Origin of the sequence: Paenibacillus sp. GCM10012306 (genome assembly GCF_042649265.1) — a bacterium.
GTDB lineage: Bacteria > Bacillota > Bacilli > Paenibacillales > Paenibacillaceae > Paenibacillus_AQ.
Genome location: NZ_JBHRYW010000006.1, coordinates 172,002 through 287,344, shown reverse-complemented (window position 1 = coordinate 287,344; position 115,343 = coordinate 172,002). Strand labels below are relative to the sequence as shown.

The following is a 115,343-nucleotide window of genomic DNA, read 5'->3' as shown; positions in this document are numbered from 1 at the left end:
AGTGACACCCGACAAGGATACGACCTTGCTGTAGCGTTCCGGATAAGTCAGTGCACATTTCAGTGCACCGTATCCGCCCATCGACAGACCGGCGATGAACGTCTTTTGCGGATCAGTTTCTAGATTGAGCAGACGTGCACAGAAATCGGGCAACTCCTGTGTAATATAGCGGAAGTAATCCAGCCCGTACTCCATATCCGTGTAGTAGCTTCTGCCCACTTGAGGCATAATCACCGTGCAGCCATATTGGCTTGCATATAGCTCTGCGGTGGTCAGTCTGTGCCAGGTGCTAGCATTGTCACCCGCGCCATGCAGTAGATAAAGCGTTCCGCCTGATCCTGTACCGGCATCAACGGGTGAGATGATATTGACTGTGGTCGTCATTCTCAAGGTAGGAGAACCTGTCTCAACAGTTAAAAGTGCCATATGCTATCCCCTTTTGTTCAATACTGACGCCGATTTATTTGATCTTTCTACAAGATCCACGCTTGACCAGCACAGATTCGAACACCGTGTGCTTGTTCGGAGATTGTCCTGAGATTAGGTCAAACAAAATTTCAACGCTGGCTTTCGCCATGTCCACACCCGGCTGGCTGATAGTATCGAGGGATGGGTGATAATACTCGGCCATCTCAATACCGTCAAAACCGATGATCGACACATCATTCGGAATGGAAAGCCCAAGTGACAGCAGCGCCTTGGCTGCTCCGATGGCAATCGTATCCGATGCTGCGAACACAGCGGTGATGTCCTTCTTCTTGTTGAGCAGGCGTTTGGTTGCTGTGAATCCCGAGCTTGGACTGTACTCGCAATCCTCCACCAACGAGGGATCATACTCAATGCCGTGTTCTTCAAGCGCCTTGATGTACCCCAGCAGGCGTCTGTTCCCAGTCGTATGCTGCACCATCGGGAATCGGGCCAGGAAGCAAATCTTCCGATGGCCAAGCGAGATCAGATAGCTTGTCGCTTTATACGACTCCTGAACATCATCAATGACCACACTGGAAAAGACCGAAGGATCGACATCCTTCGTCGTCGTGATGGTCGTAAGCACGAAGGGAATAGATAATTGCTTGAACTTTTCTTCTGAGTGGTCATAAGTACCGCCCATGAAAATAACCCCGTACAGATTCTTCTCCTTCACCAGTTGAAGGGCCGTGTTAATCTCATCCACCCCGTCTTCGACATGCTGGATCAAGAGCGGACAGCCGCGCAGGTTGACCTGGCGTTCAACTTCCTTGATCATGTTGGCGAAGAACGGGTTAGAAATCCCTTTAACCATGAGTGCAATCGTATTGGATTGTGTCTTTTTCAAGTTGCGTGCATTTCCGTTAGGAATGTAGTTGTATTCTTTGACAACCTCCATAACCTTGGCCCTGGTAGCTTCACTGACTACGCCGGTATTATTGATGACCCGCGAGACTGTGGCTATGCCCACACCTGATAGCTTGGCAATATCCTTAATATTCATGTTCTTTCTCTCCACTCCGGTTATCAAATTCTCATAACTTGAAATGCGGCTATGAAAACAACTAAAATCATGGGAAACGTTTCCCATGATAACAATAAGAAACTCTTCTCTAGCTGAATTCGCTTTCTTTGTACATTATGAACATCTTTATTGGGATTGTCAACAAAAACGTCCAAGATCAAAAAAGTACCAGTTTCATTTCCGCATAACATTTTATACACTTTAAATCATAATTTATTTCAATAACTAAAATATGGTACATTTAATGTTAATAACATCACTTAACCACCATATAAAACAGTTAATAAAACCCCGTATATGCTTATTCCTTTACTATTTCAGGAAACGTTTCCACTTGTATTGTTTCTCTATCAAGATGTACACTTATACAAGCATTTGCAGAAAGAAGGGAAATTATGCTTAATTTGAGCTCATTTGAAACCCTGATCCGGGATTCCGGATTGAATGTTTTTGGCATTCGTGTCTTGCAGCAAGGGAAGCTGCTGGGCAAGGTAGCGTTTGCGGAAGATATCCGCCGTATCCAGCATTCGGTCAGCAAATCCTTTACCGCTATGGCGGCTGGACTCGCGATTGAAGAAGGCAAGCTCTCGCTGGACACTAAACTTAAAGATCTTTTTCCCGAATATCCTCCTCTGCCCGGTGTCACGGATACTTCCATGCAGCCAGGTGAACTGACACTTTATAATTTACTCCGTATGTCTTCAGGACATGATGACCCGCCATTTAAGATGGAAGAGCGACCCACTATGCCCGAGAAAGATTGGGTAAAATACTATCTGTCCTTGCCGCTTGACCGTAAGCCAGGTGAAAAATTCATGTACAGCAGTGGGGACACGATTATGATTTCTGCTATGATTCAAGAGGCCGTAGGTGAAACTGTGAAAGACTATCTCGTTCCACGCCTGTTCGCACCACTCGGCATCCACGATGTCTACTGGGAGACTACCCCGCTTGGAAGAACGCTCGGCTGCGCAGGACTTGTAATCAATACGGAAGAATTGAGTCGCTTCGGACAGCTCTTGCTGCAAAGAGGGTCATGGGAAGGCAAGCAGTTGGTCCCGGCCGAATGGATCGATTATGTGACCGGAAAGCGGATTGATAACGATGGATCAGCAGATTGGGGACAAGGCTACGGCGGCCAGTTTTGGATGTGTACGCATCATGCCTACCGGGCAGATGGAGCCTATGGACAGTTCTGTATTGTCCTGCCGGACAAGCAAGCTGTCATCGCCATTAACAGCCAAGAGGAGAATATGCAAGCACTCTTGGATGCCGTATGGTCAGAGATATGGCCGCAGTTGTAAGCTGACGATAGCACTTCCACTCTGAAAAAATGACAACAAGCACAGAAAAAGCCTTCCAAATGGAAGGCTTTCTCATGACGTCCCGGAAGGGATTCGAACCCCCGACCGTGCGCTTAGAAGGCGCATGCTCTATCCAGCTGAGCTACCGGGACATGATTATGTATTAATGCAACGTTATCTATTATACCTGATTCAGCTTTTTTTTCAAGACATAACTATGGAAAGTCTAATTTTTTTTCATTTTCTTATCTAATTATCATCCTCTTCCGTTAGTTCTCGCGAGATCCCCCTAGGCAAAAGACCCGCTTTTGCGGGCCTTCGACAAAGCAAACCCAGACATCTTTATTAGGAATGTCCGCCAAAATGATCCTCAAGCTGCTTTTTTAAATCCCCAAAAATCATCAGCTCTCGCTGAAACTTCGATCGTTCCTCCTCAGGGCTCATGACAATGCTTCCGGTAAAGGCGCTTGAAGTCACATCCACAAAGGCATCATGCAGATTATTGTCGAACCAGTCCGTCGCAGTGTTGGCATCATTCGTCACAATGCGCACAATTTCATACCCGTCTTCGCGCTCATCCTCCACGATATATACAAGCAGCGCGGAATCCCCAGCAGCCCCTGGCAATACCCCTACCTCTGCGCATGGCGCACCGTCATATTCCGTCATTCTGCGGATTTTGGCATCTTTAATATAATACATTTCTTATCCACCCTTCCCGGCAAATTTCCCTCTCCCCTAGTGTTCGGATAAGGACATACATTTTATTCCTTGCTTCGGCATATATCTGTATTACTTGGCAAAAAGAAAGGACAACAATCGCACAAAAAGAGAGGATGAAACATCATGTGCGGAATAACCGGATTTATCCAGTGGCGCGATGATCTTACGCAGCACTCGGGACTACTGGTCAAAATGACCGATACATTGGCTAACCGCGGACCGGATGCAGCAGGCACCTGGATTTCTGGCCCTGTCGCCTTCGGGCATCGCAGACTTAGCGTAATTGATCCAGAGAACGGCGCACAGCCGATGATTACCCGCCATGAAGACCATACCTATGCAATCGTCTATAACGGAGAACTCTATAATGCACCCGAGCTGAAAAAAGAGCTGGTCGTGCGTGGTCATCAATTCCGCACGGAGTGCGACACCGAGGTTCTCCTCCATTCCTATATTGAATGGGGACCAGATTCCGTAGAGAAGCTGAATGGCATCTTTGCCTTTGCCATATGGGATGGCCGGCGGGAGCAGGTATTTTTTGCGCGCGATCGCCTTGGCGTCAAACCGCTTTTCTACAGTCAGGTCGATGATGTCTTCGTCTTCGGCTCCGAGCCTAAAGCTCTGCTCCAGCATCCCAAAGTACAGCCCGTCGTAGGACCAGAAGGACTGGCAGAAATCTTCATCATCGGTCCCGCCCGCACACCCGGGCAAGGCGTCTACAAGGATATGTTCGAGCTTCGTCCCGGCCACGCTATGATCTACAGCCGGGAAGGGCTGCGCAGCTATGCCTATTGGAAGCTGGAAAGCTTCGAGCATACAGATAATGAGCATGAAACTGCCGCCAAGGTACGCGAGCTGCTGCAGGATACGCTGGAGCGCCAACTCGTATCTGACGTACCAGTCTGCTCCCTTCTATCTGGAGGACTGGATTCAAGCGCCTTGTCTGCGCTGGCTGTCAGCTATTACAACCGCACCGGTCAGGGGCAAATCAACACCTTATCGGTCGATTATGTCGACAACGACAAGCATTTCAAGAGCCATACCTTCCAGCCCGGTGCAGACGGTCCCTGGATCAAGCGAATGGTGGATGAATTGAACACGAATCACCACTATATCGCTTTCGATACCCCGGAATTGGTCGAAGCCCTTGATAATGCCTTGTTCTCTCGTGACCTGCCCGGAATGACCGATGTGGACTCTTCCCTCTATTTGTTCTGCCGTGAGATTAAGAAGCAGGCAACTGTGGCCATTTCAGGAGAAGCAGCTGATGAGATCTTCGGCGGTTATCCCTGGTTTCACCGGGAAGAGATGCTCTCTTCCGGCACTTTCCCTTGGTCGGTAGCCCCGAAGATGCGGGCCGGGTTATTGTCTCCGGAAATCGGCGAATGGATTCGGCCACTGGAATATCTGGGGGATCGGTACAGTGATGCCGTCGCCGAAGTACCTGTCCTGGCTGGGGAAACCGGCAAGCAAGCGCAAATGCGTGTCATGTCCTACCTCAACATTACCCGGTTCATGCCGACCCTGCTGGACCGCAAGGACCGGATGAGCATGGGGGTAGGCCTGGAAGTGCGCGTGCCCTATTGCGATCACCGGCTCGTACAATATGTCTGGAACATCCCTTGGGAGATCAAAACTGTAGGCAACCGGGAAAAAGGCATTCTACGTAAAGCACTGGAAGGCGTCCTGCCAGATGATGTACTGTACCGCAAGAAAAGCCCTTATCCGAAAACGCACAACCCGGCCTATCTCCATGCCGTGCGGGAGCGGATGCTGAACATTCTCGATGACGCCTCCTCCCCGCTGCTTCCTCTGATTGATGCTGCCAAAATCCGTGAGATTGCCGCTTCGCCGGAATCCTCCACTAACCTGCCCTGGTTCGGGCAGTTGATGTCTGGTCCGCAGCTGTTTGCCTACCTGTCACAGGTAGATCTCTGGCTCCGCACATATAACGTAGCTATTCGTTAATTGCTACCTGTCGATATCCCCTACCAAAAACAGCAGGCTCCCATCTTGGGAGCCTGCTGTTGTGCCGTATTCGGGCTATTTATGCCTTTACTGAAGCAAAGGCGTTTTAGAAATTAACATTGTCCGGGTCCGGCCCAAATCGGCGGTCCTGATTCAGATCTTCCAGTGCCTTGACATCCTCATCACTGAGCGTGAAATCAAAGATGGCTGCATTTTCCTGAATACGGTTGGCATGAACGGATTTCGGAATAGTGATTACGCCCTGCTGGATATCCCAACGCAGCACAATCTGTGCAGGCGTTTTTCCGTATTTCGTCGCTAGTTCCTGAATCAGCGGAAGATCCAGGTTCCCTCGCATTAGCGGGCTCCAGGCTTCTAGTTGAATACCCTGCTCGCGGCTATATTTCAGCAATTCGCGCTGGGTCAGTAGCGGGTGGAATTCAACCTGGTTGACGGCAGGCACAACCCCTGTATCTTCTATAATATCCTTGAGGTGATGAATTTGGAAATTACTCACACCGATGGATTTGACCAAGCCCTCTTTTTGCAGATGGACCAATGCTTTCCAGGACTCGCGGTACTTCCCTGTAACCGGCCAGTGAACGAGATACAGATCAATAACCTCCAGGCCAAGCTTGCGCCGGCTGTCCTCGAATGCCTGAAGCGCAGACTCGTAGCCTTGATCGCTGTTCCACAATTTGGTGGTGATGAACAGTTCCTCGCGCGCCACTCCGCTCTCCCGTATGCCTCGTCCGACACCCTCTTCATTCTTGTAAACCGCCGCAGTATCAATACTACGGTAGCCTATCTCTAGTGCCGATTTTACCGCATGAACAACCTCGTCGCCATCCTCGGTCTTAAAGACGCCGAGCCCGAGCCACGGCATGGTCACTCCGTCATTTAATGTGGGGCCGCCCGTAAATGGTCCGTTCAATTTACTCATTGCTTCACCCTCCAAACGTGTATTGTTTGCTTCACCATACATAACCTTAAAACAGGTTCCGGAAGCTGGTACTTACCAAAAATAAGTATAGCAGATTGTCCTTCAAAAAAAAAAACAAACAAAAAAAAACGTGGGCAATCGCTGCCCGCGCCTGTCTCCTACTTCTCAATCAACTTGAAATCATCAAAATGGAACTCTGGCGATACAATGCACGACACAAGCGCTGGCTCATCACCAAGCGTCCGGGCCGCCTGCCACGCCCCTGCCGGAACAACCGCCTGCGGCTGTTGGCCGGCTGCGATATCCGTACCTAGAATTATTTCCTGTACGTCTTCCGGCTTATCTCCGGTCCCGCCAATACTCAAGACGATCGGGCTGCCGGAGTGCCAAAGCCAAATCTCATCAGACAGCACAGTATGCCAATCAGAGCTTTCATCTCCATGTAGCAAAAAATAGATGGATGAGGCCGAGCCCCGCGGGCCGGAATAGGCCTCTCCAAGTGTGCTTTGCGGGATTTCAAAAGAAGATACCCAAAGCCTTTTGTACCAGCCGCCTTCGACATGGGGCTGCAAGCCTAGCGCCTCCACTAACGGGGAAATTTCTTTTTGTGTCAACTGAATTCTCTCCTTACTCGTTTGGGAAAATTAACCGGCCCATTTGCCCGGTTTCGCTTCCACTTTAACGGAATAAGGCACCTTTGTCTATCGTCTGCTTACTTTCCGTCCTTGCTGGCCTTGAATACTTCAGCAATCGCCCCAAGACTACCCAGAGTCTCCACGGTGCTAGACGGCAGGAACACTTTGTTCGCCGGTCCCTTGGCGATTTCAGTCAGAGCCTCGAAGGAACGGTACGCCAATACATTTTCGTCCAGACCCGCATTACGAAGGAGCTCAATCCGCACCTTTTCCGCTTCAGCAACGGCTTGAATCGCCTTCGCTTCACCCTGGGCTTCCAGCTCCTGTGCTTGACGCAAACCTTCCGCTTCGCGGATACGGGCTTCCTTATCCCCTTCCGCCTTCAGGATCTTACTCTGCTTGTCGCCTTCCGCGCGCAGGATCATGTCCTGCTTGGCAGCTTCCGCTTCCAGCACGATTGCCCGCTTGCTGCGCTCTGCCTTCATCTGCTTATCCATCGCTTCTTGAATATCCAGCGGCGGCTTAATGTCAATGACCTCGACGCGCTCAATCCGCACGCCCCATTTCTCCGTTGCTTCGTCCAGAGCAATCCGGATCTCGGTAGAGATTTTTTCCCGGCCAGACAACGTCTCATCCAGCTCCAGCTTACCGATAATCTGCCGCATCGTTGCCGTGGAAATGTTGCGCACCCCATATACATAATCGGAGATGCCGTAAGTAGCTTCTTCCGGTCCAACCACCTGATAGAAAATAATTGTATCAATCTGTACCTGCACGTTATCCTTCGTAATCACTGTTTGCGGCGGTACATTGGCTTGTTGAATCCGCAAATCATGGTAAGTGCGCACCTGATCAATAACTGGGATAAGAATATTCAGACCTGGTTTTAACAGACGGTGAAATTTACCGAGACGCTCGACAACCCCCACCCGCTGCTGTGGTACAATTTTGACCGTCAACGCTACAAATACAACCACAACAAACAGTACGACTCCAACAATGATCCATTCCATTCTTACACGCCCCCTATCGTTCTACTTCAATAATGGTACTGCTTCTTCCAATGATTCTGACAACTTCATCTTTGTCCAGCACCTGTGACGAGGTTGCACTCCACGTATCCCCGCCAACCTTGACTTGGCCATAACGTCCCGGTTCAATCGGCTCGACAACAATCCCCTGTCTTCCGACAATATCCGTCCCTGCATCCTTGAACCCCCTGGAACTTCGAAACCTTGCCACCAGCGGCTTGGAGAACAGAGTCAAACCAACGGCTACCAGCGAGCCAAGCACTACTTGAAACAGAATAGCATCAGGCACGATAAGCGAGACCAGACCCGCGACTGCAGCACCAATGCTTAGCCAAAGCAGATAAAACGTAAGCGTCATCATTTCTACAACGAGCAGGAGACCGGCTACAATAAACCAGACAGCCCAAACGACCATGAGGTACCACCACCTTCCCTATATACTACTATAACGAAAAAATTGGCAGTGCGTTGCATCCTTTGAAAAAAAAGTCGCCTAAAGTATCCATATCATATATATTGCTCTGCCTCGTGAGTTATGTGTCAGCCTGTTATTTCATCTAAAAAGATATTTTAGACCCAAAAGCCAACAAATCAAAAGCAAATAGACTAATAGATTCCTTCAATCCCCCTCCGAAGTAAGAATAGGTATACATCAACATGGATTAAATGACTCAAAAGGGCAACTAACATCCCATGAACTACTAAAAACGACGATTACATGAATATACCAAAAGGATTTTTATGAGCATTAGTCCAAATATTTGAAAATTTTATCCCTCTATGATGTAATTTTATCCCTAGCATATTAACAAAACTTAACCGAAAATAGAAATTACCTTCACCGCTTCATATGTATATCATCCTTCTAATTCAACTTTCCCTATCCCTTCCAGACTTTCTTGGCATTATCCCAACCCCTACAAGACGTGTTACATTCCAGAAGTAAGGAAAATTAACATTTCGCACGAATAATTACAGGAAGCGCTTACAATTAAAGAAATTGGGTTACTCTATCATTTTTCTGCCAGCTTTATATTGTATTAGCTTGTCGAAATGCTAGACGGCAACAGGGTGAGGGTAAATCTTAAACCATGGGGGTGAGCGCCAGAACTTCTTGCTGTAAGGATTCCGGTCCAAACATTGAATCAGGGAGGTAGTTCGTCAATGATATTTAAGAAAAAAAGCTCGCGCAAAACTTTTGCCATCGGAATGGTCGCAGCACTTCTGGTTACCCTCTTCTCCGCTCTGGGCGCAAACATCAAGACTGCCAATGCGGCACAGGATTATAAACTGGTTGGTTATTATCCTTCGTGGGCTGCCTATGCACGCAATTATAACGTATCGGATATCGACCCTACCAAGATGAATGTAATTAACTACGCGTTCGCTGATATCTGTTGGAATGGCATCCACGGTAATTCCGACCCTACCGGCCCAAATCCCGTAACCTGGACTTGTCAGAATGAGCAAGCCCAAACTATAAATGTTCCAAACGGTACGATTGTTCTCGGCGATCCTTGGATTGATGCCGGAAAGAGCTTCGGGGATGACAAATGGGATGATCCCATCAAAGGCAACCTGAAGCAGCTCTGGAAACTGAAGGAGCGAAATCCGAACCTGAAGACCGTTATTTCTGTCGGCGGCTGGACCTGGTCGAACCGGTTCTCCGATGTTGCCGCATCGGCAACAACTCGTGAAGTATTTGCCAACTCTGCTGTTGATTTTATCCGCAAATATCATATGGACGGTGTCGATCTGGACTGGGAATACCCGGTGAGCGGTGGTCTGGCTGGCAATAGTGTTCGTCCTGAAGATAGAGGAAACTATATCCTGCTGCTGCAAAAAATCCGTGAGAAGCTGAACACAGCGGGTCAAGCAGACGGCAAAACCTATTTACTGACCATCGCCTCCGGTGCGGGTCCGTCCTATGTAGCCAACAACAATCTGGCTGGCATTGCTTCCGTTGTTGACTGGATCAACATCATGACCTATGACTTCAACGGAAGCTGGAATCCAACTACCGGCCACAATGCTCCACTGTACTACGACTCTGCGGCGGCATCTTCTGGCTTGACCGATCCTCTGAACTACAACATTGACAAGGCAGTAACCACTTATCTGGCAAATGGCGTGCCAGCTAGCAAGCTTGTACTGGGTATGCCATTCTATGGACGCGGCTGGGGCGGAGCGCCAAGCACAGGTAACGGTCAATACCAGGTATCCTCTGGTATCTCGAACACCGGCACCTGGGAGAACGGCAGCTATGACTTCTATGATCTTGAAACTAATTATATTAACAAGAACGGCTATACTCGCTACTGGAATAACACCTCAAAGGTGCCTTATCTCTACAATCCTACGACCCGAACTTATATCAGTTATGACGATGTGGAGTCCTTCGGGTACAAAACCAGCTACCTGAAATCCAAAGGTCTGGCCGGCGCGATGTTCTGGGAAGTCAGCGGCGACCGTAACAAAACGCTGCAGAACAAACTCGTGGCGGACCTGTCTGGAGGTGTCGTGCCGACCCCTTCGCCAACCGCGACACCGTCGACAACGCCGACGCCGACTCCAACAGCAACACCGACAGCTACGGTGACACCGACGGCTACACCAACTGTAACGCCGACGCCGACAACTACGCCGGGTCAATGCGCAACAGCCTGGAGTGCCACAACGATTTATACCCAGGGGCAGCGCGCTTCCTATAACGGATCGCTCTACGAGGCCAAATGGTGGACCCAAGGTGACCGTCCCGATCTTAGCGGCCCTGATGGTGTATGGAAATTCATCAGCGTATGCGGCGCTCCAACACCTAGCCCAACAGCCACTGTAGCGCCAACGCCAACAGCAACGCCGACGCCTACCCCAACGCCAACTGCAACGATAGCTCCGACAGCAACACCGACACCAAGTCCTACGGTAGCTCCAGGCGGTTCCGCCTGGGCGGCAGGTGTAGCGTACAAAGTCGGTGATGTGGTCAGCTATAGCGGCAAATCCTATACTTGCCTGCAGTCCCACACTTCCATTGTAAGCTGGGAGCCGGCCAATACACCGGCCCTGTGGAAACTGAACTAGACTTAGTGCATGACCGAGTTAACATTGGTATATGACTGAATGCCACGCTATTTGATTACGGCGCTTTCCGTAGCACACTTGATCCCGAATGCTTATGACACTCAGGATTGACGTCCGGGGAGCGCCGTCTTCTTCATACGGCCAGAATGCCATCATTCCCTACATTCCAAAGGAGGAGTGACCGATGAAAACAAATGCACGTTTAAGGCATCCGCACTTCGTTCGTTTTTTCGCCGTTATGCTGAGTCTGATTCTTCTGATTCCGCTGTATGCAGGTACAGGTACTGACTCACAGAGCGTTGCCCGGGCCGAAGGAGCAAGCGCTGTCGCAGTTCCGCCTGCTCCAGATCATCCCCGCAAGATTGTCGCCTATTTCCCAGAATGGGGAGATCAGGCGAACAAAGGCTTTTTCACTGTCGATAAAATTCCGTGGAGCAAAATCACCCATATTAACTATGCGTTCGCCCAGGTGAGCGCCCAGAATAAAATAGAACTCATGGACCGCACGGCGGCCATTGAGAAGGATTACCCCGGCCAATTGACCACACTTCCGTTTAAAGGGCATTTCAACCAGCTTATCAAATACAAGCAGCTCTATCCGGATGTCCGAACCTTGATTTCTGTTGGAGGCTGGGCCGGTTCCGGTGGATTCTACAACATGGCCAATTCAGAAGCCGGACGGGAAACTTTTGCGAACAGTGTGATTAGCTTCTTGCGCACCTACCAATTCAACGGCGTGGACATCGACTGGGAGTATCCGTCTGGGACGGCACAGTCCGGAAATCCAAATGATTTTGGGGCAGCGGAGCCGCTGCGCGGTGTCAATTATAACAACTACGTCCTGCTTATGAAGAAGCTGCGGGAGAAGCTGGACCAGGCCGGTGCACAGGATAACCAAAAGTATGATCTGACTGTCGCTGCCACAGCCTCCTCCTGGATTCTCGGCGGCATGAAGCTGGGGGAAGCTAATCAATATCTGGATTGGGCTAACCTCATGACCTATGATTTTCACGGCGCTTGGAACGGTTATGTTGGACCGCATTCCGCCCTGTACCCGGATTCCCGAGATACAGAGACAGCCGCACTGGGGACGCCCGTCCTGAACACCGACTGGGCCGTCCGATACTACCTGGGTACTCTGCCTCCGGAGAAAATTGTTATCGGCGTTCCCTACTATTCGCGGGGCTGGAAGAATGTGAGTGGCGGCATTAACAATACCGGCCTCTACGGTACAGCACCGACCGCGGGAGGCGGCGCAGACGGCGATTATGGGATCTGGAATGATCCAGCACCAGAACAGCCGGCCGGAGCAAATCCCATCTGGCACATACTCAATTTGCTCAAGGATCCAGCGAACAAGCGTTACTTCGATCCTGTAACCAAGACGCCTTATATTTACAATGCGGATAAGAAAATATTTTTGACCTATGAAGACCAGGAATCCCTTGGCTATAAGCTTGACTACATCAAGCAAAAGGGCCTCGGCGGGATGATGTTCTGGGAGCTGACCGGTGACTACTCCCAACAAGCGAACGGCACCTACACGTACGGCACCTCATTGACGGATTACGCCTATAATCAGCTCAAGAATGCTACCCTGCCGGGCGGCCCCGCCAAGCCGCAGCTTCCAGCACCGAAGAACTTCAGCATCAACTTTAGCGGGACTTATGACCACCCCAACTATACCTATTCTCTGAAAATCACAAACAACACCGGCGCCGATATTCCAGGAGGTTGGAAGCTGGAATTCGATTTGCCTACCACTACCACCCTGACTTCCGCCTGGGGAGCAGGCACTGTGGAACAAATTGCTACGGCCTGGGACTTCAACCGCTACCGTATTACTGGTACGGCTAGCCAGACTCTCGCAAATGGAACAACCTTGGACATTCCGGGTATGATGAAGCTGAATTTTTCCGGCGGTCCGCAACGGGTCACACTTAACGGAAGCTCATCTCAGCAGGAGTACGATAAATTGTATGGAGGCGTAACGCCAACACCGACGCCAACACCAACCGCTACACCTTCTGCCACACCGACGGCTAAACCTACAACTGCACCAACATCAACACCGACACCGACGCCAACTGCTACTCCAACCGCAACGCCGACACCTAGCGCCACACCAACGCCGGGGTCATGTACGGCTGCAGCCTGGAACGCTTCAACGATCTACACGCAAGGACAGCGTGCATCCTACAACGGCTCATTGTATGAAGCAAAATGGTGGACTCAAGGTGACCGCCCTGATCTCAGCGGTCCAGATGGCGTCTGGAAATTCATTGGTGCTTGCGGGACGCCGACAGCAACACCTGCTGCCACTGCAACCCCTTCACCAACTGCAACAGCAGCGCCAACCGCAACGGTGACACCTACACCTTTGGCTACGCCGACACCGACGCCTTCGCCTGCTGGCACAGCCTGGGCAGTAGGCGTTGCCTACAAGGTAGGTGACACAGTCACCTACAGTGGCAAGACATATGCCTGCCTACAGCCCCACACCTCCCTGGCAGGCTGGGAACCTGCTACCACTCCTGCACTCTGGAAGCTGCTCTAGCTGACTTCAGCCACCCGGACTGATTTCACCACCCGGACTGACTTCAGGCCATTGTGAGGGTATAGGATTTAGCATAAAGGGATTTTGACGATTGGATAGCAGGAAAATATACCGTTAAATACGTTCGCTCACCTCATTCATCTCAAATAACTGGATTTTCTCCCGTTAAAAACCTCTTTTATCCGTAAAATAGGTGAATTCGGGGAAATCAACGTGAGTCTCTCAGACCGTTGAGAAAGTAGTTGTTTTGAGAAAATCCATAATACCCTTGATTAATGAACCTAACTCGAAATCAGGACTTGTTTCTTGTTCCCTATGGTAACGGACCTCAGATACGTTATTTCCCAACAACTGACCATTCTAGAATGTAACGGACTCCAGAGGCGTTATGTGCAGAAATCAGGTGTAAAATCCACGGTTTGGGAGGAAATAACGGCACCTGAGTCCGTTACATGTTCCAGAAGCTGCTTGATGTGTAAATAACGGCGCTGGGGTCCGTTAGCCCCCATGCATAAGTCTCCAACCTTCTGAAGCAGTGTTTTGACAAGGATTGATGATGAAGCTGAGCCTGATTTATAAGGCTATTTCGCATCAACAATCGTAGAGAATGGTGTTTCTCGACAGTCTGAGTATTCTCCAGTTATTTTGAGAAAAGAGGCGGATTTAGCCAAAATAACAGGCGCCATTCCTGTTATTCCCATGCCCTTTCGAGCGAAATTGATCTTTCAGCGCATTTGTCATCTGCAGAGTTAACCTTTTGTGAATGAAGGATTCAAAAGGGTTCAAAGGAAGTTCTAGGTGTTCTAAAATACGCTTAATACTGAAGATTTTCATAAAGCAAAATAAGCTTGCAGAACCAAGGCTCACGCCTTGTCCTGCAAGCTTATTTATGTACCCGTAGCTCCTGCTAAACGGGGAGGCTCTAGAATTCGCGTTGTCTTCTCACTTACGCTAACACAAAGCGATCAACCCTTAAGGCTGTACGCCGCCTTGCGCCGCAAGCTTCTCGGTCAGCGCTCGAAGTGCTGCGCCCCGGTGGCTGATGCCCTGCTTCTCAGTTAGCGTCAGTTCCGCCATTGTCTTCTCATAACTTGGTAAGTAGAATAGCGGATCATAGCCAAAGCCGCCAGCCCCGGAAGGCTCAGAAGTAATCCAGCCGTCCACCGATCCTTCTGCCGTAAGCTCCTGCCCCGTGGACGGATCATAAAGTGACAAGGTGCACACGAACCGGGCCGTGCTCAAGAGCGGTTGGTCGGTATCCTCCCCCTGCTTCAGCCCTTCCAATTCACCGAGCAGCTTCAAGTTATTGTCCGAATCTGTGGCACCTTCACCGGCATAACGGGCGGAATAGACACCTGGTCTGCCATCCAGCGCATCCACACACAGGCCGGAATCATCAGCAAGTACTGGAAATCCGAGGGCATCTCCTACTGCCTTCGACTTCTTGAACGCATTCGCTGCAAAAGTCTCGCCATCCTCTACCACATCAGGTAGCTCAGGGTAGTCATACATGCTCTTGACCGTCAACCCCAGCGACTCAAAGGCATGCTGGAATTCACGCAGCTTCCCTTTGTTCTTTGTAGCCACAATAAGAATGTTTCCTGCGGAGCTCATACTAGACCTCCTGACCCGGCTGACCCGATTGGATTTTCAAAGCGATTTCGCCCAGAACTTCCTTCTGTGCAGCAATCAGCTCATGAATCCCCTTCTCGCCTAGTCCCAGCAACTGATCCAGCTCCTGGCGCGTGAATGGTCTGTCTTCGCCAGTGCCTTGCAGCTCCACAAATGCACCGCCGCCGGTCATAACAACATTCATATCGACTTTCGCTTTGGAATCCTCTTCATAGTTCAAATCAAGCAGGGCTTTATCCCCCACCACACCGACACTGATAGCTGCGAGGTAGTCCGTAACAGGGAATTGACTCAATTTGCGGTCCTGTGCCAGCTTGTTGATGGCGAACACCATAGCTACAAATGCGCCTGTGATCGAAGCGGTACGAGTTCCCCCGTCCGCCTGAATCACATCACAGTCCAGCGTGATGCTCCGCTCGCCCAAGGCCTGCAGATTCACAACGGAACGCAATGCCCGGCCGATCAGCCGCTGAATTTCCATCGTCCGGCCCGTCAGCTTACCACGAGCGGCTTCACGCTGGTTACGAGTCTGGGTTGCCCGTGGGAGCATGGAATACTCTGCAGTTACCCAACCTTTGCCTTGTCCCTTCAGAAAGGGTGGAACCTTCTCTTCCACTGTCGCTGTACAGATCACCTTGGTGTCGCCCATCTCTATAAGCACAGAGCCCTCGGCATATTTATTTACTTGGGTCGTTATCTTCACGTGACGCAATTCGTCGACGTTTCGCCCGTTTGATCTCATCTTTTCTGCCTCCTACATCGAATAGCTAAAAGTTTGTCCTAGCCGTTTCCCCACGCGCCTGCCGTGGCTTGGACCACGGGCGCAGGCGTACGTTTTTTGCGCAACCTTTATTCTACCAAAGAGCAGGCACAAAAGCATCTTTTTGACCGCCATAATCAGTGATCAGAGCGGCAGCTCGTTCACATATTCCGGGGCCGAAACCGGCTTGCCGTAATCCACATGATCTGTTCCAGTCACCGCAGTCTTTCCGTTCATCACAATCTGTACAAGGGAATCCGCTGAATTCTGGGCTACCGTAAGTACGACAGATTCCAGCATTTCCGCTGGTACATCCTTGGCATCCGCGAACATGTCGTCACGCAGCGATACGGTAACCACACCGTTTTGGCCTGCATCCACAGAATCCAGCTTCGTTCCTTCCGTCATCACCATCTGCAGACCGTTGTCTGATTCCGGGCCTGTAATCAATTCATTCAACGCTGCCTTGAGCGGCTCCTGCGCTGGGTCTACAAAACGGGTTACTGGAACATAATATTGAGTGCCGTCAGGCGATGCTGCGGAAAAATAAACCGTAACCGCACTGGAATTCATGACATTCGTGCTGTGTTTTGGCAGGTTGATGCCCATAGTGCGAGAGAGTGGGCGATCCAGCGGTGTGCCCTTGAGCGGCATTTCGGTCAGTTTTTTGCCGTCGACCCAAAGCTGAACGCCTTTGATATCGTCCTGTCCGGTCAATGTCCAGGTGATCGCCTCTAGCAGCTTGCGCTCATCCCTAGCTTCATAGGAGCCGAATGAATCATTGAACTCGACTACGGCAAGTCCCGTTGCAGGATCGACAGTGACGTTCTTCACAGCTGTTCCGGCGGGCAGTACACCTTGAAATCCTGTCGGAAGGGAAGCAGCCAATGGGCCTTGGCTTACCAGTGCGGTAAGCGAGTTCTTCAGCGTAGCACTCTTATCACCCTTGGGAAGCGCGAGCGAGATCGGGGCCAGCAGACCGTGTTCATCCTCCAGATACACTGTAGTGCGTGGACCGTCGGCCTTTGCAGCCGATGCCTTCTTATCCTTGCTTGCAACGTTGCCTGTATCTTCTTCCGTCACCCGCCCCATCACACCGGAATCCAGTGTAGAGCCCCCGCTGATCTGAAGCATCTGTGCTTCGACCTCACTTGGCGGCGGATCAACCGCGGCAGATTCAGAGCCAAACCAGGTGCAGCCGGAGAGCGTGAGCGGAACAGCCAATAGGCAGGCTGCGGACAAGCCGCGGATATATTGCTTTCGTTTCATAATGAATTGCCCCTTTCAAGGTTGGATAAGCATTTAATACTGCTATGTATACGAGCCCTCCCTCCAAAAAATAACAAGAGCTTATCCTAATTTCGCCTTTCTGGACAAAACTGTGCCGTATAAGTAAAATTCCAAGTACAGCGGAAAGATCATATCGACATGAACCACCGCTGACAAACCAACGACTCATTAACGGGGTGACTGAGCATGGCTGATGCAAAAATGCCTTACAGTCTGAACAGCAAGGCGGTCGCAGACGCAACCTATGCCTGGCTGCACAAACGTGGAGTATCACTGCTGGAAATTGCAGAGCTGGTAATGCTGCTGCAGCAAAAATATTATCCGGGCCTAACGATGGACGAGTGTGTTCACAATGTCGAGATGGTGCTGAGCAAACGGGAAGTACAGAATGCAGTGCTGACCGGCATTCAGCTGGATATTCTGGCCGAAGAAGGCAAGCTCTTCTCGCCGCTTCAGGATATGATTGAAAATGATGAGGGATTATACGGGGTAGATGAGATTCTGGCCTTTTCCATCGTCAATGTGTACGGAAGTATCGGCTTCACCAACTACGGCTATGTAGATAAACTGAAGCCGGGGGTACTGGAGCGTCTGAATGACAAGAGCACAGGACAGGTCCATACCTATCTCGATGATATTGTCGGCGCTGTGGCCGCAGCAGCGAGCAGCCGGATTGCCCATCGCAAGCAGGCCGAGCGGGAACAAGATTCTGGGCTGGCGCATCATTCAGAGGGCAGCGAACCTGCCGACAGTAAGACGACACCTCAGGACGGGGAGCAGCCGGAATAATAGTTAAGCCTGCATTGGTGCAGCAGAGTTCCAGCAGCTTACACCAGGTCACAGCAGGAGCGCGCCACCATCAGCACAAAGTTACTCTTGGATGAATAAAGCAGGTTCGGAACACACTTCATAGGGCAAAAAAGATGCCTCCATCCCCACTCGTAAAGTGGTTATGGAGGCTTTATTTATGCTTTAGAGACTTGCAGACTCGCTTCATCGCCAGTTTACTGGAGGGAACGCTCAATCATCATAAGCTTGTACTCTGCTTGATAATGATAAAAGCAGACTATCAGAAGCAGGCGTCAGTCCGACTTCGCCAATGCAAACAAGATCGCGTCCTCCGTACCGGACTCCACAATTCGGCCTCGCCGCACCAGCTCGGCCAGATGGGCCAGCGCCTCGCTCATGGCGAAGCGCATCTGATGCGCCGTGGTCACCCGACCCCGGAACAAGGCTTCGCAGATTGCGAAGCCGCTGAGCGGGCCGCCTTGCAGCAGCGCCTCGGCGGTGTCCAGCCGTTCCTCATGATGACGGAGCAGACTGACAGTCCGCTCCGTAAAGCCACTGAACGGCTCCCGATGACCCGGATACGCGAAGCTCACCGGGTAACTCCCAAGCTGCTCCAGTCCCTGCAGGAACGTGAGCAGCGGCTGGACATCGCTGCCAGGATGCAGGCCGATGTTGGGCGAGATCTGCGGCAGCACGGCATCGCCGCAGAGTATAACCCCGCTGCCGGCGTGATAGAAGGAGACATGCCCCGGGGCATGTCCTCCCGTTACCACCGGCTGCCAATCCCGGCCACCCATCGTGAAGGGCGCCGCAGGATCTAGGGCGGTAATCTCCGGCTGCGGAGTGACCTGCGGTGTGAAGCTCTCCAGGTGAACCCGGATTTCCGCCGTCAGGGCTTCCGGCATGCCATGTCTGGCGAAGAACAAAGGTAATGCCTCATTCATTATGGACTTCTCGCCCCACATCAGCGCTGCCTCGGCATGGGCACGCTCTGTCATCCATACCTTGCCACCGCTGATTTCCTGCATCCAACCAGCCAAGCCGTAATGATCGGGATGATGATGCGTAACAACGATATCCCGCACCTGTTCCCATCGCAAGTTCAACCCCAACAATACGCCCTGCCAGGCCAACACGCTTTCCTCTTTATGTGGACCGGGGTCTATCACCGTGACCGTTCCGTCCGGTCCTGGCAGCAGGTAACTGTTCACCCGGCGCAGCGGCGGGTCCATCGGCACCGATATCTGCAGAATCGCGCCATTGTCCCAGGATGTAATGTCGGCTTTCCGCGGGAAGCCTTCATTTTCGCGAATTCTTTTTCCCGATACCATCTACGGCCGTATTCCTCGGAAAATCATCCGCTTAGAGGTCACCGCATCATAGTCGGCTTCGTCATAGCTCCCATGCACAGACTGAATCTGAAGCCCCGCCTGCTCCAGCATCTCACGAAATTTCTCCAGCGAATACAGCTTGACCCGTTCATGATAACGGCGGGGTTCCCCGTCCGTTCCTGCAGTCAGAATAATATCCTTCTTCACATAGCCGTCCTCAATCACTCTATACTCTTCAATATGATTCTCGCCATCTTCACGTGTAGAATGGGGCACCAGATGATGGATAACATATGCAGGGTTCAGAAAATCAATGATGAATTTGCCACCAGGATGCAACATACGGAAGATCTCCTGAAGTACCTTTACCTGCTCCCCGTCCTCTTCGAAGTAGCCAAACGAGGTGAACAGATTCACCACCGCATCAAAGCCACCTTCTAGGGGCAGCTCCCGCATATCCGAGCGAATCCAGGTCACTTGCTCCGCCCCTACCTGGGCCCGTGCCTCACGCAGTAATGCTTCTGACAAGTCCACACCAGTAACCTCGAAACCAGCTTCTGCCAAGGCCAGCGAGTGACGGCCCATCCCGCAGCACAGATCCAGCACTTTGGCGCCTGCCGGCAGGTCCAGCCAACTGATCATCTGTTCCACCTCACGCCGCGCGCCTCCAAAATCACGGTGCCTATAGACGATCAGATAATCCTCTCCGAAGCTCTCTTCATACCACTCAGTCATTGTCTCTCTCCTCCCCAAAACTGCATCCCATTCATTCCTTATGTATATTACCGATTATTGTAACGCCTTTTCCATTTAAAGCAAAGTAAAGTCGCAGGCTAGAAAAAATAACAGGCCGGGAAACAACTCCCCGCCTGTCTTTTGTATTCCAACCGCACTGGATATTCATTTGTCTCAAACTCAGTCGGCGGCGCCGCCTTTCAGACTCTGCAAATAGACTCTAGCTTCGAAGGGCCGAAGCTTTAGATGAACCAAGTCCTCCTCTTGTGCCAGAGGATAATTGGATATCAACAGTTGACTCTTCTCCAGCACGATACCGGGTGGCAGCTGACATACTGGCTCCCGGTCAAAAAAGTTCAGGATGACCAACAGTCGCTGATCCCCAAGGGTTCGGGTGTACACATAGATTTCATTATCATCAGGTAGCAGCAATTCATATTTACCATAGACGATTACCTGATGCTGCTTTCGCAGTGCAATCAATTGTCTATAGTAATGATAAATCGAGTCAGGGTCCTTGACTGCGTTCATGGCATTAATCTCCTGTGCATTGGAGTTCACCTTAAGCCAGGGCACACCGGTAGTAAAGCCACCTTCGGGACTGTCATCCCACTGCATCGGTGTGCGGGCGTTATCACGGCTTTTGGCATGAATCGCGGCCATAATCTTCTCTTCCGGTACCCCCGCGCGACGTCTATCTTCATAATAATTCAGTGTCTCCACGTCTCGATAATTATCAATGGATTCAAAGGCGACATTCGTCATACCGATCTCCTCACCCTGATAAATATAAGGCGTGCCCTCCAGCATGTGGATGAAGGTCGCCAGCATTTTAGCCGACGGGACACGATAATAGAGATCATTCCCGAACCGTGACACTGAGCGCGGCTGGTCATGATTGCAGAGGTAATTCGCATTCCAGCCCTGGTCATGCAGAACCGTCTGCCAGTTCGTGATAATCTGCTTGAGGTCCAGCAGTCTCCACGGCATGACATCCCATTTTCCACTGCCCGGGGAAGCTGCATCAATGAACATATGCTCGAACTGGAAAGTCATATTCAGCTCCCGCCGTCCGTCCCCAACATAATCCAGCGCCTGCTCCGGTCCGAGTCCAGAGGTCTCTCCCACCGTCATGATGTCGTAGTAAAACAGTACTTGATCATGCAGGTTCTGCAGCAGAGTATGCACATTCTCCAGGTTGGAGAACATCTCGTATGCCCGTACGGTCGGCGTTCCTGCGGGATTCAGAGCATCCGGGTAGCCATGGGTCTTAGCAATATGGGCAATTGCATCAAAACGGAAGCCATCGACACCTTTATTCAGCCACCACTTCACCATTTCATGCAGCTTGTCGATCACCACGGGATTCTCCCAATTCAGATCCGGCTGGTACTTGGAGTACAGATGCAAATAATATTCATCCGTCTGGGGATCAAGCTCCCATACCGAACCACTGAAATAGGATTCCCAATTGTTCGGCGGACCGCCATTCCTTCCTTTTCTCCATATATAATAGTCCCGCTTGGGATTGTCCTTTGAGGCTCTGGATTCTATAAACCAGGGGTGTTCATGGGAAGTATGGTTCAGCACAAGATCCATCATCAGCTTCATGTCCCGAGCATGGATTTCACGCAGCATCGTGTCAAAATCATCCATCGTACCAAATTCCTTCATGATGTCGCAATAATCACTGATATCATAACCATTGTCATGGTTCGGCGATTTATAAATCGGGCAGATCCAGATCATATCCACGCCCAACTCCTGCAGATAATCCAGCTTCGAGATGACGCCGCGCAAATCCCCGATGCCATCGCCGTTGCTGTCTTTGAAACTGATCGGATAAATCTGGTACACCACGCTTTCCTTCCACCATTTGGGGTTCATGAAGACATCCTCCTTCTGTGCAGCGTCCGCATGAGTACAGCTAGACTAGACAAAGACCCGGCTGTACGGACACGTAAATATATTTTAACCACTGCGACAGAAGGAGATAACATCCTGCAATAATTCTTCCGAAGCCTCCCGTGTAACTGGAAAAACTCCCGCTAATCCCCTCATATTTAGACCATTACGAGTAAAAAGAGGTTTTAACAGGAGAAATTCCAGTTATTAATGGAAAATGAAGCGAAAACGAACGATTAACGGTATATTTTCCCGTTATCCATGCCCCTCTTAACCTCAAATGAGGGAGGGCTATTTTTAAACACCCTATATAGACTCTTTTCTCCTGTTCTGTTCTGCTCTGTAATGTATTGTTCCCTCGGTCCCGCACATCCCCATTACTATTTTCGATAAAACTCCGCTTCGCAGGTTATTTCTCCAGACCTTTCTGGTACTGAGAGGGCGTGAGCCCAGTCCACTTCTTGAATGTCGCACTGAAATGGCGTTCCTCTCCGTAACCGACCAGCTTCGCCACCGCGTACATCTTCAGGTTCTGACGGAGCAGCTTCTTCGCTTCCTCCACCCGGTATTGATGCAGATAATCTAGAAAGTTCACACCCAGCTCTTGCCTGAACAACGAGCTTAAGTAGGTATTGGACACGTATGCTTCCTTAGCCACATACTCCAGCGTTAGATTCGTGTTGTATTTCTGCCTGATAATCTCCAGCGCCGTTACCACAGTGCGGTGCAGCGGCCGGTGGTTGGAGAACGCCTCGACGACACTTTGCATCACCATGTTCAGAATCGCCGACAGCTCTTCCAGCGTCTCAACCTGCGGAGCCTGCTCCATCCAGTTCACCAGATGCTGCTTCCATTCAAATCCGGCTACCTGCTTCTCTTGAGTCAGCCGCTTCAGACGGACCACCAGCGCCGTCGCCCGGATATTGACCTCCTGCTTAAGACTGCCCGGATTGCTGCGGAAGCGGTCTAGCCAACGCTCCAGCAAATCCAGAGCGACTTCATAGCTGCCCGCTGTCACTGCAGACAACATCTCATCCTCCAGCGCGTTCAGCCCTTCGTCATCCAGTATACTGACTAGCTCTGCAGAAGGCCCGGATTGTCCCGCGTTTCCTTCCGTGTAAAAATAAACGCCGCCCTTGCCATTCAAAAAACGTGATTCCATCGCCTGGTTCGCTTCTATGTAGGACAAATGCGCTTCCGAGAGATGTCTGCGACAGGAGCCGACAGCAATACTGATCGACAGCTTGAGATACTTCTCCAGATTGTCCTGCAGCTTCCCAATCGCTTCCTTCAGATTAACAGGGGCCAGATATACATTCCGCTGATCTCCTGCCGCAATACCGCTCCCGATCCACAGCAGGCGGTTGCCGTCATGAAAGGTCTCGATCCTACCTTTATAGATTGGCCCAAGCGTCTCGCTGATAATATTAAGTGCCGCATAACGCAGCAAGACAAAATCCTGCCCTTTGCCTCTCGCAGAAAGCGGCTCAATGTCAAAGCTGACAAGACCGATCTGAGGACCTGCAGGCGCAATCGCCATGGATAGCTCTTCAAGCAATTCCTCGCGGCGTTCCAGCGGAACGGGGGGATGATGAATCCACTGTGACAGTACCTGGCTTTTGACCAATGGCGCATTTTTATGCCAGGAGCGTTCCTTCTCGAACATTACATTCTCCTGACTGCGTTGGGTCTCGATGGCATTCTTGGCCTTCAGCACTGTCTTCAGAATCTCTTCGGGGCGGCAGGGCTTCAGTACATAGTCTACAACGCCCAGAGAAATGGCTTGCTTCGCATAAGAGAATTCATTATAGCCGGATAGAATAATCGAACGGAAGCCATAGCCCTTGCGCTGAGCAGCTTCAATCAATTCCAGCCCGTTCATCTGCGGCATCCGAATATCCGTCAGCAGGAGATCCAGCGGGTAATTCTCCATCAGCGCCAGCGCCTCGGTGCCGTTGCCCGCTTCGCCAACCACTTCAATCTGATGTGATCTCCAGTCAATCATGTTTACAATACCTTCACGAATGGTATCTTCATCTTCCGCAATCAGCAGCCTCAGCTTCATATCATGGCCCCTCCACAGCGATTTGAATAATAATCCGAGTTCCCATCCCTTCAATGCTCTCAATTTCCAGCCGGGAGCCTGTAAAGAACAGCTCCAGTCGTTCCTGTACATTGGCGAGCGCAAATCCTGTGCGGCTGCCATTCTCAGGCTCTACTAACGACTCGCGCAATTTAAGACGCTGGCGCAATTCCTTCAACGCTTCTGGCGTAATGCCTACGCCATTATCCTGCACCTCCAGCACAACCAATCGCTCATCACGGTACGCACGAACAGCTATCAGCCCACTGCCGGACAACGGCTCGATACCATGAATGACAGCATTCTCGGCCAGTGGCTGTAGCAGCAGCTTGGGCACGATGTAACCCTCCAGGCTATCCTCCAGGGAGATCTCGAATTGAAAGCGGTCGCGAAAACGATTCTTCTGCAGGAACAAATAATTGGTGACAAGCTCCATCTCCTGCTCCAGCGTAAACGTATCCCGTCCGTCATTCAGGCTAAGCCGGAATACCTGCGAGAGGGAGTAGACCATGTCCGCAATCTCCTTGTCCCCCTTCTTCTCTGCCTCCCAACAAATTGTATTCAACGTGTTGTAGAGAAAATGTGGGCGAATCTGTGCCTGAAGCGTTTTCAATTCTGCTTCGCGCTGCTTGAGCGTGGAGGCATAGACATCGTTGATCAATGATTTGATGCGCTGTACCATGAGATTATAGCCATGACCTAACAGGCCAATCTCGTCGTTGCCTTCAAAAAAAACGCGCTGCGAGAAATCTCCTGTCTGCAATCGCCGCATCGAACGAGACAGCTTCTTGAGCGGCTTCGTGATGGACGCTGCCGCGAACCAGGTCACCATCAGACTCATGATCAGGCACAGGCAAGCAATCGTGAACGTCACCTGGGAAATCTGCCCCAGTTCCTTCACAAGCTGCCGCTTGGAGTGAACAACGACAACATACCAGCCGGTCATCTCGGACTGCAGATGCGACACAATCCATTGATCATGACCCACGGCCTGATCCAGCCTTTGCTTCACCGTCAACGCAGGATTGCTGTCCATAAAATACGGAAGCTCGATATCCTTCTTACCGATCCAGCTACGGTTCGAAGCCGTTATGACCATGCCCTGCCGGTCTATAACGAACATATCCACATCATCCTTGGAGTTATCGAGATATTGGCTGCCTATCCTTCCGGCATCCACACCAATTACGGCCAGGCCCGCCGGTTGCAGAGTATATACATTCTTGATGATTCGGGAGAGGACAATCTTATGATAATGATCCCCGACGAAAATCCCGTCGGAAGGTCTCGTCAGACCAAAGGTCGGACTGCCTGCTGCGGCAACTGCCTCAGCATAGTATGAGGTATGGACGAAATCAGAGAACTTCATAGCGGTCGTCAAGCCAGCCTGATTCGTCGCAAAGGGCTCCGCCGCCTGGTTCTGGTCCTGAAGCGTATACAAGATCAGCGACTGAATGGAATTGCTCGCAATCATCAGGTTCGTAACCGTCTTGAAGACAGAATTGCGGTCATTCTGCGCCTCCGTTGACGCATTCAGAAGTCGCTGTACGCCTTCATCGAGGAACATCGTGTTGGAAAAGGAAACCATGCCCTTCACCATCTCGTCGATCTGCTCGGCGGTCTTCTTGGTCAAATGGTCCTGGGATTGCCTCATCTTCTCCACAACCTGCTGTGAGGAAATTCTGTAGGAATTCCAGCCCATCGCGAATATCGTTACGAGGAGCAACGGCACAAACCAAAGGAGCAGCTTGAACTGCAGCGGAAGATGGCGGTAACGGCTCACAAGGCGGAATTTATGGACCATAGGAACCACCTTCTTTTATAAATAGGAGTTTCTTGGTAAAACAATTATAACTTAAAACCGAAATGGTCGGTCACGCTTTTTACAAGAACTGAAAAATGAGTACATATTTCTTAATTTTGGACCATGTTTAAGCGAGCTAGAACCTTTTAAGATGAGAATGCAACGAAAATATGACATCTCCAAAAAAAGGTGGGTTTATGATGAACGGAAAAGGAATAAAGCTTGTGCTGGCAAGTCTGATGGTGTCAGTCGGACTGGCAGGCTGCGGCGGCGGCAATAATGCCCCAGCTGCGAATGCGCCTACAGATGCACCGAAGTCCACGGATACTGCCACTAACTCAGGCGGAAATGCTCCCGAAGAGAAAGTTACACTAAAATTCTTCACCGCACTCGCTGATCGCGCCAACGGCTCCGGCAAAGTGGAACAGGATATTATCGATGCATACATGAAAGAGCATCCCAACGTCAAAATAGAAGTGGAAGCGCTTCAAGATGAGCCTTACAAATCCAAAATCAAAGTCTATGCTTCCAGTAACCAGCTGCCAGACATCATTCAGGCCTGGGGCCAGCCATCATTCCTGAGCCCCTTGCTGGACAACAATCTGCTGCTTGAATTGAATAAAGCTGATTTTGAAGGCGATCAATTTGTAGCCGGTTCCATGGACGGCTTCAGCAAAGACGGCAAGCTGTACGGTCTGCCACGCGGAGCCGACTATATGGTCATGTACTATAACAAAAAAATCTTCGCCGACAATGGCATTGAAGTACCTAAGACTACCGCTGAGCTGATGGATGTTGTTAAAAAGCTTCGCGACAAGAAGATTAACCCGATTGCCATGAACGGTATGGATGCCTGGACTCTGCCAATCTGGTATGAATTCGCGGCTCAGCGTGTGAACGGCGATTTCAACAAAATGGATGAAGCGGTTGCCCGTAAAATCTCCTTCACCGACGCTGATCTCGTTACTGCCGCCAAGGACATGAAGGCATTCGCAGATGCCAAAGCCTTCGCTGACGGCTGGCTGACAGCTGACTACGGCGCGGCGCGCAACCTGTTCGGTCAAGGTCAGGCTGCGATGTTCTTCATGGGCGCCTGGGAATCCGGTCTCGCTACTGACGAGAACTTCTCGGAAGAATTCCGCAACAATGTCGGCGCATTCGCATTCCCTGCGTCCGATAAAGGCAAAGCTACTGATGTCGCTGCATGGTACGGCGGCGGTTATGCTGTCAGCAAGAACTCCAAGCACCCTGAGGCTGCTGTAGACTTCCTGAAATATTTCTTCACGCCAGAGAACTGGTCCAAATTGCTCTGGCAAGCTGGCGCGGGCACACCTGCACAGCAGTTTGACCAATTCCTGACTGGCTCGGAAACCAATCTCCAAAAAGAACTCATCGATGTCTTCAGCACCATGACATCTTCCAGCGGCACGCCGCTGCAGGATATCGGTGACGACGAGTTCAAACAAAAGGTTATGGAGGCGCACCAAAGCCTGCTGTCTGACAAAATGTCTGCCGAAGATTTCGCCAAAGCACTGGATGCCGCTTCGGATAAATTGGCCAGCAAGTAAATCTTAAATTGCTTCCCCCATTCTCAAGACCCCCGGCTTATTCCAGAAGCCGGGGGTTTTCTTTTTTAAAAAATACATACAACGATCTTAAATTTACGGCATGTTCCGCCGGGTAGCTTCCCGGTACGATGGAAATAGATAGATTACCCTTTTAAAAGGACGGAGATTCCATGCACAGAGTATTAAGCGACAAAAAAGCAATTGCCCTGCTTATCGCGCCCGGTCTGTTCCTGTTTGCCTTTATGATCTGCATTCCTATCATTATGAGCGCCTACTACGGCTCGACAGACTGGGGCGGAATCGGCAAATACAACTTTATCGGCTTGGACAATTACCGTGAGATCCTGTTTCACGACAAGGTGTTCTGGACTTCGCTGGGCAACGCACTGCTGCTGACAGCGGCGACCGTATTCCTCCAGCATCCCTTTGCCATTCTACTGGCGATCTTCCTGACACATGCCGGCAAATACGAGAAGGTATTCCGGACCATCTTCTTCATTCCCGCAGTGATCTCCATCGTCGTAACTGCCAAGCTTTGGAGCAGTATTTTCCATCCCAACTACGGTTTGCTCAACAAACTGCTAGGCGGCATCGGACTGGAATCACTGCAGCATGACTGGCTCGGTGATCCCAAGACAGCCATCTGGTGTATTATCATCGTCGTGATGTGGCAGGGCTTCGGGTATGCGCTGCTGCTCTATTACTCAGGCCTACAAGGCATTCCAAGTGATCTGAGCGAAGCCGCCAAGATTGACGGCGCGAATAACTTCACACTTTACACGCGTATCATCATTCCGCTGCTCTCGCCTATGATGCGGGTTGCCATCATCATCGCGGTAACGACCTGTCTCAAGCAGATGGAGACCGTATTCCTGATGACAAACGGCGGTCCGGCGAACAGCACGCAGTTCCTTGGCAACTACTTGTACAAAACCGCCTTCTCCTCGTCACTGTACGGTTACGGGAATGCGATTTCAATCTTGTTCATTATTTTCTGCCTCGTGCTGACGGTTGCACTGAACAAAGTACTTAAAAAAGATATTGGTGAATTTTAGGGCCGGAAGTACCGCCGGCATTTCCATAACTCAAAGAAAAGACTGTTACCGGAGGAACCCATATGACCAATTCCTTATCGCCGGCAGCCCCGCTGCCAAGCACTAAGCCGCATAAAGCGGAACGCCGCAAGGTATCCGGCGGCAAAATCCTGATGATGGCCTTCCTGATCCTGATTGCCTTATTTCAGCTCTTCCCGCTGATCTGGCTGGTAGACTACTCCTTGCTGAAGAGCGGTGAATTCTTTGGAAGCTCATTCCTGAAATGGCCTTCTCCGCCGCAATGGCAGAATTACGTCAATGCCTTTACCTATGGACGGGTCCCGCGCTATTTTGCCAACAGCCTTATCATTACAGTCATTACGGTGATCTTGTCCGCACTGGTCTCCCTGATGATGGGCTACGCATTCACCCGTATGAAATGGAAGCTGAGCGGAATCGTGCTCTCCCTGATCATGATGGGGATGATTATTCCAATTCATGCGACCCTGCTGCCAAACTTCATTCTGTTCAACAAGCTGGGCATGCTCAACAATATGTACACTCTGATTCTGCCGTACTCGGCTATCGTCATTCCGATGAGTGTGCTGATCATGACCGGGTTCCTGGAGACCATTCCGCGTGCAATTGAAGAATCTGCAGTCATCGACGGGGCCAGCATTTATGGCGTCATTTTCAAAATCATTTTTCCGATCACCAAGCCTGCACTGGCTACGGTCTGCGTACTCAATTTCATCAGCACCTGGAATGAGTTCATTATGGCGAATACCTTCCTCACTTCGGAGGATCTGAAGACTATCCCCTTCTCCATCATGAAATTCGCGGGTGAATACTCATCTAACTATGGTGCACAGTTCGCGGTCATGACGATTATCGCCATCCCGACAATTCTGATCTACCTGATCTTCACTGAGCAAATGACCAAAGGAATTACAGCCGGAGCGGTCAAAGGCTAAACTTCAGCACACAAGAAAAGCATGGCAACTCTCGCGGAAGGAGAGTCTCCATGCTTTTGTTAATTTACCTATGCTTATTCTTCATTTATCGCTTTCGGAAAAGAAAACTGCTCGCCACCCATGAGGGTGTAATCAAAAGCCTGCGGCTGGCCAACCTGCTTGTTATTGCTGTCGTAAATCGTTAGCTGATCTCCCTTGATCAGCAGCTTACCAGCAGGCGTCTCGCCATTATAGGCGTACACCACCGCTCCACTGGTGTTCTCGTCAAAGTACAGTGTGGGATCATAGAGTAGGAGCAATTTGCCCACATGGCCGACAGGAATGATCTGCGGGTCCATATTCGGATTCGGCTTCCGGTCCGGCAGGAAATCCTGAATGTCCTTGTAAATCGCACTTTGCGTAACAAAGGTCGCTTTCTTCAGATCAAAATATCCGAAGTCCCTGCTTCTCCATACATACAGACGGTCGCCATCCAAGATTGAATTATCAGGACTCACAATCATATCGCCAAAAGGCAGTCCTGTCGCAGAAAATTCCGTTACCGAGAATGAGGACGAAGTCTTGCTGTAATCAACAACAACGATCCAGCCCTCGTTCGGCTTAAAGACTTTAGGCGCTGCCGTAAAGACAAGTCTGAAGCCTCTATTATCCTTTGTAGCAGTTGCGTTAGCCAGATAGAAGCGTCTGTCTGTAAATGCCGGAAGCTCATCCTGAGTAAGCTTATAACTGCCTTCTTGGTCCTGTATTGTGTACTCAGGGTTCTCTTCGTTTCCAGAACCGGCCACCTCAAACCCGTTGAACACATACTCCTGCTCCTCAGGCATCTGCTTCACATCGGTCAGCTGAAGCGTGTAGCCATGATCTGATCCGCTTACAGGCATAGCATTTTGCCGATCCAGAACTAATGTGGTTCCGCTCCAATATAGTGGTGAACCATGGTAACCGCTATACGAATAGAGATCATCTCCGTAAGCTATCTCTGACCGGGAGAGGTCCCAGGTTCCCAGCTTTGCCGTTCCGCTGTCTCCATCCGCCGCCCGGTAGACTAGGAATGGAATTTCCGCCTGAACAGGGGGATGTTCCTCATTGCTGTTGTTATCCTTGACCCCTTCGGGGGCAGGCGCCAAACTGCTGCAAGCCGCCAAGAAGAGCAGCAGCGCAGCGGTTAGGAACGTAAACCTTGGCTTTTTCATGATGGATCACGCTCTCTTTCACGTAAATTCGATGCCCTATTAATTATGTAGACCTCATATGCACATCCTAACCTCACAACATGCAAAAGTAAAATTATCGTCCCCCGGGATCATTCATACAGCCATTGACATAGGGATTCAACTAATATATGATCTACCTAGAATCATTACTGAAACTTCAAAATTTCATATATCCCGTAAAGGGGAGTAGCTGTTAAATAAAGTCGTCAATACGAGAACGTGAGGATGTTCTCCGGCTTTATTGGCAATATTACATTGTTAGCGAGACCTTTACCAATCAGGTTAGACCTTTATACCAAAGGCTGATCTGTTTGGTAAAGGTCTTTTTTATATATTAATATTACCATTTTATGGTATAACAAGTATCTCTTTACGGGATACTTACAGTCAAAGAGGAGGAAACAACAATGGATTGGGGATTATTATTAGAGTATGGATGGGTACTACTTGTCCTCGTAGCACTGGAGGGGCTGCTGGCGGCAGACAATGCGCTAGTACTGGCCATTATGGTCAAGCACCTGCCGGATGCAGAGAGGAAAAAAGCACTGTTCTACGGATTGGCTGGGGCATTTATATTCCGCTTCGGTTCACTATTTGTCATCTCTTATCTGGTAGATATATGGCAGGTACAAGCTATTGGTGCAATTTATCTGTTATTTATTGCGGGGAACCATATTTTCCGAAAACTATTGGTCAAGAAGCCAGCTGCTGAAGAAACCGTTGAGAGCGGTAGTGAGACTGCAGGAGCTAAGAAGAAAGCGAGCTTCTGGCTCACCGTGCTTAAGGTCGAGATCGCTGATATCGCTTTTGCCGTCGATTCCATCCTGGCAGCCGTAGCTTTGGCCGTGGCGCTCCCAGCAAGCGGCTTGCCCAAAATTGGCGGTCTCGACGGTGGACAATTCCTCGTCATCTTTGCGGGCGGATTCATCGGACTAGTCATTATGCGTTTTGCAGCCTCGTTCTTCGTCAAGCTGCTTCATTCCCGCCCTGGGCTTGAGATCGCTGCCTTCTTCATCGTCGGCTGGGTCGGCGTTAAGCTGGCAATCATCACTCTGGCGCATCCTTCGCTCGGTGTGTTATCCGAAGACTTCGCCCACAGCACTTGGTGGAAATTGACCTTCTACGTTGTATTAGTGTTAATCGCTGTAATCGGTTGGTTCTTGAGCAGTCAGAAAGAGGAGGAGGGAGCTCACGACAAACCGGTCAAGGAAGTGAATAGACAGTTGGGCAAATAATGCGAATCCTATAACAAAACAAACAGCCTGCCCCGCCTTCATAGCGGAGAGCAGGCTGTTCTTTTGGTACAAGCTTATACTTGGGATTAATATCTGTTACCGCTGCCGATAGCTTGATCGGTTTTACCCTGCAGCTCTACCAGCTTCATGATAATAGTGGCAACTTGCGCCTTGGTTACATTCTGCCCAGGATTGAACTTGCCGCCTTCATCCTTTAGAAGTCCTAGCTTCACAGTGATAGCAACCGCGCCCTTGTTGACGATAGCGGATGCATCACTGAACTGTTCTACCGTTGCATCCTTGTCAAGGTAAGCCGAGATTTTATTGTATTTGACAAAAGAGGTTAGCAGAACAGCCAACTGCTCGCGAGTCAGCTTCTTCTCCGCCTGGAATGCTGTATCCTTGCTGATCCAGCCGCTTTGCACAGCAAAACTCACAGCATCATAATACGGACTATCCACACTGATACCAGCTACCGCTTTGCGCTCACTACCATTATTATAATATTGGGCATAGTAAGGCTGCGTCGCTTTGGCCAGATAGGTAATCAAATCCCCGGCAGTAATCTCCTGATCAGGATTTAATTTGCCATTCGCATCCGCCTCGAATACTCCGTATTTCAGAAGTTCGGTAAGCTGCTGTTCGGCCGCATGGCCTTTGATGTCGCTGGCTTCAGCGCCCTTCTTCACAAGGTTCGAATAAATGGTTGTCCACTCTCCGGTGACAGCGTTCAACGCTTGAGACGAGTTCTTCTCTTCAGTTGGCACCAATGCGTACACCAAAGTCACCTTCGGTTCTGCATAGGTATTATTAATACCATAGCCTCCGGTCCGTTTGTACTGAAGCTCCACCTTGTATTGCTTTGCGTACTTTTCCAATGCATCTTGCTTCGTAATCTTGGATACCGGCTCCTGGGTAATCTTGTCGGTGTTTAAACGATTACTGTAGTAGGTTACCAATCTTCCGTAGACATCCAGATTCAAGCCGATGGTACTTCCACTAACAGGAATTCCATTGTGCTGGAGAATGTACTGATATCTGTAGCCTGCACCATCTGGAAGTGTACTCCATTCAGTACCATATTCAACCTGCTTCAATACACTGCTGGCTTGCGGGTACAATGCATTGATCAGGGCAGTAGCCTTCTGCGCGGCTTCCGCAGCAGTCAGTTTCTTCGCACCCGCTGGTGCAGCAGGAGTCTTTGGTTTCCCATCTTCACTAAAGTTGTATTGCTCCGTCTGGAAGCTTATAATTTCTCCGCTAACCGCATCGATCTCAGCAGAAGATTGGGACGGAAATCCCGGTCCAAAGCCTCGCTGTCCTTCATCCCAGGTGAGTCTCCATACCTTGCGACCTGGACTCGGGTAACTATCGTTCAGCCATTTGTTGCTCAGTTTACGTCCGGCAGGAATATAACCTACCTTCTCTACCAGCTTGGCCGCCTGCTCTGCAGTAAGTTCAGCACTACCCTGCGACTTGAAGACTTCCTTGGCCTGCGGTACAGCGGTGTAGGTAACCGGACTGGAAGATGCCGTGACGCCTTCATCCGTCAATTTCTTGCCGGTTGCTGCATCAACAGCATAGAGCGACTGTTCCAGCGGAGACCAGCTCAGAATCCAGCTGTCGGGTACCCCATTTTTATAAATCGGATTATAATATAATCCCACATCAAAGCTGTCCCGGATGGTCTTTTCCGCCTGGGCTTGGGTTACTTTTGGCACTGCAGAAGGATAGACGAGATTCTCTGAAGATTTATTAAAAGAGACCACTTCACCATTGCCATCGACCGTAACACTCAGATAATCGCCCGCGGAAGGAAGTCCATTCTTCAAGAGACTGAACGAAAAATTGTAGCGAACCGGTCCAAACAATGCGTTGCCATAATCATAGACAGGGCTGTCCTGCAGCTTCAAATCACTGCTCTTGATGCTGCCTGCAGCTTTAGCAATAAAAGCCCGTGCTTTTTCCAGCGCTTGAGCCTCTGTTACCTTAGGCGGGTAGTAGCTTTCATTTTCATTTCGATCTAAGAAAAAGATCGATGTGTTGAGCAAATCACCGTTCAGAGCGTCCACTTCACTACTGGATCCGAATCCTGAATTACCGATTTGATAATTCCACTGGATAGTCCAGACCATTTGATTCGGAGAAGGCGGATACCTATTGGTTGACCCGAGCTCCGTGGAACTGATGGTTGCATCCTTAAGTATAGGGAATAATTCCTTTAGTTTGGCGATGGCAGCTTCTTTCGAGAATTTCACTTTGGAAGGGTCAGCGGCCACGACCTCTGTGTTTGCAGCAGAATCGCTAGCTGCGCTTGACGAGACAACGACGCTTGACGAAGCGACAGAACCGGAGCTAGCTGCTCCAGCGAGGCCCGCAGGCAATAACAGAGAGAGTGCGACGGTTGCTACTAGCGCTGTTCTAGTTTTCTGCTGAATAAAAGTAGTGTTGTTGCTTTTCAAAAGTTTTCATCCTCCTCTACACATGATCTTCTAATTATACCATCAGCTTCATTATTTTCCCAATATTTAATTACGACAGGAAATTCTTAAACTCTCCAATATATAACACGAACTTAAGATCTGAACATAAGACTCGATCATCACTACGACGGAATGTTTGGACTTCCGGTCGCTGTTGTCGCCAGATTTCCTCTTTATAAACCGCTCCTAGCGGTTGAAATCTGGCGACAAAGGCGAGCGCTTCGCTCCTACAGTTCCAAACTTCCCCCTTCGCTCCTTCTCGCTTATTGTTACTTTCTTTTGTTCGTATTATATACTTCACTACTGACAACAAAAAGGACAACATAGGCCACTAAGATGGCAGATGTTGTCCTGATTTTTTGTTAAACTTACTCAAGCAAACCTTTATACGGACCGATGATAGCCTCATAGTGATTGCCGTATTTCGCTGTCAGTTCCTCGGCCAAGTCCTGCCCGATTCTTTCCATCACTACATCATGGTAAAAACTGTTCTTTAGCAATTCGATCACCGCGGGATGATCACTTTCCAGAGCCTTCAGCCGTAGTGATTTACCGAAGCTGCCAATCAAGGCAGAACGGTTGTCGCAGAGGATCGAGAAGCGCCGGGCCTCCACCCCTTTCCAAGCCTCCTGCCGCTCGTGAACGATAACCTTCTTGACTGGTGTGTGGCTTTCACCAATCGTGATCAGCACGACTTCCACGCCCCGATTCTCCGCCTCCAGCAGCACCTCTTCGACCCAATGGATATCCTCTGACCACAGATCAACCACGATGCTTTTATCTGCATTCGCAACCAATCGCCGGATAGCCACGCACATAAGCTTATGGGGTTTGAACTTGTATGGTTGATCTGGTAGACTTTCCAGAACCGTATTCATCATACACGCGCACTAACAATCTAGGAGATGATTCGCATACACGACTTTAACTTCACAACTCTGGTTCAGAAGCTGGAGGAATTAGAAATCCGTAGTACTCTGATACTTCATAAGGGTTCCCTTGTGCTGGAGCATTACCGAGAACCAGAGGTTGCTGTACAACCTAGTAGAATAAATTCCTGCACCAAAAGCATTCTTTCTGCTTTGGTCAGCATCGCCATAGACCGGGGAATTCTGCCGCACCAGGATACCCCTATCACAAGGTTCTTCCCTGCTCTCCTGTTGGATGGGGATCACCGCAAGCATGAGATCACCCTGGCCCATCTGCTAACGATGACAGCAGGTTTTGCCTGGACAGAATTTGGCGGACGGAATTCCTTTCCGACCATGACGAAGACGGACGACTGGATTCAGTATGTGCTATCCCTGCCACTGGAAAATGATCCCGGGACACGCATGGAGTATAACTCCGGCGGCTCCCAGCTCCTGTCCGCCATCCTGCGGCAGGCCGCAGGACAGACCGTCGCGGAGTTCGCCGAGCAGCATCTGTTCGGACCGCTCGGCATCGAGGAATACCGCTGGGATAACGACCCGCAGGGCAATCATACCGGCGGTTTCGGGCTGTATATGCAGCCGAAGGATATGGCCAAATTCGGCCAATTGTTTTTGCAAGAGGGTCAGTGGGAAGAACAGCACATCATTTCCCCATCCACCGTACATTTATCCACACAGCCATTGTATGCAGCCACATTGCCACGTAAGGGATTTTACGGCTGGCATTGGTGGGTCTCAAGTTTCCCTAATGTACAGGAAGACCTCGAAGAGACGAGCTATTACTATGCACTAGGCTACGGCGGCCAAAATATTGTGGTCATCCCCAGTTTAGAGCTGGTTGTGGTTGTTACTACCGATAAATACGGCCGAAAACGGAAACCTGTGGATGTCTTCCGGCAGCTGCTGGTACCGCTTCTGAACGGTGAACAGCTCTAAAGTGCTGGTAGAACAGAGGCTCAAAGACCAATAACTTATTGCAGCTCTGCTGTCCAATACACGCAAATAGACCGTTCCCAAAGGATACGGTCTATTTGTATTGATCCTAATTTGTGAAGCCACCGCCCTTAAAAGCGGCTATAACATATTTGCATTTATCATATTTGCATTTATCATATTTTCATATATAAGTTAACTTATATATTCTTGTAACCAATAATTTAGTATATAAGACAAACTAAAGATCCAAACGTAAGGCTCGGTCGGCCCTGCGGTGGAATGGTTGGACTTACGGTCGCTGTTTGACTGTTAGAGGGCCATTTTTTAAAAGCACGACAGAATCCCCAAAATGTAAATAAGTGCATTTTTGTACCCTAAATATGCTGCAGCTAAAGGGTAGTGGAGATTAAGGACAATATTGTACCTTAATTTTTCCAATATAGCCCTTTCAGCGTACTTTCTCCGAAATTAAGCTACAATAATGCTCTTATTTCCCTTATTATCCTCAAAAAGTTAAAAACAAGGTACGAAAATGCCGTTAATTGGGGATAAGCTGCCATTTATCATCGATAGCCTATATCCTCTACGGCCTCTATAACCTCTATAGCCTCAATAACCTCTATAACCTCTACAGCATCTAGTTCCGCCACTTCATAAACTTATAGTCTAGCAGATCAACCAAGAGGAACAACACGAAGCCGACGAGGCTGAACAGCATAATGCCTGCGTACATTTCCGGGTAATCCAGCCTTAGCCAGGCATCCATGATGAAGAAGCCCATGCCATGGTCCGTACCATAGATTTCGGTGAAGAACAGGACAGAGATGGCTGTTCCAAGAGAAATACGGATCGTGCTGAGGATTACAGACAATGCGCCGGGTAGCGTGACATTCCAGAATTTCTGCGCAGAGCCTGCGCCGAGACTTGTCAGCACATCATACGTATTATCAGGGATAGATTTCACGCCGTCCCGCACGGAGATAATAATCTGGAAGAGCAGGATTAGCATGATCATCAGAATCTTGGAGGTCTCGCCAAGTCCGAAGAACAGCATCACCACCGGAAGCAAGGCAATTTTCGGCACCGGATAAGTCAGGTACACCACTGAGTCAAGCAGCTTGTTCCAAGTGGCCGAGCGCCCCATTAACAGACCAATCATTAGGCCGATGAGTAACGCCAGCAGTACCCCCGCAAAAATCCGCATCAAACTGTAGCCTACATTCAGCGCAAGATCCCGTCCTCCGAGTTCGCCCATGGCCTTATAGACTGCCAGCGGACTCGGCAGAATCGGGTGATTCATGAGCAAATAAGCGATATACCAGACCACATTCATACAGAAGAATACCAATAGTAACCTTAACACATGATGGAGCCGCCGTTTTTTCACCATTTCTCCTGCATTACCTTTCTGATTCTCTTCATCTGTTCAAAAAACTCGTCACTGTCTCGCTTGTCTCCGTGCTTCATATCGAACACCATCTCATTATCCATGATTACCGGCGAGTCCTGCTTGCTGGATGGCATAACGATGACCTTCTGACCCAGCAGAATCGCTTCCTCCACATCATGTGTCACGAACAGCGCCGTAGCCGGATGCGCCAGCCAATTCTCCAGGAACAATTCCTGCAGCGCTTCACGCGTAATGGCATCCAGAGCCGAGAATGGCTCATCCAGCAAAAGAATCGTCGGCAAAATAGCAAACGCACGCGCAATCGCCACCCGTTGCTGCTGCCCTCCGCTGAGCGACAGCGGGTAACGTTCTGCCAGCTCAGCGATCCCCATGGCGGTCAGCCAGCGGGTGATCTGCGTTACCTGATCTTGCTTACTCTCCGCGGATCGATGGGCGATCTTCATCGCCACTCTAATGTTAGCCTGCACTGTCTTCCAAGGCAGCAGACCATAATTCTGTGGTACAAGTCCAACTAGTGTATCTTTATCGCGCAGTGATTTTCCATTGAACAGCAGCTCGCCCTGGTAGGATGGCAAGAGGCCAGCAATGGCACGCAGCAGCGTGGATTTTCCACTTCCGGAAGGCCCAATGACCGTATAAATACCATGCTCCGGCAAGTTAAAACTCACACGTCCCAGTGCCAGCTGTCCGCTTTTATATTCAACCTCCAGGTCTTTTACGCACAGCCCGCTATTTTTTAAACTGGACATCCGAGATCACTTCTTCAGGCTTAATATCCTTAGTCAGCAGACCTTTTTCGCGTGCCCAAGCAAATGCAGCTTCAACCTCTTTCACATCCACCTGATGAGCCGGAACATAAGCGGGAACCTTAATCTCGTTCTTCAATGTGTCCGGGTAGCCTACTTCTTTGATCACAAGATCAATATAATCACCTTGGTCATGTGTTTTCATATACTCTACTGCATCGTCATAAGCGGCATACATCGACCGGATCGCTTCTGGCTTGGCATCAATTGCACTTTGCGGGAAAGCCAGCACGAATGGATTCACATTCGCCTGAATGGTGGAGCTTAGTACACGCAGACCTGCGGCTTTTCCCATCGTGACAAACGGCTCTGGTAAAATAGCTGCATCAGCCTTGTTATTTTTGAGTAGCTCCAGACGAGTTGGAATTTGCGGTACCTCAGTCACCTTGATATCGTCTTCAGTCAGACCCGCCTGCTTCAGGATCGTCGCCACCGTGTACTGTGTGGAAGTATTTTTGGACAAAATCACCGTTTTGCCCTTCAGATCCTTTACGTCCTTGATCTCGTCGTTCCCGGTTAGCAAGTCAAATTCGCCGAATGTGGTGCTGGTGATCTTCACACCGAGACCTGCTTCATTGTAGATGGAGATCGCGACCAGATCGGCGCTGAGCCCGTCCACTTTACCTGCTTGAAAAGCTACATCGCGATCCTTGGCGCTCTTGAACGTCTGAATATTCAGGTTCACGCCGCGCTTCTGGTCAAAGCCCTGCTCATGAGCAATAATGAACGGAATAGCATCGATCGAAGGCAGAAGTCCCAGCGATAACTCAGGCGTCTCTGCCGGTGTATCCTTAGCTGTATTAGCAGCCGTACCTGCAGCGTTATTCGTAGCGCTATTGTTGGCCTTATTACCGCACGCCACGCCTACTATACTGATTGTTAGCACCAGTGCTAGCAGCATTGTCATTTTTTTCACAGCAGCTCTATTCTTCATCGTTTGTTCCATCTCCCATGTGTTTTCTATGTAACTCAGTTACAGCCGTATCCGGCTCTCTCACTTCCCCCAGCACTTGCCAAATGCTCCATACGCCCCGCATAAAGGAACAAGGCTTCCTCCTTTCCGTTTGAAATCTTATTATCTAGCAGCTTGCACAGCCGCAGTCAAAACTTTGCACTTTTATTCACAAACCAGCTTGTGAATTCCCTTTATGTCAATCCGGCAGTCTCAAACAATGCCCATTTTACACCTATTGTTGTATTTTGTATATTTATAAATTTAAATAGTTCCAGAACCCGTGCCACATCCAACCGCAAGAAAATAACCTCCCCGCCGTTGGGCAAAGGAAGGCTAGAGTGGATGACTAACGTGTTGTCGCTGTCATAAGCTTGACCACAGGTCAGGTTAAAGACCCTCTAGGACAAGGTCGGGAAAATGGGCTTCCACTGTAGGATGATTCACAACATCAACAAGGTCGAGCTCCAATACCGCTGCAATCCGTTCGCTCGCCTGTACACCAAATGGCGCACTGTATTTGCGGTCATAGATCCATTCATTCATCGTCCGCACTACCTGCAGTCCCTTCTCCCGGCCCAATAATACGAAATTCTGCACAAGACAAGCTACGGCGGCAAAATCCTCATTCTGCTTATTAAGATCGCTATCTTCAGGCATCACTATGACAAGATAAGCAGCGGCCTTACCCTGCCTTGGCATAAGTTCTCTATATCCTTCCTCGGCAAAAATAAAACGCCATGGCTCACGGAGCCCATCATTAGGCGCCCAGACCGCATGGTTCAGCAGCTCCAGTACAAGTTCCTGCGGAACAGGCTGTCGCGTAGTTGCTTGTTCCTGGACAAGATCCTTATCCTGCGCTGTCGTCCATTTTTTCTCCGCAGATGTACGTGCCCGCCCTCTTGGCGACTTGTCAAAATATCCGATATGGAAAATCCCCACGAACTTCTCCTGCTCGGTGATACCAATCCCCTTAAAGAACGCATCGGTCTGGATCATCGGCTCAGTATCCCAGACCATGCCAAGTCCACGCTCCCAGGCCAAGAGTTGGAAGTTCTGCAGGACCGCGCAAGCTTCTGCATAAATAGATTCACTTTTACTACGCTGCGGGTCCTTATCGCATATCACGATCAGATGGGCAGGGATGTCGGTGAACTTCTTTTTATACATCTCCACCAGTTTACCGGGAATGAGCCTCCCTAGTCGGCTCTGCGTCACTTGTTCCGTCAAATAACCAGCCAGACGCTGCCTTGCTTCCATTGAGCCTGCATACAGATAGCGCCCAGGTAATGATTCGTTACCTACAGAACCACTCAGCGCTACCGCCGAGTTCAATAATTCAGCCACTAGTTGCTTCGATACGGGGGTATGATTATACTTTCGAACACTTCTTCGTCCTCTGATTAATGCTTCCAGCTCCATAATCCTCCACCTCACCGTTGGATGATGTTATTTGCGTAATCATTCATTCTTCTCTGGAAACAATGCCGAACCTGAATCCATCGCTTTTTCACACTTCATTGCTGAAAACAATTTGCGGAGAACTGCGAATATTGTTTACCAGTGAACAATATATCATTAATGATAATGATTATCAATATCATATTCTAATACAACAACACAACAAGAAACCTTCTCTCACCCGGGTGGGTAAAAGAAGGCTTAAACGCGTCACTTTCGACAGCACGGTAGCTATATTTTCAGCTCCCCAAGCTTAATCAGCTCGACAACCGCTTGCGAACGGCCTTTTACGTTTAATTTTTGCATGACATTAGAGATGTGGTTTCTCACGGTTTTTTCGCTGATAAACAACAGGCCAGCGATGTCGCGCGTAGTTTTGTCCTGAACAAGAAGTTCAAAAACTTCGCGCTCGCGATGCGTTAAAAGAAATTTGCTGTGATGTTCGTTCCCTTTCAATGGTGTCACCCCTCCTTGCTCGGGTTTGTTTGGTATAACAAGGTAAAGGGATACAGTCAAACCATACTATGTATGGGAGATGTTAATGGTGACGTAGCCGCTCTAAAATAGGCGATAGCGGATACAGCAAAAAAACTTGCTGCATGACATGCACGCATGCAATACACAAACGGCGAAATAAAAGACCGCCAAATCGGAATTTGCTTCCGGTTCGTGCGGCCCTGCGTGACCATCTTTATTTATAGTGAATCAATTTCATAATGCGGATTTCAATCCGAATAGATGCAATATCTAGTTATACCAAAACCATGTACAACTAGATATCGATGATTAGACGCTCACGTATGGATTTATGAAATTGATTCAGTGTGTATCTATATCTCTGGGAATAAGAAATTAATGAAACATTATCGTCTTGATCCGCGCTTCTTCTTCATAGGTGAGCGGACTTGGTGATTGTGGGTTGTGCATATGGAGACGGGTTGTAAACTCGATACTCTGGTAATCTTCTTGCCCCGAAGGCATCCCCGGCTGCCAAAATTCAAACACCCATTTTGTAAGCTCCTTCAGTCCTGTCAGCATATCCATCATCCTCCTTAGGCGATGAAATCAACGATACTTCGTATTTTTGTTTACGCTTTCATTATAGCATAGAATGGTGTTTAAAAGTATGATGTCCACTGGATAGACACAAAAAATATTGATAAAATCCTTTGATAATAAGGATTTGTTTATCAACGGAAGATGTATGTCTCCCTGTCAGAGACACACGTTAAACTGCCGGGAATAAAGCCTAGGAATAGCCTCATGAACTCAAATGATTGGATGATCTACTACAATAATCTGGTCGTAAATGGCTCCATACTTTGCAGTAGTTCGCCAAAATAATCTCATCAAAACAACCAGTGCAGAAGCTTGAAGCTCGCACGTGGGAGTTAACGGACCGTATCGTCGTTATTTGCACATCAAACCGTCCCAGGAACATGAAGTGGACTCAGGGGGCGTTATTTCCTCCCAGACAGCGGATTTTGAACAGGATTTCTGCTCATCTCCAATGTCATGCAAAAACTAAACATAAACGGCCAATTGCAAGCGGTTGTCGAGTTGATTAAGCTTGGGGGCTGAAAATATAGCTACCGTGCTGTCAAAAATGACGCGTCTAAGCCTCCTTTCACCCACCCGGGTGAGAGGAGGCTTTTTGTAGTGTTTTACACGAAGTCTAAACATTAACCTTACCGGTTCGTCACGCCCTTGCGGTCACGCCGATTTAGTCCGGTAATCTGTTGCAACCTCAGTGTAAAATATGAAATGCATATCAGAGCAAGCCTTTTATTTCGAGGGAGACAAAATCATGTGGTAGAATAAGATCACAACAATCCACTTCAGGAGGCTTTCTTGCGGATGGCCAATATTAAAGAAATCGCCCGAATTTCCGGAGTGTCCGTAACCACCGTCTCACGTGTGCTTAACAATCATCCCTATGTCAGTGAGGACAAACGGAATGCAGTCTTGAATACCATAGAACAGTTGAATTATCGCCGGAATATGAACGCTGTGCATCTGATTACCGGACGCACCAAATCAGTCGCGGTAATCATGCCGCTGATCCGCATCTATTATTTCTCCATCATTATGGAAGGTTTGGCCCAGGAAGCGCTGCTGGCGCAATATAGGCTCGTGCTGTGCCAGACCAACTACCGTCCTGAAGAAGAGCTTAAGGTGCTGGAGATGCTGCGCAACAAGGAAATCGATGGTGTGGTTATTGTATCCACCTCCCTGAAACCAGAAGTAATCGAGGAATATACTAAATATGGCCCTATCGTCACTTGTCAGAATAGCGGGGAACGCCGCTTCTCCTCGGTCTATATCGAGCATTACGCCGCCTTCCGCCACGGCCTGCAATACTTGGCCGATAAAGGCTACCGTACTATTGGCTACTGTGACGGGAGAAAACATGGCTCCTCCTCCTCCATCCGTCAGTCCGCTTTCCGGGACTTTCATCAGGAGACCGGTCTTCCGCTGCATGAAGAATGGATGATATTTGATTGCCTGAACGAAGAGCATGGCGCAGCATTGCTGCATCGTCTAATCGCGATGGAAGAACGGCCGGAATCCATCATCGTCTCCGGAGATCATGTCGCAACCGCCCTGATGATAGAAGCTGCAAAACAGGGCATTCGAATTCCTGAGGACCTCGCAGTGATCGGCTTTGATAACCAGCCCATCGGCAAGTTAATGGGATTGACTACTATTGATAACAAATTGTTCGAGATGGGCGCGGCTGCTTTTCAGACGATCCATGGGCAGATTCATGGGGATGGCGGAAGCCAGCCCATCCACCGCAAGCTGGATTATGAACTTATAGAGCGCTCCTCCGTGTGAAGTAGTAATAATTAGCACAGTACGGGGTTAAATCCAGAAATTCCTCTGTTCAAAATAATAGGCGGGCACCTACTGGTGTCCGCCTTATTTATGCTGTAATGCAAAACAATGAGAAATATCACATTTTATATTGACAGTCCAAGTACACAGACTTATGATGGTTCCAGTATTATTGATAACGATTATCATTCACGCATATATATAAAAGGGGTGTCTCATTTGAAATTCAGTTATGCTGTGCCCGCAGGCCTGCTTGCGGCCTCTATTCTGTTCACCGGCTGTGCAAGTAATAATAGCAATGGAAACACGGCCAAATCAGCAAATGGAACGGGTGGCAACGCCGCAACCGCTGCTCCTGCAGCGACTACGGGCGCTTCCAATACGTCTGCGACGGCAGACTTTACATCGGCCATCGAGCAATATCGTACGTTTGTCATCGAACAGTGTGATCTGTTCGTTAAAGGCACCGAGGAGTTCACCAACGCCGTGAAAGCTGGCCAGATTGAAGAGGCCAAGAAGCTCTATGCACCGACACGGATGTATTATGAACGGATTGAGCCGATTGCTGAAGCGCTAGGGGATTTGGATCCACATATTGACGCCCGTGAGAATGATGTTGACCCTGCAGAATGGCGCGGCTTCCATAAGCTGGAGAAGGCCCTTTGGGAGGATAAAACAACAGCAGGATTCGAGGAGACCGCAGACCAACTGCTGAAGGATGCCCAACTGCTACGAGCCAAAGTAGAGACTGTAGAGATTGATGCCAATCTGCTTGTTACAGGTGCCGTTGAACTATTGAACGAAGTCTCTTCCTCTAAGGTGACCGGTGAGGAAGAACGTTACTCCCATACTGACCTGTACGATTTTGTCGCCAATGTAGAGGGTGCACAGAAAATATATGAACTGCTCAAACCGGAGCTCGCCAAAAAAGATGCGTCGCTTGAGCAAACGATCGGTGAACGCTTTGCAGCGCTGCATGCAGAGCTGGAACCATTCAAATCCGGTGACGGTTATGTCTCTTATCTGGAACTGAAGGAAGATGAAGTTCGCAAATTAAGCCAAAACCTCGATGCGCTCGCAGAGCCACTATCTAATATGGGGACCATCCTGGGAGTGTGATCATCATGAACAAACATAACAAGGAGCAATCCACCCCAACAACAAATTCAGAGCCTGGCCAGAAACTGCTGGATACAAAAGTAAGCCGCCGCGATATGCTGCGGCTTACTGGCGCCACCGGGCTAGGCCTGCTGCTAGGCGGCGGTGCCATGGGGAGTCTGCTTTCGGCAGGAGAGAAAACTGCCAAAGCCCCCGCCACTCCTGTGCAGAGCGATTCCACTATCCCTTTCTATGCCAACCACCAGGCTGGCATTCTTACACCTGCACAAAACTTCCTGTACTTCGCAGCCTTCGATCTGACGACGACCAAACTCTCCGACGTGAAAAAGCTGCTGCAGGAATGGACCATCGCTGCGGCTGATCTAACCACAGGACGCTTGGTCGGCAATACCAATGACAACCCCAATTTGCCGCCTTCCGATACAGGCGAGGCTGACGGTTTGACCCCTTCCCGCTGCACGCTTACCTTTGGCGTGGGACCGTCCTTCTTCGACGAGCGCTTCGGGCTGGCCGGCCAGCGGCCTTCTACGCTGACCGATCTCCCCCCTTTCGTGGGCGACAATCTTGATCCCGCGTGGTGCGGCGGTGATCTCTGCGTGCAAGCCTGCGCGGATGACTTGCAGGTGGCGTTCCACGCCATCCGCAATCTGGCGCGGGTTGCCCGCGGGACTGCCGTGCTGCGCTGGACCCAAGAAGGGTTCCAGCGGACAAGCGAGGCCGATCCCAAGAATGGAACACCGCGCAATCTGCTCGGCTTCAAGGACGGCACGGGGAATCCCGATGTAACCGATGAAGCCGAGATGAACAAGGTCGTCTGGCTGGGCAGCGGCGATGGCCCAGCCTGGATGAACGGTGGCACCTATATGGCGGTTCGCCGGGTCCGGTTCCGCATCGAAGTATGGGACCGCTCATCCTTGAGCGACCAGGAAGCGACCTTCGGACGGCACCGCCATAGCGGTGCTCCCCTTGGTGCCCGGGACGAATTTGACAAGCTGGATCTGAAGGCAGCGGATGCATCAGGCAAGCCGCTGATTCCAGCCAATTCCCATTCTGCCCTGGCACATGGCGATGGCACAGTCAAAATGCTGCGCCGCTCCTACTCCTATTCCGGCGGACTGAACGCCAAGACCGGCCAGCTTGATGCCGGCCTGTTATTCATCAGCTTCCAGCGGGATCTCGTCAAACAGTTCGTGACGATTCAACAACGCCTGTCACGCAATGATCGCCTGAATGAATACATGGTCCATATCGGCAGCGCGGTCTTCGCCTGCTTCCCTGGCGTCCGCGAAGGCGGCTTTATCGGAGACACGCTGCTCGGCTGAGCGAATGGCTTGAAGTTGTGGCGAAGCTACGAACCCCCGACTACACGAGCCACATTCGGGATAGTTCCATTAAAATAAGCACACTTCATTTGCAGAAATATTTGAGTCTATATCAAATGCCTTATTTGCCTTCTATTTATATGCCTTCTTACTTGAAAGGGGATTATCCCGATGTTCTCTCTTGTTCTTCATCCATGGCGGGCGCTTAAGGCAACCGCCATGTTGGCCTTGATCTGTGTGCTGCTGACCCTCCCGGCAGCAACAGGCTTCGCGGCGGAAGGCAGCGCCCGGCACGATGAGCTGCTGCCGCCCGTCGGCAGCGCGCTCGTCGAAGCCGGGCAGAGCCGCTGGAGCGACGCCGCCGCCGATGTGGAGACGTTCGCGGCGCTGTGGCGCACCGCGAACGCAGGCACGCCGGACGAAGCCCTCGCCGGTCCGGCAGCCGCTGTAGACGCCGCGCTGGCCGAAGCGGCGTCCACGCTTAAGGCGGGCGGCGGTGAGCCCGCCAAGAGCGCACTGTCCACGCTCGCCAGAGCCGTGGACGCGTATGTGACCGCCGCGAGTGATAGCGGCGGTGACTCCGCTGCCGCCGGGCGAAGCGCGGCGGAGAAGCTGCTGCCCGCGGCGAAAGCTGCGCGGGATGCGGCGCAGAGCGCCGACTGGGCCGCCGCGGAGAAGGCCTACAGCGCTATAACAAGCGGCTGGAAGCCGGTAGAACGCTCTATCCGCAAGGACAATCCCGCCGTCTACGGCATGCTGGAGACGAAGATGAGCATGCTGCGAATCGCGCTGCAGGCAGAGCCTCGGCGGGAAGAATCAGCCCGCAGCGAAGCCAAGGCACTGTACCAGTTGCTCGCTGATTACATCCAGGGCAAAGCCATTGCGGCACCGAACAGCACCGGCGAAGATATCTCTATTGAAGGGCTGATTGCCTATCTCAAACAGGCCTCGGCCGCAGCTACCGATGGAGACAGTGCCAAGGCCGCAGAGGTCATGGAGCAGTTCATTACCGTCTGGCCAATGGCCGAGGGTCAGGTGCGGATTGCTTCACCTAAGGTCTACACCAGTATCGAAAATGAAAGTGCAGCTGTAACGGGATATTTGCTCTCCAACCCGCCGAAGCTGGAACGGGCACTGAGCACTCTGGAACAGATGACGGCCGAGTTGACTCCGCTGGCGGGAGAAGCCCACTACACAGCCTGGGACGCCGCGCTTATTCTGCTTCGTGAAGGGCTGGAGGCTATTCTCGTGCTATCCGCTCTGCTCGCTTATGTGAAGCGGGGCAATCAACCTGGTGCCCAAAAGTGGATCTGGTCCGGAGCCGCTGCCGGTCTTGCCGGAAGTGCTGTCATGGCCGTGCTGCTCTCCTATGTCATTTCCAAAGCGGCTGCCGGGAGCACCCGCGAAATGATCGAGGGCGTAACCGGGCTTGTAGCTGTGGTCATGATGCTGACCATTGGACGATGGCTGCACAGTAAATCGAATACGGCCTCCTGGAATAACTATGTAGGTAGACAGGTAGATGGCGCGCTGGCCAAGGGCAATCTATGGTCCCTGTTCTTTGTCTCGTTGCTGGCTATTCTGCGAGAGGGCGCGGAGACCACGATCTTTTATGTCGGGATGGCCCCTGCAATCAAAACCTCTTCACTGCTGATCGGAATCGGAAGCGCACTGCTAATCCTGATCATTTTGGGTTATTCCATCATTGCCCTGAGTGCGAAACTGCCGATCGGAGCCTTTTTCAAAACAGCTACCGTGCTTATCTATTATCTGGTGTTCCGTTTTCTTGGCGAAAGCATTCATTCTCTTCAGGTGGCCGGAAAGATCCCCTCGCATGTGCTGGAAGGCTTTCCTTCCATTCAATGGCTGGGCTTGTACCCGACTTGGGAGACACTGCTGCCCCAGTTGATCGTGCTGCTGTTTATTCTGTGGGAAATGCTGCGTCGCAGACCTGACAAAACCTCGTCTCATACCGCAGCCTAACCGACTGAACACAGCTTAATTTATAGTCATCAACCCGTATCGCCAATGTTGCGAGCGGGTTTTTGTTATTTCCACACTTTATTCATAAAGATACTCTTGCAACGCTAATCGATTTGTTTTATCCTAAACATGAAAATAATTTTCTATATATATTAACTAATTGTAAAAATAATTTTAAAACCATGATTTACGAATGGAGGTGGGCCATGTCCCCAATTCTTCATGCCCTGGAGCATGAGATGACCAAGCTGTCGCAAATGGAACGCAAGCTCGCAGAGCGGATTCTTGCTTCTCCCTCCGAGATTGTCCATATGGGCATTACGGAACTGGCTGAACAATGTGGTGTTAGCCCCGCGACAGTTACCCGTTTCTGCAAGGTATTTCATTTCAAGGGCTTTCCGGACTTTAAAGTAAACCTGGCAGCGGAGATTGCCGGCAGCGACCAAGGCCAGCAGGAAGGCGGCTCTTCCTATCAGGATATTGTCGCTGGCAACCCGCTCTCCACCATTGTTGAAGCGATGCAGAGTAATCATCTAGCTTCAATCCGTGATACCACTTCGTTGCTTAATATAGAGCGACTGGAGGCGGCTGTAGAGCTGCTGTGCCGCGCCCGCCGTGTTGATCTGTACGGGATGGCTACTTCCTCCATCGTGGCGCAAGACTTCTATCAGAAGCTCATTCGCATCGGTGTGAACTGCACAGCCTTCGCAGACTCCCATATGCAGATTACTTCTGCCTCTTCGCTCGGCAAAGGCGATGTGGCCTTTGCGGTCTCCTACTCCGGGGAAACTCCAGAAACGATTGACGCCTTGAGCTGCGCCGGAGCGGGTGGAGCCAGCACTATTGCCTTGACTTCTTATGGCAGCAGCACACTGGCTACACTGGCCGATATCCCGCTCTTCTCCTCCTCGCTGGAGAAGGGAATGCGGCGGGGCGATATGGCTTCACGCATTGCACAACTGCATATCATTGATATTTTGTTTACCGGAATGGTCAGTACGCGATTTACAGATTATATTCCCAAGCTGGAGCAATCTTATGTGAATGTCCAACATTACCGTCATAATCGAGGAGGTCAATCCTAATGAATATTTTAAAGTTTCAAAGTGAAGAGGATTTCGTACAAACCGGTGCCAACCTGATTGCAAGTCTGCTGCAAAGTAACCCTAAAGCCGTGCTCGGCTTGGCTACCGGAAGCTCGCCAGTAGGTGTATACGCCCGCCTTGTAGACATGCACAATAAGGGTCTGGTCAGCTTCGCCAAGGCATCCTCTTATAATCTTGACGAATATGTAGGTTTGCCTACGGACCACCCGCAGAGCTATCGCAGCTTTATGAACGAGCATTTATTCAATCACATTGACATTGATCTCTCCCGGACACATGTACCGGATGGCAATGCTTCGGATCTCAGCGCAGAATGTGCCGCCTATGACCGGATGCTGGAAGAGAATGGCCCGGTGGACCTGCAAATTCTCGGCATTGGGAGTAACGGCCACATCGGCTTCAACGAACCGGATGCCAACCTGAGCAGCGGCACCCATGTGGTGGACCTGCTGGAAGGTACACGGGAAGCTAATGCCCGCTTCTTCGACAAGCTGGAGGATGTGCCCCGTCAGGCGGTAACGATGGGAATCGGCGGTATCCTGAAAGCCAAGCAGATCGTCCTCCTGGTCCGTGGCGAGGAAAAAGCCGAGGCGATCCGCAATGCGATTGAAGGCCCGATCACCACGCAATGCCCGGCCTCCTTGCTGCAAAGTCACCCGAACGTAGTCGTGCTGCTGGATGAAGGTGCAGGAAAATGGCTGAAATAACGATACCACAAGGCGAATTATTGTATGGAAAAGTGCTGACTCCGGACGGTCTGATTCCACAAGGCGTTCTCGCGATCTCTGGTGAACGAATTCTCTACGCTGGTGAAGCTCGTGAGTTGCCGGTATCCTATGCCAACTGGAGTGCAAGTCAGCATGACGATGGTTTGTTCCTTCCCGGCTTTGTCGATGTTCACGTTCATGGCGGAGCAGGATATGATTTTATGTACAGTGATAAAGCCTCCATTGACGCCATTACGAAGTTCCACAGTACCCAGGGAACAACGACTATGCTGGCTACCACAATGACGGCCGCCAAAGCTGATATCGACCGTGTTCTGGAAGAAGTACATGTCTACCGTTCCAAGGAAATGCCTTATGCGCAGTTGGCGGGAGTGCATCTGGAAGGCCCGTTTATTAGCCACAAATGGCCGGGTGCCCAGAATCCGGAGCATATTGTTCCGGCAAATATTGGCTGGCTCGAAGAATGGGAAAATACTTATCCTGGAATGATCCGTCAGGTCACACTGGCACCAGAGCGCGAAGGTGCGCTTGAAGCCATCCGCTGGCTCCGCAAACATGAGATCACAGCCGCTCTCGGTCATACCGACGCAACCTATGAAGAAGTCATCGCTGCCGCGGACGCCGGCTTGAATCAGGCCGTGCATACGTTCAATGCAATGACGCCGCTTCATCATCGTAAGCCGGGAACGGTGGGAGCGGTATTATCCGACAAGCGTATACGCGGAGAGATCATTGCCGACGGGATTCATGTTCATCCCGCTATGGTGGCCCTGCTGTCTCAGCTGAAGAGTGACGGCAATCTCTTGCTGATCACAGATGCCATGTCGGCGACTGGTCTCAGTGATGGAGAATATAAAATCGGGGATTTGCCAGTTACCGTTCAAGATGGCATCGCCACTCTCCGTGATAACCCCGGTGCTCTAGCCGGAAGCACGCTCACAATGATTCGCGGCTTTCAATTTCTGATTCAGCAAGCCGGAATCAGTCTGGAAGAAGCCTCCCGTGCAGCCAGTCTTACCCCGGCGGTATCGCTGGGCCTCGAACAGAAAATCGGTTCGCTTGAAGCCGGTAAGCAGGCGGATATCCTGCTGATCGACGACAAGCTTCAATTGCAAGAAGTATGGATTCGCGGCCGCAAGCAGCAGCGGTAAAGTTAAATAACAAAAAGCAGCAGTCCTACGCTTCGGCGGACAGGGCTGCTGCTTTTTTTATGCCGATCAGGTTAGAAATTACGATTAATCCGGGAATTCTCCAGACATACTAACCAGAGTTAGTAACTGCGGGTCGGGAAAATGCGCTCTACCATTGTACGAAACTCATCCGCAAAACCCTTCAGCGGGTGTCCGGCGCGCGCTTCTTCAGCGTATACGTTAAAGCGCTCCACGAAATCCGGATTGGCAGATACATATACGTTATCAACATTCGGCGAGGTCTTTTTGACCTCGGCAGCAATTTTATCCTTGATCGCCTGAGTCACATTATCTGTTTCAAGCTTTGTGTTTCTGGCAGGTGTTGTTGTATTAGTTGTGCCAAGACTGGTTATTCCACGGTTATTGTAAGACCCTGTACCCGTGCTTCTCGTTCCATAACTATGGTTCGGATATACACCTGCACCTGTCCCACCAACGCCAGCCATGTTGCGTCCTGTGCCAAGTGCACCGTTACCGGTACCTGTTATTCCACGACCCGGGTGATAAGTGCCTTTTGCACCCAGTCCAGGACTGTAGGCACTCCCACCCAGACCTGTGCTGCTGGAACCATACATTCCACCGTCAGTATTGACATGGGTTCTGCCATTCGTTATTCCATTCCCCAATCCATGTGGTGTGGATGAAGAGCGCGTTCCGTAATGGCCTGTGCTGCTGGAACCGTAGATGCCACCATCAGTATAGCCATGGGTTCTACCATTCGTTATTCCATTCCCCAGTCCATGTGTTGTGGAGCGTGTCCCGTAATGCCCTGTTCCCAAAGCATTCGGATGGGTAGTCGAACGGTTGAGGGTTACAGCGACATACGCTGACTTGCCAGCAAGCATAACATTGGCGGAACGGACTTCAGGCAGAGAGGCCACACGGTCAGCCAGCTTCTGACTCATTTCCATTTTGTCAAAATTACGGATTTGGTTCCCTCCACGCACCGAATTCACAGTAAGTCGTCCATCATGTACTCCCCGGACACTTTTCGTATGAACCGTGTTTCCTGCCGTGTTGTTGGCACCACACCCGGTAAGGCTGACCATACCGAGCAGCAATGCGGCGGAAACGGACATGCTGATTTTGGATCGCAACATGAATTCATCCTCCATCTCTAAATGTAATGGGTGTCCAATGTAACAATCGTTAGGATGGCTTGAATTCGGTCAAGCTATGCTGAAAGGATTTGGCACTACAGGCTTTCACCGTCACCTGCCAAGGAACAGCCGCGTATCTTATAAACAGTAGCTTATGTTTTCGAGAAGGGTCCGGCGTTACCGTTGCAAAATAGTCAGGAGGGGTGAGCGTTGAAGGTTTTATTTACGTTTTATGTACCCAGCGGAGGGGTCGAAACGCTGAACAAGCTGAGATGCGAGAGCTTGCAGCGGAGCGGGATTGAATGCCATCTGCTGTATCTCATGCCGGGTTCCGGCGGGGATAACGGAGCAGCCTTTCCGACATTTATCGGTTCCACGGATGAAGAAATCGCCAATGTTATCAGATCCAATTATTATGATGCCATTATCGTCACTTCAGACTTTTCCCTCTTGGAACGGCTCCGCATGCTCGGTTATAGAGGCATCCTCATCTATGAGGCACAGGGATTGGGAAAACGTAAGGAAGCAGAGGAAATGATTCGAGTCGCTGTTCCTTATTTACAGTCCTTCTGCAATGCGATTCTGATTCCACCCACAGATCATTTGATGGAGCTATTCATGCAAATTTGTCCATGGATGAAACGTTTTGTCATATCTAACCTGGTCGATGTGAACACCTTCAGGCATATTCCGAATGATCCACCGATCGATCCGGTTATTGCCTGGGTCGGTCGGCTGGAGAGCAATAAGAATTGGCGCGAATATCTGGAGATCGCCTATCGCCTCCGGAGCCACAAGCCGAATCTGCACCTCTGGATGTTCCATGATCCCACCCTGGCCGGAGCGGGAGAACAAGAAAAATTTGACGTAATGCTTCAGCTGCTGGGATTGCAAGACCGGCTTAACGTATTTACCAACATCCCAAACGGGATCATGCCGGTGTACTATTCCTCCATTGTCAATTCAGGGGGCTTCCTCTTGTCCACATCGGTTACCGAAGGCTTCGGTTATGCCGTTGCTGAAGCCGTCTGCTGTACTTGCCCTGTGCTCAGTACGGATTCGGATGGTGTCCGTTCTTTTATCGTGCATAACCAGACCGGGAAGTTCTACCCACTGGGTGATGTCGACACCGCGGTCACCGAAGCGCTTGAGCTAATGGATAATAAGAAGCTGCGAAGCCGCATCCGCAAGCAGGGCAGAGACCATATGGTCGCCAGCTTCGGTTCAGGACAATACAGCCAGTCCTTTCGCGAGATGCTGAACTCCTTCTCCATTTATTAATCCTTGGAGGTGGCGCGAATCACCTATGTCCACTTAAAGAACCCTCAATCCACTGAGGTGGCATTGAAGGTTCTTTTTGCATCCCTATGGCAAAGGATTGCTCTCCGTTACTGTGAGAGGATCTCCAGAAGCTCACGCTGTAATATTTCGGCACTCTGCTGCCAGGTAAAGCGCTGTGAATCCTGTTCACCTTTAAGCGCAAGTTTTGCAAGCAACTCCGGATCCTGAATCAGCCTCAGAACATCCTCTGCCAACTTATTCTCATAACGATACGACATGAGACAGTTCTCACCAGGGCTGCAATATTCCATGTTCCCACCTGCATAGGTGGTTACGAGCGCCGCCCCACAGCGCATTGCCTCCAGTCCCGGTAGCGAGCCTGCATCATGAGTGCTTGCACTGACAAAAATATCACTCTCATTATAATGGTAGCAGAGCTCTACATCATTCGCGGGTGTACGAATCTGATAGTTGGGATCATGCAAAAATTCTTGCAGCATCGCTGACTCGGCAAACTCACGTGGCGGGATAATTAGGTAGATATCTACCTCGGGATGGCATTCCTTCACCCTGTTCAACTGGCGGATCAGATAAGCCTGCTCGCGGTGGTCAGAGAATCCCCCTTCCGGCTTGCGCAAGATCGTCGAAACAATAAGCCGTCTTCCTTCCTCTCTGTGGAGTTTCATATTATAGAAGTCGGGGTTCACACCAATGGGTACAATCCGGCCCTTGATGCCATGAACCAGTTGCACCAAACTTTGTTGCCAATTGGACAGAACGAAGAGATTGCGCGTCACGTTGTAAGAGGCGAAAGACACATTATTATCCGGCAAAAAAGTCGGCTCATAGCAGAGCGTCAGACGGGTGTGAATGCCTTTGCCTGCTTCGCTGGCCTGCTGGGACACTGCCACGGTGCTGTAATAGTTGGAAATAATAACATCACTGAAGGGAAAATCGGCAGCACTGATGCCCACCGGACCCGCGGAATAAATAATTTTGCAATTCATAGGGTATTCCACAATCCCGTTCCGGGGCATCAGAATCGTCACATCATGACCGAACCCAGCCAGACGGTTGGCAAGTTCAGCCAGCATCCGTTGCGCCCCACCCTTGGACAAAGTCAGAATTGGAAACGTCAGTTTCATTTACTGTCCTCCTTCCGCAGCAAACGCAAAATCTGCATGCGATACTTGGCCTGTAGCCGTTTGATTTCCCGACGTTGTGGCTCACTGTGAACTACAGAACCCATGGCCTCATGAACCCTGTAGTTGAGCAGTGGCGTTTCAATGAAAGACAATTCATAATAGGGCAGCAGACGGAGCCATAACTCATAATCATGGGTATACAAATACGCCTCATTGAACAGCCCCAGCTTACGGAAAATATCCATATCCATCAGCACGCTACTGCCATTCACAGTACAGCCATTCATCATCGTCTCCAGCAATTGCTTTCTGTTGACAAACGGGATATTCACCGCTTCTGACAGCCTCTCCCCCCGTTCATTGATGCAATAATAAGCCGTATGGTTAAAGGACAGGCCGGAGCTTTGCAGCATTTCCAGCTGTCTTCCGATTTTGTCAGGGTGAAAAACATCATCGGCACTGAGCCAGGCAAAAAAACCTCCCGTTGCTGCTTTAATGCCCTGATTCAGAGCCGATGCTGTGCCCCCGTTTTCCTTGCGGATATATAAAATACTACCCATATAAGGCGCAAGCTTCTCGACATGGATGGTAGAGCCATCGTCAACGACAATGATCTCGATATCGGTATAGCTCTGAGCCAGAACGCTGTCCAGCGCCTGATCTACATAAGGACAATTGTAAAAAGGAATGACTACCGACACCCTGGATTTTTTATTCATCTGCTCACCTCCTTTGCCTTAAAAGCCCGGCCTCCGTGGTATCTTTGCCGTACTTTAAAGGACCCGCGCAGGCGGAGGCGCTGCGCGGGACATTTAGTTCTTCAGGATTCCCTACTGCAATATCCTGTCCTTGTCTCTTTATTAGCCTCCCATAGAGGCGATCAGGTCACGAAGCGGAGCTTGATAACGGTCGATAGTTACAGCCACTTCGGCCAAAATAGCATTGTAATGCTTCAATGTGCCCATGCCTTCATGCTGACGGTAAGCGGTCAGAGACTGGTTCAGCAGTACTGGAGGATAACCATTCAATATGGCCCGGAACCACAAGTCATAGTCATGAGTGTAGGGTAGCGATTCATTGAAGTAACCAATGGCTCCAAAAAGTTCTCTCTTAATCATGATCGTACAGCCGTTCACGGGATTGCCCTGAAGGAAGCAGCGGAGATAGGCAAGATGATCAGGAAACACCGCTGCCGCATTCAGCTTGATCAATTGGGACTGTCCGTTAATATAATTGAAATTGGTATAAGAGATCAGCAAGTTGTTCTGTTCCATGTACAGTACCTGATTTCTGATTTTGTCATGATAGAACAGGTCATCTGAGCTAAGCCAGACGATATAATCACCTGTAGCTTGCAAAATACCATGATTCAGTGCAGAGGCGGTTCCCCCGTTGCCTTTCCCTAAATAATGAATATAAGGGAGATACGGAGTAATCCGCTCCTGATGGATCGTTGAACCATCATCTACCAGAATGATCTCATAAGGCTGCCACGATTGTGACAATGCGCTTTGCAGCGCCTGTTCAATGTATGGACAATTGTAAAAAGGGATGATCACTGATACTTTCGGATTATTCATACTAACCCTCCTTCCCCGCCGGTTCGATAATAGGCCAGAATATCAGTGAGCGAGGTCTCCAGATCAATCTCCGGTTGCCAACCTAATGTATCTACATTCATTTCCGGTGTTTCCTTATGGTCCGGGATAGCTGCTCTAGAATCCTCTCTTTGCGCCCGATTCATCACGCTCTGCTCCAATGATTCACCGGCTTCCGGCCCCCAGTCCAGCGGCACTTCTACTGCTGAGCGGCTGAGCAGATACTGTGCAATCTCGCCCAAGGAACGCTGCCGTCCGGAATCTATCTTATATACTGTCCCTGTCTCTCCTTTATTCAAAATTACGCTGTAGGCTCTGACCGCATCACGAACATCCAGAAAGTCACGGAGATCAAACCGGGAAGAAAGCTTGAATAGAGGCGGTTCCCCTCCTGCTTCCAGAGTGACTATATAACGGGCCAATAATGAGCAAAACCCGGTGGAGGGACCGGGGCCAATCAGGTTACAGGGCTCAGCCATAAGCACCGGTTGCCGGAACAGGGTTCCCCAGGCCAGTGATGCCAGTTCCTCCAGTGTTTTGCTGAGACTGTAGGGATGCGGCGGTCCCGCTGCAGTGCCCGCCTTGAACTTGAGACGCGATCCTGCCACCAAAATCCGGCTTTGTGGCAGGCTCCGCAAAGCTTCCAACAGATAGAGGGTTGCCATTACATTGCTCTCTATATATAGCAGTGGGTCACGCCAGGATTCCGGCACGGAATTTTTACCTGCGAGATGCAAAACCTCTTCCGGTGCAACCGTCTGGATCATTTCGTGTACGGCTTTCCTGTCGCTCAAATCGCAATAATACACATGTACGCCTTCCGGAAATATTGGGGCAACTCCCCCTAATCCCCCTCCATTCCCCGAATGGCGCAGCACAGCTGTGACTTGTGACCCGGCTGCCGCGAAGCTGCTAACCGCATGGCGTCCAGTAAATCCCCCTGCTCCGGTGATAAGCAGTCTACGCCCGGTCATAGGGTCGCTTCTGGCGGATACATCCACTTCGCCAGCTCCGCCAGCATCACTGAATACGTTGGGAAATCCCAACTGAAATCGAGTCTTGTGCTTTGCAGTGTACGATCCTGCACGTACATATCTTCAAGAATAATCTCCACATCCCGCTTGTCAAAAGCTGTACGAATCTGCTGCAGCAGTTGATATTTGCTTACCGGCTGGGGATGGGCAAGATGGATGAGACCGGAAACAGTGGACTCCAACAAAGAATCTATAGCTTTAGCCAGCTCCAAGGTGGTCACACCGTTCCACATCACCCGGCTGTAGCCCGAGACCTGGCCGGACTGAGCCAGGAACCACTCCAGCAGGCCGATCCCTCCAGAGCGAATTTCGGGTCCTATAATAGAAGTGCGAATGGTCAAATGCCCCGGTTCCCGTACCTCACCAAGACTTTTAGTAATCGCGTATACGGAGGTTCCATCCGGAGTATCGTCCTCAGCATAACCGCCGCGTGTTCCTTCGAACACGCAGTCGGTACTAATATGAATCAGCCGTGCATGAACCTCATCCGCTATACGCCGCAGGCGGTGCGGCAGAAACCCATTCACATGATAAGCTCCAATCTTGTCACGCTCTGCAAACTGGTTGAGTACCCCCATGGCATTGATAATGCAATGGGGGGAGACGATATCAACCAGATTTTCTACCCCGGCAATATCGTCGGCGTCTACATAAAGCCCGCTGAGATCTTTTTTATCCCGGGTTGTATAGAACACACTATGCTTGCCCTGACGGCGAAAATAATTCACGAGCATATGCCCCGCCATACCGTTTCCACCGAGAATGAGCAGCTTCATTGCAGAAAACCTCCCCGGATCAGAATATCCTTGATCTCATCACGGTACATCAGATTGGTCTCGGAACTGAAGCTGTTGAAGGAGACATGTGGGTAGCGGCTGTAGTGCTCTTTCAGTTCTGGCATATCCAGCGTCGGCAGAATTACCAGATACTGCTCGTCATAAACTACTGTTGTCATACTTTCAAAATCACTCATGAGGATTTCATGGATTTTCTCACCAGGACGAATACCCGTTTCAACGATGCTAACATCCTCTTTCCCGGAAGCCTCGATCAGCACCTCAGCCAGATCGACGATCCGGCAAGTCGGCATGGTCATAACAAAGATTTCACCGCCGACACTGACCTCCGAGGCTTTGAACAGCAATGTAATCGCATCGCGCAGGGTCAGGAAGAAGCGCGTCATGGCCATATCTGTAATGCGCACCTGCCCTTTGTCCTTGATCTGCTTCATGAACAGATGCACGACACTGCCGTTCGTGCCAAGCACGTTGCCACCGCGTACCGTTACGAACCGGGTGTTTGAACCAAGCAGATTGGCGTATACGATCAGCTTCTCCCCGATCGCCTTTGTCATTCCGTAGAAGTTAGACGGGTTGGCTGCTTTATCCGTAGAGATATAGATGACTTTCTCCACATGATTTGTAATCGCCGACTCTATCACATTCTGTGTGCCGACCACATTGGTCTTCAGGGCTTCATAGGGTTGGTCCTCACAGACCGGAACATGCTTCAATGCTGCCAGGTGATATACATAGTCGATCCCCCGGCAAGCCGCAGTAAGGGCCTCCTTGTCGCGGATATCGCCAATGATGAAGCTGAGACGTTCATCCTCGAATTCACGACTCATCGCTACCTGGGCAGATTCGCTGCGAGAGAATACTATGATTTCGCGCGGATGTTGCGGCAGCAACTGCCGGATCAGTTCATGCCCCCAGGAACCAGTACCGCCTGTGACCAGAATCCGTTTATTATTGAACATGCAGGTTCCCTCCAAGCAAAAATTTGACTACTTTGGCCGAGACATCCGGGGTTTTATAGCCTTCCGGTGCCTCCCATTCCCGGTGAAGCGAGGTCATCAGCTTGACGCAGCGCAGAATGCTGTCCCGATTCACCCCGGACACTACATTGCTTCCGCAATCCACCGTCTCCGGGCGTTCAGTGGTTTTGCGAATGGTTACGGTCGGTACCCCCATCAGGCAGCATTCCTCCTGAACCGTGCCGCTGTCGCTGATCGCACACAGCGCATGCCGTTCTAAATGGACAAAGTCAAAAAATCCGAAAGGTTCATGAAATTCAACCAGCGGGTGCATGGATAGCGAGAGCTGCTCTGTAAGCCGGGAGCGTGTGCGGGGATGGATGCTGCAAATCAGGCGAATTCCAAAATGCTCGGCAACCTCATTCAAACCAGACATGATTTGTTCAAGTGAATGGGGATCGTCAACATTCTCAGCCCGGTGAGCCGTGATCAGAAAATACTGACCCGGTGTAAGGCCTAACCGGTCCAGAATATCACTCCCCCCAATCTGAGCTTCATAATGTGTCATCACTTCATGGATCGGATTACCGGTCAGCACGATTCGGTTCGTGGGGAAACCTTCACTGACAAGATGTCTTTTGCTCTGCTGTGTATATGGCATGTTAATGGTGGAAACCGCGTCGATGATACGGCGGTTCTTCTCTTCAGGTACATTCAAATCGTAACAACGGTTTCCCGCCTCCATATGCACCACCGGAATTCCCATGCGCTCAGCCAGAATCGCGCACAGCGCGCTGTTGGTATCCCCCAGCAGCAGAATGCGGTCCGGCTGTTCCTTTCGCAGAATGGGCTCCAGTCCGCCGAACATCGCAGCCATTTGTCCACCAAGTCCTGCTTGCTTATCCTGCAGCACATAATCTGGTGACCGCAGCCCGAGTTCTGCAAAGAAGATGCCACTGAGGCTTGAGGTAAAGTTCTGGCCGGTGTGCACCAGCACATGCCGCTCCGCATGCTCGTCGAGCAGCGGAATGATGACGCTGAGACGAATAATTTCGGGCCGTGTGCCCAAGATCGTCATGATCTTCATGAGTTCACTCCCCTGCCTTCTGTATAATTCCGTTCCGGCCGCCAAGAAGCTGCAGCGGCCGGACGGAGAGGCCGCGATTCCTTGGCGCGGCCTACGCCGCCTTGCGGCGGCCCTTGGTCCGGCGGGCGCTGCTGCGGCGCTTGCCGCCGGAACGCCGCCGCCGGGCGGCCGATTTTGACCGCCGCTTGCGGGACGCGCGGCGAATGGCGGACGGGCGCCCAGTTCGGCGCGCCCGTTCCTTGGCGCGGCGTAGACGGCCGCGCCGGAGCTTGCGGCGCCGCTTGCGGGACGCGCGGCGCGGCTTTTCTCGCCGCGGCTCAGCTGCGGCGAGAGGTTCACTTTCGCCCGGGACCGCAGGTCCGGGCGGAGGCACCGCCGCGATGGGGAGCGCGGCGGGCAGCGAAGTGCAGTAGCGGAGGTTCCACCTCTCCGCAAGCCCAAGCAGGCGCATGCGGTACGCCGCCGGGCCGTAGGCGGCCTCGGCCAGCTCCCGCGCCCTGCTCCCAATGGCAGCGGCAAGGCCTGGCTGCGCCAGCAGCGCTTTTACCGCCTCAGCCAACGCCTCGGTATTCTCTGGCGGGACCAGATAATCACCGCAGCCCGCAGTTTGCAGAATCTCCTGCAGTCCTCCGGAAGCATAGGCCACGACAGGTTTGCCGAAGGCGATCCCCTCCAGGGCTGTCATCCCGAAGCCCTCACGGATGAGGCTGGGCACAACAAGTACATCCATCGCACAATAGGCTGCCGGCAAGCAATCCTCATAGCCAACAAAATGGAAGCGTGAATAGAGGCCTTCCATTTTCACCTTACGAACACAGCGGTCATAGAAGGCTTTATCCCCCGGTGTTCCAATGACCAGAAACTTGGCATGAGGCTCAGCAGCCGATACAATCACAGCCATATTTACGAAATGCTCCAGTCCCTTTTCCTTATTAATAAAGGAAGATATATAGCCGACCAGCTTCTGGTACGGCTGCACTCGCAGCTCCAGTCTCCGTTCGCTCCGTAGCTTGCTCCAGGACGCTTCCATCATCTCTCCATCATTCCAAGACGGGGGAAGCAGCGTGACCTTGCCCACCATTATCTCTTGCGTAAAACAAGCCGCCGCCGTATGGGAGATGGCCAAAATCTCGTCACTGTTGCGGTTTATCAGTTCGACGCTGATCCCTGTATATTCATTGTTCGTTATGGCCTCTGAAATTTTCCATACTACGGGAATCCCCAGGGACTTGCCAGCCATGGCCGGAAGCACATGAACGCAGGTGCTGGTGATGATAAGGGCCGGACGTAGAACGACCAGCCAGTCGATTAATTCCCGATATTCCCTGCTTTCCTGCAGCTGCCTGGCATCGGCCGGGAGACCTGCATACGGAGTATACATTCCATACAAAAGAGGGATCGGCATAAGCTGTACATTCAGCCCGAAGCTCCGGGCTTGCTTGGTTAGCTTCCCTTCATGCGGCGCTACGAGTATACAGTTAAAAAAACGGGACAGCTCACGGCCGAAGAAGAGCAACAGCTTCTCCGCACCGGTAATGCTTCGTGTATTGGAGACATGAGAAAAGAGGACGATTGTAGCTTTATCGGCCATGGCGTCTTGGCGCTCCTTTCCCCAAGGCTTGGAGCGACCATTCACCTCCTAAAAGTTATCCGGAGTCCAGCCAAGCTCTTTCTTTGGCTGGATTATTCCCTGTAGCTGGTACCTATTAGCCAGGCTATTCCTTCAGAGGCAAAAGCACATTCCTGTCTTATGCCTGATATCGCTTAGCCGTAGATAATGGTCAGTAATTGGTTGAGACGTATCGCGTACGTGTGATCCTTCAGCGTCCGCTCATAGGCACGAAGTACAATTTCCCGGCGCTCTTCTTCATGAGTAAGGTAGAAGCGGATTTTATCCATCATTTCCTTCGGGCTGGCAAATGTCTCGATCTCCTCGCCTGCCTTGTAAAAGTTCCCCATGTCATCCCTGGCATCGCAGAGCTGCAGCGTACCACTCGCGGCAATTTCAAACGTACGCGGGTTCGGTGAAACAGCCGAAATACCCAGTGAATTGTTGTTAACATCCTTATCGATATGGGAACGATGCAGGTTGATGACGATTTTGGAGCCGCTGTAAGTAAGTGCTGTTTCCTGTGGAGACATCCACTTACCAATCTCAATTCGTTCGCCATACTGTGGGGCTTCGGGCAAGCGATCCCACCAGATTCCGTTGATAACCGTGTTGTACTGCATTAGTTCAGGCAAGACTTCACGGAAGAAGTTGATCCGGTTCCAATAGGCGGAGCCGATAAAACTGACATCACGCTGGACCGGTGAGCGAGTCGTAGTCGGGTGATAATGCTCCCGGTGAGCAGCAAAGGGAAGGTAATGAACCTGCTGGCAACCCAGTCCTTTATAGAAATCAATGCAGTTGCGTTCCAAGGTGAATACATAGTCATAATGCAGCACGATTTTCAAAGTGAAGTCTGTGTAGTAAGGATCATCTGTGAGCCAGATGGCCGTGCGGATGCCGGAGCTTTTCAGCTGGTTAATCTGCTCCAGCGGCAGATCCATTCCGTCCAAGACGAGCACCAGATCTGGATGATTGGCCGCTGCCAGCTCCACCAGATTCTGACGAACATCCGTCACTGTTACCTGAGAGGTCAGCTTTTGTAGAGCGGCGACAATTGCTTCGTCCAGAGGAGAGTATGGATAGCCTTTGCCTGAGGCTACATACATGACGTGAATATTGCGCACCGGGATCGGTTCTTCCGCTCTGCCGTCAAGAATCGCCAGCCGGCCCCGCAAATACCCTTCGTCATATCCTGTCTTGAAGCCAGTTAACCTCCCCCGCAGCTTTTGTTCTTCTGCAGGCGTCAGAGGCAGCGGGGGTGTAGGGAGTACAAATTTATTGCTCATCTGCTTCTCTCTCCTTTATTCCTATGAATGGATTCAGTTTCGCGAGGCAATGACATTCAACAGCTGTGGCAGGCGGGCAGTAAATGTGTGATTTTGCAGCGTAGTATGCAGCCCCCGTAACGCAATTTGACGGCGTTCTTCTTCATGATGGAGATAATAGTCCATCTTCCGCTGCAGCTCCTCTGGGGAACCGAACGTTTCAATGTCATAACCGGGAGTGTAAAAGTTCCCTAGATCGTCGCGCACATCCGTCAGCTGCAGCGTTCCGCAGGCACTGATCTCATAGGTTCTCGGGTTGATAGACCGCGAAGACAGCTGGTGCGTATTGCGGTTATCCTGTCCGTTCTCCCATGGTCGGTGAATATTAATGACCAGCTTGGCACCACTGTAATAGTTCGCAGTTTCTCCGGGTGGAATAAACCCGTCCTTGATGAATGGGGCCAGTTGGTCATAACGACTCAGCCGTTCCCAGAATCCCCCGGCAATCAATACCTTCTTGGTGCGCAGATAAGGGGCCAGCCGGTCAAACAGCTCGGTCCGGTTACGGAAGGCATTGCCGATGAATACGATATCGTACTTGTACTGAGGCCCAGTACGGCGGGGATGGAACATCCCGGGGTTCACACACAAGGGCACATAATGCACAGACGTCGCTCCAAGGGAGCGATAAAATTCCACAGCACTCAATTCATGCGTAAAGACATGATCGTAATGCCGCCAAATGACCGCGGTGTCCTCTGTAAAATAAGGATCATCCACAAACCAAATCGCCGCTGTAATACCCAACCCCCGTATGGCAGCAATCTGTTCCAGATGGTCATCAGGGAACACATGCAGCCCATTCATGACGAGCACCGCTTCCGGTCGTTCCCGAACGGCGGTGTCATACATGGCTTCAGGCGTGCTAACCACCAATTCACTGACCAGCTGCTGCAAAGCTTCCCTAACACCAGTATCAATGGCTTCAAAACCCTGAGGAACATACATGAGTTTAAATGGCCGGCATGCCTCCGCTTTCGGCGGGTTCAAGCGTTGCACGGCACGGCATAACCCTAAACGGTACCCTTCTTGGTAGCCATCGAGGTATTCGGGGTTATGCGCCTTTCTTATTTTTGCTGTCACGGCCTTCACCCTGCCCTGTCGTATTCTCAAGACAGTGTACTATATGCGGAGTCAGCACCCGCCTCATGGACATCTGTCTGTAGCACATATAAATTGGCAGATGTCCCCTGTCTTTTGCCCGGCTTGGCACACACCAACGCAGAATGTATCCACTCCTGCCGAACTGCTATAATAGAGTGATCATCGGAATTAGAGGAATAATGTGCTGCCGCCTGACTCGAGCAACGAGGAGGAAATCATTATGTATAACGTCAATGCCATGCTATATTTACGACACGCAGAGCTGCTGCGGGATAAAGTCCCTTCTTTTGGCTCATACCCATTTAATCTGCCTGCGGTACGTGAACTGGAACGTCTAGTGTTTGAGAAGCAGGTTACCTTTCTGGTAGGGGAGAACGGAACGGGAAAATCAACACTTCTGGAAGGTATCGCTGCTGCCTGGGGCTTTAATCCCGAAGGCGGGACACTGAACTTTACGTTCAGCACCCGTCCCTCTCATTCAGAGCTTTATGAGTTTCTAAGAATTGCTCGGGGCGTAAAGCGCCCAAAGGATGGTTTTTTCCTGCGGGCGGAAAGTTATTATAACGTCGCTTCATACATAGATCAGTTGGATGAGGAACCAGCTACTACGCCACGTATTAAAGATTCCTACGGGGGGAAGTCATTGCACGAGCAATCTCACGGCGAGTCTTTTTTCGCTACATTTGTTCACCGCTTCGGCGGAGGTGGCCTTTACATACTAGATGAACCGGAGGCTGCGCTTTCCCCGCTGCGCCAGATGTCCCTTCTTGTCCGGATGCATGAGTTGGTACAGCAGCGCTCACAGTTTATTATCGCGACCCATTCCCCCATCCTGATGTCCTATCCCGGTGCGGATATCTTTCAATTAGGAGAGAACGGTCTTCATTCTGTCACTCTAGAAGAAACAGAGCATTATACGGTAACCAAAGCATTCATGAACGACAAAAAGGGGATGCTGCGTGAGTTACTTGGGGATGATGAGTAGGCTTTTTTTCAGGCGGATGGAGAAAACCCGGGTAGTGTGCGGTTAAACGATAGGAGCTGGTTGCAGATGGTTGCAGTTGGTTGCAGTTGGTTGCAGAGGGTTGAAGCTGGTTGCAGAGGGTTGAAGCTGGTTAGAGCCAATAGTGCTGATACTCCTTAATGAATGAGGCTGGAAGGTGATAGGGTAGTTGAGGTAGTTGAGATAGTTGAGCTTGTTGAGCTTGTTGAGCTTGTTGAGCTTGTTGAGGTAGTCGAGCCTGTTGAGGTAATTGAGGCAATTGAGCTTGTTGAGGTAGTTGAGCTTGTTAAGGTAAGTTGCTCTTGTTGCTCTTGCTGAGGCTAATAGCTGCTTGAGGGACTGAGGCGAGACTGATAGTCTGCTAAATACAACAAACTTAAGATCAAACTAAAGCCAAACCTAAGATCCGAACGTAAGACCCGGTCGTTACTATAGTGAAATGTTTGGACTTCCGGTCGCTATTACCCTCAGTTTCCCTCATTATAACCGCTTCTTCTTAATAGAACATATTAAAATAACAAAACCTAGATAAGAGAGAGTTCATAATAATGATCTCCGAAGTGTAATTAACGGCATTTTTGTACCTTAAATAGCCTGCGTCAAAGGATATTTGGAAATTAAGTGCAATATTGCACCTTAAATCTTCCACTATAGGCCTTTCAAGGCTATTTTTCAAAAAATAAGATACAATAATGCCTCTATTTCGCTATTTTACCTTTAATCAAGAAAAATAAGGTGCAAAAATGCCGTTAGTTGGTAAGGTAGAGCCATTTTCTACTGTTAAGAAGACGGGTGCAGAGGATATTCTATGCATTTAGAAGTATGTCGGAGATTTGCTACCTGAAGCCCAAACTTAATCAGCATAACGTTGCTCTCCTGTTTGAATCATTATTTTACTTAATATGGCGGGTGAAAGTTGGCGACAGCTTAAGCTTAGGCATCCGATGCGAGCCTTCCTGCGGAAAGCTTTCAGGCGAACGCTTCGCTCCTACATTTGCGGACTTTCCTGCGGAAAGCTTTCAGGCGAACGCTTCGCTCCTGCATTTGCGGGCTTTCCTGCGGTAAGCTTTCAGGCGAACGCTTCGCTCCTACATTTGCGGGCTTTCCTGCGGTAAGCTTTCAGGCGAATGCTTCGCTCCTACATTTGCTAACTTTCCCCTTCCTTCCTCGCTTTCGCTTCTTACTTTTATACATCTTATATACCCTGGTTTCACCTTATAGTAGAAATGGAACATCCCTAGGACTATCTATACTTCAATATCGAAATATCGAAGCATCAAAGCATCAAAACATCAAAGCATCAAAGCATCAAAACATCCAAACATTACGACAGCTCAAATCAATCCAATATAACCTAAAACATTTAAATACCCCCTAGAATAGTCAGCTCTGAGACTTTCCCTAGGGGGTATTACGTATTTCTGAATTCTACAACAATAATGCCACAGTCACCGGGTCAAGTATGCATCCACCCATCTCTTCATCTCCTGGGATGGCCCTAGTCCCAACTCCCTGCGGTATTGTTCCTCAAAGCTCGCATAGTGCTTGATGACACGATCCCGCTTGCCACTTGCCGCATAAACCTCTAGCAACAACAGGTGCATATCTTCCTCAAGCGGGCAGACCGATAATCCTGCTTCCAGCCGCTGCTGAGCCTGAGTCCAGTCCTTTCTAGTCATTTGATGCCGTACCAGTTTATAGAGGAGCACTTTGTACTGCTTGGCACAGCCCTCCTCAAGCCTTACCTTCCAGAGATAATCCTTCCGATCGAGCAGGCTGCCCCGGTAAAGATCGCATAAGCGTTCCAATGAAGCTATATCCTCCGGCGCATCCGCCAAAGCGGGGCTACTCCGCTGCAATTCCAACAGATCATAGGAGGCCTGCAAAGTTTCCAGAAAGTAGCCGTCTCCAGTTTTAACAATATTCATTCCTATGTCCTGTTCCTTCAGCAGCTTCCTCAAACGATACACTGTATTGTGCAGATTATGTGCCGCGCGCTCCTCATCCATATCCGGCCATAGCACATTCATCAGATGCCATTTGTTAGAATCCTGGTTGGGGTAACACAACAAGTAAGCAAACAGCTCTTCCGTTTTCCGCGCCGGCCAATGGATCAGCTCCCCCTTCGGGTTCCGAACTTCAAAACCTCCGAAACAGCGTATGAAGGCCTGCGGCATGGGCGCCGACATGGCCTTAGACGAAGCTGATCGCCCGGCTTCTTTTATCAGCCGATCTGTAATCCGTGCGATCGCAGCCGGGGTCACCGGCTTCAGAATATAATCAAAAGCGAAGACATTGAAAGCCTCCAGCGCATACTCCTTATAAGCTGTTGTGAATACAATCCGCGTATTCTCGCAGCACTCATCAATTCTGCGAGCCAGTTCCAGACCGGAGAGCCGCGGCATTTCCACATCCAAGAACACAATGTCCGGTTGGAGCTTTGGCAAACTGGTCAAAGCATCCATAGGGTTGCTGAATGCCCCGATAATATGACAGTGGTGATTCCTTCCTACAACTACCTTCATCAACTCCAGAATCGGCTTCTCATCCTCCACAATGACCGCAGTAAATAAGTCCGTCCTTTCTTCTGCCATTTCATCGTTCCCTTCTTTGGTGCTGACAATCAACTGTGGATCCTCCTTATTTCAATTTCAGCTCCTCCGATGCTTCAGCTCCAAATTCTTGGCGATAAGCCTCCAGATATTGTTGTTGAAGTCGGCTGATCTTCTCTTTTTTTCCGCGTTGTTCATAAATACCGATCAGAAGCTCATGCATGTTCTCTTGCAGTGGATACATAGACAAATAGCCTCCCAGCAGCTCCTCCACCTGATCCCATTGTTCAGCAACGCTCTTCCGTTCAACGAGCTCACCAATCAGCATAGTGTACTGCTTAAAGTACGCTTCTTCCAGGGCCGCTTTCCACAAATATGGCTTGTTTTCCAGCAGCGGTCCCTGATACAAGGAACAGAGGTGCTCTGCTTGCCCCGCTATCAGCCCTGCTTTACTCTCACTGCTTTTGGCCTGATCAAACGCCAGTATATCGTAATCTACTTCACCGATATCCAGCATGTACCTGTCATTGAGCTTCTTGATTTCCATTCCAAAGTTATTTTCCTTTAGCATCTTCCTTAAGAGATACAACGTATTGTAAAAATTGGACAAGCTCTGCTTTTCCGCCATCTCTGGCCAAAGCAAGTCAAGTAGCCTCCATTTGCTGATATAGGTGGCCGGATGACATAGGAAGTATGCCAATAGCTCCTCTGCTCTTCGAGTACGAAAATGCAGCGGCTTCCCCATAGCATCCCTAATCTCAAATTCACCAAAGCAACGGATGGCCATCCTCTTTTTCTGAGAATTCACGTTATTAGGTACGCGCTTGTGGTTCAGACGCTCCTGCACCCGCTTAATGGACGCCGGCGTCACAGGCTTGAGAATATAATCCAAGGCTTGTACCTCGAACGCCTCCAGGGCGTAGTCCTTATATGCTGTTGTGAATACGATTTGTGTCTGCGGCATTAACGCATAAATTCGGTTGGCCAACTCGATCCCGTTTAACCTCGGCATTTCAACATCTATAAAAACCACATCCGGCTTCAATTCCGGCAACCGCTCCAGTGCCTCCAGTGGATGGATGAATGCACCGGCAATGATGAAATTGTGATCTCGACTAATCATGACCTTCATCAATTCAAGAATGGGCTGCTCATCCTCAACAATTACCGCACGAAACATGCTCGTCCTCCTTCATTTCCTCTCATCCCTGTTTCATAGGCAAGTAGATCGTCACTACCGTTCCCTGCTCCAGCTTCGAATGGATACTTAAGGCTGCGCCTGCGATCCGCTCTACACGCTGCCTGACATTGGCAATGCCTATGCCTCCATCCTCTCTTTCCCCTCCGGTCAACTTGTACAACAAATCATCTGAAATGCCAATCCCGTCATCTTCGACAGTAATCTTGATATATTCTTCTCTTGCCTGCACAGTTAGCGTGACTCTGCCTTGTCCTTCCTTCTCAAACAACCCGTGCCGGATAGCATTCTCAACAAAGGGCTGAATACTTAAAGCAGGGATTTCAAAATACGACAGTCCCTTGTCCACCTCAAGCACGTAATCAAACCGCTCCCCAAACCTTGCCTTCTCAATCTCAACGTAAGCATGAATGAGCTCCAATTCCCGATGCAAGGGCACAACCAGCGTAGAGCGGTCCATATCCAGAATAAAGCGGATATACTGGCTCAGCATAGTCAACAAATAAGCGGCCTTTTCTCCATCCGTATAGCAGAAGGAAATGACGTTGCTTAGTGCATTGTATAGAAAATGTGGCTTAATCTGCGCTTGATGGAAAGCTTGCTCATTGCGAAGCGCCTCCTCGAAAGAAGTTTTCATTGAAATCAATGTCTGTATTCTCGCGATAAGCGTCTCCACATCAAACGGTTTGGTGATATAGTCATTCGCCCCGACTCTAAACCCGAGCGCAATGTCCGATGCCGAATCTTTGACCGTAGCGAACAAAATCGGCAGCTCCAGAATGGAGTGCTTAGTGCGCAAAGTTCGGCACAAGTCAATGCCCGAAATTTCCGGCATCATGACATCCAGTATGACTAGGTCGATACCCGGATAAGTATTCATTTTGTCCAAGGCTTCTCTGGCAGAGAATGCAGTGACTACATTATAGTGATGCCTTCTCAGAATGTGCAGCAGGCTATGGATATTGGAGGCCTCATCATCGACGATTAATATGGTGTGTGCAAGCTCTGGATCGATGTCATCCAGGGAGATAAGCTCAGTGTGAGCCGTCCTCTGCCTTTCGGCTGCTGCCGCTGATTCACGGTATCCCGGAATCCGCTGCATCTTTTGCATGGTGAAAAGCATTCGTGTGCCCAGTCCCAACTCGGACCACTCCACATGAATCTCTCCGCCCATACGCTCCACCAGCTTACGACTGATATACAATCCAACGCCCATACCTGTGTAACCATCCTTGGGAAGCGGCTTCTCCACCTGTTCAAAATATTCGAAAATCGTCTCCTGCTTGTCCAGCGGAATGCCAGTTCCCGTATCCTCCACTACTATGGAGGCTATATTCTCAGCTAGGCTGCACCTGATGCGGATTTCACCCTGTTCTGTATGTTTTATCGCATTATGAACGAGGTTATATAGCACCTGCTGTAAGCGGCTTTCATCGGCCAGAACCCAGGTATCCGGGTCTACCAGGTTCTCAAGCGTTACTTGTTTCCCGGCCAGCTCGAACTGCAACACATCCATAACGATCTGGGAAGCAACACGAAGATCCACCACCGTCATTTGCAGACGCAGTTCCCCGTGCTTTAGGCGGCTGACATCAATAAGATCTTCAATGAGCATGGATAGCTTGGTCGCTGTATCCTTGATCAGCCATAGATTTTGCTTTTGGCTCGGCTGTAGATTCTCTTCCGTATCCTCCAGCAAATAAGAGGTCATATTCATAATGCCATGCAAAGGGGTCTTAAGCTCATGTGAGGTGTTCATTAAGAATTCGTCCTTTAACTGATTGGAGACCATCAACCGGCGTGATAATACCTCTATATTGGCATAGGCATTCGAGAATCGTAAGGCCAGCATGATATTAATGAGGACGATGAAGATGACGACCCCACATTTGCCAACCAGATCGTTGGTAATAACGTTCTCGGAATAAAGGCTTGAGTCCACCAGAAATACCAGCAGCGCGAAAGCCCCCACAATGATGAGCAGCAGTTCTGACCGATTGGAGGACGGTTGCTGATTGCGAATGTACAGATAGATCATCCGGATGATAAGTCCAGCGACCGCAAACGCCATATAGATCACCAAAAAATATTTCACACTGATGTGGACACTGTATGGCAAAATGACAACAGCAATGAGGTAAAGCGCAAAGGGCAATAAGAGTAGCCTTAGCTTTTTCGCAGACATCAGCCGGGTCTCCACACTGCAGAAAAACATAAAAATGATGATCGCACCTAGAAACTGGCTGATTTCCAGCAGTTTATACACGAAGTTAAACGGCAGGTCCGGGAAGAAACGTTGAAACACTTTTTCACCGTATAAGGAGTCCTGAAGGGCCTGTAGCAGCAAATATAGTCCGCTAAGGAGGTAAGCCTTCTCTCTTCGCCCCAGAAAATAGAAACTGAAATGATAAGCTCCGAACATGGCCAGAATTAAGATAATACCAATATCCGCCCCCAACTGAATGCTGCTTACTTCCGAAATTCGCCCCTGTGTACCGAATGGAATGGAGTTCACGATGCCCCCGGTAACAAAGTTGAAGTTAGAGACTTGAAGAAGAATCTCAAGCTTGGCAGTATCACTATGAAAAAAGACCGTGTAGGGTGTATTACTCGGCTGGAAACCTTCGACACCCATAGCAGGAGTACCGCTCCCACCTTCCATCACATCATTAATGAACAGCCGGTGGGCCATACGGACACTCCGTATTTTCAATCCGAGAACTTCGTCCTTATCCTTTAATAAAATGGTAAGTCGATACGTTCCGGCACCTTTACGACTAATCCCACTATCCTCACTCTCCCCCCGCCATGTGCCCGGGACGGTCAGATAGGAAGCTTTCTCTGCCCGCCCTTGCACGAAATCTTTGGGTTCGAGCAATTCGTCTTTATAGAACTCCCACTCTCCATCCAGATTGATAACGCCATTATTGTGCAAATCCCACTGGGTCAGATCAAGTACCCCCTGCTTCGCCAGAGGCGCCATCCGGTTAGGCAACGTATGGGAATAAATTGCGGTTAATAGCGATATTGCTATTACAAAAAACAAAGCAAAGCCAACAGCCTTGCTGTATTTGATTGTTCTCACCAGTCGGTCCCCTCTCCACAAACAACAGAACAGTATCATTGTATAACTAGTGACTCACAAAAATCTCAAAATAATTAGATTGGGGATCGGACTCGAGTTCAAATTATATAAGACCAACCGCTTCTAGCAGTTGAAATCTGGTAACAACCTATGCTTACGGGTGCGAGCTTTCCTGCGGAAAGCTTTCAGGGGAGCGCTTCGCTTCTACAGTTCCAAACCTTCTCCTTCGTACAAAATGCACATAGCTGAGTATGTACTGGGAGCTTATTGAGAGCTTAAGCTGAGAAGCAGACTGAACTGGGAACTTAACATCTATTCAGCGGTTAAAATAACGGCATTTTTGCACCTTATATTGATCATTTTAGAGTAAAAAAGGAAATTAAGAGCATTATTGTACCTTATTTCCTCGCTTATCCCTCAAAGGGTACTGTACCGCAAGAATTAACATGCAAAAATGCCCTTAATTGAATTAATCCTTCCTTTGTAGATAAATTAAGGTGCAAAAATGCTCTTATTTCTTTATTCACGAGGCTGGAAGCAAACCGGCGCTGAGCCAGCGAACCCCTCCCAATGTCACTCAGAAGTTGGACAGGGGGACGCGACCGCGCGGATTTGTGGGCTTCTTAGTGATGTAGAACTTTTCACTGTCCATTTTTTTATCTTAATTTGTATTAGTTTTCCGTCTAGTCTAAAACGAGCGTATAACAAAAAGACACCTTAAAGAGCAACGCCCCTTAAAGTGTCTCCAATAAATCTATTTGCATGTTAACGACCTCGCACTCCAGTGTAACAAACCATTCTTCACAATCGCAGCTTCGGGTAGCGAGCTTTCTCCCGCTTCCAGAATCGGGTCAGTCGATGCAGCACCCAGCCGAACATCACCACAACCATCATATCAAAGCTCACATTGAACATAAACAGATGCTTGCCGATATCAGCCCGGCCATCTCCAAGGATGGGCACCAGGAAAGAAAATATGCCAATCAACCCCAGCAGCATCAGTAGTTCGCCCGCCATCCGGCCCCGGGTCTCCCGAGTAAGGAAATACTGCACCAGCGCCACTGCAAAGTACACAACGTAAAATACAGACAGAAAACCAAGCGTGTGCGGGATATGTTTGTTTTTGAATTGGCTCCAAGCGCTGTAGGTGTAGGATAAGGCTCCAGCTGGCTTGTTCTCCGTCTTTTCATAGTTCCCGAGGTAGTACGGACGGATGGCCATGCTATTACTTGCTGCATACTCCATGTTCTTAATCAGGCGGTCCGGATGCTTGAAATAGAAGAACAACACGTCTTTATGCGATACCCGATCGTAGAAGTCCGGCCCTAGCGAAGGGTCATTTTGCTTGATAGCCGTATCATTCTGAAAATAATTCGTCCCTGCCAGCACCTCCAGCCGTTCAGGCAATCCCAGGTCGTGCAGATCGCCACGCACATCCGGCGACTCGTTCAGAATTCCAAAGAACACCGTCTGGTACAGGTTGATATGCTTCAGATCCTTCGGCGCAGCCACGTACAGAACGACTGATACCACGAAGATCGCGGCTGAGAATCGCAACGCCAGCTTCCGCCAGTTCCCCTCCCCCTTAAGGAAGGAGAACCGCAGAAAAATAAGGGCGAAGGCGATCCCGATAGGCGCGTTCTGGATTTTGGAACAGGTCAGGAACAGTACAGCGATGAAGAACAGCGTCAGCACTTTCGGTGTGGGCTTTTCCATAGATGTCAGCTTTAAACCCAGCGCGAACGCCAGCAGCATAAACACCAGCGATACTGGCTCGCCATACAGGGAATTGAAGTACGCCAGATAGCCGATATCGTAAAAGACGAACAGAATACCCGCGCCGAGCAGCAGACCCGTTAGATAGGAGCCGCGGGTATTGTGCTTCACTAGCAGCCAGGAGGCCACCAACAGCAGTACAGCGTACACTGCCCCCAGCAAACGGATATCGAAGAAGCTTCCGTGGAACAACCCACCCAGCAGCCGCGGAATCAAGACCAGCACGATTTGCGAGGATGGATAGAAGCCCTTGAACAGATTCTCATACGAGAATCGGGAATGGCTGAAGCTGAAGAACCGATCGGCATACGATTCGTTCGCATCGTAGTAATTCAGACCGGTAGTGCTCATCATGCGCAGGAAATCCCCGTTGTCAGCCACTCCAATGAAATGACCGAAGAACAACAGAGAAAGAATAATCCCTAGTCCAACCAGCGCGACTACCGTCTCTGGACGCCCTAATCTTCTCATAGTCTCTCCTTACCGCTGCGGAAGCAGCTTCACATATTCATCAGACAAACTCATTAGTTGAAGAATATAGTCATAGTCAGTCTCATACTTGCTGAAGTCACTCACCGGCTCCAGTGTATCCAGCGAGATGGCTTCACCATCCTGGAACGTTGTGCCCGGCACGAACATGATGTCATCATTAAAGAATGAACCTGTCGGCAGATAGTAGCGCATACCCAACACATTGCGGTCAATGTTCAGAAGGTCATGTCCAAAAGACGTAAAGCCTTCTCCCTCCAAAGAGACACCCAGCAGGTTGGCGATCGTCGGCATAATGTCGAGCTGTCCACCCGTGCGGTCGATCACTCGTCCCTGCTCCATGCCTGGCACTCGAACAATAAGCGGGATGTTAAAGCGGCTGATTCTAGAGTCATATTTTATCCCCAGTGCCTGCTCTACCTGCTCCGGAGGGACATCCTTCGGCTGCAAACCGAAATGATCCCCGTACATGACAAGCACTGTATTGTCCCAAAGTCCGTTCTGTTTCAGGCCTTCGATCAAGGTGCCAATGGCATAATCTGTGTAATTGACCGCCGTCAAGTAATCGCCCAGCATCGTATCCTTCAGGTCACCTTCGACGTTGATTTTTTTGAAGGCATCAGGAATCTTAAATGGGTGATGACTGGAAGCAGTGACCATTTGTGCGTAAAAAGGCGTCCCCTTGGCCTTCAGCTCGGCAAGCTTCTCAATGCCGGTAATGTACAACTGCTCGTCCGATGCGCCAAAGGCGTTAAAGTGATCATTCTTGAAGCTTTGTTTGTCATAGTAGCCGTTGAAACCCAGTGCCGGATACAGCTCATTCCGGTTCCAGAAACCAACCTTGTTCACATGAAAGGTATACGCTTCGTAGCCCTTGCTGCGCAGAAGACGCGGCAGGCTAGGCAGCTCCCGATCCCCGAACCCGGTCGACATCGCCAGCGTTGCAATGGGATAGATGGACGTATTACTCATGAATTCAGCATCGGACGTGTTCCCTGGGCCAATTTGCTGATAGACATGGGGAAAATAAAAGCCTTCATCCGCAAGCTTGTTCAGTACCGGCGTCAGCTCCTGTCCATTTAGCGATTGATGCAGCGGAAAGTTTTGAAAGGCTTCCATCTGAATCACAATGACATTGCGGCCTTTCTGTGAGCCAAACAGATCAGGGATTGTCCCCATTGGCTGATCACGGTAAGGATAGGAAGCTTCCAGCGTTTCAATTCTGCCAATCGTCTCCTTGATATCCCCAATTCCGATCAAACCGTTATCGGCATTAGCCTTGATCGCCGCCACTACCTCATAGTTGAGGAATCCGGCACTCTCCGCCTGCACTAATTCATTCGTAATCCCCTTCGCGTTCGTGATTGTATGACCCGACCACCAAGCGCCGCCGATCACACATACCAGGAGCACAATCAGATGAACTCTGCGGGCACTAGATGAGACATATTTTTCCTGTGAATAGGCAGGACCCCGCAGCCATCTGCGTACCCCGCGATAGAGGGCATACACCGCGATATCTATGAAGAACAGGTAGTCAATGATCTGTATCGTAGATTCCACGCTCTCCTTGATTTGGAACACTTGTTTCAGCTCGTAAAGAGCCAAATAAGTCGGTACCGATCCAAAATGGTTGAAGTATACACTACTCGCGAAGAACAGCAGCGACAGCACAATGTTGAATGCCCAGAAGACTCCGGACTTCAGACGCCGGGGAATCACTAGAGCCAGCACCCCCATCAGCATTAGCACCGGAGCAGCATCAGCGGCGATCCACTCCCAGGCGATTCTGTCAAAAAACAACACTCTCAGCAGCAGCAGCTTCAACAGTAGCAGCCCTGATACCATATAGAACTGGGCGTATAACGGCCCGTTTTTCTTCTTGTACATAACATCCCCTCTAACTCTTGATCATGATTTCGATTCCTGTATCCCGCTTGAAAAATAGCAGATTTCACTAGTATAGCAATAATTGTTTTTATTTCAAAATGGATTGCTGTAATTCATGCGTTTTTTCAATTGATATTGCATGTTTGTGCACATACACTTTGAATAACTACTATTTTGATCATGCACAGCCTGGAGGAACGGGACGTTCCGGGAAGCAGTAATTTTCTCAACAGAAAAATCGCCGCAGTCCAGAATAAGCTGTAGTGTGTACAGTCACACAACTCATCAGAATTGCAGGATTGTAGAATTACACGATTTGAGTTCCAAAACTTCACGATTGCATACTTCGGTGCTACCCTACGATATAGCTACACCAAAGTTTCGCTCTTTAGCAACAACAAAAAGCAGAGGGTTACATGACCCTCTGCCATAATTCGCTGACACTAGTAAGCTCTCTTGCCGATAATCTGTATTGCCTATATTCTGTGTTGCAGTATGGCTGTCCTGTTAGTACTGAATGACGGTAATTCCCTGTTCCCTATAAGGAAGGAGAATATCCTCTGGCACCTCATTTGACGTAATCAAGCAAGTCAATGCCGAGGCTGGGGCGACGATAAATGGTGCTGAGGTTCCAAGCTTATCAGGCGTCACCAGTGCAACCACCTCCGATGAGCCTGCGATCATCGCTCTTTTGACAAAAGCCTCATTCGTTGTGCGGCAGACTGATGCCGAACTCGGGGTGAATGCAATACACCCCCAATGATTTGTTGCCGTTCTTCTTTAAGCACTGGTATGACCACTTGTTCATCGTCCCTCGTGGACGAAATCTATAACAATCCGCGGCACGTAATTTCCGGCGTTTGTCTACGCAAATTATAGCGGCCGGGATTGATCAAGGTCAATTGGGCGAGACTCAGCCCAGGGGTGTGCGGCTGAGTAATCTTTTAATAGAACGATTGGCTTCCTGTAGCACAGTTTCCTTATCCATCGTCTTCATCAGCCCACGTTCCATCACAATCTCGCCGTCAATAATAGTCGTCTCAACATCCGCACGGGTGGCAGAATACACAATTCGGGAGATCGGGTCTACATCATAGGACGGGAACGTGTGAAAATTACACAAATTCAGCAATGCCAGATCAGCTTTTTTACCTACCTCAATACTGCCGATGCTACTCTCCATCCCTACCGCCTTAGCCCCGCCAATGGTAGCCATACGGAACACACTTCTCGCATCCATAGTCGTCGGCCCATGCTGCGGCTTCTGGATGACGGCGGCCAGGCGCATCTCATTGAACATATCCAGATTGTTGTTGCAAGAAGCACCGTCAGCACCAAGACTCAAGGAGACATGTTCATGCAGCATGCCCGGTGTATCTGCAATGCCCGAGGCCAGCTTCAGATTGGAGCCGGGACAATGGCTGACATGCACACCGCGTTCCCGCAAAATTCGCCGCTCCTCGGCATCAAGCCAGATGCAATGCGCCAGAATGAGGCGCTCATTGGCCAAGCCCAAATGGTCAAGGTAGACGATATTCCGCATTCCTGTCATGGCCTGCACAATCTCGATCTCCCCCAGATTCTCCGATGCATGGGTATGGACTTTAACCCCATAACGTGCAGACAGGTCGCGCACCTCTGTTAGCAGCGGCTCAGTACAGGAAATGACAAACCGCGGGGAGAAGGCATACTGAATCCTTCCGCCTCCGTAACCATTCCATTTCTCCAGCAAATCCACACTCTCTTGTAAAGAAGATGTTGTATCCTCTTGCAGAGCTGCGGGCACATCCCCACCCTTCTGATCCATCATCACCTTGCCGGACAAGGCGCGAATGCCGCTCGCTGCAATGGCCTGAAAAGCAAAATCCGTATGATGCACCGTCTCCATATCCACAATCGTCGTAGTCCCGCTGGAGATCAACTCCCCTATGCCCAGCATCGCAGAGTAATATAACGATTCCTCATCGTGCGCAGCTTCCAGCGGCCAGATTCGTTTGCGCAGCCAGTCCATCAGCTCCAGATCATCACCTTTGCCGCGAAACAGCGTCTGACACAGATGAATATGGGTTTGGATAAAGCCAGGGATAACCGTACGGTTAGTGGCATCTATAACAGTCTCACCTGCTTGCGAAATCAGCCCGCTGCCGATCTCTACGATCAGGCTACCCTTGATTCGAATATCACCGGTGATGATATCCTCTGAGCTGTTCATGGTTACAATCTCTGCATTTCTAATCAGGATGTCTGCCATTATATTCTCCCCCTTTAGCCTGGTTACCTTGACTTGTTAATGTGCTAGTACTAAGCGCCAGTTGTAACACAAAAAGGCCACAAAATATGCCGTAGCATATTTTCGTAGCCGGAAATTTACGGTTTCCAGTAGAGACCCTTAAACCCATTATTAAGGATATACGAAAAAGGCTTATTCAATTCAGTCGCTTGAATAAGCCAATCATAAAAGAAAGACATGATTCATGTCAATAAAAAGTTAATTATACTAACATGAATCATTCTAATTTCTTATTTTCGTATTTAAATCATATATACAATGAATCAATTCGATCTTCCGTGTTATTTTTAATAACACGGAAGATATCATCTGATCGTATCAGTCGATATTTTCAGATATTTCTTTTCTAACATGAACTCACTCCGCAGCAATCAGCACCTTCTCAAATACCGGGAAATTCGCGATACGGCTCGGGAAGGAAATCTCGCCTCTAAGCTGATAGCCGAGCCGCGGGTACAGTTCCAATGCTCTAGTGTTCATGGCGTAGGTATCCAGACGAATGCTTGTATACCCGTTCTGCAATGCCAGTTCCTCTGCAAAAGCAATCAATTGGCGTGCAATGCCCTTACCCTGAACCTCGGGATGTACTGCCAGACGGTGCATGATCAGATGAGGACCCTGATTTTGCTCCCAAGTAATCGTCTCATAGGCCTCTGCCTGATTTTCATCCAGCACCAGTATTCCGGCAATGGCCTGATTGTCTTCGTAAACATATAGTGTACCGCTCTCAATGTCATTTCCGATAACTTCTTTATTGGGATAATACTCGTCCCATTGGTCACTTCCGCCACCCTGCATGACTTTTACACATTTGGCAATAAGCTTCATAATTTCTTCCAGCTCGTCCTTATGTGCAGTTCGAATCCCATTGCTCATCTGTGCACCTGCTTTCTTTCTTCCTAATTGAATCCCTCCAGCGAGACCCTGACAAGAAGTCTATCATATTTGAGCCCGCTTTGAGGAGGGGATTTCCGGAAAAGAGAGCAGGGTAAAACATCCGGACGGACTCCTCCCGACCGGATGTTATTTCCTTCTTACCCAGACCAAGGCATCCACTGGGTTATTTGAATTCCAATTTATGCCCGTCCTCGAAGCCCTTGGCGAAACCGGCGTCGAACCCCACGTTGTATGCTTCGGTGTAGCCCTGCTGATAGGCGTCTCCCGGCGGCGTTTCTGGGGAGACGCCAAGATCCGGGGGGAGCGGAATCACCTGTGGAGCGTGGTTAGGATCCACTGAAGGTGCTGCGTTAGCTTGTGGGGCAATGTTGATTCTTCTGCGCAGGATGCGGCGGCGGCGAAGTCTTCTTTTTTTGCGCAGCACAAGACTTTTGCGGGTCTTCCCTTTACGAATCAGCCCTCGGCGAGTTTTGCGGGCAAGGCCTTTGCGGATCTTAACCTTCCGCGACAGCAGCAATCTGCGCCGTCTGCGAGTGATCGTGCCTAAACGCACTTTTCTGCTGCTCTTTTTCTTCATTTTCTTGATTCCTCCTGTACTCCATGTACTTTGGAGGTTCCTACAGCACATGTCTTGGTCTTGTTCAGCCATGGCGCTGCGGGAGTTCCTCTTTTAGGCCGGTGCAGCGAAATACCTGACATCATCCGGCACATGGCGCTCTGGTACCCGCTTAAGATCCGGATATTCTCGCTCAGCTTGCGGGCCGTCAGCTCGGAATGCCCCGTCAATTCGGCGATGCTCTCCAGTATAGCGGCCAATGCAGCCTGGCTGCGGGAAATGGAGCGGATCATCTCCAGTTTAACGGCATGCTCCGAGAGACGGCCCCCGGTCATTTGCTCAAGTCCCCAAAGTCAAACCCGTCGCCGCCCGAAAACCCTTCTCCGCCGCCTTCTTCTTCACCACTGCCCAGCACAGCCTTCAAATTGCTGTAAAGCCCGTTCTCCAGCTTGGTTAGCCCCTCCACCATCTCAACGATCACTTCGTGAATGGAGAGGGCTTCTTTCAACTGCTCCTCATGACTTTCGAAAACTCTCGCGTGAATATGATGCTGTGTCCACTGTTTTACCTTCTCCGCTTCAACAGCCTTCGCCTCCAGGATCATGGCGACGTTCCACTGGATCACTGCCGTCGACTCCAGCATTTGTAGAAAAGCCTTTTCCCTGCTCATCACCAGCCTCCTACTCCTTGCGCTTACTCTTCTTCCTGCCCATCCATTTCCTTGATGACTCTGCCGACCCCTTCTGCCATCGCCTCTTCCAGATCAGCCAGGGCATTGAGGTACGCAATAATATTCTTGTTGACCTGACCCGTGCTTTCGATCAGACCGCTGGTTCCTCCAAAATCAGGCTCTGCATCCGGCAAATCGTGAACGATTTGCGACATACGGACAACCACGTGACGTTCGGCGTCGAGGATCCGCGCCATCTGTTCGTGCGTATGGGCCATGTGCTGCAGCACTTTTGTTATTTTATTCTGCACCTTCATGTCTCCTTTGCTCAAACGCCCTGCTACAACATATGCGGCAGGAGCCCTGGCTGTGCCGGAAGTGACCTCTATTCGCGGAGTTGCGCTTCCTGGACCCCGCCCATTTTTTCATTAGTGACCTCTCTGGAAATGCTGGGTTGATCTGCAGATAGATACCTTTCCATCCTCTAGGTCACGCAAAAAAGGCTCCGCCATATGGCAGAGCCTGATTAAGTCATTGTTTTATAGCGTTAGAACGATCCGCCCATCAACCTCGCCCTGCTCCAGCTCTGAGAAGACGTCATTGATCTCCTCCAGCTTCCTGACGGCTGTGATCGCCTTCACTTTCCCTTCCGCCGCAAACTGCAGAGCCTCTTCCAGATCCTGTCGCGTTCCGACAATGGAGCCAACTATAGTCGTCCCATCCAGCACCGTATTGAAGATAGGCACCTCCATGGTCTCCGGTGGCAATCCCACAAGGACTAGCGTACCACCCCGTTTTAGGGAAAAATAGGCGCTATCGAACGCTTTTTTGTTCACAGCCGTGACAATGCTAGCCTGGACTCCGCCCAACTCGCGCTTGATTACTTCCGCCGGATCGTCCGTTCTAGGATCTATAGCTACGTCGGCTCCCAATTGCTTAGCGAGTGCCAGCTTCTCCTCGGAAGTATCCACGGCAACCACGTTCAGACCCATAGCCTTGGCATATTGAACAGCCAGATGACCCAAACCGCCCACACCCACAATCGATACCCATTGCCCGGCACGGGCTTTGGATACCTTCAGTGCTTTGTAGGTAGTGACACCCGCACAAAACAACGGCGCTGCCTGCACAAAGTCGATAGAATCGGGGATTTTTACAACATAATCGCCATGGGCAATACAATATTCAGCATAGCTGCCATCGACCGAATATCCTGCGTTCTGCTGCTGCAGGCACAGCGTCTCACGTCCACTCAAGCAAAATTCGCAGTGACCGCAGGCCGAATACAACCATGGAATACCCACTCGGTCCCCTACCTGCAAATGCTTAATCCCCGCGCCAATCTGCTCTATCACACCGACGCCTTCATGTCCAGGAATTAATGGCAGCTTGGGTTTGACCGGCCAGTCCCCATTCGCAGCATGAAGATCCGTATGACATACGCCGCAGGCGTGGATTTTGACTACAACCTCATGGGGCTCCGGATCACGTAATTTGACTTCCTTAATTTCCAAAGGCTTTTTAAACGCATCGGTAATTGCCGCTTTCATACTGCTCCTCCTCTAAATGATGAATTGGAAATAGTATGTGCGACCCTGCAACATTTAACTCAAAAAGGAGTGTCCGGCAACTCCCGGAACACTCCACACCACCCGCATTATGACAGTGTACCCTTGAGCTTCTCCCCTGCCTCTTGCAGAGACTGAAACGTTCCCGCATCACTCCACCATTCCTTCAGCACATCATAGCTCAGCTTGCGGTCTGCGGCATACAGGTTGTTCACATCGGTGATCTCTAGTTCACCTCTCCCCGAGGGAGCAATCCGCCGAATAATGTCAAATACGTCCGAGTCGTACATATAAATACCAGTCACGCAGTAATTCGTCTTTGGTTGCTTGGGCTTCTCTTCAATATAGGCAATCCACACAGGATCCTTCTCGTCAAAGACGGGAACACCGTATCTGCGTGCATCCTCCACTGGTGTCAACAACACTTTGGCCGTCCCTTGGGACTGCTTGATAAAGCTATCCACATATGGGGTCAGATCGTCCATAAACAAATTATCACCGAGCAAAACAACGAATCGCTCCCCCGGAGAAATGAATCCTTCCGCAAGCTCCAGTGCCTCCGCAATACCTCCTGCGGCTTCCTGAATTTTATAAGTCAGAGAGACGCCGAACGAGGCACCGCTGCCTAAAAAATCCGTATACAACCCGGCGGACTGCTTGCTGATGACCAGAAGAATATCGGTGATCCCCCCTCGGCGCAGCCGGTCTATACCGTAGCACACCATAGGATAATTGCCGACCGGAAGCAAATGTTTGTTCATAAGCCGGGTCAGCGGCCAGAGTCTGGAACCTGTTCCGCCCGCCAGTATGACTCCCTTCACTTACTTTCCTCCTCTTTATCTACGTCATTAGTCTTCGGGTCATTGACATCAGATGAAATTCGCAGGGTCCACCTGCCATTTATCTATAAACTTGCTGCGATTTCGTTCCAGCAGGTCCTGCCAGCCGCTATTATATACTTCCTTGAAGCTGGCGCTTCCTTCATGGTGTACAAGACAATCTCCGGCAATCAGCAGCCGGTAACCCTGTTGCCGAGCGCGATAGCAGTAATCATCGTCCTCATAATGTCCAGGTGAGAATCTCTCGTCCAGCAGCCCTACGGATTCCAACACCTCTCGCTTCAGCAAAAAGCACAAACCTACCAGCCGCTTTGCTCCGATCCATTTACGGGGATCGGGAGCATTCGCGATTTCGGCGGCTTCATGATACCCCGGCAAATCGGTGTATTCCGTCTTGACTTGTTGTCTGCCACTGGCATAGTTCGTCACCGGTCCGACAATCCCGATATCCGGCGCACTGTACAGCGCCGCCTTCAGATTGCTCAGCCATCCAGCGGAGACAATCACATCATTATTCAGCAGCAGCACTTCATCGCCGGAAGCCAGCTGTAGGCCGAGATTGCAGGCGGCTGGAAAGCCGCAGTTGACGGGCAAGGAGATGAACGCTAATTTCTGCGCCCGGCAGTATTCTGTAGTTTCATCCTGTGAACCATTGTCTACGACGATGATTTCATAAGGAACCTCCGTCCAGGTCCGGATGGCCTCTACACAGGTCCGCAGCAGGCGGAGCCCGTTATAGGTCGGAATAATAATACTGGTCCGCGTCATATCCCATTCCTCCAGACCGCCATCTGACGCCGCTTCTCCCAAAGGACCTCTTCCGGCACAAGACTCCCAGGGTCCCTTCGGGAAAGCACTTCGTGCAACGCCTCGGCATGATCTCCGGTAATCAGCTGCTCCACAACGTTGCCACTTCCGATATTGGTTCTGCGCAGCCGATTTTGCTTGATGACATCAACCGTTCCCACCTGCTCCACCTGGAGACGGCCCAGGATAGAGCGTGCTTGCGCCTTGGGCGGAACCATCAGCTCCTGATAACCGATCTTCTCCAGCGCATGCCGGGAGAGCGCGTGGGGAACGGCCGTCATAGAGCTAACTCCCAGATCGCCCCGGCCTAGGGCAAGATTCAGGAACATCTTGCTGCGCGTCACATCGTCACTCAGCCGAAACGGCGGCAGCAGCGGATTCAGGTCATTAAGGGCGACATCTACCCCGTTGTCTACAGCGGCAGGGAAGGGAGCAAGCAGCGGCGCCGGAATCACCATGTCGCCATCGAGAAATAGTAGGATGTCACCTCTGCTCAGCTTCGCGCCTATGGCCCGGCCAACATCATGGCCCGCTGAATCTGGAAGGTGAATGATCATCGCCTCCCGGGAAAGGCGGGCTTGCCGAAAGCTATTATCACTGCACCCGTTAAGTACAACAATGATCTCCATAGGCTGAAGGCGCGACACCTGCTTGAGCAAAGGCAGCAGCGTTTTCTGCTCATTACGCGCCGAGATGATTACCGACAGAGTACCTCTCCGTTTCCATCTCCCCGTCTTGCGAAGGCTCTGTCTGCGTGGCGCAGCAGTCCGGCCGCTGCTGCGCCGCGAACTCTTCCTGCTCGTCGCTGCTATTGCCCTTCTCGCCGGCCGCTGCTGAGAAGCAGACTTGCGAGGTACGGCCACAATAAGCCTCCGTCTACGTTTCGACTTTATCTTCATCTGTCACCTCACGATCTCACGCCGCCGGGCCCCGTCGGCGAAGCCGGCCCGATGTCCGCGCCGGTCCAGCAGCAGGGATACCGCCTCCAGATGATCCTCTATGATCTGCTTCTGCAGAGGATCACTACCGCCCGCCTTACGGCGGACTGAGTTCAGCTTCCCTACCTCCACTGTATGAGCCGTCTGCACCCGCAGGCCTGCTGTAACAGCAGCCGCATGAGCCAGCGGCGGACGAGATAGCAAACTACTGCCCAGCAATGCAAGCGCCCTGCGGCTCAAGGCATGCGGAACAGCAGTCATAGAGCTGCCTTTCAGGTCCGGGCGACCGAGTAGAAGGTTCAGAGCATGCTTGGAGAGCACCACTGGATGGGGCGTCGATTGGCGGACCGGACCGGAATAATCATTCAAGGCAATATCAGTGCCTTCGCTTACAGCCCGCACGAAAGGACGTAGTTTTGAAGCGGGTATAACAAAATCTCCGTCTAAGAACAGCAGGACTTCCCCCATAGCCGCCTCGGCTCCAACGCTGCGTCCGGCGTCATGGCCAAGTGGCTGTTCGTAGGAGATTACGCGGGCACCTGATGAGCTTGCCATTTCTGCCGTACGATCAGCAGAGCCGTTGACAATCACAATAACCTCACAGCGCGAATGAACCCCCCTGGCCTCAGAGATCACACCACGGATGGTCCGCTCTTCATTCATCGCCGGAATGATAACGGACACATAAGGCTCGGGATGATTAGCGGGAGGCACGGCCACAGCTTGCTGCACCGGACGGACCGTCCGCCGGCGAGCTTTGGAAGCCGGGCGCAACTGGCGTCGGACAGAGGAACGTTTGGGCTTCATACACATCCACCTTTCTTGCAGGGCTGATTCCCCGGGCTGAGGGTTACAACACAGTTTATGTCATCCGCCGTGTGGGGTAACGGCCAATGTCTCATTCGCACAGAAAACAGGACAAATGCCGCTTAGTGACAAAGGCCCGCCTTCTCGCCATTGTCACAGTGCCTGAATCTCTTGTAATGATGAAAAAAGCGCGGCCTAAAGGCCGCACTCATTGATGAGTGTATACAGTTGAAGTGGCTGTTTGTTTCCAATCTTTAATCGAAAGGAAGCTGATTAACAGGAGCTTTGGCCGGTGGAGAACCGATAGCAATCCAGGAAACGACACCGTAGAACTGGCTGGTCTCACGCAACCTAACTACCTCGATCACGGCCTCATGCAAGGACCGGCTCTTGAGAGAAGCATGGAAGAAAGGTTGATTGGTCATAGCCACAACAACATAGCCAGTGTGGCCGAAGCTCTCTTCGAAGGTCACCGTTACTTCAGCGCTTTCCGCATCCCCATTGAACATAAAAGCCGTCATGCCGAATTGCTGAAGGGCTTCACGCGACCCTGCTGTCTGCACCGGATTGAAGGAAAGATGTTCCGAATTGACTGCCCCAGAAGCCAGATGCTCTGTGCTAACCGCGCCGGGCGCAATATGATAGCCCAGCACACTCTCTTCCACCAGATGGCGGGACTCTACGGCGAAGGAGGCAATTTTACCGGAATCTACCGCCTCATCCTGCAGTTCCGTAGTCCCAACGGCTTCCGGAGACAACTGCAGTGTCCCTACACTACCGGGAAGCAGCTTGGTTCCGGGTATGCTGCCATCCGGCAGCAGCCCGCTGACATGCGTTTCCTCTGCTAAATGCTCAAGCTTAATAATGCCAGGGCGCAAATGCCGTTCTTCCACACTTTGCTCAGTCAGGTGCCCACCGGTTATGCTATCCGACTGCAAATGCTGCCCAGTTACTGCTCCCTCTGCCAGCTTCGCTCCCGTAATGCTGCCATCGGGCAGAAGATCGGACGTGTATACCTCCCCTGCCAAATGGGCAAGGGTGATATTTCCGGGTCTTATATGCCGTTCTTCCACACTTTGCTCAACCAGGTGCCTGCCGGTTATGCTATCCGACTGCAAATGCTGTCCTGTTACTGCTCCCTCTGCCAGCTTCGTTCCTGTAATGCTGCCATCAGGCAGAAGATCCGACGTGTATACCTCCTCTGCCAAATGTGCAAGGGTGATATTTCCGGGTCTTATATGCCGTTCTTCCACACTTTGCTCAGTCAGGTGCCCGCCGGTTATGCTATCACGCTGCAAATGCTGCCCAGTTACTGCTCCATCTGCCAGCTTCGCTCCCGTAATGCTACCATCAGGCAGAAGATCCGACGTGTATACCTCCTCTGCCAAATGTGCAAGGGTGATATTTCCGGGTCTTATATGCCGTTCTTCCACACTTTGCTCGGCCAGCTTCGCTTCTGTTATGCTGCCATCAGGCAAGAGATTGGACGTGTACATCTCCTCTGCCAAATGCTGAAGCTTTATAATTCCGGGTCTTAAATGACGCTCTTCCACACTTTGCTCTGCCAGCTTCACTCCTGTTATGCTGCTATCAGGCAGAAGATCAGACGTGTATACCTCCTCTGCCAAATGCGCAATGGTGACACTACCAGGACTTAAATGACGCTCTTCCACACTTTGTTCAGCCAGGTGTCTGCCGGTTATGCTATCAAACTGCATATGCTGGCCATTCACAGCTCCCTCTGCCAGCTTCGCTTCTGATATGCTGCCGTCAGGCAGGAGATCAGACGTGTACACCTCTTCTGTCAGATGCTCAAGCTTGATAATTCCGGGTCTTAAATGACGCTCTTCCACACTTTGTTCAGCCAGGTGTCTGCCGGTTATGCTATCAAACTGCACATGCTGGCCATTCACAGCTCCCTCTGCCAGCTTCGCTTCTGATATGCTGCCGTCAGGCAGGAGATCAGACGTGTACACCTCTTCTGTCAGATGCTCAAGCTTGATAATTCCGGGTCTTAAATGACGCTCTTCCACACTTTGCTCAGACAGGTGTCTACCGGTTATGCTATCAGACTGCACATGCTGGCCATTCACAGCTCCCTCTGCCAACTTCGCTTCTGTTATGCTGCCGTCAGGCAGGAGATCAGACGTGTACACCTCTTCTGTCAGATGCTCAAGCTTGATAATTCCGGCTCTTAAATGACGCTCTTCCACACTTTGTTCAGCCAGATGTCTGCCCGTTATGCTATCAGACTGCACATGCTGGCCATTCACAGTCCCCTCTGCCAGCTTCGCTTCTGTTATGCTGCCGTCAGGCAGGAGATCAGACGTGTACACCTCTTCTGTCAGATGCTCAAGCTTGATAATGCCGGGTCTTAAATGCCGCTCTTCCACACTTTGTTCAGCCAGATGTCTGCCGGTTATGCTATCAAACTGCACATGCTGTCCGTTCACAGCTCCCTCTGCCAGCTTCGACTCTGTTATGCTGCCATCTGACACGAGATCAGCCGTGTATACCTCTTCTGTCAGATGCTCAAGCTTGATAATTCCGGGTCTTAAATGACGCTCTTCCACACTTTGTTCAGCCAGATGTCTGCCGGTTATGCTATCAGACTGCAAATGCTGTCCATTCACAGCTCCCTCTGCCAGCTTCGCTTCTGTTATACTGCCATCAGGCACGAGATCAGCCGTGTATACCTCCTCTGCCAAATGCGCAAGGCTGATACTGCCAGAACGAATGTGACGGCTCTCTACGGTCTTTCCAGCCAAATGCCCGCCGTATACGCTGCCCTGCGCAAGATGCAATGACTTGACGGAACCCGCTCCCAGCTTTTCTCCAGTAATACTTCCGTCCACCAACAGTTCAGCTGTCCGTACCTCTTCAGCCAAATGCGCAAGCGTAATACTGTTTGGAAGGATGTGACGACTATTGACTGTCTTGTCTGCGATATGCTCACTATTCACACTGTTCGGGGCTAAATGGAGCGAATCTACAGAACTCTTCGCCAACTTTTCTCCAGTAACACTTCCGTCCACCAACAGCTCGGCGATCTGCACTTCTTCAGCCAGATGCGCAAGCGTGATACTGCCTGGGAGGATGTGGCGACTATCGACTGTTTCGTCTGCGATATGCTCACCATTTACACTACTCTGTGCAAGATGCAGTGACCCGACGGAACCCGCTGCCAGCTTTTCGCCAGTAATACTTCCGTCCACCAACAGCTCCGCTGTCCGCACTTCTTCCGCCAGATGTGCAAGCGTAATGCTGCCAGGTATGATGTGGCGGCTATCCACCGTCTCGTCTGCGATATGCCCACCATTTACACTACCCGAAGCTAGGTGGGGCGAATCTACAGAGCTTTCCGCCAGCTTTTCTCCAGTAATACTTCCGTCCACCAATAGTTCGGTCATCTGCACCTCTTCAGCCAAATGCGCAAGCCTGATACTGCCCGGGAGGATGTGTCGGCTATCGACTGTCTCTCCTGCCAGATGCTCACCGTATACACTGCCCAGCGCTAGTTGAGTGGAGCCTATGGAGTTCTCCGCCAGCTTCTCCCCAGTAATGCTGCGGTTTGGGAAAAACTCAGCTGTTCGCACTTCTTTAGCCAGATGCTGCATGGAGATGCTGCCAGGTATGATGTGACGGCTCTCTATCATCTCGCCAGCTAAATGCTCGCCATAAATACTACCAGGTGCAAGATGAAGAGAACCAACAGCATCCTGCGCCAGCTTTACCCCAGTAATACTGCCGTCAGGCAGGAGATCGGGAGTCCGTACTTCTCCGTCCAGATGAGCAAGCGTAATGCTGCCGGGACGAATATGATGGCTCTCTACCATCTCCCCGGCTAAATGTTCGCCATATACACTGCCCGGTGTAAGATGGAACGAGCCTACAGAGTCTTTTGCCAACTTTTCTCCAGTAATACTGCCATCGGGCAACAGCTCGGCTGTCCGCACTTCTTCCGCCAGATGCTCCATCGTGATGCTGCCAGGGAGGATGTGACGGTTTTCTACTGACTGATCGACCAAGTGTTCACCTTTTATACTCCCCGGTGTGAGATGGGGAGTGTTCACGGAACCTTCCGCGAGCTTCGCTCCGGTAATACTGCCGTCTGGCAACAGCTTAGCTGTTCGTGTCTCTTGCGCAAGATGCTCCAGCGTAATACTGCCGTACACGATATGGTGGCCTTCCACGGTATCCCCGGCTATATGTTCACCGTACACACTCTCCGGCGAGAGATGAAGGGGACCGATAGCGTTGTCTGCGAGCTTCTCTCCAGTAACACTTCCATCTGGTAGCAGTTCTGCTGTGCGCGCTTCCTTCGCTAAATGCTCCAGTGTAATCTCACCGAACTCGATATGGCGGCCTTTGACGGCACCGGAACCTAGATGACCTTCCTCCACGCTATTCGCTGCCAGGTGACCAGCATTCACCGAACCCTTCACTAGCTTACTGCTGTCGATGCTCCCATTCTGAAGCTGAATAGACGAAATAGCGTTCGGGATAATGTGTCCATTGCCGATGGATAGTGGGCGGATATGTGTTCCGCCAATGCTTCCGATAGACAGATGTTTGCCCTGTAAGGCACTGTCAGCGACCGCGCTTGACCCCACCACCCCTGGTGACAAATGCTCGGGAAGAACGGCACCCGCCGTCAGCTTGGATGAATCCACACTGGCGTCCGCCAGCTTGATTGAAGTGACCGATAAGTCACCCAGTTTATCCGTAGACACACTCTCCGGCGAGAGCTTAAGTGAAGTCACGGCATAATCGGCCAGATGGTGCGGCTGAACCGCTCCTGCGGACAAATGAATCTCCTTCACTGCACCAGAGGCCAGCTTGTCGCCCGATACTGCGCCGTGCTGCAGGGCTGTCTCTGTCACACTGTTGTCCCCAAGATGCCGGCGCTCTACCGCGCCCGGGGCCAGATGTTCGGCCTGCACTGCGGCGTTCTTTAAGACACGCCCGCTAATACTATCATCGGACAAATGCTTCTCTTCCACCGTACCCGGAGCGAGATGTTCCCCGCTGACTGCTTCCCTGGCGAGAGCATGACTGCCAACCGCACCAGCTGCCAATTTAGAGGCGGTAACCGCACTCTCCGCCAGCTTGCCTGAGGTAATGCTGAGTGGGCGAAGATGCTCCTGACCCACAGCTTCCAATGAAAGCTCTCCCCCTGTAACAGCACCAGGCGTAAGATGGAAGGTCTTCACTGCATCCTCCTGGATCTGCTCGGGCCCCACCGCATTCTCCGCCAGATGAGCATGCTCCACGCTCTCCCGCTGGATATGAATGGAGGATACAGACTGCGCGGCCAGCTGCGGACCGCGTATAGCCGACTTGGCGATGTGCCGGGTATTCACAGCTTCATCGGCCAGCTTGTGTGCCAGCACACTTTGGTCCGCGATTTTCGAAGCGGTGACCGACTGCTCCACAAGCTGGGCGGTGCCCACCGCTCCTTCCGCCAGCTTCACGAAGGAAATGCTTCGATCAGCCAGATGGCGACCAGTAATCTCCCCTTCGGCGATATGTTCCCCGCCGATGCTGTCTGGGCTGAGATGCGTGGCCCGCACCGCTTCCGTGCGGAGCTGACGAGATCCGATCGCACCATCAACCAGATGGGTGCTGTCGATGATCCCGGACTGGAGCTGCTCCTTGCCGATCAGCCCGCTGGCCAGCTGATCCCGACCGATGGCACCCGGGGCCAGATGCTGTGCCAGGATGACACTATCGCCAAGATGGTCACTTGTAATAATGCCCGGGGCCAGCTTGGCACCGGTGATTCCACCATCGGCAATCTGATCTTCTGCCACTGCGCCGTCCACAAGTTTCGAACGGTCAATGCTGCCATTGGCCAGATGACGGCTGGAAATGCTGCCGCTTCCTATTTTGTCAGCGGTAACGGCACCGTCTTCCAGCAAATCCGCTGTGATGATGAATTGGCTTAAATGACGGCTCTCAATCGAATGGTCGGCAATTTTGCCGCCGTCCATTACGCGATCGGCCAGCTTATCTGGACCGATACTGCCATTCTTCAGCTTTTCTGCGCCAATAGAATGGTCTAACAGCTTGCTTCCGGTCACGCTTCCTTCTGCCAAATGCTCACCCGAAACAGCTTCATGAGCAAGTTTGGAGGAGGTCACTGCCTTGTCCGCAATATTTATACTCTGTACGGCGTAATCCTGCAGCCAAGGGGTGCCAATAATGCCGTACTTGAGCTTGGAACCATCGATCGTGCGGGGAGCAATCTTGGCCCCGGTAACGGATGCATCGGAAAGATCATCTGTGTACACCGGCTGTAGACGCTCCTTCTCCGCCGGCTTCAAAACAGTGGGTTCCGCTCCTTGCCCCTTCTTTAGAGTCCCCTGGTTCTGAACTCCCTCTTCCCGCTGCTCTCCTGCAGGTGCAACATTTGGTACGGCCACCGCCGTTTCCGTTTCCGCCACCCCCACCGCACTAATCTGCAATGCCTGCTGTGCCTCTGCCTCTTCATTCGCCTCTGTGTTTTCAACCAGGCTCTCTTCCATTGAAGAAGCTTTTGGGCTTCGATCCAGCAGGCTCAATTCCTCGGTATTGGGATTATCTACGAAATAGGGTTTCTTTTTAGCAGAACGCGGCTGCTTTCTTGAGGTCCTCCTCACAAGCAGTCCCCTCCTTCCATCGAATGTATCTCCTAGGCATCATATGCAGTGAGGTAGGCGAATGACACCCTTCCATCTCCGTAAAAAAAGGGCATTTGCCGCCACGCATTCGTCCACCCTGACCGGGCCGTACAAACATACACTAAGGAGAGAAGCATATCGCCGTAAGCGACTGAAAATAACAGGAGGAACGATCATGGGGCAACAGCTCGTAGGAATACTGCTTAATGCCGCTATGCACCGGGGCGTTCCCCGGCTGAGAACGGGGCAGGAATCCCTTTCCAACTATGAGGAGGCAGCCGCTGTATACGGCCTGGTCCCATGCTTCCTGCGTCTGGATGAAATCGATACAGATTCGGGCTTCAGCGCCGCCTATATAAAAGAAAACCAAAGATACCGGAGAACCGTCATCCCCACACCCAGGGTCATTCATAACCGGGCAATCTATCATCAGAATAGTCCCAGCATGAAAAGGCTACTCCGCCATGGTCCAAGGGTCTTCAACGCCTGGAACCGTTATGGTAAAGACGAGATCCACACCCTCCTCCGGCAAAGCGCAGAGCTACGGGGCTTTCTGCCGGCTACGGCGCTTGGCCTGTCTGGGCTAAAGCTCATGATGAACCGCTTCCCCGATCTCATCCTGAAGCCGTGTCGGGGCAGTATTGGCAAAGGGGTCATGCGCATGATTCACCGGAATGCAGGGAACTGGACTTGGATCTACCACTCTGCCAGATCCCGGCGCTGGGTGAGCGTTCCTGTCAGCATAGATGCGCTGCCACGGGCGCTGCGAAGCCATCTGGCTGCCGTGCCTTATCTGGTTCAAGAGCGCATACCGCTGGCTGTCATCGGCCGCCGCCCGTTTGATCTGCGCGTCACCGTCCAGCGCGGCTGGGGCGGGGAATGGCAGGTCACCGGCATGTTCGCCAAGGTGGCCGCTCCCGGCGGCTTCGTCTCGAACATCGCCAGAGGCGGCGAAGCGCTCCATTCCAATGTCGCGCTGGAGAAGGCTTTCCCAGGCGAAGCCGCGGCCCATCTCCGCATGTCGGTGGGTACTCTTGGCCTTGCCGTTGTACGTTGGCTGGAACAAGGCCTACCGGAGCTCGCTGATGTGGGACTGGATATCGGCATCGCTGCGAACGGTCGTCTGTTCTTCATCGAGTGCAACGGGCGTGATCAACGCTACGGATTCCGCAAAGCCGGAATGGCCGAAACCTGGAAAGATAGCTACCGTCGGCCTATGGGCTATGCGCGTTTTCTGCTCGAAAACGGCAGCCAGCAGTAGAAGGTTGTTGATTTGTCTCCTATTCTATGTCAATATAATGCAGAGCGGTTACGGTCCGGGTTCGCCGGGCCGTACTGCTGTATTATGAAAGGGAGATGGGCATGGTTAAACAATTGCTGCGGCTTATGACCGAGCTGTCCTCACACAGATGGCTTTCGCAGGTGATGGGGGCCTTATCCCATAGCAGAGTCAGCCGTTTCTTTATTCCGGCATTTATTCGTTCTTACCGTATTCCAGCCGCTGAAGCGGAAAAGAATCCCGAAGAATATCGTACGCTGAATGAATTTTTCAGCAGACGACTGAAGCCCGGCATGCGTCCTATCGCTCCGGAGCCTAATGCGCTGGTAAGCCCTGTGGACGCGATGATTACCGCCATGGGAGACATTCAAGCCGGCACGATTATGAATGTAAAAGGCCAGGATTATAAACTGGAGGAATTACTGAATCATTCGCCTCACCTGGAGCTGTACAAAAAGGGATTTTTCTTTGTACTCTACCTAAGCCCCACCGACTATCACCGTATACATTCTCCGATTGCGGGACGCAAGATGGAGAGCGATTATATCCGTGGACGGGCCTATCCCGTCAATGAATTCGGCATGCGGAACATGAAAGGCGTACTGAGTCGCAATGAACGGCTTATCACCTATATTGCCGGAGAGTACGGCGAGACGGCAGTAGTCAAGGTAGGCGCAATGAATGTCAGTAGCATCCGCTACGCCGATGACAAGGCAGCTACGTGGGAAAAGGGCGGCGATCTAGCCTACTTTGAATTCGGTTCAACAGTCGTGCTGCTCACAGAAAATGACACCTTCTCACCGCGTCCCGGCCTGCGGGTCAACACCAAAGTGAAGATGGGTGAGCTGCTGGGCACGCTGCATTCCCCGCTGTAGAGGACATCGTGATATAACGGAGCAAGGGTATCTCCAGCCGCTTGAGAAGGCGACGAAGAGATACCCTTGTTTTGTAGAGAAACGAAGCCCCGTTTCTTTTAAGCAGCCAGCAGACGAAATTCCGTCTGCTGGCTTTTTTGATGCCAAGCTTATTTCACTGTTGTGCTTGTGATGCGGGCATAGTAATCCAACACATTCTTGATAATTACCGCTGCTTCCGCTCTTGTGGCCGGTGCAGTCGGGTTCATTTGACCGCCGGTACCGCCATTGATAATTCCAAGCTGTTTGAAGGCGTAAACGGCTTCTTTGGCGTATCCTGCAATGGAAGCATCATCCGGGAAGTCATGCCCGGTCACTTGCGGCAGCTCCACATTCAGCTTCTTCAGTGCGTTAAACGCGATGACACACAAGTCCTGACGGCTGATACTCTTATTAGGAGCAAAGAGGCCATTACCTATGCCGTTAATCAGATTGTTGGACGTTCCGATATCAACATAGTTTTTATACCAGGCCCCGCTCAGAACGTCAGTAAACGACTTCTGTTGGTCACCCAAGCTGAAATCAAAGCTCTTAACAACCATAGCCAGGAATTCTGCACGGTTCACTTGACCGCTCGGATCAAAGGTTCCGTCTGTGCGTCCGCCGATAATATTTTTCTCGGCCAAGGCTGCTACTGCAGCTTCCGCCCAGCTTGGGATCAATGAAGCATCTTTAAATTTGAGACTCAGCTCTTGTTTGATCTGCCCCGGTGTCTTGGAAGTTGTGCCTGTTGCCGATGGCTGCGGCTGTTGCTCTCCAGGCTTAACAATTTCTCCTGAAGCAGGTGGAGGAGTTGGAGTAGCCGGTGTGCTTGGGCCCGATCCGCCAGGCTGCTGTCCACCTCCGCCGGAACCGCCATCACCACCTGAGCTTCCGCCACTGTAAGGTCTGACTACCACTGTGATCTCTGCTTTCAGACCCTGCGGATTAGTTAAACCTTCAGGTATGATCAGACTACCTTTAATGATGTACGTTCCTGCCACATTGGCATGGTAACCATCACTGTTCCATTGTACGGCAACAGATTGTGTCTCGTCGTTATTCAAGGATACGGATACTGCCGCCGGCAGCTCCAGTTTCGCAAATTCGGTACCATAGACAACGCTTCTGCTCTCCAAGGTCTGAACAGCTTTGATTTCTGGCAGTTTCACGACCTCTGGCGAGACATAAACAGCAATGGAAGCTGTCAACTCATCTGGATTGAGGATTCCCTCACCCGGAATCAAAGTTCCGCTAAGGATGTAAAGCCCTTCCTTATGGCCATTATAGCTGTCTCTGCTCCATTGTACGGAAACGGCCTGGGTCTCACCATTATCCAATGTTACTGTCACTGAAGCTGGCAAATTCAAGCCTTCAAATTCAGTACCAAACGGTACATTCTTGCTTTCCAATTTCTGCACCGCTGTAATCTTGGCAGCATGCTTCACTTCCGGCAAGACATGGATGATGATGGAAGCTTTCAAGTCACTCGGATTGATAATTCCCTCTTCCAGCACCAGGGTACCGTTCAGGGTATACGATCCTGCTGCCTGACCGTTATAGCCTGCCGGACTCCATTCGATTGCAAGTGTCTTCGTGCCGTACGCATCCAGGGTTACTGTTGCAATAGGTGGCAAATCCAGCTTGTCAAAAGCGGTGCCATGTTCAACATTGCGGCTCTCCAGCTTCTCTACTTCCGTAATCTTGATAGGGTGAGTGCCTTCCGGAAGCACAACTACTGTGATGGAAACCGTATTGCCTGCACTGTTCAGTATGCCTTCCGGCAGCTCAAAAGTACCTGTGAAGGTATAATTGCCTGCTTTGCTGCCCTCATAATGACTGCTGTCCCAATGTACATTCAAAGGAATAACCTTATGGCTACCCAGTGTAGCTTCCACTGTCGCTGGTAGATTCAACTCTTCTGCTGCAGTACCGAATGGTACACTGAGCAGCTGTGGCTGGGAAATGGATACGATCTCTTTGGCCTGAAGATCTACCTTCCATTTGGCATAGAACACTGTGCTTGCGTTCAATACCGTCTGCGGTGTCAGTGCACTGCCTTCTCCTGCCTTATTATCGAACCAGCCCTCGAAGAGGTAATCTTCCCGTACCGGTGCCTGTGGCAGCGTTCCGAAGGCTTCTCCCTTAAGCGCCGCTACTTTGGTTGCCGCTGGTGCTTCTGGATAATTGAGATCGAAGGTAGCCTCAATCGGCTCGCCATAAATGAGTTCAATATACTGTAAATTGGCGTTCAGTCCGTTAAATCGCATATACACGTTTTGTTTTCCTGTTACTTTACTTCTGTCCAGGAAAGTTTCCGCTGTTACATAACGATCAATGTTGGTATTCCCCAGCGTTAGCTTGGTGCTGGCCATGCCATATCCGGTCCAGGCAGCGCCTGCTTTTTGCGCCAGAGTAATGCTGGCAAACTCATTTCCGTATTCAAAAGAGCCGCCACCACTATAGGCATCAGCATACGCTCTGCCTTGTGTAGTCGATCGTTTTACTGGTTTTCCCGTGTTGTCTGCCTCGGTATAGAATTTGAAAGATGGCGTAGAGCCGCCTTCACGGGAATACAACACTCTTATCTCCACAAGATTGGTCAACTCCACTTGACCGAAATAAACAAGGTCATTGGCGTTGACATAGCTCATGGCGTCCGTACCCGCTTCAAATCTGAATTGGGTATTGCCTGCATAGATCCATGGTGCGTTATATGCGTAGATTCGAGTACCGCTATCCACACTTTGAGTATCTTTTGGCGCAAGATTGACCGGCATGGACGAGGTGTTCAACTCTTCTATAGCCGCCTTCAGAGCAGCTATCGCCTCTAATACTACTTCGTCGTTGATCGGTTCGATAAGAACGGCCTTTATTTCGGCCAACACAGTATTGAATTTGAGCTTTTTGTATGAGGAATATGCAGTCATATCAATGTTCTCAGCAGCCTTGATTGCCGCATCCAACGCCGAAATGTCTACATTGTCCTGCTTTAGTTGAAAGGTTAGCCAGTTGATATCAATGCCAGCGCTTTCAAATACGATTCTAAGCGTATGCTCCCCTGCTGTCAGATGGACATCCGGGATTCTAAATGTTCTCCATTCCCCTTTGGTTGTAGTCAGGTCGAAGGTGCCCAGAAGCTTCTCGCCATCATAGACGCCAAAGGACATTTGAGCGACATCGGACTGGCTGGAGCGAAGACGTGAGGTGACTTTATACGTACCTTCTTTCTCCACATTTATTTTATAGGAAATCGCTTCACCCTTATTGGTATTGGTATAACATAATCCACCATCCACATCGTTACATGTGACAGGCGTGATTACCGGGGTGATGGAAGAGAACTCTGTTTCGGCTACTTTCAATTTCGTATTTTTCCCAATCTTCTTTACTGTCTGACCTACATTGCTATTAATTTTGACATAATCAAAATCGGCATAAAAAGGTTCTGTCAGCGTCTGACTTCCGTTAGAAGCCAGGAGTCCAAACTTCGGATTAGCATAATTTGCGGTCGTACTGCCAAGCGAAATATACTCGGTACCGTCCGCACTGACATAACCTGAATAGCTATTACCTATTTTTTTCAGACGCAAGAAGATTTCTTTCTTCTCACCGAAAATGTTGCTGAGCTGGCTGGCAGACAATTGGCCGATGGTCACAGGTGCTGTGCCTCCAGTTTCCTTGACCATACCGATGATTTTGCCAGAGCTGTATTCATACTTCACCCAAATGTAGTTATTGTTATCCTGTGAAGCTGTGATCCCTACACCGTTATAATTCTGATTCGGCGCTTTGCTCATATTGATCTTAACTGTAGCTTCCCAGTTGCCAAAGGCTTCCTGCTGGAAAAAGTTTTTCAAATCAGCATGATCGCTCCAGAAGTCGCCTCTTTCAGCAATGATTCTTAAAAATCCGGGAGCTGCGCTTAGCGACCAGTTCTTACTGTTCTCCCCGTTCGTTGGTGTTTCTTTGTTAATTGTCCAGAAGGGGCTTAATGTTGTGCTGTTGAATTCATCGCTCTGTGGTGTCGTCCCGAACTGAATCACATAAGTATTGCCCTGATCGGTACTGACACATTTGATCGTCACTCTCTTATTGGCTTCATCTACTGTAGCCTTCGCTTTGACGCCTGTATTCGTTTCAAAAGTAACCTCAGGCAACTTGGCTCCGCTAAGCAGGCCTACATCATAGCTGAATCTGGTCGGTGCAAAACCGTCAAGCGGCTTGCCATCGACCAAAATGCCCTTCAAATACGCATAGGTCGGATTCTCAAAAATCGGCTCCAGACCTTCTTCCGATGTAAAGATTACTTTGTAAATCCGTTTCTCTCCTCCAGCTGTCGCCGTTATTACAGCCGCCGGTCTGTTCTTGTCGGCTTGCTGTACAGTAACATTTACTCCGGCAGCAGCTGTAGCCTTCACTTCTGGATAGCTGCTGATTTCACTGTTCTCACCAAATGCTTTATAGTCCAGTTTGAGTGGATTGAATATTTTGATCTTCTTACCGCCTACCGTGATCCCGCTAAGCTGCGGATTTCCTAGTGGAGCCGCATCGACCCGGAACCAGTCTTTTCCCGGCGTATAATTGACCACATAATCAATCTTAGCTGTTCTGGCAAAGGCCGGAGATTTTATCAAGAAGTTCGTGATATTCTTGGCGGAACGCTGCAATTCTCCGAGTGTCAGGGAGCCATTACCAAGTGCTGTCATCGTATTGAAGGTACTGTTGTTCCGGTTCCTCTGTGTTTCTGCATAATCGTTCGGAATGACCATGTACAGATCGTTTTGGGCGCGGACCATCGCTTTACCGTTGGTTTCATCATAACGATTGGAGGTGGCGTAAAAGCCCTGATCCTCACTCGTCTTTGCCCACCAGTCTGTCATAACAATCCCATCAAAGCCCCATTCTCCACGCAGGATGGTAGTATTCAGATCATAGTTACTGGCAGCCCAAGTTCCGTTGACCGGTCCGTAGGATGTCATTATCGAGCGTGCCTTCCCGCTCTTGACCGCCATTTCATACCCTTTCAAATAAATCTCACGGAGCGCTCTTTCCGAGACACGTGCATTCACCAAATGTCTGTCTGTTTCCTGGTTATTGGCAGCGAAGTGCTTCAGGGTAGGCGCAGTACCATTCTTCTGAAGGCCTCTCGTCTGTGCAATAGCCATCGCGCCTGTCAGCAGCGGGTCCTCCGAAAAATACTCAAAGTTTCTTCCGTTCAGCGGACTTCTGTGAATATTAATCCCTGGTCCGAGCAGTGTGTCGATGTTATTCAGCAGCATTTCTTTGCCGAGCAGGTCGAATAATCTTTCGTTCAGCTCCGTGTTCCACGTACAGGCAAGCATCGTCCCGTTTGGAATACTGGTAGCCTTCTGTGCATTGGTCTCCATACGGATACCTGAAGGACCGTCAGCCGAACTGTCGATCGGAAGTCCAAGCTTCAGCAGATTTTTCGTCACCCCGCCAAACGCTGAGGCGGTACCAGCAGTAACTTTAGGACTGGACATTCCTTCCCCTAAAATGATAGATCCCAGATCATTGTTGGAAAATTGGGCGATGAATTGATCCATCGTTACTTTTTTATTGTAAACATCCAATAAGGTATAGCCCTTGTCCCCGCTCTGCGGAATGGCAGCAGGAAGATTCTGCTTAATTCGCTCTTCCAGGTTGATACTCCGTGTTGGTACTTTTTCATTAACGGTAGTAAAGGTTCCATCTCCCTTAGGGGTACCTGGTTTAATCCGGTCGAAATCCTTTGTCGGCGCGAGCGCTTCCTGCAAGGTTTCTACGACCTTCAACTCATTTAGTGTATACGTATTGACCTTTTTGCTGTCTCTTACGTTATTTCCTACATAAATGTTATAGTCTCCGGCTTCCAGAACGTAAGAGGAATCATGACCTGTTATACCACTATCATCATAGGAGGCCATATCTTTCGTATCGTAAGTAAGGGTTAGCGTCTGGGATTCACCAGGCTGAAGCAGCCGGGTCTTCGCAAAAGCAGCCAGTTCCTTGGTTGGCTTGCCAAGCTTGCCTTGTGGTGCACCATAATAAATCTGGACAACTTCCTTGCCTTCTACCTTGCCAGTGTTCTGAACCGTTACGTTGACGGCCACCTCTTTGTCATCAACTTTGACGCTATTTGTAGTCAGCTTGAAATCGGTATAGGACAATCCAAATCCAAACGGATAAAGTACTTTCTCAAGCGCAAAAGTCTCAAAGTAACGATAGCCGACATAAATGTCCTCTTTGTATAAATTCTCCGTTTTGCTGCCAAAGTTGGCGGTGGAAGGATAGTCCGCCAGCTTGGCGGCAATCGTATCGCTCAGCTTGCCGCTTGGCGTAACATCACCGGTCAACACGTCGGCTACGGCACTACCACCCTCCATCCCCCCTTGCCATGCATACAAGATAGCAGCGTTAGGATAGTTTGTGGCCCATGACATATCGATAACGTTCGCCACGTTCAAGACGATGGCCACCCGATCAAATTTGGCATACACCTTATTGAGCATATCAACTTCAATGCTTGTTAGCCGGTAGGCACCTTCAACATCTGTGTTGTCCTTGTCTTCACCGGCCGTTCTGCCGATAATGACCACAGCTGCGTCCGACTTGGCTTTTGCTGTGTTAACAATGTCGTCGGTTAAAGGCATTTCCGCCTGGGACCAAGGCTCGGCCGCCCATCCCCCACCACCATTATTGAAAGGATGTGTTTTGATCCATTCGGCGTAAATCTTCACCAGATCTTCATTCAATTTGAGACTGGGGTTATTCCGCAGTCCCTCCAGAATGCCATTCACATAATCTACCCGCACAGCCCCGCCCGAACCTGTACCGGACTTGTAGTAACTGGCTTGAATGCGGCCAAACACGGATACATTCTCACTCTTTTGAATAGGAAGCACTTGTTCATTGAGATTCACAGGGAGTCTATATTTCGGATTCTGCAGCAGTACAATCCCTTCAGCAGCTACTTCTCTTGAGACATCTGCCAATCCCGGCAGAACCTGAGCGGAAGCAGGTGTACTACTGATAGGCGTTAGGATTGAGGCTATCAGAATAAAGCAGAAAAATACTTTAAGTAAGCGGTTGCAATTTTTCCCCATTCTTATACACCATTCCTTTCATTTAAGGGATAGCTTAAGAGATACACTTGAATAGAACCTGGTCGGAGTCAGCAAAAAACGACACATTAATACACGAATATTCATTTATTATATTATGTGGGAGTATTTGTTAATCAGAGGAGTTGTTCCGAATCACCTCCAATATCACGGATTTATATTTGTTGAAACGAAGACCGGACCAAGACTCTCAGGCATCTGTTAGTGTGAGAATGTTCATTGATTCCCCCTTTGCTTGATTAGCTCATCTTGATAGTAGCATCAGAATTTTCATCCTAACATAGAAAATCCTCATCCGTTCCATGAATATCCTCATGTATCATTTGTTTTGCGCCGCTTTACCGCATAAAAAGGAGCTCCAAAGCCATGATATGGCTTACGGAACTCCCTTTGTTCTTACTATCAGCCTTACATCGGCATGCATGTTATCCCCGTTCGGCTACTCTGTAACCTTGCTCTGATTGGCAACCTCCTGGGCTTTGGCCTGCACTTCGGCTGGCTCTCCAAGATAGAAGCGACTGATCGGATTCACATTCTCATCCAGCTTGTAAACTAGCGGGACACCTGTAGGAATGTTCAAGTCAAGCAGGGCCGCCTCATCAATGTCTTCCATGTATTTGATCAACGCCCGCAACGTATTGCCGTGTGCAGAGATCAGCACCCGCTCCTTCTTGCGAATCAGCGGGACAATCCGGTTGTGCCAGAAATCACCGACCCGATGTACGGTATCTTCCAGACTCTCACCGCGCGGGATATCCTCCTCACGGAGATTTTGATAACGGATATCGCTCCGGGCATATCTTGGATCATCCGGCTCCAGCAGCGGTGGACGAACAGACAGACTGCGCCGCCAGATATGAAGCTGCTCCTCGCCGTATTTCACCGCCGTTTCACTCTTGCTAAGCCCTTGCAGCGCTCCGTAATGGCGCTCATTCAGCTTCCACGATTTCTGCACCGGAATCCACAGCAGATCCAATTCCTCCAGAATATAATGCAAGGTCTTAATGGAACGCTTCAAAACAGAGGCAAAGGCCAGATCGAACGTATACCCTGCTTCTCTAAGCAGCTTGCCTGCTTCTTTGGCCTCCTGGATTCCTTTCTCGGTCAAATCGGGATCGCTCCAGCCTGTGAACAGGTTCTGCCTATTATATTCACTCTCACCATGCCGTATTAACACAACCTCATACATTTCCCTCTCTCCTTTAGCCTGTGGTATCGTCATCCCCAAGGTCCTTATACAGCACCTCTGACAAAAGCGTACTTATCTTCCTTATACCCCGGTTACGTCCGAAGGATACGCTTCTATATTACAATTATACTCCGTTAACCATGGCACAAGTAGAAACGGCTTTTCCGTCCTCAAAGGGATGGTATCCGTTTCAGCGAGAAATATAAGAATGATTTAAAGTGTAAAACATATAAATTCACAAAAAACCGGCCGCCTGCCGGCACCGGTCCTCTGTAATTTCTTATATGCATTGTAATTAGCACCATACCCCGTGACCTCAGCGGATCTCGGAGGGGCTTTTTCCTGTATACTGCTTGAACTGGCGGCTGAAGAAGAAAATATCTCGGTATCCCAGCGCGTCCGCCACTTCGGTCACGTTCATCCCGGCATACAGCAGCAAATGCTGAGCCCGTTCAATCCGGGTACGGATGACATAGGACTGAACGGACGAGCCGGTCAGCTCCTTGAATTTAATAGAGAAATACCGCGGCGACAGTCCGGCACGGGCGGCAAGATCCTCCACACGGTGTGACAAACCAGGATGCTGGCTTACATAATTGGCTATCTCATGAATCACCTCAGCAAGCTGGTTGCTGACATGGCGCTCCACAGGCATGACCCGATCCTCACGCAGCAAGTGAATCATCAGTTGCTTCAGAATCAGTTGGCCCTCTGCCTCGGCAGCGAAGGTCTTCACGAGAAACAGCCGGACATAACGGGCCAGCAGATGCTCGAATTCAACGGTCTCCGTGAGCACGCGATAAGGCTGTGGAATCTCGGTTACATCTTCGGCTACATCGAAGTGAATGTATGTAAGCACGAGCGGTTTTTGCGGATTATGCGAAGCCACGGTATGGTCCCCAGGCCGGAACAGGAAGCAGCTCCCCTTGCCGATCTGAAAAGGAACCCCGTTGCGCTCCAACGTACCTTCCCCACTCCAGACATAGAATAAATCATAGTTTTGCAACGGCTTCTCTCGCTTCTGCCATTTCCAACCCGGTTCGCACACAATCTTCGCCAGGGCAGGCAGAATGACAAAAGAGGACGGCGATGCATGCAGCATAAATGTGACCTCCTGAAAGTTTAGTGCAGCTGTTCATCTTCCATCATACCTTGTCACGTGGTATTTTGCACATCAGTCCATGCCTGATGCAAACGACGAACGCCTTCCTCTATCGCGGGAAGATCCAAATGGGAAAAATAAAAGCAGGCCGCAGGGGCTCCCGGCATCACCCGGTACAGCCCGGCGTCCCTGAATCCTGCGCCGCGCCGGAGGGCCCCGGCGCGGAAAGCTTCGAACGCCTCGGCGCTGCCCAGCCAGCGGGCGTACACATGCAGGCCAGCATCGCCGGGCAGCGGCTCAAACAGGCCGCCCAGCTGCGATGCCAGCAAAGCGCGGAAGGCCCGCCCGCGCTCGCCGTAAATGCGGGTCATCCGCCGCAGATGGCGGCGGTACCCGCCGGTGTTCATGAACCGCGCCAGGGCCCGCTGCTCCAGCAGCCCTGCCGCCAGCGGTTCATAGAGGGCTTTGGCGGCTAGCGCAGGGCCAGCAAGCAGCTGCGGCAGCACGGCGTAGCCGAGCCGCAGGCCCGCGAACATCGTGTTGGAGAAGGAGCCGATGTAGATCACACGGTCTTCCCGGTCGAGCGCCTTCAAAGGCTCGATCGGCCGGCCTGTCCAGCGGAATTCGCTGTCATAGTCGTCCTCAATGATGACGGCATGATGACGCTGCGCCCAGTCCAGCAGCGCTCGCCGCCGCTCCAGTGGCAGCACAGCTCCCGTCGGGAACTGGCGGCTCGGCGTCACGAACAGCAGCCGGGCATTCCAGTCCTCCGGCACAAGGCCACTCTCATCAACCGTGCCGGGGATTAGCACTCCGCCGGTCACTTCCACCGCCCGGCGGATACCATTAAAGCCAGGGTCCTCCGCAACGGCAGGTGAGCCAGGGTCCAGCAGCAGTTGGGTCAGGAGAACGATGCCCTGCATCGAGCCGCTGAACAACACGATCTGCGCAGCCTCCGCGCGGATGCCACGCGTAATCCGCAGATGCGTGGCGATGGCCCGCCGTAAGCCTTCATCACCCTGCGGCGGGCCAGCGCTCTCCAGTAGCGTGCCGCCCTTGCCTCCGGCATAGGCGAGAGCGCTTTTCCATTCATTATAAGGAAAATGTACCATTTGCAGTCCCTTGCTGCTAAAATCGATGAAATCGTAATTAAAGTCTTCATAGCTCCGGACCGGAGCCGGGACGGCTGTCAGCCGCTCCCCCCAGGCCGAGAGCGGAAGATGAACAGGCCCACGACATTCCATACCCTCTGGAGCGGACCCTTCTGCAATGACCGAAGGTGGAAGGGTCCGCTCTTGAGCTGCCTGATGTGCTGTGGTGAAGATATCCTCCGACACAAACGTCCCCCGGCCGGTCTCCGCCTGAACATAGCCATCAGCCAGGAGCATTTCATACACTTGTGAAGCCGAGCCGCGGGACAAGTTGTACAATTCCGCCATTCGCCGCGTAGATGGCAGCCGGGTACCGCCTGGCAGCGTACCGTCCAGAATAGCTGCACGCAGAGCATGATAGAGTGCCAAATATTTATAGCGATGTAACGCCAGATACTGGTCGTAGGGCAGCGTAAGCTCCATAATCGGGACACTCCTTTCATTCAAGCAGCAATTGGACCATTAAAAATAATGTAAATCGGCACTTTTTTATTGTCAATTTTCATTCTATCCTGTAGAAACCAAGCCACACAAGGATCAGCAGGAGCGAACGCTCCGCAAATACAAGAACCAGAGGAGTGTTCAACATGCGCAGAAAAGAATTTCAGGTCGACAACGAGGAGGAGCTGCAAACCTTCCTGGACGGGATGAGCTTCGGCTTTCTCGGCACTACGGATGAGCAGGGACGGCCAAGAGTCACCCCGCTGAATTTTGTATACACAGATGGATGCTTTTATTTTCACGGCAGCCATGCCGGAGGCAAGATGGAGGCCATCCGCCGCCAGCAGCAGGTGTGCTTCACGGTCGCAGACGAGTACGCACTGATTCCCTCCTATTTCAGCGATCCGCATCTCGCCTGCCCGGCCACCGCCTATTTTAAAAGTGTAACAGCCTTCGGTACCGCTGAGTCGGTGAGTGATATTACTGAGAAGGCAACGATATTGTCCCTGTTTATGAAAAAACTCCAACCCGAGGGCGGTTATGACGAGATTGATGCGGCAGACCCACAGTATCGCGCCCGCCTGAAAGGCGTCGCTATTGTCCGTATTACGCCTGATGAAATGACTGCCAAATTCAAATTCGGGCAGAATCTCAAAGACAATGAACGGACAGAGGTAATCAGCGGTCTAGCAGAGCGGAGCGGAGAACGGGATGCAGAAACGATAGAAATGATGAAAAAGTTCTGTCCTTATCCACATGATTTATAAAGGAAGAGTTAAACTCCTCTCATGTTTTAGTCCAGTGGACAACGTATACTCGCCGGACTTGCTGAAATGCTTGGGTACTCAAGCATTTCTTTCCCGCGCCTGTCAGGGTAGTCCTAACAAGATGCTGCACCCTTATGAAATAAGGCCAAAAAAGAACTGTCCGTCTAGTGCGGACAGTTCTTTTTTCAAATCTAAAACAGGCTGCTGAAACCGCCTGAAATGTCGTAAAACTATTTGAAAAAAACGCGCTTTCCTCAGTGACGGCGGCATTTCGCGATGATATAATGTTAGGCAATGTTAACCGTATCTATCCCCAAGATAACCCGGAAGGATGAAACTGATGAATTCATTGGCTGCACAATTGAACGAAAGTATCAAAGCCGGAAATGAACATGTCTACGAGATGCTCTCTACCCTTGGCAAGGAAATTTATTTCCCCAAAGAAGGGATTCTGAGCCAATCTGCGGAAGCTGGTGCTCATGCCAAGAAGTACAACGCTACGATCGGCATTGCCACTGAAGGCGGCGTACCTATGCACCTTGGCGTCATTCAAGATAAACTCTCTGCCTTCAGCCCCAAGGATCTTTACAGCTATGCTCCTCCGGCAGGCAAACCGGAGCTGCGTACTGCGTGGCGTGAGAAAATGCTGCTCGAGAATCCGTCGCTGGAAGGCAAGTCCTTCAGCAATCCTGTTGTGACCAACGCCCTCACCCATGGGCTTAGCATTGTGGCCGATCTGTTCGCAGAGCCGGGCGATGCCGTCATCTATCCGGATAAGAACTGGGAGAATTATGAGCTAACCTTTGGCATTCGTCGTCATGCCGAGACCGTTAACTATCCGCTCTTCACGGACGAAATGACCTTCAACAGCGCTGGCCTGCTCGATGCACTGCTCGCTCAGAAAGAACGCGGCAAAGCGATTGTGCTGCTCAACTTCCCGAACAACCCTACAGGATACACCCCAGGTCTTCAAGAAGGCGAAGAGATTGTCGCAGCCATTCTTCGTGCAGCCGAGGAAGGTATTAACGTTGTTGTGGTTAGTGATGATGCATATTTCGGATTGTTCTTCGAGGATTCACTTAAGGAATCCCTGTTCGGCAAGCTGGCCAGCCTGCATCCACGTGTACTGGCCGTGAAGGTGGACGGAGCAACGAAGGAAGAATTCGTCTGGGGCTTCCGTGTGGGCTTCATCACCTTTGCTTCGGAGAACAAAGATTTACTGTCTGCACTGGAGCAGAAGACACTCGGTATTATCCGTGCTACGATCTCTAGCGGAGCCCATCCGTCGCAGACCTTCGTGCTAGATGCGCTGAAGGCACCGGAATTCTCCGCCCAGAAGGAAGAGAAGTTCCAAATCATGAAAGGCCGCGCCAATAAAGTGAAATCACTGCTGGACAGCGGCAAATACGGGGAAGATGTCTGGACCTACTATCCATTCAACTCCGGCTATTTCATGTGTCTGAAGCTGAAGACCGTCTCTGCGGAAGCGCTGCGACTACACCTCATTCACCAATATGGACTTGGCACGATAGCACTCGGTGAAACCGATCTGCGCATTGCCTTCTCCTGTATTGAAGAAGAGTATCTGGAAGACCTGTTTGATCTGGTCTATGCAGGCGTTCGTGATCTTGAAAAAGCTTGATTTCACTCATTTTTCATCCATTATCAGTCCCGACTCGGTTCGGGGCTGATTTTTTTATCATTCTTTCCGGCATTGGCCTATACACGCCATCCCCTCCACACATACAATACCGTGTACTCAAGTACAACACACTTACACGCGGAAGGGGAATGAACATGAGCGAAGAAGTTAGAGGCGGATACGGATACGGCGGTGGATTCACAAGTACTGGCGCCATTTTGGTTCTCTTTATCCTGCTGGTTATCATCAGCCGTTCACTCTTTATCTAAGTTGAACTGACAATTTCAAGAAGAGTGCCTCTGCGCTCTTCTTATTCTGTTAGTCTCTCATCACATCTTATCCACCTCAGGTCACAGAGATAGTTATCCTTTGCAGCAGCAACAGTATTGAAAAAACGCCTTGACGAAAGCATACGTCAAGGCGTTTTTTTATGCTCTCCGTTGCCAGTCGGCAGGGAGATTACAGATTATACAGGCTGTAGATCAATACTGCGGCTTCTGCACGAGTCGTTACCCCGAGCGGATGAATGCGCGTGCCGTCGCCCTTAATAATTCCTGCTGCAATCAGCTTCGCAACGCTGTCTTGGGCGTATGACGCCACTTGGCCAGCATCGTTGAAGCTTTGCAGAGAAGCTCCACTTCCCGCTGGAAGTTTCTTTCCTGCCGCGGCGATCGCCTTAGCGGCCAGGGTCATCATCTCCTGACGCGTCACCGGAGCATTAGGATCAAAGCTTCCATCCGGGCGACCGGAAGCGATGTTCAGCTGCTTGGCGATAGCCAGCGCTGCGTATCGGTAGTCGCCCGATTTCACATCACTGAAGTTATCACTTGCAGTGGCAGTATCCAGACCGAGCGCTCTGACAAGCAGGAGTACAAAGTCTCCGCGCTTCACATCACTCTGCGGTCCAAACATTCCGTCCGAAATACCGGTAATAATTCCTTTGGACCCAAGCACTTCAATCGCCTGACGGGCCCATGGGTAACGCTCGATATCCCCGAAGGTCTTCTCCGTGAACGTAATGACATACGTGCCGGATAATGCTCCAGTAAAGACTACTGCCCCTGCACCACTGCGATATTGACCACTTGGGACAGCCGTCAGCGTTCCTGCCGCATTCAGGCTATGGATCGTGAGATGCTCCTCTTTACCACGTTCTCCAGCCAGTAGTACATAAGGCAGGGAGACTGTGATCCGCAAATCAGGTGATGTCCACGACACTTCTTTGCCATTAATCGTTGCACTAATTTTGTAGGCTGGCCGTGCATTTTGTCCTGCAAGCGATCCTTCCACCTTGGCGATGGTAATGATCCAAGGCGATTGAGCCTGATCTGCCCCCGCCTTCAGCACACTTGCCGGGATCAACAGTGTACCGAATCCGGTGCGGATTTCAATAGAAGTCTTCGCATCGGCGAACAACGCTCCTGCCGGCAGCTGCAGCTCATAACCTTTGGCATCCGCCAGAGATGGAATTTCAATCACGACATTCTTTTCATTACCGGACAGTGCTGCTTCCGCCTGCTTCAAGGCCTCAGCGCTAACCGTTGCCCTTGCACTGCCGTTGTCCTTATTCAATACTGGAGTCACAGTGATGATTTTGCCACCATTAACACTTTCTTTACTTCCACCTGCTGCCGGTGTTGGACTTGGTGTCGGAATATACCCTGAGTTCGAATCCGGACTATAGCTTGATCCCGGCGTTGGGCTTGGTGTTGCAGTAGGTGTTGCACTTGGTGTTGGGCTCGGAGTAGGTTCAGGACTTGGCGATGTACCCGGCCCACCATCCTCACTCAGGATATACTCGAAGCTGGATACATCGCTGGACTTCCAGCCCTCTTTGAGCGCGATAGCCTTAATCGTCTTACTTTTTCCTACATAGATTGGTCCGCTATAAAGTTGGCTGCTAGCTGTCGGCACAGAGCCATCCTGGGTATAGCGAATTTCCGCTCCGGCTGTTGCTGTCGTCAGCTTCACCTTCACCTCGCCGGTATATGTGCCTCCAGCAGGGTCGGCTTGCGGTGCGGACACCTTCTTCACTTCAGCATCTTCGGTGATGAGGTAGGAGAACGGTGCAACATAGCTGCTATTCATACCTTCCTTCACCGCTATGGAACGAATGACGGTCATATCGGAAATCTCAATCGCTCCGCTATACAGCTTGCTTTCTGCTGTAGGCAGAGAACCATCTGTAGTGTAGTAGATTTCTGCTCCTTCTGTAGCTGTACTTAATGTTACGATTTGCAACCCTTTATACTGGCCATGCTTCAGAGAGGAGACAGGCAATGCAGCCTTGCCTTCCTTCACTACAACATCCTCCGCCGGTTCCAGCGAGAACCAGTCCAGGTTGGCCCCGTTGTTGTTTAACGTGATCCGCAGCGTCTGTTCTCCCTGTGCAAGCCGGATAACACCACCAGTCTCACTGTATGAGCCCCAGTTGCCTGTCGCTGGCATAGCTGTATCCAGCAGCTTACTACCGTTCGCGGACAAGGTGACACTTACGCCGCCTTCTGTTGTGGCATAACGATAAATGATTTTATATAATCCGGCTTCAGCAATGCTCAATTTGTAGTCGAAGGAACCGCCGGATGAAGTAAATCCAATATTTTTAAAATCTAAAACGCCGTCCTTCATATTGCTCTGAACACCGTTTGTTGCAGCATTATAATAATTCTCAGCTTCAACCTTAATAGATCTGCTGCTGCCCATGACATCCGGCACATACCGCTCTACCGCGATGCCGCTGAGCTCATACCCGCCCGAACCTGCTTGCAGACGCAGCTTCTGCTCACCGCTCTTCAGCGGAAGCACTGCACGTATGCCGACCGTCTGGGAATAGAGATTTGGTACATCTAATGTCTTCAGGGTTTGACCCGCTTCTGTCTTGAAAATAATTCCCTGAGATGCTGCACCCGAGGATGTCGCTGTCAGCGTTACCGCATAGTCGCCGTCCTCCGGCACATTCACCCAATAGTCCACGTTCCCCCCGGCTTGAATGCCGGTGAGCTTTGCTCCGCTGCCTCCACCACTCGCCGTCATCCCTTGCAGTCGGTAGAATTGATCCAGCGATTTCAGCTCCAACAGGTTGATAGGCGCTGCTGCACGGGTTGTTCCCGCCAGCGTGGCTTCCGCCGTCAGTGTGGCTCCGCCTTCAGAATCAGCATAAGCGCTGACTGGCACGTTCACCTTCAGCTTCAAGTCGCTATAATACGGCTGACCATTCCAAGCCAGCGTCAGCTTCACTTGAACCGGATTGATTAGAACAGCCGAGTCAATGGAGACATGGCCCTGATCTTTTGCCGTTCCAGACACGGTAATGTCTTGCAGGTGGTCAGGGTTGAACGTTCCCCCGGTCAGGGAAATTATGATTTCCTGTCCCTTCACGTTATAAGGCAGACTGGATGGCGTAAGCGTAATGCTCTCCTCATCATTCACTGCCTTCACGATAACAGGGACTTTCAGCAGCTTCACATGGCCGTAAGCTTTCTGTGATTCAGTCTGATATACATCAGCCGTAACGGTCAGTACACGGTCTTTGTCAAAATCAACGCTCCGTGTGCCTTTCAGCACAACCTTAGCTGTGTGATCGTCTACCCGGTACACACTGTTCACAACGGTGCCAGGGTAATCTTCAATATTCCAATACGTTGCATCCAACACAGGTGCATATTTTTCGTTGTACAGAGTAACAAGCACCTCTGCTCCATCTTCCTGGCCTTCGGTGAGGATTGTATCACATTGTAATGCAGGGCCGAACACCAGTGATTTAAGCTGGAACCCTTCCCCTGTTACTTTTAGCGTCAAGATCTGTTCCCCTGCCGGGAGAGTCACCGCGCCTTGGAAGGACTGCCAGTTGCTCCATCCACCAGTACCCGGCAATCCATAGGTCGCTGACGTTACGGTAGCGTCTCCCTCACCGGCAAGCAGTTCGAATCCTGCGCCGTTATTGGCCGTGGTATACGATAACAGCAGCGGATAGCTGCCGGCCTCAGGAACATTGACCGTATATTTCGCCCAATCGCCATTGTCGGTATATCTAACCGCTCCGTCCTTCACCAGAACCCCGGAGGACCCGGTAAAATCTGCGGCAGGAAGGATGTTCGGCAGGCTCTTTGCTTCGGCAGAAGCTTTTACAAGGGTCAGGGACTTGATATTGTAGCCCTTGCCAGTGGTCTTCAGCGTAAGCTTATGAATGCCTTTATTCAGTGTTAAAACGGTGCGGTTTGCAGCAAAATCCTCTGCATCCGCAGTCTGCTTGGTCAGGTGAATGACTCCGACAGGCTTCCCGTCTTCAAAGATCTCGACTTGCTGTCCAGCCCCGGCAATGCCGGTAAAGCTGTGTTCAAAATTCAGCGCATAGCTTCCGCTTTCCTGCACGTTCACTACATAGTCGAAGGAAGAAGTGCCTTCGGAAAGTCCAGAAATATATCCATTGGCATGCTTGGTGTATTGGCCCTCGGCTGCATCAAAATCAACAGCATTCCAAGCACCCGGCGCCTTCTTGATTCCATTCACACGTTCCCATGTATACGTTCCAACCGATTTAGCCGGCATCACTGCAGTAATCTGTGTACCATCGGCAAGTAGCTTGAATGGCTGTGCTTCATTCGTCTGGTTGATCACCACAGTTACAATTTCTTTGCCATCTGGGCTTGCAAACGCCACATTGGTTACAGTGCTGCTTGAGCCGTAGTTACTATCAATCCGCACATAACCTGGTTTGACAAACTTGGTATACTGGCCCATCAAATAATATTCCGGAAGCAGCCAGTAGTTGTTGCGGTTCGCTGAATCCTGCACTATCGGTGTAGGATCGGGAATTCCTGTCCATTGGTGGGAGGCGATATCGCTATCCAGCATCGCTACCCAGGAGTTGTAGCTACGGGCCCAATTGCGGAAATACTGGGCCATCCGGTCAGCACCTGACGTTCCCCATACCGCACGTTCGGTCAGATAGACATGCTTCTCAGGATACAGGTCATGAAGCTGAGTCATCAGCCCAAGATCGCCTCCGTAATCATGGAAAGCTGTACCGTCGACGGCATCATAGGCGCCCTCTTCCTTATTCCCGAGAATCTGTGCCGGATATGCCATCGTATCACCAGGGTTGTGGTCAAAGGTCCACAGCTTCACATATGTGAATCCGGCAGCATCCAACTCGGCACGTAGCAGCTTGGCGAGCCGGGATTGCTGTTCCCACGACATTCTGGTACTTGGGTATTCGATTTCCAGCAGAGGTTCATTCTGCATGGTCATTCCCTCAAAGGTAATGCCGAGCTTCGCGTATTCCTGCAGGAATCTCACATAATATTTGGCCAGCACTGGCAAATATTCTTCCTTTACTTGCCCCTTGATCATACTGTCCGTTGTTTTCATCCAGCCCGGCGGGCTCCATGGTGAAGCAAAGAACTTAATGTCCGGGTTGATGCTCTGGATTTTTTTCACGGTGCTAATGATATGGTAATCAATATCCTTCTGAATCGAGAAATGCTCCAGATTAACATCCGTTTGTCCCGGCGGCATATCGTTATAGCTGTAAAATTCTTTATCTGTAAAATCTGCCGTTCCGATCGTCAGACGCAGCATACTCATACCAATGCCGTCCTTAGGATCGATCATTTGGCGCAGCAATTCATCCTGCTTGGCCGGAGACATCTTGGCCAGATTGTTGACGGTCGATTCCTCCATCGAGGTTCCGATACCCAGAATAGATTGATATTTCTTGTCCGGGTCAATATGAATGGACGTGCCTTCTGCATTGTTAGGCAGGGCAATATTCAGTGGTTTTTGCTGCTCCAGCTTGGCATCGCCCTCCTGATAGCGGTCGGCGTAATACCATTTCCGGTCAGATGGATCACGTTCTCTGGAGACCCAGGAGCTGACTGCATCCTGCTTAATAACATTCTCCTGTACGGTTTCCCCGCCGCCGCCCGGATTCGGCTCTTCGGCAGTAACATCTCCTGTACGGGTGTACTGAACCCAGTTGAGGTTGATATTCCCGCTGGTAAATTCAAGACGGATCTTTTGCAATCCCGCCTTTCGGAAGACCACATTATCCACCGCTTTGGTCTGCCAGTTCTGCCAACCGCCTGTCGAGGTTACGCTTAAGGTACCAAGCGTCTTCCCTTCTGCGGATTTGACCTTGATGCCTGTAGGGTTGCCATTGACTGCATACCGGAAGTCCACCCGGTAAGTGCCTGCTTCAGCTACATTGACGTTATAGTCCAGCCACTCGCCTGCTGAGGTGTAGCCAACATTGAGCCCTCCACCTACATCCTGCGTCTCCTGGGTTTGCAGGCCTGCGCTCTTGGCGCTGAAATCTTCGGCCTCGATCTTGCCCGGAATGAGATGCGCCGGTTCCTGGACTACCGGTCCTTCCGGCAGAACAGGTGTCTCTTCATTTTTGGTCAACCCATAACCTGTCTTGAACAAGACATTCTGACTCTCGTTATTCACCGGATATTGATCCAGTGTAAACGGCCAGCGGATCGGGTTCTTGCCCTTGAAATCCTTGTTACCGAACAGCACATCGGCAACCCCGGCTCCCTCCGTACCTGGCAGCCAGGCAGCGACGAGTGCGTCCCAATCCTTCAACTGCGGGGCAATTGTCATTGGGCGCCCGGAGACGAGCACCACAATAATCGGGATATTCGGATCAGCGGCCCGAATGTTGGCCACTGTTGCCAGATCCTGCTCATCCAGGTTCAGATTCGTACGGTCCCCGGCGCTCTCCGCATATGGCGTTTCGCCGATCACGGCAATCGCCACATCATGGCCGGCCGCACCGCGTCCATTTTTGTTATAGGTAACGCTTGCGGACGGGGAAACCACATCCTTGATACCTTGCAGAATGGTGGTGCCTTCCGTGATCTTTCCGGATTTGCCCTGCCAGGTAATCGACCAACCTCCAGCCTGATTGCCGATATCATCCGCATTCTTCCCGGCGACAAAAATCTTCTTCATCCCGCTTAGCTGGGACAGAAGCGGCTTGCCGTTCACTTTGTCATTCTTCAATAGCACCAGCGATTCCGCTACCGACTGACGTGCCAGTGTCCGGTTCTCCGTGGAGCCGAAGGCACCCGCCAGATCAGTGTCACTCTTCGGATGCTCGAACAGTCCAGAAGCAATTTTCACCCGGATAATCCGCTCAGCGGCATCATTAATCCGCGCCTCCTTGACTCTACCTTCGCCTACAAGATCCTTGATATGCTTCAGACTGATTTTCCAGTCTGCGGTTAACATGAACATATCAACCCCGGCGTTGATGGAAGCGGCAAGCTGATTTTTCAATCCACTGACCGGTTTCCCGTCACTATCCCGTGTAATTTGCTGTACAG

84 protein-coding genes, 1 tRNA gene, 1 pseudogene and 1 riboswitch (2 of these 87 cut by a window edge) are annotated in these 115,343 nt (G+C 50.7%); of the genes and pseudogenes, 26 read left to right on the top strand and 60 right to left on the bottom strand.

Annotated features, from left to right (window positions below):
• Together ACFORK_RS15700 and ACFORK_RS15695 are read right to left on the bottom strand one after the other, a co-directional pair.
• A protein-coding gene (locus ACFORK_RS15700) for an alpha/beta hydrolase (RefSeq protein ID WP_379200463.1) crosses the window boundary here: on the bottom strand, positions 1-426 show its 5' portion. 324 nt of this gene lie to the left of the window's left edge; only the first 426 of its 750 coding nucleotides appear in the window; it begins with the start codon at positions 424-426; its stop codon lies beyond the left edge, outside the window.
• Positions 427-460: 34 nt separating this feature from the next.
• The gene (locus tag ACFORK_RS15695; protein WP_379200461.1) at positions 461-1,471 is read right to left on the bottom strand and encodes a LacI family DNA-binding transcriptional regulator; all 1,011 of its coding nucleotides are present in this window, start codon (positions 1,469-1,471) and stop codon (positions 461-463) included.
• Between the two features lie 416 nt (positions 1,472-1,887).
• On the opposite strand from ACFORK_RS15695, the gene ACFORK_RS15690 reads away from it, so the two are divergent.
• On the top strand, positions 1,888-2,796 hold the full coding sequence (locus ACFORK_RS15690) for a serine hydrolase domain-containing protein (RefSeq protein WP_379200459.1): 909 nt from the start codon (positions 1,888-1,890) through the stop codon (positions 2,794-2,796).
• 78 nt (positions 2,797-2,874) lie between these two features.
• Here ACFORK_RS15690 and ACFORK_RS15685 read toward each other — a convergent pair.
• Together ACFORK_RS15685 and ACFORK_RS15680 are read right to left on the bottom strand one after the other, a co-directional pair.
• Positions 2,875-2,948: transfer RNA gene (locus tag ACFORK_RS15685), tRNA-Arg, on the bottom strand.
• 193 nt (positions 2,949-3,141) lie between these two features.
• Positions 3,142-3,498, bottom strand: a complete 357-nt coding sequence (locus ACFORK_RS15680) for a hypothetical protein (protein WP_379200457.1) — start codon at positions 3,496-3,498, stop codon at positions 3,142-3,144.
• Positions 3,499-3,642: 144 nt separating this feature from the next.
• On the opposite strand from ACFORK_RS15680, the gene asnB reads away from it, so the two are divergent.
• Complete coding sequence (gene asnB, locus ACFORK_RS15675) at positions 3,643-5,487, top strand: asparagine synthase (glutamine-hydrolyzing) (protein WP_379200455.1); 1,845 nt, start codon at positions 3,643-3,645, stop codon at positions 5,485-5,487.
• Between the two features lie 106 nt (positions 5,488-5,593).
• Here asnB and ACFORK_RS15670 read toward each other — a convergent pair whose 3' ends face one another.
• From ACFORK_RS15670 to ACFORK_RS15655, 4 genes are all read right to left on the bottom strand, one after another.
• The gene (locus ACFORK_RS15670) at positions 5,594-6,430 is read right to left on the bottom strand and encodes an aldo/keto reductase (protein WP_379200453.1); all 837 of its coding nucleotides are present in this window, start codon (positions 6,428-6,430) and stop codon (positions 5,594-5,596) included.
• Positions 6,431-6,588: 158 nt separating this feature from the next.
• Positions 6,589-7,044 carry a cupin domain-containing protein gene (locus ACFORK_RS15665; RefSeq protein WP_379200451.1) on the bottom strand — a complete coding sequence of 152 codons (456 nt, stop codon included), beginning with the start codon at positions 7,042-7,044 and terminating at the stop codon, positions 6,589-6,591.
• Positions 7,045-7,142: 98 nt separating this feature from the next.
• The gene (locus ACFORK_RS15660) at positions 7,143-8,078 is read right to left on the bottom strand and encodes an SPFH domain-containing protein (protein WP_379200449.1); all 936 of its coding nucleotides are present in this window, start codon (positions 8,076-8,078) and stop codon (positions 7,143-7,145) included.
• 13 nt (positions 8,079-8,091) lie between these two features.
• Complete coding sequence (locus ACFORK_RS15655; protein WP_379200447.1) at positions 8,092-8,511, bottom strand: NfeD family protein; 420 nt, start codon at positions 8,509-8,511, stop codon at positions 8,092-8,094.
• Positions 8,512-9,260: 749 nt separating this feature from the next.
• On the opposite strand from ACFORK_RS15655, the gene ACFORK_RS15650 reads away from it, so the two are divergent.
• The gene (locus tag ACFORK_RS15650) at positions 9,261-11,174 is read left to right on the top strand and encodes a glycosyl hydrolase family 18 protein (protein ID WP_379200445.1); all 1,914 of its coding nucleotides are present in this window, start codon (positions 9,261-9,263) and stop codon (positions 11,172-11,174) included.
• Positions 11,175-11,358: 184 nt separating this feature from the next.
• Positions 11,359-13,731 (top strand): glycosyl hydrolase family 18 protein, encoded by a 2,373-nt coding sequence (locus tag ACFORK_RS15645; protein ID WP_379200443.1) that lies wholly within the window; start codon positions 11,359-11,361, stop codon positions 13,729-13,731.
• Positions 13,732-14,117: 386 nt separating this feature from the next.
• On the opposite strand, the gene ACFORK_RS15640 is transcribed toward ACFORK_RS15645, so the two are convergent.
• The 4 genes from ACFORK_RS15640 to ACFORK_RS15625 form a co-directional block, all read right to left on the bottom strand.
• Positions 14,118-14,240 (bottom strand): hypothetical protein, encoded by a 123-nt coding sequence (locus tag ACFORK_RS15640; RefSeq protein WP_379200441.1) that lies wholly within the window; start codon positions 14,238-14,240, stop codon positions 14,118-14,120.
• A 463-nt stretch (positions 14,241-14,703) separates the two neighbouring features.
• Entirely contained in the window at positions 14,704-15,345 is a 642-nt protein-coding gene (locus ACFORK_RS15635; protein ID WP_379200439.1) for an XTP/dITP diphosphatase, read from the bottom strand.
• Position 15,346: 1 nt separating this feature from the next.
• On the bottom strand, positions 15,347-16,105 hold the full coding sequence (rph, locus tag ACFORK_RS15630; protein ID WP_379200437.1) for a ribonuclease PH: 759 nt from the start codon (positions 16,103-16,105) through the stop codon (positions 15,347-15,349).
• 162 nt (positions 16,106-16,267) lie between these two features.
• Positions 16,268-17,392 carry a GerMN domain-containing protein gene (locus ACFORK_RS15625; RefSeq protein WP_379200435.1) on the bottom strand — a complete coding sequence of 375 codons (1,125 nt, stop codon included), beginning with the start codon at positions 17,390-17,392 and terminating at the stop codon, positions 16,268-16,270.
• A gap of 207 nt (positions 17,393-17,599) precedes the next feature.
• Between ACFORK_RS15625 and ACFORK_RS15620 the strand changes: the two genes are divergently transcribed.
• Positions 17,600-18,202, top strand: coding sequence for a phosphatidylglycerophosphatase A family protein (locus tag ACFORK_RS15620; RefSeq protein WP_379200433.1), 603 nt, complete (start codon positions 17,600-17,602; stop codon positions 18,200-18,202).
• A 293-nt stretch (positions 18,203-18,495) separates the two neighbouring features.
• Here the strand turns inward: ACFORK_RS15620 and ACFORK_RS15615 are convergent, their stop codons facing one another.
• The 5 genes from ACFORK_RS15615 to ACFORK_RS15595 form a co-directional block, all read right to left on the bottom strand.
• A complete protein-coding gene (locus ACFORK_RS15615) occupies positions 18,496-19,533 on the bottom strand; it encodes an MBL fold metallo-hydrolase (protein WP_379200431.1) in 1,038 nt (345 codons plus the stop codon).
• Positions 19,534-20,268, bottom strand: a complete 735-nt coding sequence (locus tag ACFORK_RS15610; RefSeq protein ID WP_379200429.1) for a class I SAM-dependent methyltransferase — start codon at positions 20,266-20,268, stop codon at positions 19,534-19,536. It lies immediately after the preceding gene.
• A 180-nt stretch (positions 20,269-20,448) separates the two neighbouring features.
• Positions 20,449-22,155 carry a glycoside hydrolase family 13 protein gene (locus ACFORK_RS15605; RefSeq protein WP_379200427.1) on the bottom strand — a complete coding sequence of 569 codons (1,707 nt, stop codon included), beginning with the start codon at positions 22,153-22,155 and terminating at the stop codon, positions 20,449-20,451.
• Between the two features lie 427 nt (positions 22,156-22,582).
• Positions 22,583-24,238 carry a response regulator gene (locus ACFORK_RS15600; protein ID WP_379200425.1) on the bottom strand — a complete coding sequence of 552 codons (1,656 nt, stop codon included), beginning with the start codon at positions 24,236-24,238 and terminating at the stop codon, positions 22,583-22,585.
• Between the two features lies 1 nt (position 24,239).
• Complete coding sequence (locus tag ACFORK_RS15595) at positions 24,240-26,060, bottom strand: cache domain-containing sensor histidine kinase (protein ID WP_379200423.1); 1,821 nt, start codon at positions 26,058-26,060, stop codon at positions 24,240-24,242.
• A 200-nt stretch (positions 26,061-26,260) separates the two neighbouring features.
• Between ACFORK_RS15595 and ACFORK_RS15590 the strand changes: the two genes are divergently transcribed.
• From ACFORK_RS15590 to ACFORK_RS15580, 3 genes are all read left to right on the top strand, one after another.
• A complete protein-coding gene (locus ACFORK_RS15590) occupies positions 26,261-27,628 on the top strand; it encodes an ABC transporter substrate-binding protein (protein ID WP_379200420.1) in 1,368 nt (455 codons plus the stop codon).
• Positions 27,629-27,798: 170 nt separating this feature from the next.
• Entirely contained in the window at positions 27,799-28,683 is an 885-nt protein-coding gene (locus tag ACFORK_RS15585) for a carbohydrate ABC transporter permease (RefSeq protein WP_379200418.1), read from the top strand.
• Positions 28,684-28,745: 62 nt separating this feature from the next.
• Positions 28,746-29,636: a carbohydrate ABC transporter permease gene (locus ACFORK_RS15580; protein ID WP_379200416.1), complete on the top strand. Its 891-nt coding sequence runs from the start codon at positions 28,746-28,748 to the stop codon at positions 29,634-29,636.
• A 74-nt stretch (positions 29,637-29,710) separates the two neighbouring features.
• Here the strand turns inward: ACFORK_RS15580 and ACFORK_RS15575 are convergent, their stop codons facing one another.
• Entirely contained in the window at positions 29,711-30,829 is a 1,119-nt protein-coding gene (locus tag ACFORK_RS15575) for a hypothetical protein (RefSeq protein ID WP_379200414.1), read from the bottom strand.
• Positions 30,830-31,257: 428 nt separating this feature from the next.
• Here ACFORK_RS15575 and ACFORK_RS15570 point away from each other — a divergent pair, with 428 nt between their 5' ends.
• Positions 31,258-32,085, top strand: coding sequence for a TerC family protein (locus tag ACFORK_RS15570; protein ID WP_379200412.1), 828 nt, complete (start codon positions 31,258-31,260; stop codon positions 32,083-32,085).
• Between the two features lie 86 nt (positions 32,086-32,171).
• On the opposite strand, the gene ACFORK_RS15565 is transcribed toward ACFORK_RS15570, so the two are convergent.
• A complete protein-coding gene (locus ACFORK_RS15565; RefSeq protein WP_379200410.1) occupies positions 32,172-34,547 on the bottom strand; it encodes a YcdB/YcdC domain-containing protein in 2,376 nt (791 codons plus the stop codon).
• Between the two features lie 389 nt (positions 34,548-34,936).
• Positions 34,937-35,449, bottom strand: a complete 513-nt coding sequence (locus ACFORK_RS15560; protein ID WP_379200408.1) for a phospholipase D-like domain-containing protein — start codon at positions 35,447-35,449, stop codon at positions 34,937-34,939.
• A 24-nt stretch (positions 35,450-35,473) separates the two neighbouring features.
• Here ACFORK_RS15560 and ACFORK_RS15555 point away from each other — a divergent pair, with 24 nt between their 5' ends.
• A complete protein-coding gene (locus ACFORK_RS15555; protein WP_379200406.1) occupies positions 35,474-36,436 on the top strand; it encodes a serine hydrolase domain-containing protein in 963 nt (320 codons plus the stop codon).
• A 637-nt stretch (positions 36,437-37,073) separates the two neighbouring features.
• On the opposite strand, the gene ACFORK_RS15550 is transcribed toward ACFORK_RS15555, so the two are convergent.
• The 6 genes from ACFORK_RS15550 to ACFORK_RS15525 form a co-directional block, all read right to left on the bottom strand.
• Positions 37,074-37,826: an ABC transporter permease gene (locus ACFORK_RS15550; protein ID WP_379200404.1), complete on the bottom strand. Its 753-nt coding sequence runs from the start codon at positions 37,824-37,826 to the stop codon at positions 37,074-37,076.
• Positions 37,820-38,596: an ABC transporter ATP-binding protein gene (locus tag ACFORK_RS15545; RefSeq protein ID WP_379200402.1), complete on the bottom strand. Its 777-nt coding sequence runs from the start codon at positions 38,594-38,596 to the stop codon at positions 37,820-37,822. Before ACFORK_RS15545 ends, ACFORK_RS15550 begins: the two co-directional genes overlap by 7 nt.
• Positions 38,577-39,587 carry an ABC transporter substrate-binding protein gene (locus ACFORK_RS15540; RefSeq protein ID WP_379200400.1) on the bottom strand — a complete coding sequence of 337 codons (1,011 nt, stop codon included), beginning with the start codon at positions 39,585-39,587 and terminating at the stop codon, positions 38,577-38,579. The genes ACFORK_RS15545 and ACFORK_RS15540 overlap by 20 nt, the downstream gene beginning before the upstream one ends.
• Positions 39,588-39,995: 408 nt before the next feature.
• Complete coding sequence (locus ACFORK_RS15535) at positions 39,996-41,027, bottom strand: nitroreductase family protein (protein ID WP_379200398.1); 1,032 nt, start codon at positions 41,025-41,027, stop codon at positions 39,996-39,998.
• A gap of 270 nt (positions 41,028-41,297) precedes the next feature.
• Positions 41,298-41,522, bottom strand: coding sequence for a helix-turn-helix domain-containing protein (locus tag ACFORK_RS15530; protein ID WP_019908812.1), 225 nt, complete (start codon positions 41,520-41,522; stop codon positions 41,298-41,300).
• Positions 41,523-41,918: 396 nt separating this feature from the next.
• Positions 41,919-42,104: a hypothetical protein gene (locus tag ACFORK_RS15525; protein WP_379200396.1), complete on the bottom strand. Its 186-nt coding sequence runs from the start codon at positions 42,102-42,104 to the stop codon at positions 41,919-41,921.
• A 465-nt stretch (positions 42,105-42,569) separates the two neighbouring features.
• On the opposite strand from ACFORK_RS15525, the pseudogene ACFORK_RS15520 reads away from it, so the two are divergent.
• From ACFORK_RS15520 to nagA, 8 genes and pseudogenes are all read left to right on the top strand, one after another.
• Positions 42,570-42,647 (top strand): annotated as a pseudogene (locus ACFORK_RS15520) (helix-turn-helix domain-containing protein); the annotation flags it as partial.
• Positions 42,648-42,923: 276 nt separating this feature from the next.
• Positions 42,924-43,904, top strand: a complete 981-nt coding sequence (locus ACFORK_RS15515; RefSeq protein WP_379200394.1) for a LacI family DNA-binding transcriptional regulator — start codon at positions 42,924-42,926, stop codon at positions 43,902-43,904.
• 219 nt (positions 43,905-44,123) lie between these two features.
• Positions 44,124-45,023 (top strand): iron uptake system protein EfeO, encoded by a 900-nt coding sequence (gene efeO, locus ACFORK_RS15510; protein ID WP_379200392.1) that lies wholly within the window; start codon positions 44,124-44,126, stop codon positions 45,021-45,023.
• Positions 45,024-45,028: 5 nt separating this feature from the next.
• Positions 45,029-46,345, top strand: a complete 1,317-nt coding sequence (efeB, locus tag ACFORK_RS15505; protein ID WP_379200390.1) for an iron uptake transporter deferrochelatase/peroxidase subunit — start codon at positions 45,029-45,031, stop codon at positions 46,343-46,345.
• A gap of 171 nt (positions 46,346-46,516) precedes the next feature.
• On the top strand, positions 46,517-48,328 hold the full coding sequence (locus ACFORK_RS15500) for an FTR1 family iron permease (protein WP_379200388.1): 1,812 nt from the start codon (positions 46,517-46,519) through the stop codon (positions 48,326-48,328).
• Positions 48,329-48,534: 206 nt separating this feature from the next.
• On the top strand, positions 48,535-49,413 hold the full coding sequence (locus tag ACFORK_RS15495; protein ID WP_379200386.1) for a MurR/RpiR family transcriptional regulator: 879 nt from the start codon (positions 48,535-48,537) through the stop codon (positions 49,411-49,413).
• Positions 49,413-50,141 (top strand): glucosamine-6-phosphate deaminase, encoded by a 729-nt coding sequence (gene nagB, locus ACFORK_RS15490; RefSeq protein ID WP_379200384.1) that lies wholly within the window; start codon positions 49,413-49,415, stop codon positions 50,139-50,141. Before ACFORK_RS15495 ends, nagB begins: the two co-directional genes overlap by 1 nt.
• Complete coding sequence (nagA, locus tag ACFORK_RS15485; RefSeq protein ID WP_379200382.1) at positions 50,129-51,313, top strand: N-acetylglucosamine-6-phosphate deacetylase; 1,185 nt, start codon at positions 50,129-50,131, stop codon at positions 51,311-51,313. The genes nagB and nagA overlap by 13 nt, the downstream gene beginning before the upstream one ends.
• 119 nt (positions 51,314-51,432) lie before the next feature.
• On the opposite strand, the gene ACFORK_RS15480 is transcribed toward nagA, so the two are convergent.
• A complete protein-coding gene (locus ACFORK_RS15480) occupies positions 51,433-52,452 on the bottom strand; it encodes a YhcN/YlaJ family sporulation lipoprotein (RefSeq protein WP_379200380.1) in 1,020 nt (339 codons plus the stop codon).
• 210 nt (positions 52,453-52,662) lie between these two features.
• Between ACFORK_RS15480 and ACFORK_RS15475 the strand changes: the two genes are divergently transcribed.
• Entirely contained in the window at positions 52,663-53,733 is a 1,071-nt protein-coding gene (locus tag ACFORK_RS15475; RefSeq protein WP_379200378.1) for a glycosyltransferase family 4 protein, read from the top strand.
• A 107-nt stretch (positions 53,734-53,840) separates the two neighbouring features.
• Here ACFORK_RS15475 and ACFORK_RS15470 read toward each other — a convergent pair whose 3' ends face one another.
• The 10 genes from ACFORK_RS15470 to ACFORK_RS15425 all read right to left on the bottom strand — a co-directional run bounded on the left by ACFORK_RS15470 (position 53,841) and on the right by ACFORK_RS15425 (position 64,373).
• Entirely contained in the window at positions 53,841-54,878 is a 1,038-nt protein-coding gene (locus ACFORK_RS15470) for a glycosyltransferase family 4 protein (RefSeq protein ID WP_379200376.1), read from the bottom strand.
• Complete coding sequence (locus ACFORK_RS15465) at positions 54,875-55,597, bottom strand: glycosyltransferase family 2 protein (RefSeq protein WP_379200374.1); 723 nt, start codon at positions 55,595-55,597, stop codon at positions 54,875-54,877. Before ACFORK_RS15465 ends, ACFORK_RS15470 begins: the two co-directional genes overlap by 4 nt.
• Positions 55,598-55,738: 141 nt before the next feature.
• Entirely contained in the window at positions 55,739-56,458 is a 720-nt protein-coding gene (locus ACFORK_RS15460) for a glycosyltransferase (RefSeq protein WP_379200372.1), read from the bottom strand.
• Positions 56,455-57,522, bottom strand: coding sequence for an NAD-dependent epimerase/dehydratase family protein (locus ACFORK_RS15455; RefSeq protein WP_379200370.1), 1,068 nt, complete (start codon positions 57,520-57,522; stop codon positions 56,455-56,457). The genes ACFORK_RS15460 and ACFORK_RS15455 overlap by 4 nt, the downstream gene beginning before the upstream one ends.
• Positions 57,447-58,286 (bottom strand): dTDP-4-dehydrorhamnose reductase family protein, encoded by an 840-nt coding sequence (locus ACFORK_RS15450; RefSeq protein ID WP_379200368.1) that lies wholly within the window; start codon positions 58,284-58,286, stop codon positions 57,447-57,449. The genes ACFORK_RS15455 and ACFORK_RS15450 overlap by 76 nt, the downstream gene beginning before the upstream one ends.
• Positions 58,283-59,269: a polysaccharide biosynthesis protein gene (locus ACFORK_RS15445; protein ID WP_379200366.1), complete on the bottom strand. Its 987-nt coding sequence runs from the start codon at positions 59,267-59,269 to the stop codon at positions 58,283-58,285. The genes ACFORK_RS15450 and ACFORK_RS15445 overlap by 4 nt, the downstream gene beginning before the upstream one ends.
• A complete protein-coding gene (gene wecB, locus ACFORK_RS15440) occupies positions 59,259-60,353 on the bottom strand; it encodes a non-hydrolyzing UDP-N-acetylglucosamine 2-epimerase (protein ID WP_379200364.1) in 1,095 nt (364 codons plus the stop codon). Before wecB ends, ACFORK_RS15445 begins: the two co-directional genes overlap by 11 nt.
• A gap of 91 nt (positions 60,354-60,444) precedes the next feature.
• Complete coding sequence (locus ACFORK_RS15435; RefSeq protein WP_379200362.1) at positions 60,445-61,944, bottom strand: glycosyltransferase family 4 protein; 1,500 nt, start codon at positions 61,942-61,944, stop codon at positions 60,445-60,447.
• A 173-nt stretch (positions 61,945-62,117) separates the two neighbouring features.
• Entirely contained in the window at positions 62,118-63,251 is a 1,134-nt protein-coding gene (locus tag ACFORK_RS15430; protein ID WP_379200360.1) for a CgeB family protein, read from the bottom strand.
• 33 nt (positions 63,252-63,284) lie between these two features.
• Complete coding sequence (locus tag ACFORK_RS15425) at positions 63,285-64,373, bottom strand: CgeB family protein (RefSeq protein ID WP_379200611.1); 1,089 nt, start codon at positions 64,371-64,373, stop codon at positions 63,285-63,287.
• Between the two features lie 241 nt (positions 64,374-64,614).
• On the opposite strand from ACFORK_RS15425, the gene ACFORK_RS15420 reads away from it, so the two are divergent.
• Both ACFORK_RS15420 and ACFORK_RS15415 read left to right on the top strand, forming a co-directional pair.
• The gene (locus ACFORK_RS15420) at positions 64,615-65,379 is read left to right on the top strand and encodes an AAA family ATPase (RefSeq protein WP_379200358.1); all 765 of its coding nucleotides are present in this window, start codon (positions 64,615-64,617) and stop codon (positions 65,377-65,379) included.
• Between the two features lie 162 nt (positions 65,380-65,541).
• Positions 65,542-65,715 carry a hypothetical protein gene (locus tag ACFORK_RS15415; protein ID WP_379200356.1) on the top strand — a complete coding sequence of 58 codons (174 nt, stop codon included), beginning with the start codon at positions 65,542-65,544 and terminating at the stop codon, positions 65,713-65,715.
• 1,130 nt (positions 65,716-66,845) lie between these two features.
• Here the strand turns inward: ACFORK_RS15415 and ACFORK_RS15410 are convergent.
• From ACFORK_RS15410 to ACFORK_RS15325, 18 genes are all read right to left on the bottom strand, one after another.
• Positions 66,846-68,024: a response regulator gene (locus ACFORK_RS15410; RefSeq protein WP_379200354.1), complete on the bottom strand. Its 1,179-nt coding sequence runs from the start codon at positions 68,022-68,024 to the stop codon at positions 66,846-66,848.
• 13 nt (positions 68,025-68,037) lie between these two features.
• The gene (locus ACFORK_RS15405) at positions 68,038-69,129 is read right to left on the bottom strand and encodes a response regulator (protein WP_379200352.1); all 1,092 of its coding nucleotides are present in this window, start codon (positions 69,127-69,129) and stop codon (positions 68,038-68,040) included.
• A gap of 22 nt (positions 69,130-69,151) precedes the next feature.
• Positions 69,152-72,232 carry an ATP-binding protein gene (locus ACFORK_RS15400; protein WP_379200350.1) on the bottom strand — a complete coding sequence of 1,027 codons (3,081 nt, stop codon included), beginning with the start codon at positions 72,230-72,232 and terminating at the stop codon, positions 69,152-69,154.
• A gap of 801 nt (positions 72,233-73,033) precedes the next feature.
• Entirely contained in the window at positions 73,034-74,479 is a 1,446-nt protein-coding gene (gene wsfD / locus ACFORK_RS15395; protein ID WP_379200347.1) for a glycan biosynthesis hexose transferase WsfD, read from the bottom strand.
• A 9-nt stretch (positions 74,480-74,488) separates the two neighbouring features.
• Positions 74,489-76,387 (bottom strand): LTA synthase family protein, encoded by a 1,899-nt coding sequence (locus tag ACFORK_RS15390; protein WP_379200345.1) that lies wholly within the window; start codon positions 76,385-76,387, stop codon positions 74,489-74,491.
• Positions 76,388-76,894: 507 nt separating this feature from the next.
• Positions 76,895-77,071: a DeoR/GlpR family DNA-binding transcription regulator gene (locus ACFORK_RS15385; RefSeq protein WP_379200343.1), complete on the bottom strand. Its 177-nt coding sequence runs from the start codon at positions 77,069-77,071 to the stop codon at positions 76,895-76,897.
• A gap of 229 nt (positions 77,072-77,300) precedes the next feature.
• Positions 77,301-78,638: a 5'-deoxyadenosine deaminase gene (locus ACFORK_RS15380; protein ID WP_379200341.1), complete on the bottom strand. Its 1,338-nt coding sequence runs from the start codon at positions 78,636-78,638 to the stop codon at positions 77,301-77,303.
• An 85-nt stretch (positions 78,639-78,723) separates the two neighbouring features.
• Positions 78,724-78,822: riboswitch (purine riboswitch) on the bottom strand.
• A 212-nt stretch (positions 78,823-79,034) separates the two neighbouring features.
• Positions 79,035-79,553 (bottom strand): GNAT family N-acetyltransferase, encoded by a 519-nt coding sequence (locus ACFORK_RS15375; protein ID WP_379200339.1) that lies wholly within the window; start codon positions 79,551-79,553, stop codon positions 79,035-79,037.
• A gap of 184 nt (positions 79,554-79,737) precedes the next feature.
• The gene (locus tag ACFORK_RS15370) at positions 79,738-80,151 is read right to left on the bottom strand and encodes a FliH/SctL family protein (protein WP_379200337.1); all 414 of its coding nucleotides are present in this window, start codon (positions 80,149-80,151) and stop codon (positions 79,738-79,740) included.
• On the bottom strand, positions 80,148-80,465 hold the full coding sequence (locus tag ACFORK_RS15365) for a hypothetical protein (protein ID WP_379200335.1): 318 nt from the start codon (positions 80,463-80,465) through the stop codon (positions 80,148-80,150). The genes ACFORK_RS15370 and ACFORK_RS15365 overlap by 4 nt, the downstream gene beginning before the upstream one ends.
• Positions 80,462-80,800, bottom strand: a complete 339-nt coding sequence (locus ACFORK_RS15360) for an alpha-helical endospore appendage domain-containing protein (RefSeq protein WP_379200333.1) — start codon at positions 80,798-80,800, stop codon at positions 80,462-80,464. Before ACFORK_RS15360 ends, ACFORK_RS15365 begins: the two co-directional genes overlap by 4 nt.
• 23 nt (positions 80,801-80,823) lie before the next feature.
• The gene (locus tag ACFORK_RS15355; RefSeq protein ID WP_379200609.1) at positions 80,824-81,111 is read right to left on the bottom strand and encodes a nucleoside-diphosphate sugar epimerase; all 288 of its coding nucleotides are present in this window, start codon (positions 81,109-81,111) and stop codon (positions 80,824-80,826) included.
• 228 nt (positions 81,112-81,339) lie between these two features.
• Positions 81,340-82,350, bottom strand: coding sequence for an alcohol dehydrogenase AdhP (gene adhP, locus ACFORK_RS15350; RefSeq protein WP_379200331.1), 1,011 nt, complete (start codon positions 82,348-82,350; stop codon positions 81,340-81,342).
• A 107-nt stretch (positions 82,351-82,457) separates the two neighbouring features.
• Positions 82,458-83,189 carry a sugar phosphate nucleotidyltransferase gene (locus ACFORK_RS15345; RefSeq protein ID WP_379200329.1) on the bottom strand — a complete coding sequence of 244 codons (732 nt, stop codon included), beginning with the start codon at positions 83,187-83,189 and terminating at the stop codon, positions 82,458-82,460.
• A gap of 48 nt (positions 83,190-83,237) precedes the next feature.
• Entirely contained in the window at positions 83,238-83,975 is a 738-nt protein-coding gene (locus ACFORK_RS15340) for a glycosyltransferase family 2 protein (protein WP_379200327.1), read from the bottom strand.
• Positions 83,972-84,913, bottom strand: a complete 942-nt coding sequence (locus ACFORK_RS15335; protein WP_379200325.1) for a glycosyltransferase family 2 protein — start codon at positions 84,911-84,913, stop codon at positions 83,972-83,974. The genes ACFORK_RS15340 and ACFORK_RS15335 overlap by 4 nt, the downstream gene beginning before the upstream one ends.
• A 3-nt stretch (positions 84,914-84,916) precedes the next feature.
• Positions 84,917-85,759, bottom strand: coding sequence for a glycosyltransferase family 2 protein (locus ACFORK_RS15330; RefSeq protein WP_379200323.1), 843 nt, complete (start codon positions 85,757-85,759; stop codon positions 84,917-84,919).
• 254 nt (positions 85,760-86,013) lie between these two features.
• Positions 86,014-92,400 (bottom strand): WIAG-tail domain, encoded by a 6,387-nt coding sequence (locus ACFORK_RS15325; RefSeq protein ID WP_379200321.1) that lies wholly within the window; start codon positions 92,398-92,400, stop codon positions 86,014-86,016.
• A 196-nt stretch (positions 92,401-92,596) separates the two neighbouring features.
• Here ACFORK_RS15325 and ACFORK_RS15320 point away from each other — a divergent pair, with 196 nt between their 5' ends.
• Positions 92,597-93,682, top strand: coding sequence for a YheC/YheD family endospore coat-associated protein (locus ACFORK_RS15320; protein WP_379200319.1), 1,086 nt, complete (start codon positions 92,597-92,599; stop codon positions 93,680-93,682).
• Positions 93,683-93,783: 101 nt separating this feature from the next.
• Positions 93,784-94,575: an archaetidylserine decarboxylase gene (gene asd, locus ACFORK_RS15315; protein ID WP_379200317.1), complete on the top strand. Its 792-nt coding sequence runs from the start codon at positions 93,784-93,786 to the stop codon at positions 94,573-94,575.
• A 149-nt stretch (positions 94,576-94,724) separates the two neighbouring features.
• Here asd and ACFORK_RS15310 read toward each other — a convergent pair whose 3' ends face one another.
• The 4 genes from ACFORK_RS15310 to pdxR form a co-directional block, all read right to left on the bottom strand.
• On the bottom strand, positions 94,725-101,702 hold the full coding sequence (locus tag ACFORK_RS15310; RefSeq protein ID WP_379200315.1) for a glycoside hydrolase family 3 C-terminal domain-containing protein: 6,978 nt from the start codon (positions 101,700-101,702) through the stop codon (positions 94,725-94,727).
• A 457-nt stretch (positions 101,703-102,159) separates the two neighbouring features.
• The gene (gene gpmA, locus ACFORK_RS15305; RefSeq protein WP_379200313.1) at positions 102,160-102,909 is read right to left on the bottom strand and encodes a 2,3-diphosphoglycerate-dependent phosphoglycerate mutase; all 750 of its coding nucleotides are present in this window, start codon (positions 102,907-102,909) and stop codon (positions 102,160-102,162) included.
• 316 nt (positions 102,910-103,225) lie between these two features.
• Positions 103,226-104,011, bottom strand: coding sequence for a helix-turn-helix domain-containing protein (locus ACFORK_RS15300; protein WP_379200311.1), 786 nt, complete (start codon positions 104,009-104,011; stop codon positions 103,226-103,228).
• Positions 104,012-104,064: 53 nt separating this feature from the next.
• On the bottom strand, positions 104,065-105,585 hold the full coding sequence (gene pdxR, locus ACFORK_RS15295; RefSeq protein WP_379200607.1) for a MocR-like pyridoxine biosynthesis transcription factor PdxR: 1,521 nt from the start codon (positions 105,583-105,585) through the stop codon (positions 104,065-104,067).
• A 164-nt stretch (positions 105,586-105,749) separates the two neighbouring features.
• Here pdxR and ACFORK_RS15290 point away from each other — a divergent pair, with 164 nt between their 5' ends.
• The 3 genes from ACFORK_RS15290 (at position 105,750) to ACFORK_RS15280 (ending at position 108,281) form a co-directional block, all read left to right on the top strand.
• Entirely contained in the window at positions 105,750-106,370 is a 621-nt protein-coding gene (locus tag ACFORK_RS15290) for a pyridoxamine 5'-phosphate oxidase family protein (RefSeq protein ID WP_379200309.1), read from the top strand.
• A 340-nt stretch (positions 106,371-106,710) separates the two neighbouring features.
• Positions 106,711-108,012, top strand: a complete 1,302-nt coding sequence (locus ACFORK_RS15285) for an aminotransferase class I/II-fold pyridoxal phosphate-dependent enzyme (RefSeq protein ID WP_379200307.1) — start codon at positions 106,711-106,713, stop codon at positions 108,010-108,012.
• A gap of 155 nt (positions 108,013-108,167) precedes the next feature.
• Positions 108,168-108,281 carry a YjcZ family sporulation protein gene (locus ACFORK_RS15280; RefSeq protein ID WP_379200305.1) on the top strand — a complete coding sequence of 38 codons (114 nt, stop codon included), beginning with the start codon at positions 108,168-108,170 and terminating at the stop codon, positions 108,279-108,281.
• A gap of 190 nt (positions 108,282-108,471) precedes the next feature.
• On the opposite strand, the gene ACFORK_RS15275 is transcribed toward ACFORK_RS15280, so the two are convergent.
• Positions 108,472-115,343, bottom strand: partial view of a glycoside hydrolase family 3 N-terminal domain-containing protein gene (locus ACFORK_RS15275; protein ID WP_379200303.1) — the 3' portion only. Its footprint extends 973 nt past the window's final position; the window shows 6,872 of its 7,845 coding nt (coding positions 974-7,845); its start codon lies off the right edge, out of view — the gene reads right to left on this strand; its stop codon occupies positions 108,472-108,474.

What these genes read in the sequence shown, in the direction of transcription:
- nagA (WP_379200382.1), top strand. Translation starts at nt 50,129, where the DNA reads ATGGCTGAAATAACGATACCACAAGGCGAATTATTGTATGGAAAAGTG.
- ACFORK_RS15515 (WP_379200394.1), top strand. Translation starts at nt 42,924, where the DNA reads ATGGCCAATATTAAAGAAATCGCCCGAATTTCCGGAGTGTCCGTAACC.
- ACFORK_RS15360 (WP_379200333.1), bottom strand. Translation starts at nt 80,800, where the DNA reads ATGAGCAGGGAAAAGGCTTTTCTACAAATGCTGGAGTCGACGGCAGTG.
- ACFORK_RS15640 (WP_379200441.1), bottom strand. Translation starts at nt 14,240, where the DNA reads ATGGGGGCTAACGGACCCCAGCGCCGTTATTTACACATCAAGCAGCTT.
- ACFORK_RS15575 (WP_379200414.1), bottom strand. Translation starts at nt 30,829, where the DNA reads ATGAAAAAGCCAAGGTTTACGTTCCTAACCGCTGCGCTGCTGCTCTTC.
- ACFORK_RS15620 (WP_379200433.1), top strand. Translation starts at nt 17,600, where the DNA reads ATGGCTGATGCAAAAATGCCTTACAGTCTGAACAGCAAGGCGGTCGCA.
- ACFORK_RS15300 (WP_379200311.1), bottom strand. Translation starts at nt 104,011, where the DNA reads ATGCTGCATGCATCGCCGTCCTCTTTTGTCATTCTGCCTGCCCTGGCG.
- ACFORK_RS15590 (WP_379200420.1), top strand. Translation starts at nt 26,261, where the DNA reads ATGAACGGAAAAGGAATAAAGCTTGTGCTGGCAAGTCTGATGGTGTCA.
- ACFORK_RS15550 (WP_379200404.1), bottom strand. Translation starts at nt 37,826, where the DNA reads ATGGTGAAAAAACGGCGGCTCCATCATGTGTTAAGGTTACTATTGGTA.
- ACFORK_RS15380 (WP_379200341.1), bottom strand. Translation starts at nt 78,638, where the DNA reads ATGGCAGACATCCTGATTAGAAATGCAGAGATTGTAACCATGAACAGC.
- ACFORK_RS15430 (WP_379200360.1), bottom strand. Translation starts at nt 63,251, where the DNA reads ATGAGCAATAAATTTGTACTCCCTACACCCCCGCTGCCTCTGACGCCT.
- ACFORK_RS15680 (WP_379200457.1), bottom strand. Translation starts at nt 3,498, where the DNA reads ATGTATTATATTAAAGATGCCAAAATCCGCAGAATGACGGAATATGAC.
- ACFORK_RS15595 (WP_379200423.1), bottom strand. Translation starts at nt 26,060, where the DNA reads ATGGTCCATAAATTCCGCCTTGTGAGCCGTTACCGCCATCTTCCGCTG.
- asd (WP_379200317.1), top strand. Translation starts at nt 93,784, where the DNA reads ATGGTTAAACAATTGCTGCGGCTTATGACCGAGCTGTCCTCACACAGA.
- ACFORK_RS15435 (WP_379200362.1), bottom strand. Translation starts at nt 61,944, where the DNA reads ATGGCCGATAAAGCTACAATCGTCCTCTTTTCTCATGTCTCCAATACA.
- ACFORK_RS15655 (WP_379200447.1), bottom strand. Translation starts at nt 8,511, where the DNA reads ATGGTCGTTTGGGCTGTCTGGTTTATTGTAGCCGGTCTCCTGCTCGTT.
- ACFORK_RS15555 (WP_379200406.1), top strand. Translation starts at nt 35,474, where the DNA reads ATGATTCGCATACACGACTTTAACTTCACAACTCTGGTTCAGAAGCTG.
- ACFORK_RS15420 (WP_379200358.1), top strand. Translation starts at nt 64,615, where the DNA reads ATGTATAACGTCAATGCCATGCTATATTTACGACACGCAGAGCTGCTG.
- ACFORK_RS15600 (WP_379200425.1), bottom strand. Translation starts at nt 24,238, where the DNA reads ATGAAGCTGAGGCTGCTGATTGCGGAAGATGAAGATACCATTCGTGAA.
- ACFORK_RS15585 (WP_379200418.1), top strand. Translation starts at nt 27,799, where the DNA reads ATGCACAGAGTATTAAGCGACAAAAAAGCAATTGCCCTGCTTATCGCG.
- ACFORK_RS15645 (WP_379200443.1), top strand. Translation starts at nt 11,359, where the DNA reads ATGAAAACAAATGCACGTTTAAGGCATCCGCACTTCGTTCGTTTTTTC.
- ACFORK_RS15375 (WP_379200339.1), bottom strand. Translation starts at nt 79,553, where the DNA reads ATGAGCAATGGGATTCGAACTGCACATAAGGACGAGCTGGAAGAAATT.
- ACFORK_RS15330 (WP_379200323.1), bottom strand. Translation starts at nt 85,759, where the DNA reads ATGAAGCCCAAACGTTCCTCTGTCCGACGCCAGTTGCGCCCGGCTTCC.
- gpmA (WP_379200313.1), bottom strand. Translation starts at nt 102,909, where the DNA reads ATGTATGAGGTTGTGTTAATACGGCATGGTGAGAGTGAATATAATAGG.
- ACFORK_RS15285 (WP_379200307.1), top strand. Translation starts at nt 106,711, where the DNA reads ATGAATTCATTGGCTGCACAATTGAACGAAAGTATCAAAGCCGGAAAT.
- ACFORK_RS15465 (WP_379200374.1), bottom strand. Translation starts at nt 55,597, where the DNA reads ATGAATAAAAAATCCAGGGTGTCGGTAGTCATTCCTTTTTACAATTGT.
- wsfD (WP_379200347.1), bottom strand. Translation starts at nt 74,479, where the DNA reads ATGAGAAGATTAGGGCGTCCAGAGACGGTAGTCGCGCTGGTTGGACTA.
- ACFORK_RS15625 (WP_379200435.1), bottom strand. Translation starts at nt 17,392, where the DNA reads ATGAAACGAAAGCAATATATCCGCGGCTTGTCCGCAGCCTGCCTATTG.
- ACFORK_RS15535 (WP_379200398.1), bottom strand. Translation starts at nt 41,027, where the DNA reads ATGGAGCTGGAAGCATTAATCAGAGGACGAAGAAGTGTTCGAAAGTAT.
- nagB (WP_379200384.1), top strand. Translation starts at nt 49,413, where the DNA reads ATGAATATTTTAAAGTTTCAAAGTGAAGAGGATTTCGTACAAACCGGT.
- rph (WP_379200437.1), bottom strand. Translation starts at nt 16,105, where the DNA reads ATGAGATCAAACGGGCGAAACGTCGACGAATTGCGTCACGTGAAGATA.
- efeB (WP_379200390.1), top strand. Translation starts at nt 45,029, where the DNA reads ATGAACAAACATAACAAGGAGCAATCCACCCCAACAACAAATTCAGAG.
- ACFORK_RS15570 (WP_379200412.1), top strand. Translation starts at nt 31,258, where the DNA reads ATGGATTGGGGATTATTATTAGAGTATGGATGGGTACTACTTGTCCTC.
- ACFORK_RS15310 (WP_379200315.1), bottom strand. Translation starts at nt 101,702, where the DNA reads ATGGGGAAAAATTGCAACCGCTTACTTAAAGTATTTTTCTGCTTTATT.
- ACFORK_RS15690 (WP_379200459.1), top strand. Translation starts at nt 1,888, where the DNA reads ATGCTTAATTTGAGCTCATTTGAAACCCTGATCCGGGATTCCGGATTG.
- ACFORK_RS15365 (WP_379200335.1), bottom strand. Translation starts at nt 80,465, where the DNA reads ATGACCGGGGGCCGTCTCTCGGAGCATGCCGTTAAACTGGAGATGATC.
- ACFORK_RS15460 (WP_379200372.1), bottom strand. Translation starts at nt 56,458, where the DNA reads ATGAATAATCCGAAAGTATCAGTGATCATCCCTTTTTACAATTGTCCA.
- ACFORK_RS15405 (WP_379200352.1), bottom strand. Translation starts at nt 69,129, where the DNA reads ATGTTTCGTGCGGTAATTGTTGAGGATGAGCAGCCCATTCTTGAATTG.
- ACFORK_RS15335 (WP_379200325.1), bottom strand. Translation starts at nt 84,913, where the DNA reads ATGAAGATAAAGTCGAAACGTAGACGGAGGCTTATTGTGGCCGTACCT.
- asnB (WP_379200455.1), top strand. Translation starts at nt 3,643, where the DNA reads ATGTGCGGAATAACCGGATTTATCCAGTGGCGCGATGATCTTACGCAG.
- ACFORK_RS15445 (WP_379200366.1), bottom strand. Translation starts at nt 59,269, where the DNA reads ATGTTCAATAATAAACGGATTCTGGTCACAGGCGGTACTGGTTCCTGG.
- ACFORK_RS15525 (WP_379200396.1), bottom strand. Translation starts at nt 42,104, where the DNA reads ATGCTGACAGGACTGAAGGAGCTTACAAAATGGGTGTTTGAATTTTGG.
- ACFORK_RS15635 (WP_379200439.1), bottom strand. Translation starts at nt 15,345, where the DNA reads ATGAGCTCCGCAGGAAACATTCTTATTGTGGCTACAAAGAACAAAGGG.
- ACFORK_RS15670 (WP_379200453.1), bottom strand. Translation starts at nt 6,430, where the DNA reads ATGAGTAAATTGAACGGACCATTTACGGGCGGCCCCACATTAAATGAC.
- ACFORK_RS15540 (WP_379200400.1), bottom strand. Translation starts at nt 39,587, where the DNA reads ATGAAGAATAGAGCTGCTGTGAAAAAAATGACAATGCTGCTAGCACTG.
- ACFORK_RS15290 (WP_379200309.1), top strand. Translation starts at nt 105,750, where the DNA reads ATGCGCAGAAAAGAATTTCAGGTCGACAACGAGGAGGAGCTGCAAACC.
- ACFORK_RS15370 (WP_379200337.1), bottom strand. Translation starts at nt 80,151, where the DNA reads ATGAAGAAAAAGAGCAGCAGAAAAGTGCGTTTAGGCACGATCACTCGC.
- ACFORK_RS15495 (WP_379200386.1), top strand. Translation starts at nt 48,535, where the DNA reads ATGTCCCCAATTCTTCATGCCCTGGAGCATGAGATGACCAAGCTGTCG.
- pdxR (WP_379200607.1), bottom strand. Translation starts at nt 105,585, where the DNA reads ATGGAGCTTACGCTGCCCTACGACCAGTATCTGGCGTTACATCGCTAT.
- ACFORK_RS15610 (WP_379200429.1), bottom strand. Translation starts at nt 20,268, where the DNA reads ATGACTGAGTGGTATGAAGAGAGCTTCGGAGAGGATTATCTGATCGTC.
- ACFORK_RS15470 (WP_379200376.1), bottom strand. Translation starts at nt 54,878, where the DNA reads ATGAAACTGACGTTTCCAATTCTGACTTTGTCCAAGGGTGGGGCGCAA.
- adhP (WP_379200331.1), bottom strand. Translation starts at nt 82,350, where the DNA reads ATGAAAGCGGCAATTACCGATGCGTTTAAAAAGCCTTTGGAAATTAAG.
- ACFORK_RS15580 (WP_379200416.1), top strand. Translation starts at nt 28,746, where the DNA reads ATGACCAATTCCTTATCGCCGGCAGCCCCGCTGCCAAGCACTAAGCCG.
- ACFORK_RS15450 (WP_379200368.1), bottom strand. Translation starts at nt 58,286, where the DNA reads ATGAAGCTGCTCATTCTCGGTGGAAACGGTATGGCGGGGCATATGCTC.
- ACFORK_RS15500 (WP_379200388.1), top strand. Translation starts at nt 46,517, where the DNA reads ATGTTCTCTCTTGTTCTTCATCCATGGCGGGCGCTTAAGGCAACCGCC.
- ACFORK_RS15695 (WP_379200461.1), bottom strand. Translation starts at nt 1,471, where the DNA reads ATGAATATTAAGGATATTGCCAAGCTATCAGGTGTGGGCATAGCCACA.
- ACFORK_RS15615 (WP_379200431.1), bottom strand. Translation starts at nt 19,533, where the DNA reads ATGGTATCGGGAAAAAGAATTCGCGAAAATGAAGGCTTCCCGCGGAAA.
- ACFORK_RS15340 (WP_379200327.1), bottom strand. Translation starts at nt 83,975, where the DNA reads ATGACGCGGACCAGTATTATTATTCCGACCTATAACGGGCTCCGCCTG.
- ACFORK_RS15605 (WP_379200427.1), bottom strand. Translation starts at nt 22,155, where the DNA reads ATGAACCCCAAATGGTGGAAGGAAAGCGTGGTGTACCAGATTTATCCG.
- ACFORK_RS15545 (WP_379200402.1), bottom strand. Translation starts at nt 38,596, where the DNA reads ATGTCCAGTTTAAAAAATAGCGGGCTGTGCGTAAAAGACCTGGAGGTT.
- ACFORK_RS15320 (WP_379200319.1), top strand. Translation starts at nt 92,597, where the DNA reads ATGGGGCAACAGCTCGTAGGAATACTGCTTAATGCCGCTATGCACCGG.
- wecB (WP_379200364.1), bottom strand. Translation starts at nt 60,353, where the DNA reads ATGAAGATCATGACGATCTTGGGCACACGGCCCGAAATTATTCGTCTC.
- ACFORK_RS15660 (WP_379200449.1), bottom strand. Translation starts at nt 8,078, where the DNA reads ATGGAATGGATCATTGTTGGAGTCGTACTGTTTGTTGTGGTTGTATTT.
- ACFORK_RS15390 (WP_379200345.1), bottom strand. Translation starts at nt 76,387, where the DNA reads ATGTACAAGAAGAAAAACGGGCCGTTATACGCCCAGTTCTATATGGTA.
- ACFORK_RS15650 (WP_379200445.1), top strand. Translation starts at nt 9,261, where the DNA reads ATGATATTTAAGAAAAAAAGCTCGCGCAAAACTTTTGCCATCGGAATG.
- ACFORK_RS15415 (WP_379200356.1), top strand. Translation starts at nt 65,542, where the DNA reads ATGAGGCTGGAAGGTGATAGGGTAGTTGAGGTAGTTGAGATAGTTGAG.
- ACFORK_RS15385 (WP_379200343.1), bottom strand. Translation starts at nt 77,071, where the DNA reads ATGATCGCAGGCTCATCGGAGGTGGTTGCACTGGTGACGCCTGATAAG.
- ACFORK_RS15560 (WP_379200408.1), bottom strand. Translation starts at nt 35,449, where the DNA reads ATGATGAATACGGTTCTGGAAAGTCTACCAGATCAACCATACAAGTTC.
- ACFORK_RS15480 (WP_379200380.1), bottom strand. Translation starts at nt 52,452, where the DNA reads ATGTTGCGATCCAAAATCAGCATGTCCGTTTCCGCCGCATTGCTGCTC.
- ACFORK_RS15280 (WP_379200305.1), top strand. Translation starts at nt 108,168, where the DNA reads ATGAGCGAAGAAGTTAGAGGCGGATACGGATACGGCGGTGGATTCACA.